This is a genomic window from Halalkalibacter sp. HAAS-P013, from assembly GCF_056619925.1.
Window position 1 is genome coordinate 115,343 of sequence record NZ_JBWQTU010000009.1, and the last position, 104,842, is coordinate 220,184.

The 104,842-nt window shown below is 37.7% G+C and carries 101 protein-coding genes (1 of these 101 only partly in view); 30 read left to right on the forward strand and 71 right to left on the reverse strand.

Translation table 11 applies throughout. From position 1 onward, the window contains the following. Positions 1-1,469, reverse strand: the 5' portion of a protein-coding gene (nadB, locus tag AC1FXP_RS13690; RefSeq protein ID WP_480062270.1) for an L-aspartate oxidase. It extends 97 nt beyond the left edge of the window; 1,469 of the gene's 1,566 nt are visible here — the first part of the coding sequence; its start codon is at positions 1,467-1,469; its stop codon lies beyond the left edge, outside the window. 123 nt (positions 1,470-1,592) lie between these two features. Here nadB and AC1FXP_RS13695 point away from each other — a divergent pair, with 123 nt between their 5' ends. Together AC1FXP_RS13695 and AC1FXP_RS13700 are read left to right on the forward strand one after the other, a co-directional pair. Further along, positions 1,593-2,732: a cysteine desulfurase family protein gene (locus AC1FXP_RS13695; protein ID WP_480062272.1), complete on the forward strand. Its 1,140-nt coding sequence runs from the start codon at positions 1,593-1,595 to the stop codon at positions 2,730-2,732. After that, positions 2,719-3,261, forward strand: coding sequence for a 3H domain-containing protein (locus AC1FXP_RS13700; protein ID WP_480062274.1), 543 nt, complete (start codon positions 2,719-2,721; stop codon positions 3,259-3,261). The genes AC1FXP_RS13695 and AC1FXP_RS13700 overlap by 14 nt, the downstream gene beginning before the upstream one ends. 471 nt (positions 3,262-3,732) lie before the next feature. Here the strand turns inward: AC1FXP_RS13700 and pheA are convergent, their stop codons facing one another. The 4 genes from pheA to AC1FXP_RS13720 form a co-directional block, all read right to left on the reverse strand. Beyond that, positions 3,733-4,596, reverse strand: coding sequence for a prephenate dehydratase (gene pheA, locus AC1FXP_RS13705; RefSeq protein WP_480062276.1), 864 nt, complete (start codon positions 4,594-4,596; stop codon positions 3,733-3,735). Positions 4,597-4,613: 17 nt separating this feature from the next. After that, positions 4,614-5,060 (reverse strand): ACT domain-containing protein, encoded by a 447-nt coding sequence (locus AC1FXP_RS13710; protein WP_480062278.1) that lies wholly within the window; start codon positions 5,058-5,060, stop codon positions 4,614-4,616. A gap of 137 nt (positions 5,061-5,197) precedes the next feature. Then, the gene (obgE, locus tag AC1FXP_RS13715; RefSeq protein ID WP_480062280.1) at positions 5,198-6,481 is read right to left on the reverse strand and encodes a GTPase ObgE; all 1,284 of its coding nucleotides are present in this window, start codon (positions 6,479-6,481) and stop codon (positions 5,198-5,200) included. A gap of 10 nt (positions 6,482-6,491) precedes the next feature. Beyond that, the gene (locus tag AC1FXP_RS13720) at positions 6,492-7,025 is read right to left on the reverse strand and encodes a Spo0B C-terminal domain-containing protein (protein ID WP_480062282.1); all 534 of its coding nucleotides are present in this window, start codon (positions 7,023-7,025) and stop codon (positions 6,492-6,494) included. A 263-nt stretch (positions 7,026-7,288) separates the two neighbouring features. Between AC1FXP_RS13720 and AC1FXP_RS13725 the strand changes: the two genes are divergently transcribed. The 5 genes from AC1FXP_RS13725 (at position 7,289) to AC1FXP_RS13745 (ending at position 10,614) form a co-directional block, all read left to right on the forward strand. Then, a complete protein-coding gene (locus AC1FXP_RS13725; protein ID WP_480062284.1) occupies positions 7,289-8,134 on the forward strand; it encodes an ABC transporter ATP-binding protein in 846 nt (281 codons plus the stop codon). Further along, positions 8,067-8,822 (forward strand): ABC transporter permease, encoded by a 756-nt coding sequence (locus AC1FXP_RS13730; protein ID WP_480062285.1) that lies wholly within the window; start codon positions 8,067-8,069, stop codon positions 8,820-8,822. Before AC1FXP_RS13725 ends, AC1FXP_RS13730 begins: the two co-directional genes overlap by 68 nt. 36 nt (positions 8,823-8,858) lie before the next feature. Then, entirely contained in the window at positions 8,859-9,866 is a 1,008-nt protein-coding gene (locus AC1FXP_RS13735; RefSeq protein ID WP_480062286.1) for an aliphatic sulfonate ABC transporter substrate-binding protein, read from the forward strand. A 417-nt stretch (positions 9,867-10,283) separates the two neighbouring features. Next, a complete protein-coding gene (locus tag AC1FXP_RS13740) occupies positions 10,284-10,418 on the forward strand; it encodes a YrzI family small protein (protein WP_480062288.1) in 135 nt (44 codons plus the stop codon). Positions 10,419-10,548: 130 nt separating this feature from the next. Next, a complete protein-coding gene (locus AC1FXP_RS13745; protein ID WP_480062460.1) occupies positions 10,549-10,614 on the forward strand; it encodes a YrzI family small protein in 66 nt (21 codons plus the stop codon). Positions 10,615-10,749: 135 nt separating this feature from the next. Here AC1FXP_RS13745 and AC1FXP_RS13750 read toward each other — a convergent pair whose 3' ends face one another. The 8 genes from AC1FXP_RS13750 to AC1FXP_RS13785 all read right to left on the reverse strand — a co-directional run bounded on the left by AC1FXP_RS13750 (position 10,750) and on the right by AC1FXP_RS13785 (position 22,601). After that, entirely contained in the window at positions 10,750-12,204 is a 1,455-nt protein-coding gene (locus AC1FXP_RS13750) for a CoA-acylating methylmalonate-semialdehyde dehydrogenase (protein ID WP_480062290.1), read from the reverse strand. 27 nt (positions 12,205-12,231) lie between these two features. After that, positions 12,232-13,566 (reverse strand): GntP family permease, encoded by a 1,335-nt coding sequence (locus tag AC1FXP_RS13755; RefSeq protein ID WP_480062292.1) that lies wholly within the window; start codon positions 13,564-13,566, stop codon positions 12,232-12,234. 26 nt (positions 13,567-13,592) lie between these two features. Further along, positions 13,593-14,780 (reverse strand): iron-containing alcohol dehydrogenase, encoded by a 1,188-nt coding sequence (locus tag AC1FXP_RS13760; RefSeq protein ID WP_480062294.1) that lies wholly within the window; start codon positions 14,778-14,780, stop codon positions 13,593-13,595. 153 nt (positions 14,781-14,933) lie between these two features. Then, positions 14,934-16,715: a sigma 54-interacting transcriptional regulator gene (locus tag AC1FXP_RS13765; RefSeq protein ID WP_480062296.1), complete on the reverse strand. Its 1,782-nt coding sequence runs from the start codon at positions 16,713-16,715 to the stop codon at positions 14,934-14,936. A gap of 115 nt (positions 16,716-16,830) precedes the next feature. Beyond that, positions 16,831-18,240 (reverse strand): protoporphyrinogen oxidase, encoded by a 1,410-nt coding sequence (gene hemY, locus AC1FXP_RS13770; protein WP_480062298.1) that lies wholly within the window; start codon positions 18,238-18,240, stop codon positions 16,831-16,833. Positions 18,241-18,249: 9 nt separating this feature from the next. Next, complete coding sequence (hemH, locus tag AC1FXP_RS13775; protein WP_480062300.1) at positions 18,250-19,182, reverse strand: ferrochelatase; 933 nt, start codon at positions 19,180-19,182, stop codon at positions 18,250-18,252. Positions 19,183-19,196: 14 nt separating this feature from the next. Further along, entirely contained in the window at positions 19,197-20,237 is a 1,041-nt protein-coding gene (gene hemE / locus AC1FXP_RS13780) for a uroporphyrinogen decarboxylase (RefSeq protein WP_480062302.1), read from the reverse strand. A 219-nt stretch (positions 20,238-20,456) separates the two neighbouring features. Beyond that, positions 20,457-22,601, reverse strand: coding sequence for a transglycosylase domain-containing protein (locus tag AC1FXP_RS13785; RefSeq protein WP_480062304.1), 2,145 nt, complete (start codon positions 22,599-22,601; stop codon positions 20,457-20,459). Positions 22,602-22,929: 328 nt separating this feature from the next. Between AC1FXP_RS13785 and AC1FXP_RS13790 the strand changes: the two genes are divergently transcribed. Beyond that, entirely contained in the window at positions 22,930-23,337 is a 408-nt protein-coding gene (locus AC1FXP_RS13790) for an antibiotic biosynthesis monooxygenase family protein (protein WP_480062462.1), read from the forward strand. A gap of 43 nt (positions 23,338-23,380) precedes the next feature. On the opposite strand, the gene AC1FXP_RS13795 is transcribed toward AC1FXP_RS13790, so the two are convergent. The 6 genes from AC1FXP_RS13795 to AC1FXP_RS13820 all read right to left on the reverse strand — a co-directional run bounded on the left by AC1FXP_RS13795 (position 23,381) and on the right by AC1FXP_RS13820 (position 27,902). Beyond that, entirely contained in the window at positions 23,381-24,013 is a 633-nt protein-coding gene (locus tag AC1FXP_RS13795; protein WP_480062306.1) for a response regulator transcription factor, read from the reverse strand. 1 nt (position 24,014) lies between these two features. Next, complete coding sequence (locus tag AC1FXP_RS13800; protein ID WP_480062308.1) at positions 24,015-25,064, reverse strand: HAMP domain-containing sensor histidine kinase; 1,050 nt, start codon at positions 25,062-25,064, stop codon at positions 24,015-24,017. Then, positions 25,061-25,855 carry a cell wall-active antibiotics response protein LiaF gene (gene liaF, locus AC1FXP_RS13805; RefSeq protein ID WP_480062309.1) on the reverse strand — a complete coding sequence of 265 codons (795 nt, stop codon included), beginning with the start codon at positions 25,853-25,855 and terminating at the stop codon, positions 25,061-25,063. The genes AC1FXP_RS13800 and liaF overlap by 4 nt, the downstream gene beginning before the upstream one ends. Before the next feature lie 17 nt (positions 25,856-25,872). Continuing rightward, entirely contained in the window at positions 25,873-26,736 is an 864-nt protein-coding gene (locus AC1FXP_RS13810; protein ID WP_480062311.1) for a DUF4097 family beta strand repeat-containing protein, read from the reverse strand. A 184-nt stretch (positions 26,737-26,920) separates the two neighbouring features. Continuing rightward, on the reverse strand, positions 26,921-27,505 hold the full coding sequence (locus tag AC1FXP_RS13815) for a PspA/IM30 family protein (RefSeq protein WP_480062313.1): 585 nt from the start codon (positions 27,503-27,505) through the stop codon (positions 26,921-26,923). 1 nt (position 27,506) lies between these two features. Continuing rightward, on the reverse strand, positions 27,507-27,902 hold the full coding sequence (locus AC1FXP_RS13820; protein WP_480062315.1) for a hypothetical protein: 396 nt from the start codon (positions 27,900-27,902) through the stop codon (positions 27,507-27,509). A 274-nt stretch (positions 27,903-28,176) separates the two neighbouring features. Here AC1FXP_RS13820 and AC1FXP_RS13825 point away from each other — a divergent pair, with 274 nt between their 5' ends. Next, positions 28,177-28,902 carry a cytochrome c biogenesis CcdA family protein gene (locus AC1FXP_RS13825; RefSeq protein WP_480062317.1) on the forward strand — a complete coding sequence of 242 codons (726 nt, stop codon included), beginning with the start codon at positions 28,177-28,179 and terminating at the stop codon, positions 28,900-28,902. Between the two features lie 28 nt (positions 28,903-28,930). Here AC1FXP_RS13825 and AC1FXP_RS13830 read toward each other — a convergent pair whose 3' ends face one another. From AC1FXP_RS13830 to AC1FXP_RS13840, 3 genes are all read right to left on the reverse strand, one after another. Beyond that, positions 28,931-29,683: an EcsC family protein gene (locus AC1FXP_RS13830; protein ID WP_480062319.1), complete on the reverse strand. Its 753-nt coding sequence runs from the start codon at positions 29,681-29,683 to the stop codon at positions 28,931-28,933. 63 nt (positions 29,684-29,746) lie between these two features. Further along, positions 29,747-30,961 (reverse strand): ABC transporter permease, encoded by a 1,215-nt coding sequence (locus AC1FXP_RS13835; protein ID WP_480062321.1) that lies wholly within the window; start codon positions 30,959-30,961, stop codon positions 29,747-29,749. Beyond that, the gene (locus AC1FXP_RS13840; protein ID WP_480062323.1) at positions 30,958-31,698 is read right to left on the reverse strand and encodes an ABC transporter ATP-binding protein; all 741 of its coding nucleotides are present in this window, start codon (positions 31,696-31,698) and stop codon (positions 30,958-30,960) included. Before AC1FXP_RS13840 ends, AC1FXP_RS13835 begins: the two co-directional genes overlap by 4 nt. 181 nt (positions 31,699-31,879) lie before the next feature. Here AC1FXP_RS13840 and AC1FXP_RS13845 point away from each other — a divergent pair, with 181 nt between their 5' ends. Both AC1FXP_RS13845 and serC read left to right on the forward strand, forming a co-directional pair. Then, positions 31,880-32,314, forward strand: coding sequence for an HIT family protein (locus AC1FXP_RS13845; RefSeq protein WP_480062325.1), 435 nt, complete (start codon positions 31,880-31,882; stop codon positions 32,312-32,314). A 362-nt stretch (positions 32,315-32,676) separates the two neighbouring features. After that, entirely contained in the window at positions 32,677-33,759 is a 1,083-nt protein-coding gene (gene serC, locus AC1FXP_RS13850) for a 3-phosphoserine/phosphohydroxythreonine transaminase (RefSeq protein ID WP_480062327.1), read from the forward strand. A 29-nt stretch (positions 33,760-33,788) separates the two neighbouring features. Here the strand turns inward: serC and AC1FXP_RS13855 are convergent, their stop codons facing one another. After that, complete coding sequence (locus AC1FXP_RS13855; RefSeq protein WP_480062329.1) at positions 33,789-33,977, reverse strand: hypothetical protein; 189 nt, start codon at positions 33,975-33,977, stop codon at positions 33,789-33,791. Between the two features lie 76 nt (positions 33,978-34,053). Between AC1FXP_RS13855 and AC1FXP_RS13860 the strand changes: the two genes are divergently transcribed. The 3 genes from AC1FXP_RS13860 to AC1FXP_RS13870 all read left to right on the forward strand — a co-directional run bounded on the left by AC1FXP_RS13860 (position 34,054) and on the right by AC1FXP_RS13870 (position 35,908). Continuing rightward, positions 34,054-34,404, forward strand: coding sequence for a YtxH domain-containing protein (locus AC1FXP_RS13860; protein WP_480062331.1), 351 nt, complete (start codon positions 34,054-34,056; stop codon positions 34,402-34,404). Between the two features lie 178 nt (positions 34,405-34,582). Further along, positions 34,583-35,176 (forward strand): HTH-type transcriptional regulator Hpr, encoded by a 594-nt coding sequence (locus AC1FXP_RS13865; RefSeq protein ID WP_480062333.1) that lies wholly within the window; start codon positions 34,583-34,585, stop codon positions 35,174-35,176. Between the two features lie 189 nt (positions 35,177-35,365). Then, positions 35,366-35,908 carry a DUF3267 domain-containing protein gene (locus tag AC1FXP_RS13870; RefSeq protein ID WP_480062335.1) on the forward strand — a complete coding sequence of 181 codons (543 nt, stop codon included), beginning with the start codon at positions 35,366-35,368 and terminating at the stop codon, positions 35,906-35,908. A 46-nt stretch (positions 35,909-35,954) separates the two neighbouring features. Here the strand turns inward: AC1FXP_RS13870 and AC1FXP_RS13875 are convergent, their stop codons facing one another. From AC1FXP_RS13875 to AC1FXP_RS13885, 3 genes are all read right to left on the reverse strand, one after another. After that, entirely contained in the window at positions 35,955-36,545 is a 591-nt protein-coding gene (locus AC1FXP_RS13875) for a YpmS family protein (RefSeq protein ID WP_480062337.1), read from the reverse strand. A 402-nt stretch (positions 36,546-36,947) separates the two neighbouring features. Further along, positions 36,948-37,034, reverse strand: a complete 87-nt coding sequence (locus AC1FXP_RS13880; RefSeq protein WP_480062464.1) for a YjcZ family sporulation protein — start codon at positions 37,032-37,034, stop codon at positions 36,948-36,950. Between the two features lie 58 nt (positions 37,035-37,092). Beyond that, entirely contained in the window at positions 37,093-37,176 is an 84-nt protein-coding gene (locus AC1FXP_RS13885) for a YjcZ family sporulation protein (protein ID WP_088102685.1), read from the reverse strand. Between the two features lie 348 nt (positions 37,177-37,524). Between AC1FXP_RS13885 and AC1FXP_RS13890 the strand changes: the two genes are divergently transcribed. Both AC1FXP_RS13890 and AC1FXP_RS13895 read left to right on the forward strand, forming a co-directional pair. Next, positions 37,525-38,439: a peptidylprolyl isomerase gene (locus tag AC1FXP_RS13890; RefSeq protein ID WP_480062339.1), complete on the forward strand. Its 915-nt coding sequence runs from the start codon at positions 37,525-37,527 to the stop codon at positions 38,437-38,439. Between the two features lie 163 nt (positions 38,440-38,602). Then, positions 38,603-38,701 carry a YjcZ family sporulation protein gene (locus AC1FXP_RS13895; RefSeq protein WP_480062341.1) on the forward strand — a complete coding sequence of 33 codons (99 nt, stop codon included), beginning with the start codon at positions 38,603-38,605 and terminating at the stop codon, positions 38,699-38,701. A 125-nt stretch (positions 38,702-38,826) separates the two neighbouring features. Here the strand turns inward: AC1FXP_RS13895 and AC1FXP_RS13900 are convergent, their stop codons facing one another. The 8 genes from AC1FXP_RS13900 to AC1FXP_RS13935 all read right to left on the reverse strand — a co-directional run bounded on the left by AC1FXP_RS13900 (position 38,827) and on the right by AC1FXP_RS13935 (position 45,278). Next, positions 38,827-39,102, reverse strand: a complete 276-nt coding sequence (locus AC1FXP_RS13900; RefSeq protein WP_480062343.1) for a sporulation YhaL family protein — start codon at positions 39,100-39,102, stop codon at positions 38,827-38,829. A gap of 62 nt (positions 39,103-39,164) precedes the next feature. After that, complete coding sequence (gene yhaM / locus AC1FXP_RS13905) at positions 39,165-40,124, reverse strand: 3'-5' exoribonuclease YhaM (protein ID WP_480062345.1); 960 nt, start codon at positions 40,122-40,124, stop codon at positions 39,165-39,167. Positions 40,125-40,270: 146 nt separating this feature from the next. Further along, positions 40,271-41,632, reverse strand: coding sequence for a sensor histidine kinase (locus AC1FXP_RS13910; protein WP_480062347.1), 1,362 nt, complete (start codon positions 41,630-41,632; stop codon positions 40,271-40,273). Next, positions 41,629-42,312 carry a response regulator transcription factor gene (locus AC1FXP_RS13915; RefSeq protein WP_480062349.1) on the reverse strand — a complete coding sequence of 228 codons (684 nt, stop codon included), beginning with the start codon at positions 42,310-42,312 and terminating at the stop codon, positions 41,629-41,631. The genes AC1FXP_RS13910 and AC1FXP_RS13915 overlap by 4 nt, the downstream gene beginning before the upstream one ends. 292 nt (positions 42,313-42,604) lie before the next feature. Next, the gene (locus AC1FXP_RS13920; RefSeq protein ID WP_480062351.1) at positions 42,605-43,033 is read right to left on the reverse strand and encodes a hypothetical protein; all 429 of its coding nucleotides are present in this window, start codon (positions 43,031-43,033) and stop codon (positions 42,605-42,607) included. 129 nt (positions 43,034-43,162) lie between these two features. Beyond that, positions 43,163-43,927 (reverse strand): membrane protein insertase YidC, encoded by a 765-nt coding sequence (gene yidC / locus AC1FXP_RS13925; protein WP_480062353.1) that lies wholly within the window; start codon positions 43,925-43,927, stop codon positions 43,163-43,165. A gap of 32 nt (positions 43,928-43,959) precedes the next feature. Further along, positions 43,960-44,229 (reverse strand): hypothetical protein, encoded by a 270-nt coding sequence (locus AC1FXP_RS13930; RefSeq protein ID WP_480062355.1) that lies wholly within the window; start codon positions 44,227-44,229, stop codon positions 43,960-43,962. A 206-nt stretch (positions 44,230-44,435) separates the two neighbouring features. Continuing rightward, positions 44,436-45,278, reverse strand: coding sequence for a Cof-type HAD-IIB family hydrolase (locus tag AC1FXP_RS13935; protein ID WP_480062357.1), 843 nt, complete (start codon positions 45,276-45,278; stop codon positions 44,436-44,438). 214 nt (positions 45,279-45,492) lie between these two features. Here AC1FXP_RS13935 and AC1FXP_RS13940 point away from each other — a divergent pair, with 214 nt between their 5' ends. After that, on the forward strand, positions 45,493-45,678 hold the full coding sequence (locus AC1FXP_RS13940) for a hypothetical protein (RefSeq protein ID WP_480062359.1): 186 nt from the start codon (positions 45,493-45,495) through the stop codon (positions 45,676-45,678). Positions 45,679-45,778: 100 nt separating this feature from the next. Here AC1FXP_RS13940 and AC1FXP_RS13945 read toward each other — a convergent pair whose 3' ends face one another. The 3 genes from AC1FXP_RS13945 to AC1FXP_RS13955 form a co-directional block, all read right to left on the reverse strand. Continuing rightward, positions 45,779-45,967, reverse strand: coding sequence for a hypothetical protein (locus AC1FXP_RS13945; protein WP_480062361.1), 189 nt, complete (start codon positions 45,965-45,967; stop codon positions 45,779-45,781). Further along, positions 45,945-46,304, reverse strand: a complete 360-nt coding sequence (locus tag AC1FXP_RS13950) for a YlbF/YmcA family competence regulator (RefSeq protein ID WP_480062363.1) — start codon at positions 46,302-46,304, stop codon at positions 45,945-45,947. The genes AC1FXP_RS13945 and AC1FXP_RS13950 overlap by 23 nt, the downstream gene beginning before the upstream one ends. Before the next feature lie 109 nt (positions 46,305-46,413). Then, positions 46,414-47,544, reverse strand: a complete 1,131-nt coding sequence (locus tag AC1FXP_RS13955) for a DUF445 domain-containing protein (RefSeq protein ID WP_480062466.1) — start codon at positions 47,542-47,544, stop codon at positions 46,414-46,416. A 151-nt stretch (positions 47,545-47,695) separates the two neighbouring features. Between AC1FXP_RS13955 and AC1FXP_RS13960 the strand changes: the two genes are divergently transcribed. The 3 genes from AC1FXP_RS13960 to AC1FXP_RS13970 all read left to right on the forward strand — a co-directional run bounded on the left by AC1FXP_RS13960 (position 47,696) and on the right by AC1FXP_RS13970 (position 48,710). Then, a complete protein-coding gene (locus AC1FXP_RS13960) occupies positions 47,696-48,163 on the forward strand; it encodes a hypothetical protein (RefSeq protein ID WP_480062365.1) in 468 nt (155 codons plus the stop codon). Positions 48,164-48,272: 109 nt separating this feature from the next. Beyond that, positions 48,273-48,488: a YheE family protein gene (locus AC1FXP_RS13965; protein ID WP_480062367.1), complete on the forward strand. Its 216-nt coding sequence runs from the start codon at positions 48,273-48,275 to the stop codon at positions 48,486-48,488. Positions 48,489-48,539: 51 nt separating this feature from the next. Next, on the forward strand, positions 48,540-48,710 hold the full coding sequence (locus tag AC1FXP_RS13970; protein ID WP_480062369.1) for a hypothetical protein: 171 nt from the start codon (positions 48,540-48,542) through the stop codon (positions 48,708-48,710). Between the two features lie 85 nt (positions 48,711-48,795). Here the strand turns inward: AC1FXP_RS13970 and AC1FXP_RS13975 are convergent, their stop codons facing one another. The 9 genes from AC1FXP_RS13975 to iadA all read right to left on the reverse strand — a co-directional run bounded on the left by AC1FXP_RS13975 (position 48,796) and on the right by iadA (position 57,001). Then, entirely contained in the window at positions 48,796-49,041 is a 246-nt protein-coding gene (locus tag AC1FXP_RS13975) for a hypothetical protein (RefSeq protein WP_480062371.1), read from the reverse strand. 64 nt (positions 49,042-49,105) lie between these two features. Then, positions 49,106-49,315 carry an alpha/beta-type small acid-soluble spore protein gene (locus tag AC1FXP_RS13980; protein WP_034631054.1) on the reverse strand — a complete coding sequence of 70 codons (210 nt, stop codon included), beginning with the start codon at positions 49,313-49,315 and terminating at the stop codon, positions 49,106-49,108. Positions 49,316-49,625: 310 nt separating this feature from the next. Then, positions 49,626-51,083: an acyl-CoA carboxylase subunit beta gene (locus AC1FXP_RS13985; RefSeq protein ID WP_480062468.1), complete on the reverse strand. Its 1,458-nt coding sequence runs from the start codon at positions 51,081-51,083 to the stop codon at positions 49,626-49,628. An 83-nt stretch (positions 51,084-51,166) separates the two neighbouring features. Then, positions 51,167-51,946, reverse strand: a complete 780-nt coding sequence (locus tag AC1FXP_RS13990; protein WP_480062373.1) for an enoyl-CoA hydratase — start codon at positions 51,944-51,946, stop codon at positions 51,167-51,169. Between the two features lie 12 nt (positions 51,947-51,958). Beyond that, positions 51,959-52,861, reverse strand: coding sequence for a hydroxymethylglutaryl-CoA lyase (locus AC1FXP_RS13995; protein WP_480062375.1), 903 nt, complete (start codon positions 52,859-52,861; stop codon positions 51,959-51,961). 31 nt (positions 52,862-52,892) lie between these two features. Beyond that, on the reverse strand, positions 52,893-53,105 hold the full coding sequence (locus tag AC1FXP_RS14000; protein WP_480062377.1) for an acetyl-CoA carboxylase biotin carboxyl carrier protein subunit: 213 nt from the start codon (positions 53,103-53,105) through the stop codon (positions 52,893-52,895). A gap of 9 nt (positions 53,106-53,114) precedes the next feature. After that, on the reverse strand, positions 53,115-54,458 hold the full coding sequence (locus AC1FXP_RS14005; RefSeq protein ID WP_480062379.1) for an acetyl-CoA carboxylase biotin carboxylase subunit: 1,344 nt from the start codon (positions 54,456-54,458) through the stop codon (positions 53,115-53,117). 13 nt (positions 54,459-54,471) lie between these two features. Continuing rightward, entirely contained in the window at positions 54,472-55,617 is a 1,146-nt protein-coding gene (locus tag AC1FXP_RS14010) for an acyl-CoA dehydrogenase family protein (protein WP_480062381.1), read from the reverse strand. A gap of 214 nt (positions 55,618-55,831) precedes the next feature. Continuing rightward, complete coding sequence (iadA, locus tag AC1FXP_RS14015; protein WP_480062383.1) at positions 55,832-57,001, reverse strand: beta-aspartyl-peptidase; 1,170 nt, start codon at positions 56,999-57,001, stop codon at positions 55,832-55,834. Positions 57,002-57,199: 198 nt separating this feature from the next. Here iadA and AC1FXP_RS14020 point away from each other — a divergent pair, with 198 nt between their 5' ends. The 3 genes from AC1FXP_RS14020 to AC1FXP_RS14030 all read left to right on the forward strand — a co-directional run bounded on the left by AC1FXP_RS14020 (position 57,200) and on the right by AC1FXP_RS14030 (position 60,210). Next, entirely contained in the window at positions 57,200-57,751 is a 552-nt protein-coding gene (locus tag AC1FXP_RS14020; RefSeq protein WP_480062385.1) for a LemA family protein, read from the forward strand. Between the two features lie 17 nt (positions 57,752-57,768). Then, complete coding sequence (htpX, locus tag AC1FXP_RS14025) at positions 57,769-58,644, forward strand: zinc metalloprotease HtpX (RefSeq protein ID WP_480062470.1); 876 nt, start codon at positions 57,769-57,771, stop codon at positions 58,642-58,644. A gap of 189 nt (positions 58,645-58,833) precedes the next feature. Further along, a complete protein-coding gene (locus AC1FXP_RS14030; RefSeq protein WP_480062387.1) occupies positions 58,834-60,210 on the forward strand; it encodes a sodium-dependent transporter in 1,377 nt (458 codons plus the stop codon). 134 nt (positions 60,211-60,344) lie between these two features. Here AC1FXP_RS14030 and AC1FXP_RS14035 read toward each other — a convergent pair whose 3' ends face one another. The 7 genes from AC1FXP_RS14035 to AC1FXP_RS14065 all read right to left on the reverse strand — a co-directional run bounded on the left by AC1FXP_RS14035 (position 60,345) and on the right by AC1FXP_RS14065 (position 71,630). Further along, positions 60,345-61,550, reverse strand: coding sequence for an aminotransferase-like domain-containing protein (locus tag AC1FXP_RS14035; protein WP_480062389.1), 1,206 nt, complete (start codon positions 61,548-61,550; stop codon positions 60,345-60,347). 384 nt (positions 61,551-61,934) lie between these two features. Further along, positions 61,935-63,743, reverse strand: a complete 1,809-nt coding sequence (locus AC1FXP_RS14040) for an ABC transporter ATP-binding protein (protein ID WP_480062391.1) — start codon at positions 63,741-63,743, stop codon at positions 61,935-61,937. A gap of 10 nt (positions 63,744-63,753) precedes the next feature. Further along, positions 63,754-65,502 (reverse strand): ABC transporter ATP-binding protein, encoded by a 1,749-nt coding sequence (locus AC1FXP_RS14045; RefSeq protein WP_480062393.1) that lies wholly within the window; start codon positions 65,500-65,502, stop codon positions 63,754-63,756. Positions 65,503-66,039: 537 nt separating this feature from the next. Continuing rightward, positions 66,040-67,452, reverse strand: a complete 1,413-nt coding sequence (locus AC1FXP_RS14050) for a SpoVR family protein (protein ID WP_480062395.1) — start codon at positions 67,450-67,452, stop codon at positions 66,040-66,042. 125 nt (positions 67,453-67,577) lie between these two features. Continuing rightward, positions 67,578-69,314, reverse strand: a complete 1,737-nt coding sequence (locus AC1FXP_RS14055) for a phospho-sugar mutase (protein ID WP_480062397.1) — start codon at positions 69,312-69,314, stop codon at positions 67,578-67,580. A 180-nt stretch (positions 69,315-69,494) separates the two neighbouring features. After that, complete coding sequence (locus tag AC1FXP_RS14060; RefSeq protein WP_480062399.1) at positions 69,495-70,019, reverse strand: FixH family protein; 525 nt, start codon at positions 70,017-70,019, stop codon at positions 69,495-69,497. A gap of 66 nt (positions 70,020-70,085) precedes the next feature. After that, positions 70,086-71,630, reverse strand: a complete 1,545-nt coding sequence (locus AC1FXP_RS14065; RefSeq protein ID WP_480062401.1) for a GNAT family N-acetyltransferase — start codon at positions 71,628-71,630, stop codon at positions 70,086-70,088. 356 nt (positions 71,631-71,986) lie between these two features. Here AC1FXP_RS14065 and AC1FXP_RS14070 point away from each other — a divergent pair, with 356 nt between their 5' ends. From AC1FXP_RS14070 to AC1FXP_RS14085, 4 genes are read left to right on the forward strand one after another with little or no spacing between them, the layout of a single operon-like run. Next, positions 71,987-73,141 carry a glucose-1-phosphate adenylyltransferase gene (locus AC1FXP_RS14070; RefSeq protein WP_480062402.1) on the forward strand — a complete coding sequence of 385 codons (1,155 nt, stop codon included), beginning with the start codon at positions 71,987-71,989 and terminating at the stop codon, positions 73,139-73,141. Between the two features lie 24 nt (positions 73,142-73,165). Beyond that, complete coding sequence (glgD, locus tag AC1FXP_RS14075) at positions 73,166-74,272, forward strand: glucose-1-phosphate adenylyltransferase subunit GlgD (RefSeq protein WP_480062403.1); 1,107 nt, start codon at positions 73,166-73,168, stop codon at positions 74,270-74,272. A 34-nt stretch (positions 74,273-74,306) separates the two neighbouring features. Beyond that, on the forward strand, positions 74,307-75,803 hold the full coding sequence (glgA, locus tag AC1FXP_RS14080; RefSeq protein ID WP_480062404.1) for a glycogen synthase GlgA: 1,497 nt from the start codon (positions 74,307-74,309) through the stop codon (positions 75,801-75,803). Beyond that, complete coding sequence (locus tag AC1FXP_RS14085; RefSeq protein ID WP_480062406.1) at positions 75,739-78,183, forward strand: glycogen/starch/alpha-glucan phosphorylase; 2,445 nt, start codon at positions 75,739-75,741, stop codon at positions 78,181-78,183. Before glgA ends, AC1FXP_RS14085 begins: the two co-directional genes overlap by 65 nt. A 64-nt stretch (positions 78,184-78,247) precedes the next feature. Here AC1FXP_RS14085 and AC1FXP_RS14090 read toward each other — a convergent pair whose 3' ends face one another. The 5 genes from AC1FXP_RS14090 to nfsA form a co-directional block, all read right to left on the reverse strand. Further along, positions 78,248-78,997, reverse strand: a complete 750-nt coding sequence (locus AC1FXP_RS14090) for a glycerophosphodiester phosphodiesterase (RefSeq protein WP_480062408.1) — start codon at positions 78,995-78,997, stop codon at positions 78,248-78,250. Between the two features lie 42 nt (positions 78,998-79,039). Continuing rightward, positions 79,040-79,648 carry a fumarylacetoacetate hydrolase family protein gene (locus AC1FXP_RS14095; RefSeq protein ID WP_480062410.1) on the reverse strand — a complete coding sequence of 203 codons (609 nt, stop codon included), beginning with the start codon at positions 79,646-79,648 and terminating at the stop codon, positions 79,040-79,042. 189 nt (positions 79,649-79,837) lie between these two features. Next, entirely contained in the window at positions 79,838-80,734 is an 897-nt protein-coding gene (locus tag AC1FXP_RS14100) for a manganese catalase family protein (RefSeq protein ID WP_480062412.1), read from the reverse strand. 80 nt (positions 80,735-80,814) lie between these two features. Then, positions 80,815-81,999, reverse strand: coding sequence for an aminotransferase class I/II-fold pyridoxal phosphate-dependent enzyme (locus AC1FXP_RS14105; protein ID WP_480062414.1), 1,185 nt, complete (start codon positions 81,997-81,999; stop codon positions 80,815-80,817). A 130-nt stretch (positions 82,000-82,129) separates the two neighbouring features. Then, on the reverse strand, positions 82,130-82,876 hold the full coding sequence (gene nfsA, locus AC1FXP_RS14110) for an oxygen-insensitive NADPH nitroreductase (protein ID WP_480062416.1): 747 nt from the start codon (positions 82,874-82,876) through the stop codon (positions 82,130-82,132). A gap of 150 nt (positions 82,877-83,026) precedes the next feature. Here nfsA and AC1FXP_RS14115 point away from each other — a divergent pair, with 150 nt between their 5' ends. Both AC1FXP_RS14115 and AC1FXP_RS14120 read left to right on the forward strand, forming a co-directional pair. Beyond that, positions 83,027-84,217, forward strand: coding sequence for a DUF418 domain-containing protein (locus tag AC1FXP_RS14115; protein WP_480062418.1), 1,191 nt, complete (start codon positions 83,027-83,029; stop codon positions 84,215-84,217). Between the two features lie 15 nt (positions 84,218-84,232). Beyond that, the gene (locus tag AC1FXP_RS14120) at positions 84,233-84,400 is read left to right on the forward strand and encodes a hypothetical protein (protein ID WP_480062420.1); all 168 of its coding nucleotides are present in this window, start codon (positions 84,233-84,235) and stop codon (positions 84,398-84,400) included. Between the two features lie 155 nt (positions 84,401-84,555). Here AC1FXP_RS14120 and AC1FXP_RS14125 read toward each other — a convergent pair whose 3' ends face one another. The 11 genes from AC1FXP_RS14125 to AC1FXP_RS14175 form a co-directional block, all read right to left on the reverse strand. Further along, positions 84,556-84,999 (reverse strand): MarR family winged helix-turn-helix transcriptional regulator, encoded by a 444-nt coding sequence (locus AC1FXP_RS14125; RefSeq protein WP_480062422.1) that lies wholly within the window; start codon positions 84,997-84,999, stop codon positions 84,556-84,558. A 127-nt stretch (positions 85,000-85,126) separates the two neighbouring features. Next, complete coding sequence (locus AC1FXP_RS14130) at positions 85,127-86,317, reverse strand: ornithine--oxo-acid transaminase (RefSeq protein WP_480062424.1); 1,191 nt, start codon at positions 86,315-86,317, stop codon at positions 85,127-85,129. Positions 86,318-86,380: 63 nt separating this feature from the next. Beyond that, complete coding sequence (rocF, locus tag AC1FXP_RS14135; RefSeq protein WP_480062426.1) at positions 86,381-87,286, reverse strand: arginase; 906 nt, start codon at positions 87,284-87,286, stop codon at positions 86,381-86,383. Between the two features lie 322 nt (positions 87,287-87,608). Further along, positions 87,609-88,526, reverse strand: a complete 918-nt coding sequence (locus AC1FXP_RS14140; RefSeq protein WP_480062428.1) for a proline dehydrogenase family protein — start codon at positions 88,524-88,526, stop codon at positions 87,609-87,611. A 124-nt stretch (positions 88,527-88,650) separates the two neighbouring features. Continuing rightward, on the reverse strand, positions 88,651-90,195 hold the full coding sequence (pruA, locus tag AC1FXP_RS14145; protein WP_480062430.1) for an L-glutamate gamma-semialdehyde dehydrogenase: 1,545 nt from the start codon (positions 90,193-90,195) through the stop codon (positions 88,651-88,653). Positions 90,196-90,973: 778 nt separating this feature from the next. Next, the gene (locus tag AC1FXP_RS14150) at positions 90,974-91,957 is read right to left on the reverse strand and encodes a Gfo/Idh/MocA family protein (RefSeq protein WP_480062432.1); all 984 of its coding nucleotides are present in this window, start codon (positions 91,955-91,957) and stop codon (positions 90,974-90,976) included. Between the two features lie 32 nt (positions 91,958-91,989). Continuing rightward, positions 91,990-94,239, reverse strand: a complete 2,250-nt coding sequence (locus AC1FXP_RS14155; protein ID WP_480062434.1) for an MASE3 domain-containing protein — start codon at positions 94,237-94,239, stop codon at positions 91,990-91,992. A 147-nt stretch (positions 94,240-94,386) separates the two neighbouring features. Continuing rightward, a complete protein-coding gene (locus AC1FXP_RS14160; protein ID WP_480062436.1) occupies positions 94,387-95,862 on the reverse strand; it encodes an NCS1 family transporter in 1,476 nt (491 codons plus the stop codon). Between the two features lie 331 nt (positions 95,863-96,193). Continuing rightward, on the reverse strand, positions 96,194-97,366 hold the full coding sequence (gene yhbH / locus AC1FXP_RS14165; protein WP_480062438.1) for a sporulation protein YhbH: 1,173 nt from the start codon (positions 97,364-97,366) through the stop codon (positions 96,194-96,196). A 542-nt stretch (positions 97,367-97,908) separates the two neighbouring features. Then, on the reverse strand, positions 97,909-98,445 hold the full coding sequence (lepB, locus tag AC1FXP_RS14170; protein ID WP_480062440.1) for a signal peptidase I: 537 nt from the start codon (positions 98,443-98,445) through the stop codon (positions 97,909-97,911). Positions 98,446-98,675: 230 nt separating this feature from the next. Beyond that, the gene (locus AC1FXP_RS14175) at positions 98,676-100,571 is read right to left on the reverse strand and encodes a PrkA family serine protein kinase (protein WP_480062442.1); all 1,896 of its coding nucleotides are present in this window, start codon (positions 100,569-100,571) and stop codon (positions 98,676-98,678) included. Between the two features lie 527 nt (positions 100,572-101,098). Here AC1FXP_RS14175 and AC1FXP_RS14180 point away from each other — a divergent pair. Further along, positions 101,099-102,970, forward strand: coding sequence for a transglycosylase domain-containing protein (locus tag AC1FXP_RS14180; protein WP_480062444.1), 1,872 nt, complete (start codon positions 101,099-101,101; stop codon positions 102,968-102,970). A gap of 45 nt (positions 102,971-103,015) precedes the next feature. Here AC1FXP_RS14180 and AC1FXP_RS14185 read toward each other — a convergent pair whose 3' ends face one another. Next, entirely contained in the window at positions 103,016-103,573 is a 558-nt protein-coding gene (locus AC1FXP_RS14185; protein ID WP_480062446.1) for a DUF5366 family protein, read from the reverse strand. A 360-nt stretch (positions 103,574-103,933) separates the two neighbouring features. Then, positions 103,934-104,407, reverse strand: coding sequence for a tRNA (uridine(34)/cytosine(34)/5-carboxymethylaminomethyluridine(34)-2'-O)-methyltransferase TrmL (gene trmL / locus AC1FXP_RS14190; protein ID WP_480062448.1), 474 nt, complete (start codon positions 104,405-104,407; stop codon positions 103,934-103,936). Positions 104,408-104,842: the final 435 nt, after the last annotated feature.

Consider the following 104,842-nt stretch of genomic DNA (forward strand, 5'->3'; position numbering starts at 1 on the left):
TCATTCCTCTTTGGAAAGTCCAATCGATAATGCCCCCCTCTGCTTTCAGTCCGATGAATCGCAGCTTCTGTAACTAAAGCAGAAACGATAAGCATATTTTTGCATTCTATCGTGGCACGAGAATCCGTCGAGAGAATTTGATTAGCATAAGGTAAAAATTGTTCAAGCCAGCATTTCATTTCAAAAAGACCTGATAGATCACGCTCAATCCCAACGAATTTAGTCATACGGGTTTGAATATCAAATATAGAGGGCAAATGACTCGTAACTGTGATGTCATAGTCCTCCTCTTCTGAATAAACTAGTTGAAATTTCGACTGAACATTTTGGATATCACTCGCTACTTGCTCGGCAAATACCAAACCCTCCAATAAAGAATTGCTTGCAAGTCGGTTAGCTCCATGAACACCTGTACAAGCTACCTCTCCTACAGCATATAAGCCCTTTAATGACGTTCGCCCAAATGAATCGGTCTCAATTCCTCCACTCACAAAATGGGCCCCTGGTACAACCGATAACGGAGTAACTCTTGGATCAATCACCGCTTTCTCGCAACGCTCCGCTAACCCGGGAAAGCTTTGTTTAAATCCTGTTATGTCTCGACAATCTAAATAAATTTCATTTCCATTTTGTAAAGCTTTATGAATTTCTCTACTAACAACATCTCTAGATTCCAATTCTTTCAATGGAAAATCTTCCATTAATCTTTTTCCTTTTTTATCGACAAGCTTTGCCCCTTCACCACGCACTGCTTCGCTAATTAGTCCCATTGTTTCCCCATCAACTTTCAGTAGTGTAGGGTGAAATTGAATAAATTCCATATCAATTAACGTTGCACCAGCACGGTAAGCAAGTGCAAATCCATCTCCTGTTGCCTCTTCAACGTTTGAAGTATGCTCATAAAGTCTACCGAGCCCCCCAGTTGCTAACACTGTCGCTTTTGAATAAATACATTCCTTCTCTGTATGAACCCCGATGACTCTTCCATTTTTTGAAATTAGCTTTTTTACCATTGTATAATCGAGAATTTCTACTCTCTCATTGACTGCGTTTATTAATGCCTCAGTAAAAGCCTGACCAGTCTTGTCACCATTTACATGAACAATACGGCGATTTTGATGAGCGCCTTCCATTCCTAAAACGAGCGCTCCATCTTCACTTTTATCAAATGGGACCCCGAGTTGGTCTAATAAGGAAACAATTGCAGGAGCTCGTTTTACCAACATCTCAACATGAGTTTCATTATGGTGATCCCCTCCAGCTTTTAATGTATCAGCAAGATGTTTTCTCCAATCATCATTTGGTCCAAGCGCTGCTGCCATACCTCCCTGTGCACAGCTAGAGTTACTTGTATTAACGTTAGACTTTGTGATAATAATCACATTCATATGATCAGCTAGCAAATGAGCCGTCATAAGACCTGCAATACCACTTCCGATAATAATAACATCGACCGTCTTATTAGCCATCCCCATCCCCCTATATAAAATTTACAGTTGTCTTGTCACCTATCTTTACATAAAATAAGAGTTGTGACAAGCGCTTTTTTTTGATTAAATAGGTAAATATTGGATATCGAGGAGGTCTTTATCATGATTTACTTTGATTATAGTGCAACAACCCCCATGTCCTCTTATGCTCTAGAAACGTATAACCGCGTTGCGACTGATTTTTTTGCTAATAGCCGTAGTTTGCATGATCACGGGTTAGAAAGCGACGATATTCTTTCTTTAAGCCGTAAGACGATTGCCGATGCTCTACATGTAAATAGCAATGAAGTTTACTTTACTGGTTCTGGTTCAGAGGCGACATTTCTATCCTTAACAGGATTAGCTTTTTCTCATCAGCAGAAAGGAAAAACAATCATTACAACGGAAGGGGAACATCACTCGGTCCTGCAGGCAATGAACTATTTAAAGAATTTTGGATTTACTATTTTATTTGTCCCAGTTAATGAATTCGGACAAGTTACTATAGAACAACTAGCCTCCACTATTACTCAAGACACAATTTTAGTATCGATCGCCCATGCCAATAGTGAAATTGGGACCGTTCAAGATTTACAGGCTCTTGGTTCTTTTTTAGCTGATAATGATATACTTTTTCATAGTGACTGCGTTCAAACTTTTGGAAAACTTCCTATTCCTATTGACGTGTTGACAAGTATCAGCATTACCGCACATAAATGCTATGGACCAAAAGGAGTAGGTGCCGCTTATCTTAATAAAAAGGTTCCTTGGTCCCCATTTTTACACGGTACAACCCATGAAGATGGATTTAGAGCAGGGACAGTCAATGTTCCTGGTATAGCAGCATTTGCAGCGGCAGTGGAAGAGTATCTCCCCCTCGCTCAGTCAGATATGAAACGATTACTAGTATTAAGGGATAAAGTCGTCGATGAATTTAAAAACAATCGTCATATTTTTTTTGAAGGACATCCAAGCGAACGTCTTCCCTTTCACTTAAGCTTGCGAATTAGTGGAATTGAAGGTCAGCTAGCGATGCTCGAGTTCAGCCGAAAGGGTTTTGCCATTTCGACTGGTTCTGCGTGTAGAGTAGGAGAGAGCAATCCACCTCGAACATTAATAAGTTTAGGTCGGAAACACCATGAAGCTCATGAACTAATTCGAATCACCTTTGGCCGCTATACGACTGAAGATGAAGTTCTAAAATTTATTAAAGCATTTAAACAAATATTGTTAGAATTTAAGGGGCTTGATGCGAGTGAATGATGGAAAAAAAATATTAGGTGACAAAAGAAGAGAGTTAATTATTCAATGGTTGTCTAGCAGTGAGGAGCCACTCACGGGTGGAGAACTTGCAAAGCGTTCAAATGTAAGTAGACAAGTCATCGTCCAAGACATTTCAATTCTAAAAGCGAAAAAGCACCCAATTATTGCGACTGCTCAAGGATATATTTACGTTCAGCAAACTCCTTCACCAAAAGTGAATCGAATTATCGCTTGCAAGCATTCTCCATCTGAAACGAAGGAAGAATTATTTACTTTAGTTGATCATGGTGTAACAGTCCAGCAAGTTATTGTCGAGCATGCTATTTACGGTGAAATTACCGCTTCACTCATGCTCTCTACTCGCTTAGATGTAGAAGCATTTTGTAAAAAAATTGAGCAAACTCAATCCTCATTGTTATCTGAATTGACCGATGGGGTTCACCTTCATGTAATTGAAGGTGATAGCTCTAGTCAGCTTGATACAGCAATCCAGGCTCTTAATGAAAAAGGGTTTATTTTAAATGATTGACTCTTCAAACAACCGCCAAGTTTGGGCAGAAAAAAAAGGAAACCAGCCAAAAGCATGCTGGATCCTACGTCAAATACCCCTGCCAAGTTCGGAAGCCACTGAAAAAGGTACGGTTTTCACCTTTTTCAGTGGCTTTTAAACAATGAGCGGAACCGTTGCTTTGTCTTAAGCCTGTTATGAGTGGGGTTCTCATAGCAGGCGTGCAACGTGTGGAGCCATTGTTTCTTCCTCGAATTTACTAAAGGGACTTTTAAGTAAGATGGGAACCAGCCAAAAACATGCTGGTTCCTTCGTCAAATACCCCTGCCAAGTTCGGGCAGGGGGGAAAGCAGGGAACCAGCCAAAAACATGCTGGTTCCTTCGTCAAATACCCCTGCCAAGTTCGGGCAGGGGGAAAAGCAGGGAACCAGCCAAGAGCATGCTGGTTCCTTCGTCAAATACCCCTGCCAAGTTCGGGCAGGGGTATTTGACTTATACATTCGCTTTGTTTCTGGACATTGTGTAACATGGATAACTGCCAAGAATTTCGACGCCACACCCAAGGGCTTCGACTTCAGACACAACTCCTGGTATTAAAACATCGTCCATTGCGCCTTCAACATCGATAATAAAGAAATAATTCCCTAATCCAGTCTTCGTTGGTCTAGATTCAATTTTCTTCAGATTTAATTTTCTCCAAGCAAAAGCTGACAGCACTTGGTGAAGTGCTCCAGAATAATCTGAAGGCAACGTCACCATTAGTGTCGTTTTGTCTTCCGTATAATTCGCACCTTTATATGAAACATCAAGCGGCTCTTTACTTAATACGACAAAGCTTGTTCCATTGTTCTCAAAATCATGTATATTTGTATGCATCATCTTTAACCCATATTCTTGTGCAGCTGTCTCATTAGCAATTGCTGCAATTGCTAATTCTGGGTGGTTATTTACATACTCAGCTGCCGCTCCTGTCGAATTCATATATTCCCATTCAGCATTCGGATAATAATTTTGTAAAAATTCATGACATTGAGCAATCGCATGCGGATGCGAGACTACTTTTTCAATTTTACTCCCTTGATAATCAGGGTTTATTAATAAATGTTGCTCGATTGGGACTGTGATTCCTCCTATAATCGGCAGCCTTTGTTTATGAATTAAATAATCTAATGTCATATTAACAGAGCCTTCAATTGCGTTCTCAACAGGTACAACAGCAACCTGTACTTCTTCCGTAGCAACTGCATCCATACACGAAGGAATGGTTCGGAAAGGAAGGAAGTCCCCTTTTTCAAATAATCCTCTCGCCGCCATTTCTGTAAATGTTCCTTTTGGTCCTAAAAACCCGATCTTCATGTTGTCCAAACTCCTTCCTATGAACCAGTTCCTACTAGTTCCACCTTTTCTACTGCTTCTAATCCTACAAGCCACTCCATGAGCTCATCTAAATCTAGTTTCATTGGCGCTGTATCTATTGATAACGTCATATGAGCCCTCCCTTGCAAGGGAATTGTCTGGTTAATCGTTAATACATTTGCACCTGTCTCTGCGACTTTCCCTAGTAACTGCGAAAGTGAACCAGAGCGGTCGACTAATATAATCGAAAGAGTAATTATCTTTTCCTTCACTACTTTATGAAAAGGAAAGATTCCATCCTTATATTTATAAAAAGCACTACGGCTAAGCCCAACCTTATTAACAGCTTCATTAATTTTCTTCACTTTACCTAATTCAAGCAGCTCTTTAGCCGCTAACGTTTTTTCCATTGCTTCTGTTAGCATATCCTCACGTACAAGATAAAATGATTTTCTTGCTGTCATTTATCGTATTCACCTTCTTTCAACGAAGAGCTATGTATCATTATAAATTTGACGAAACTTTTTGACAATATAAATATGTCTTTTAACAGTGAAAAACTGTCTCCATAGAAGAGACAGTTTTTCTATATAGCATTAAATTAATCGATAAACTCAAACTCAAATTTCATGATCCTAACAAGATCTCCATCCTTAGCCCCTTTTTCACGAAGAGCATCATCAACGCCCATTCCTCTCATTTGTCTTGCGAAGCGCCTTACTGACTCATCACGAGAAAAATCAGTCATTTTAAACAATCGTTCAAGTTCTGCTCCAGATAATACAAATGTACCATCATCGTCTCTTGTAATCACAAAAGGAACTTCTGTTTTCTCATGACGATAGACAACGCGAGTAGACTCCTCTGTTTCTTCATACAAAGGAAACTCAGGGGTTTCTTCAATCTTATCTGCTACCGTTATTAAGAGATCACGCAATCCCTTTTTTGTCACTGCCGATACTGGAAACACAGGATATTCATCTTTAAGCTTTTCTTTAAAGACCTTTAAATTCTCTTCCGACTCAGGCATGTCCATTTTATTAGCTACAACTATTTGAGGTCGTTCAAGCAATCGCAAGTTATATTGCTTTAACTCATCATTAATCATCAAAAAGTCTTCATATGGGTCTCGCCCTTCTAGTGCTGACATATCGATTACATGAACAATGACTCTCGTTCTTTCTATATGCCGCAAAAATTGATGACCTAACCCGACCCCTTCATGTGCACCTTCAATTAATCCTGGTAAATCAGCCATAACAAAACTACGATTGTCTTCTGTCTCCACGACCCCTAAGTTCGGCGTAATCGTCGTAAAATGATAATCAGCTATTTTAGGCTTTGCTGCCGAGACTACTGAAAGCAATGTTGACTTCCCTACACTCGGAAAACCTACTAACCCTACATCTGCAAGAACCTTTAATTCAAGCACAACATCTCGTTCCTGACCGGGCTCCCCATTCTCAGCAATATCCGGTGCAGGATTGACTGGTGTAGCAAAACGAGTATTTCCCCGTCCACCTCTACCACCTTTAGCGATGACAGCTTTTTGTCCATGCTCTGTTAAATCTGCAATAATTTGACCAGTCGCATCATCAATAACGGTTGTTCCCGGTGGGACTTTGACAATCATATCGTCTGCGTTTTTTCCGTGCTGATTTTTTGGTCTTCCGTGCTCACCTCGTTGGGCTTTAAAATGACGCTTATAACGGAAATCCATTAACGTTCGTAATCCTTCTTCTACTTCAAAAACGACACTTGCACCTCGACCGCCATCTCCACCTGCTGGGCCACCGTCAGGTACATACTTCTCTCTACGGTAAGAGACTTGTCCATTCCCACCGTCTCCACCTTTTACATATACTTTTACCTTATCTACAAACATACCTTTCACCTCAACTTCTCATAAACCTAGCGACTAATACACATTCAGACTCGTCCATCTCAACTAGCTTTACGTTTGGCTCCCATTCATTTAGAAAATCGAGCCAATCTTCCTTTTTCATTTGTAATGACCCTTGAAAATCAAATGTTATTTTACATTCAATATTTGTGAAAAGAAATGTAAGTAACAGATTATTTTCTGATTCTGTTGAACATCCTTCTGTTAGCTTCTCCGTAATTTGCTCACATAATCGCAGCATACGAACTTCATCTTTTTCAAGTGAAAAGATGTCACCTGCAACATCTATTTCTAACTTCAGTTTACTGCTGAACCAATTATACGTTAAAAGAAAATACACAACACTAACTGCCTGTATTTCTGAAATTTTGCTCTCGCAAATCGATTGTTGTGTCACTTGATCAATAATTTCTTCAATGCGATCGTATCGTTTAAGTGCTAAATTCCCTTTTATTAACTGCATAACGTTCAACCAATCATGACGTGTTTGCCTAAGCGCCTTTAAGACATCTAATTGGTTATCCATTTCAGTCTCTCCCTTGTCCTCCATTAAAATAAGAATCGCTCTTTTCATTACATGGATTATCTTACCACAAAGTAAGGAATAGAAACCATGTTCTCTTTGTTCGTTCTAATTTTAAATATTGTACAATACTAATCCTCACTATCCAACTCGGAAATCTAAGAAAACATTGACAGATGACAAACTTCTACATATACTTAATAAAAGTTAAAACCCACTAAGTTACTATGAATTGTAAAGAAATTCCTTGAATAAGGAGGGATACCATGTCTGACGTTAAAATTGCTAGTGTAGGAAAGACATTTGAGAATAAAGAGGAACAAACTTCCTACACTGTTTTCGATAATATTGATCTACATGTAAAATCAGGTGAATTTGTATCATTACTTGGTCCATCTGGGTGCGGAAAATCAACATTATTAAATATCATTGCAGGATTAGACCAAGCAAGCACTGGTTCAGTATTAGTCGGCGAACGTAAAGTTACAGAACCTGGCGTCGACCGAGGGGTAGTCTTCCAAGAAGCAGCACTCATGCCATGGATGACTGTGCTAGATAATGTTATGTTTGGAATTAAAAAACGTTACAGTAAAAAAGAAGCAAAACAACGTGCAATTGAATACCTCAAACTTGTACACCTTAGTAAATTTGTTGAATCTTATCCACACGAATTATCTGGTGGAATGAAACAGCGGGTCTCGATTGCACGTGCTTTAGCAATGGATCCAGAAGTTCTATTAATGGATGAACCGTTCGGAGCTTTAGATGAGCAAACAAGATCCATGCTTCATAAAGAAGTACAATACATTTGGGAAAAAACCGGAAAAACAATTATTTTTGTTACCCATAACATTCGCGAATCTATCTTACTATCAGATCGAATTGTTTTGATGGGGGTAAGACCAGGTGGTATTATTAATGTTTTTGACGTTCCTCTTGCTCGTCCAAGAAAACCATCTGATGAAGCTTTTGCTTCTTTAGAAGAAAAAATTAGCAAACAGCTAGCAGGGGAAATCGAGAAAGTGATGAAGGAGGAAATGGGTGATGATTACCATAGTCAGAAGGCTACTCTTCTTTACAGCTCTCATCGCGATATGGGAGATAATATATAAACTTGATGCCTTTGGTACGAGAATGTTTCCGTCCCCCCTCCTCTCATTTGTAGAGCTTTATAAAGGCTTTTTCGAGACTGGGATCTTAACCGTTGCCTTAACAACAAGTTTAGGACGTATCGGCTTAGGTTTTGCCTTAGCTGTTATCATCGGCTCCATTCTTGGTATTATTTTAGCTACTTCTAAAATTGCTGATGAAACTCTTGGTTCACTTGTTGTTGCTTTGCAATCCGTACCAAGTATCGTCTGGCTGCCATTGGCCTTAGTTATGTTCCAAGGAGGAACAACAGCCATTCTATTTGTTATTGTTCTTGGGGGAACGTGGCCAATGACGATGAATGTCAGAATGGGGATAAAAAATGTACAGCCACTTTTAATTCGTGCCGCACGTACAATGGGCTACAAAGGCTATGAATTAATATGGAAAGTAATGATCCCAGCTTCTATTCCATCCGCTCTAACAGGGATTCGATTATCATGGGCATTTGGATGGCGTGCATTGATGGCAGCAGAACTTCTTGGTAGAGGTGGCCTTGGTCGTACTCTTCTTGATGCTCGCGATTTCTTTAATATGGAATTAGTTATTGCCATTATGATTATCATTGCTGTCATTGGTCTTATTGTAGAGTACTGTATTTTTAATCCGATTGAACGCAAAGTGCTTAGTCGTTGGGGATATGCAAAATAGATAAATAACACATTTATATAAAAGGGAGAGAATACGATGAAAAAATGGTTTAAAGCAACTAGTATCGCGTTAGTGCTTGGGGCATTAACTGCGTGTGGTGCAGGTAGTACGAGTGGTTCAGACTCAGAAAGTGATGTTCGTATTGGTTATTTTCCAAATCTTGACCATGCTGCTGCTATTATCGGAAAAGAAAAAGGATTTTTTGATGATGAATTAGGTGAAAGAGGTGCTGAGTATACCCACTTCCCAAATGGAAATGACTTTATCGAAGCACTTGAAACAGGGAATCTAGACGTTGGTTATGTTGGACCAGGGCCAGCTATTAACTACTTCCTTACAGGTGGAGATATCGTTGTTCTTGGAGCTGCTGCTAACGGAGCTACACTAATTGTTTCTCGTGAGGACTCTGGTATTGAAACACTTGAAGATTTTGGTGGCAAGTCTTTCTGTACTCCAGGAAATGGATGCACACACAATGTTCAACTTGAAATGATGTTAAAAGACATTGGACTAGAATCAAACCGTGTCGGCGGAACAGTTGAACATCAATCACGTATCGCACCAGCAAACATGGTTGCTATGTTTGAACAAGGACAAATTGATGCTGCAGCTGCACCTGAACCTTGGGGAACGTACCTTGTAGAAGAGCTTAATGCTAACGTCGTTACAGAATGGAATAATGTTTTCTTAGGAGAAGAATTAGCAAGTGTTGTTGTTGTTACATCTAAAAAGTTCTTAGAAGAAAATCCTGAAGCTGTTGATGCTGTATTACGTGGTCATAAGCAAGCCGTTGATTATACACAAGAGAATACAGAAGATACATTAACGACAATTAACGATCATCTTTTTGATTTAACACAAAACCGTCTACCTGAAACCGTTCTTGAAAAAGCTTGGACCCGTATGGCTGTTACAACAGAAACACACCCAGAAGCATTACAAGCTTGGGCTGATGCTTCTTATGAATTAAAGTTCATGGATAAAGATCCAGATCTTACTGGATTTGTTGATACATCTCGTCTAGATGCTATCTTAAATCAATAAAAATACGAACCGCTCAAATTCTGTTAGATTTGAGCGGTTTTTGTCTATTGTCAACTCTTTTATAAAATAGGCAAAAAATATTCACATTTCCAGTTTACAAATTACCAGAGATTGGATATAATTCCTTAATAAAGCAAATTTGAGAGCAAAGGAGGTTGAACACAATGATGACGAGATTAATTACACCAACATTAACTTCATATATCTTGCGTTCAAAACCTGCTAGCCTCAAACTAGATGTTTATTAGATTTCTATTAGGAAGCTAATTTTTAAAGCCGCAGGTAGGACGTAACCTGTGGCTTTTTTAGATACCTACCTAGCCACAGGAGCGTCTCCCTGTGGCTTTTTTGCTTATTCCGACTTCCAAATATAGGAATTGTCATTGCTTATCCTTGAAATAGAAAGGCGGTGATCAAATGACTTTTTCCTTTTTACTCTTCACAATCTCTATCAAAAGACGAAAGTATACTGGTGAGGAACTCGAACGTTTAGTGAGACAACAAAAGTTAGAAGAGTATCACAATCAACAGATTCACAAATTTATGCAATAAACTACTACAAAAATACGAATAAGGAGGTAATGGATATGATTTTTCTTAAAGGGATTGTTTTACAAGGCTGGTACGAACAGGTGAAAGGCCTCACCTAATGAATGAGATTAACTAATTACAGGAGGCATATTTGATAACTTTTCATTTAATATTTTTTACGATTACAATAAAGAAACGCCAATATACCGGGAAATAATTAGAACAAATAGTTAGACAACAAAACTACGAACAAGAACATCAAGAGCGTATTGCTCGCATCGAAAAATGGAAATAAAAAAGGATTGTCCTTAAAGGTCAATAATAGACCTTTAGGGACAATCCTCTATTCATCTTACCAACGTGTAGTTAGCATTTTCTTTCTCGTATAAAAGTTCACACCGTCTTTTCCATTTGCATGAAGATCTCCGTAGAAGGAATTTTTCCAACCTGAGAATGGGAAAAACGCCATCGGTGCTGGTACATTTACATTGACACCAAGCATTCCTACCTCAATATCTTCACGATACTGACGAACCGCTGCTCCACTATCGGTATACAATACAGATCCATTTCCAAAATCGGACTCATTTGTCACTTCAATCGCTTCCGTTAAATCTTTCACACGTACAATTGATAAAACAGGTGCAAAGATTTCTTTTTTCCAAATGTTCATATCTGTTGTAACATTGTCAAAAATCGTTGCTCCTAAGAAGAAACCGTCAAGATCCTTGCCATCTGCACGACCATCACGAACAAGCGTTGCCCCTTCTTGAATACCTTCTTCAATCGCCTCGTTAACCTTATCTAAATGAGACTGACGAATAACCGGTCCTAGATTAACAGCTTTTTCACACCCGTTTCCTAACACTAACTGATCCGCAGCCTCTTTTAATTTAGAGATAAGTTCATCAGCAATATCTTCTGTTACAACAACAACAGATGTAGCCATACAACGCTGACCCGCACTTCCGAACGCTCCTCCAATAATTCCTTGAACTGTCTTTTCCATATCACAATCAGCTAAAACGATTGAATGATTTTTCGCACCTGCTAACGCTTGAACTCTTTTCCCGTAATTAGCACCTGTTTTATAAACATATTCAGCTACTGGTTGAGAGCCTACAAACGAAATGGCTTTGACTTCTTTATGTTCAAGTAATCCGTTTACTACATCATGTGCTCCATGAACTAAGTTCAGCACACCTTTAGGTAAGCCAGCTTCTGTAAATAATTCAACCAAACGCTCAGCAAGTAACGGCGTGCGCTCAGACGGCTTTAACACGAACGTATTTCCACAAGCAATCGCTAATGGGAACATCCAACAAGGAACCATCATCGGAAAGTTAAATGGCGAAATTCCACCAATTACTCCGACTGGATAACGATACATACCAGACTCAATTCCAGTTGCAATATCTGGTAACATTTCCCCCATCATTAAACTAGGGACACCTGCTGCAAACTCTACACATTCAATTCCTCTTTGCACTTCCCCATACGCATCATCGTAACACTTGCCATTTTCTTTCGTTATTAAACTTGCAAGCTCTTCGTAATTTTCCATTAGAAGTTGTTGATATTTAAATAGAATACGAGCTCTCTTTGGAACGGGAGTCTTCTTCCATGTTTTAAAAGCTTCTTTCGCTGTTAATACAGCACGATCCACATCTTCCTTTGTAGAAAGCGGAACACGAGCAATCTCTTCACCCGTTGCAGGATTTGGAACAATTTCATATTCAGATGATGTAGAATCAATCCATTCACCATTAATATAATTTTTTAATACTGCTGTTGTTGTTACTGTCATTTTTAAAAACTCCTTTTTCTCATTTATTTAAATATAAAACAAAGAATATAATACAATCGCTAAAATTAGCGCAATTGTCGGAAGAATAACACTTACACAGAATATCGGTAAATAAGCTCTCTTATGTGTTTCACCACAGATGGCCCTAACCGTTGTTACCACATATCCGTTATGCGGCAAGGAATCTAGTCCACCAGATGCTAAGGCTGAAACCCGGTGCATAGAACCAGGATCTATCCCTTTTGCTAAATAAATCGGTGCCAATAAAGGAAGAGCAATCCCAAGACCACCTGAGGCTGAGCCGGTAAGTCCACATATAATCGTAACTCCAATAGCTAAGCCAAGCAGCGGAGGCCCTGAAATATTTACAAGAGCATTAATAAATGTATCAAAAGCAGATACTTGGGCTGCCACACTTCCAAAACCTACAACAGCACACGTATTGGCAATGGCTACAAGTGAGTTTTGTGTACCTACAGCTAATGACTGCCAATACTCTTGAACAAATTTATAGTTAAATCCCCAAACTGCTAAAATACCAAGTATTAACGCAACAAGAGCAGCGGTCTTTGGCGGCATGTAGAAAGAAAGAATATTCAGTACTGCAATTACAATAATAAGTGGTAAAATGGCGAAAAATGGATTTGGTAAGTTTTTCTTCTCCGTTGTAGCAGCTATCTCATCTTCAGCTTTGTCTGCAGAGTAGAACGGACTTGATTTTGGTAATTCAAACACCTCACCATTTGCTATTGCCTTCCTAACTAATAATCGTAGCCACAATCCACCAACTGCCGCAATGAAAACCCCTGTGAAAACTCCGACCCAGCCACCAGCTGTAGGTGTCGTACCAAAAAACTCGGTCGGAATTAAATTTTGAATTTCAGGCGACCCAGGTGATGTCATTGTAAAAGAAATTGAGCCAAAAACTAAGGCTGCAGGAATAAACCTATGTGGATAGTTTGCTAGTCTAAATAATGAAACAGCAATTGGGTAAACGGTAAATCCAACTACAAATAAACTCACACCACCATACGTCATAATGGCACAGGCACCTACAACTGCAAAAACCGCCCATTGAGGTCCCATTGTCCGACTTACCCAATCGGCAATGGATTCTGCTGATTTAGTATCTTGCATGACCTTTCCAAAAATAGCGCCTAATAGGAAGATCAAAAACCAATTAGCAAAATAACCTGTAAACCCATCCATATAGTAGCCAGCCATTGCTGTATTTAGGTTTAACCCTCCTGTTACAGCAAGTACAATTGAGCAAAGCAATGCTGCAACAATAATGTTAATCCCTCTCATAGTTAAAAAGATTAGAAGACCTAGTGCGATAAATAACCCAATCATGCTCAACATCTTTTTCTCCCCCTAAAAAGTGTCCATCATACCTTCTTCAATGAATGTTCGTAGACATAAGCTTGACGATATAAAGAAATAATCTCAGTTTCTGTAGGAACTTTAGGGTTATTAGCTGGACTTCCACTATCTAAAGCATCCTTTGCCATCTTTCCAAGAACACTTTCAAACTCCGCTTCATCTACACCCCACGTTTTTAAATTAGGAATATGTAAGCTTTGACACAACTCTAGAATATTTGTTACTACACGGTCAGCCATCGCTTCATCTGCAAGCCCTTTCACCTCTGGGTATAAAAAACGACCTATTTCCGCTAAACGTGTAACGCATGAATCTTTTGTATACTCTAAGACAACAGGTAATAACATCGCATTTGATATGCCATGAGGAACATGAAATAATGCACCAATTGGTCTTGACATCCCGTGCACAAGGCAAACCGAAGCGTTCGAGAATGCAATTCCAGCCTGCATCGAACCATATATCATCTTATCTCTCGCTTTTAAATCAGAACCATTATGATAAGCTGTTAATAAATTTTCTGTAATTAACTTGATTGCCGAAAGAGCCATGTGATCTGTAAATGGATGTGCTTTTCTTGAAATATACGCTTCCAACGCATGGGTTAGCGCATCAACTCCAGTTGCAGATGTTGTATTTTTAGGTGACGAAATCGTTAAGACAGGGTCAACTATGGCAATCTCAGGCATAAATGCAGGTTGTTTAATCATCATTTTTACGTCATTACTCGTATTCGTAATAACCGTTACATCCGTTGCCTCTGATCCGGTACCAGCCGTAGTAGGAATCGCTATAAGTGGCAACGGCTTAACCTTTGCTAACGCTTTCAAATTCATGTAATCACTAATTTCTCCACCGTTTGTTGCTAGTACTGCCACAGCTTTAGCCGTATCAATGCAACTCCCCCCACCTAACGCAATAATTACGTCGCATTGTTCTGCTCTTGTTAAAGAAAGTGCTTCGTATACATATTGATCTGTTGGTTCGCTAGCAACTTCTAAATAATCAACAAAAGCAACACCTGATTCTCTTAAATATTCATGACATTTTTCTAAATTTCCTAAGTCTCTCATCACATAATCACTAATAATCAATGCCTTTTTCCCAAGTTTCGCGGTCGCTTCTCCGATTTTTCCAACACTTCCTTGACCGTAGAAAATACTCTTTGGCAAGTGGACTGTTGCTACATTCATTTCTGATTCCTCCTTTTTGCTTTCAATTTCAGTAATGCAAAATACGTGCCAACTTTTCCATTGTTGAAAACATGCCATATTCAAAGAAAAGGAAAAGAAAATAGTGTAGCAAAAAAAGATACACCATTGTAGATGTGTATCTTTTTCGCTACACTATTTTAAATTATGTTGCTTCATTTTCTTATAAAGCGTTGTTCTATGAATCCCTAATCGCTTAGCCGCCTCTGACTTATTCCCACCTACTTCTTCTAACATCTGTTCAATCGTTAGTTTTTCTTTCTCCATTCGCTCTAATTTAAGCGGCTGTCCTACCATTGTCTTTTGCTGCTCTCTAATAGCAGCAGGTAAATGTATCGTTTTAATTATATTTCCATCGACTAATGTACTAAGTTGTTCAACTGTATTTATGAGTTGACGGATATTACCCGGCCAATCATATGACATTACTTTTTCCATAGCAGTTGGATCAACCTTTTTCACTTCTTCTTTATTTTCATGAGAAAATTGTTTTAAATAATAAGAAAATAATATTGGTATATCGGAACGGCGTCTCCTTAATGGAGGAATTTCTAATTCAATGACGTTAAGCCGGTAGTATAAATCCTCTCTAAAAGAACCTAGTTTTACTTTTTCATGTAAAGCTTGATGTGTTGCTGCAATGACTCTAACATTAATAGGAAGCTCTTGACTTCCTCCGACTTTCATCACTTTTCTCTCTTCTAACACACGAAGAATTTTAGTTTGCATATGCTTTGGCATATCACCGATTTCGTCTAAAAAAATCGTACCTCCATTAGCCAATTCAAACTTTCCTTGGCTTCCTCCCTTTTTGGCTCCTGTAAATGCACCCTCTACATACCCAAATAATTCTGATTCAAGAAGATTCTCTGGGATAGCTGCACAATTGATAGCCACAAAGGGGCCTTCTGACCTTCTGCTTGAACGATGAATGGCTTGAGCAAATACTTCTTTTCCTGTTCCCGTTTCGCCCGTGATTAAAACCGTTGCATTCGCTTTTGCCGCTTTCTTTGAGAGCCTTTTGCATGCATACATTTCTTCACTAACACCTAGGATTTTATCGAATGTGTTCAAAGAAGTTGACTCAATTTTTTTCTTCTCTTCACTTATCAGAGGAGAAGGAAAGCTTTCTTTAGATGTTTGAGTAGCATTTTCTAAAATGCGATACAACTCTGATACGCCTTCGAAGATTAACATCCCAATCGCACCGACTAGTTCATTGTTCTGCCAGATCGGAATGCGGTGGACGATCATTTTTTGACCTTGAATTAATTGAATTTCCCCTCTTTGAGGTATGCCTGTCTTGGCCGTTAGATGGAGCTCTGTATTATCAATAACTTCTGTTACATGTTTCCCTATAACATCTTCTGAAATAATCCCTAAGAAATTTCGATAGGCTTGATTCATTTTTACGACAAATCCATTTCGGTCGACGAGAGCCACTCCTTCATAAGCAATATCAAGAATGATATCAATGACATTCACATTATGCTGAATCGAACTTATTAAAAATTCCTGTGCCATGAACAACTCCTTCGTACTAATAGAGCCAACTAATTTATCGTTTTGATTCACGACCGGAATCACTTGTTCATTAAAAGGTATATGTAAAATCGATGTATCAGGAAAAATGGTAGGTGATGTTTCGAGCCATGTTACCTCCATTGTTTTATTAACAGATATCCCCTCTAAATAAAGACGATTCATCATTTGTTGGGTAATGATCCCTAATACTAAATGATCCTGATTAATCACAATTAAATCATTATTTTTATATTGCATTATTTCAAGTATGTCTTGTATAGAATGGTTGTCATATACAATAAAATGAGGAGGAACCATCCAATGTATTACTTGAAGCTCAGACTGTAGATCAGATTCATCGATTACACTTAATTGATCAGTAGAGTTATCCATCTACTTGCCTCCTACTCTTATATATTCAAATAGAAAAAGAGGGCTTCCGATTCACAATTCCCTAAAAGGTCATAAAAACAACAAAAGGAATTAGAAGAAGCCACCCTCTTTTTCTCTACCACCTATTAAAAATTTGTTGCACAGCTGCCTCTCCTTGATTAATGCAATCAGGCAACCCAATCCCATCATAGCCTGCACCAGCAAGATAAAGACCAGGAAGATTCCGCACGATATCTTCTTTTACTTTTGCTAGTTTATACGTATGACCGACATTGTACTGCGGCATGGAATCCTGCCATCGTTTTATGAAGCAAAACTCCGGCTCTCCTTCAATTGTCATGAATTGCTTAAGGTCATAAAGGACAGCACTTACGATTTCATCATCTGAACGCGAGACAATCGCTGAGTCACCAGCTCGTCCAACATAAGCTCTAAGCAGTGCGTACCCTTCTGGAGTAGAGTGCTTCCATTTATTATGAGTCCATGTACAAGCAGTAATAGTATGATTGCTTTTTTTCGATACAACAAAGCCTGTCCCTTCATTGCGATTGATGACTTTCTCTTTTTTATAAGCTAGAGCAACAGTCGCTACTGTCGTTGATTCCATCTCTTGTAAATATCCGAAATATGGATAATCGGATAGTAAGTTCGCTGTTACCTTTGGCGGAGTAGTCATGATTACTTTATCATAGACGGCTTCCTCACCATTTGCAAAACACAAATAGAATAGCTTCCCCCGCTTTTCTACCTTTGTTATATTACTACCTTTATGGACTGAATCGCGGTCGAGTTTTGCTTCAATCGCTTCAACAAAAGACTGCAACCCTCTTCGAAACGTCAAAAACATCCCTTTGGATTTTCCAACCTCCGTTTGCGGCTTTGACTGTTTACCTTTTGACCCTTTCATTCCACGAATGAGACTCCCATGCTTTTGCTCAACTTGTAAAAACTGAGGAAAGGTAGCTTTTAAACTTAACTTATCTAGATTTCCTGCATAAATACCAGATAAAAGTGGCTCAATGAGACTATCAACCACCTCATTGCCTAATCTTCGACGAAAGAAGTGACCAAGAGAGATATCCTCATTTTTAGCCGTGATACGTGGGTAAAAGAAATCGCCTGCCGCTCTTAGTTTCCCAATTGGCGATAACAGGTTAGTATGCAAAAATGGCTTGATCTCTGTAGGAATGCCCATTATCGCTCCACCAGGAATCGGGTGAAGGGTTTCTCCTTTTAAGACATATGCTTGACCTGAATCATTAAACAGAAGTTCTTCTTCTAATCCAACTTCTTTCGCCAACCTTGTCATGCTGTCCTTTCTCGCTAAGTACGAATCCGGCCCGAGTTCAATAACAAATCCATTAACGCGTTCGGTTTGTATCTTCCCACCAAGTCGCTCGCTTTTTTCAAATAAATCATAGGAAATAGCTACATCGTTTCCCTTAGCTTTTTCCAGTTTATGTGCAGCTGCTAACCCAGTAATTCCACCGCCAATAATTGCTATCCTTCTTTCCTTTTGCACCACAAGTTCTCACTACTCTCTCTCTGCAAGCTTTTTTTTGACAACTGTTGCTAAACATTGTAGAAATTCTGGTTTGGCATTCGGCATCTCAGGACGATAATAATCAATTCCAAGTTCATCTGTTACGATCTTACATTCAATGTCATTATCATAAAGCACTTCTAAATGATCAGCTACGAAACCAACTGGACAATAAACGATGGAAGTATAACCATGTTCTTGATATAGATCTCTAGTTAAATCTTGGACATCTGGACCTAGCCAAGGGTCAGGTGTGTTGCCTTCACTTTGCCAACCAATTGTATAATTCTTAATTCCTGCTTTTTCTGCAATCAAGTCAGCTGTTTCTTGCAGTTGATCTGGGTACGGATCTCCCATTTTCGTAATTTTTTCTGGCAGGCTATGAGCTGAAAAGATAACACAGGACTTGTCCTTATCCTCAATTTCACCTAATGTTTCTTTTACCTGATTTACCCAATAATCGATAAACAACGGCTCATTATACCAGCTATCAACACTGTAAATCGTTGGTCCGTCTACATTTTCTGACTCCTCTTTAGCTCTGCCATTGTAAGATTTCACGCTGTAAGTTGAAAAATGGGGTGCGAGAACTAAACTTACGGCTTCCTCAATCCCATCTTCTTTCATTTGCTTAACAGCATCCTCAATAAAAGGATCAATATGTTTTAAGCCGAGGTAAGCTTTAAATTCAACATCATCATATTCACTATTTAATTGTGCCTCTAAGCCAAATGCTTGATCTTCTGTAATCTTAGCAAGAGGACTAATACCTCCAATAGCTTCATAGCGCTCCGTCAACTCTTCTAACGCTTCATCAGAAGGTTTCCGCCCCCTGCGAATATGAGTATAATACGGCTCAATCTCTTCTTTCTTTCTTGGTGTTCCATATGCCATTACTAATAAGCCAATTCTTCTCTTAGTCATTCCCTCACCTCAAATTACAACTTATTCATCGAATAATCGTGCACGAAAGCTGTTAATCTCTTTAACGTATCTGGACTAACTTCCGGGAAAACTCCGTGTCCTAGATTAAAGATAAAGTTTGGATTTTTCATTCCTTGATCTAGGATTGCTTTCGTGCGTTCTTCAATGACATTCCATGGAGCTAACAAAATTGCAGGATCTAAATTTCCTTGAACTGTTTTCTTAATACCTAACTCTCTTGCTTCTTGCACAGACAGGCGCCAATCAAGCCCGACTACATCTAGAGGCAAATCATTCCACTCGTTTGCTAAATGACTTGCTCCTACTCCAAACATAATAAGCGGAACATTTTCTTGCTTAAGTTCTGCAAAGATACGGTTCATGACCGGCTTCACAAATGTACGATAATCAGCTACATTTAACGCCCCTACCCAAGAATCAAAAATTTGAATCGCTTGCGCCCCTGCTGCAATTTGCGATTTTACATATGTAATAGTCATTTCACCTAGCTTATCCATCAACAAGTGCCAAGCTTCTGGCTCTGCATACATAAACGCTTTTGTATTATTGTAGTTTTTAGATGGGCCACCCTCAATCATATAGCTAGCAAGCGTAAATGGAGCTCCTCCAAAACTAATTAATGGAACCGTTAACTGTTCACGTAGCAGTTTGATTGTATCTAGAACATAAGCCACATCTTCTTCAGGGTTAATCGTTCCTAATTTTTCTACGTCTGCTTTCGTACGAATTGGATTATCGATAACCGGACCAATTCCTGACTTTATCTCTACGTCTACTCCAATGGCTGGTAGCGGTGTCATGATATCTTTATACAAAATAGCCGCATCGTTATTATACTGATCAACAGGTAACTTAGTCACATAGGCACATAGTTCCGGTTGATGTGTAATTTCAAAAAGAGAATATTTTTCTTTAATTTTTCTATATTCAGGCTGAGACCGTCCAGCTTGCCTCATATACCAAACAGGTACATGATCATGAGCCTCTCCTCTACAGGCTTTTAAAAACGTATCGTTAAAAATCTTCTGATCCATTGTGCCACTCCTTTAAATATCTTTCCTACCTATTTTACTTGATTACATTCCAAAAAGCATATTATACACTTTTACTATAATGACCGAAACTTAACGTGTATAGACTAACAGAACAACTGTCATAAAATAGATGAATGTTTTAGTTGTTTGAATTGACTTATCACTCTTGTCCCAAAGCAAGCGGAAAGTCTAAAAGGGACGAATCCCTTTTAGACCATATTAATGAAAGCCTAACCTAAATTTCACCTCAGCTAAATTAGAAGTAACCCCTTCTTGATCGGTTATCGAATTATAAGGAACAACTTCATACTTCCTAGTTGTAAATGGGTTTGAACTGTTGATATAAAATTCTGTTTGGCCAACAACTGTTGCTAAAAGGTTGCTTCCATCTTCAGTTTTCTCATAAATATGATAGTAAATTCTCTCATCAGCTTTGCCACTCCACTTTAGGTGAATACTAGAAAGTCCTCTTCCCCCCATTGAAAAAGTCGCTGTTAAATCAGTAATCACCGGAAGTTCAACAGGTGGTAGAAGCTCCTCAACTTCATCAGGCTTCTCAAAAGCAGCTGCACGCATCTGACTTGGTAACTCACTGACGATATCCTTATATAAAACAGTAGGATACGCACTTCCTCCTCTAAGATACTGTTCACTTGTTGTAACATCATAACCCATCCATACTGCCCCCACAACCGTTGGCGTATAGCCGACAAACCAAGCGTCCATTACTGCGCCTTCTACTCCTGGAAAAGATGTCGTCCCTGTTTTCCCAGCTAAAGAGCTATGGACCTCTCCACTTTTTCCCGTACCATTCTTCACAACAGATTCGAGCATTCTTGTCATGTACCATGACGTCTGAGGTGATATGATCGTTTCATTTCGCCATTTTTCACCTAGTAACCGCTCCCCATTTTTAGTATAAATAGCTTCAATAAAATAAGGATCTACTTGATTGCCGTTATTGGCAAAGACACTGTAAGCAGAAGCGAGTTCAAGAGGAGTTACACCTTCTGATAATCCTCCTAATGCGATTGCTAAACCGCGATCGTTTGTGTGAATACCAAAACGTTCTAGAGCTTCAACAGACGTTTCAACTCCCATTTCATTCATCAGCCAAACAGTTGGTGCATTGGCTGAATAAGTGATTGCATCATACATCGTCATTTTCCCTGAATACTCTTGATTGAAATTCCTAGGAGTATATCCATCATAATCAATCAATTCATCAACAATCATCGAATACGGATGAAATGTCCCCATCTCCATTGCAGGAGCATAAACAGCAAGTGGCTTAATTGTAGAACCAGGTTGTCGTTTTACATTCAAACGATTTAAACCCTTTCGTACATACTCCCTTCCACCTTGTACTGCAAGAACACCTCCCGTTTTTGAGTCAAAGAGAACTATGGCTGCCTCAGCATCCTCATTACCACTTGGAAAATATCGATTATCTTGTATCTTTTGATATGAATCTATTTGGATCTCTTTGTTCATCGGAACGACAATTTGATAGCCTCCAGTTAGAACTTCTTCATTCGTTAAATGATAACGATCACGCGCTTCATCTAACACCATATCAATGTAGGTTAAATATGCTTCATTTTCCGTAACACGATTTTGATTAATAACAACGGTTCGTCCACGTAAATACTTAGCCTCTTCAGGAGTTAACTTCCCATGCCTTTCCATTAACGTTAAGACAAGATCCCGTCGCTGCTTGCTTTGTTCTGGATTTGTAATAGGAGAATAGGAGTTAGGGGCTTTTGGTAGCCCAGCCAAGAGAGCTCCTTCCTCAATTGATAAATCATGTACATCTTTATTAAAGTACAATTTAGACGCGGCTTGTATTCCATAAGCTCCGTGACCAAAATAGATTCGATTCAAATACATTTCTAGAAGTTCATTTTTACTATATTTACGTTCTAAATTCATAGCAATTAGTACTTCATTGGTTTTTCGTAGTAACGTTTTTTCATTTGTCAGGAAAACATTTTTGGCAAGCTGCTGAGTAATCGTACTTCCTCCTTCAACTTTAGCTCCTGCAAGTAAATCACGATATAACGCTCTTCCTATAGCGCGAATGTCTATCCCTTGATGGTTATGAAACCGTATATCTTCCACAGAAATAAAAGCTTGTTGTACATGTTCAGGTATGTCGCCAATGGTAACAGGCTCTCTATTTTCAATATAAAGCTGGGTTAGAACCTCTCCATTTTGATCAACAAGAGACGTCGTTGCCTTCATCACTAGTTTCTGACCATCTATTACATAATTTCCTGCTAGTATAATGCTTAAATAAATAATAAGAGCGAAAAGAGTTGTCCCTAAAAGAGCTGCTAACCCTATAACTATTTTCTTTTTCAAATAACATACACCTCCCTTCTAGAGGTCACTACAAAAGGTGAAAACACTTCTTCAGTACCTTGATTAAATAGCAATAGCCCCGCACGTTGCTTAGAGGACACTGACAAAGTAAAAACCACCTTTGTCAGTGTCCTCTCCTTCTATTACCTACTATACCCGTCTATGACTAGTTCATAACAGTTGCAAAGCAAATCTTCTACAGCTAAACTTATATACGAATAGATTTACTTTTCGTTTCAATTAATGCAAAACATAGGAGGTGCCTCAGGTGAAAAAAGCTAGTATTGTTCAAATTAATAGTGACACACCAGCGCTTAATGGAGTTACGATGCAAGGGGAAACGGGGCAATTTGTTTATGTAGAAGAAATAGCTGAACATAGTGCAGCAAAACATTATGAAGTATTTAGCGAAACGGGAACCATTAAAGAAAAAGGATTTGTTGTTATCAATAATATTCCTGTTAGTGAAGAAGGGCGTCCTTCTTTTGAAGAACGTTTTCGTAATCGTGCTGGGTTAGTTGAAGGAGAGCCTGGATTCCAAGCCATCCGAATATTACGACCTGTTAGCGATGATACATATGCAATCATGACAATTTGGGAAGATGAAGATTCGTTTAAAAAATGGCAAACATCAAAATCGTATGAGAACGCACATAAAAAACGAGGAAGTTCTCAAGCATTACCAACTTCAATTTTCCCACGCCCATCTTTTGTTACTACGTATACAGTTGGATAAAAAGAAAAAGAAAACATGCAGCATTACCCTTACTGCATGTTTTCTACTTTACTAATCCCGTACGATGTGCATAAACAGCCATTTGTGTACGGTCTTCTAATTCAAGCTTTTGTAGGATATGACTAACATGAGTTTTTACCGTTTTAATACCAATAAAAAGCGTATCAGCTATTTCTTGATTGCTCTTTCCCTCTCCAACTAATTCAAGTACTTCTCTTTCTCGTGGAGTGAGTGAGTCATGTAATGGTTTTACTTTATTTCCCCGCATGCGGTCCATCATCTTATTCGTAACTTTTGCTTCCACAACTGACTTTCCTTCTATTGCTCCTCGTATTGCCTCAGCAATTTCAACGGCTGATGATGTCTTAAGTAGGTAACTAAATGCACCTGCTTCAATTACAGGATACACTTTTTCATCATCAATAAAGCTTGTAAGAACAATCACTTTACAATTAGGTATTTCCTTTACAATCTCAGCTGTTGCAGCAATCCCGTCCATCTTTTCCATTACGAGGTCCATCAACACCACATCAGGTTGTAATTGTAATGCTGCATTGACTCCATCTAATCCATTACTTGCTTGCCCAACAACCTTTATATCTGGTAGTGTCGATAAGTACGCTGACAACCCCATTCGTACCATTTCATGATCATCCACTAACAGGACATGAATCATTTCACTCACCCTTCCATGCAATAGGAATATTCACTTCAATTTGTGTTCCTTTACTAGGAACAGAAACGATTTGTAGCGTTCCCCCAATTTCGGTCATCCGCTCTCGCATCGTATGTAAGCCATAAGAATTTTTTTGAACAGTTTTCACATCAAAACCAATCCCATTATCGATTAGTTTTATTTTTAAATCTTGATTCGTTTGTCTAAGCTGTAATTCTAGTTGTGTCGCTTTCGCATGTCGTAAAACGTTCGAGATTGCTTCTTGGACCATTCGAAAGATTTGATCTTCTATTCCTTTAGGGATCATCATATTATCTTGAATCGTAACGGTGACATCCATTCCATACTTTTCTTGCAATTCATTAAATAATTGATGGATACCATCCATTAAACTCTTCCCTTCTAAATGGGCTGGCCTAAGGTGAAGTAGCAATGCACGCATTTCTGCTTGAGCAGTATTCGCCATCTTTTCAACCATCTTTACTTGTTCAACAGTAGGGTCAGATGTCTGTACCATCGTTTGTTTAATAGCAGCGGTCATCATCGAAATAGCAAATAGTTGTTGACTAACTGCATCATGCAAATCCCTAGCTAAACGTTGACGTTCTTCTGATACAGCTGCTTTTTTTACCGTTTCTTGCATGGCAGCACGTTCGCTAGATAGGCGCTGCAAGGAGGCTACTTGTTCTTCAAAGTTTTGAGCCATTCCATTTAATCGCTTAGCAAGTTCTCCTATTTCATCTGCACCTTCCACTTCCACCCTATGCGTAAACGTTCCTCGCTCAAACCTTAGTGCACCATGAACTAATTGGTCGACTCTTCTCCTTATCGGATCCGCTTGAATATACCCTCCGATTATTCCAGTAATCCCGATAACAATAAGAATCCAAAAAAAGAGCGGAATCCCCACTAGTTTACGGTCAAATACTATTAGCAAGCTACGCGGTTCATCATATGTCATTAAAAAGAGCAACAGAAAGGCCAAAGTAAAAGTAACGATGATACTATGACGAATAAATTGCCAACGAATGCTAGCTAAACGTTTCCTCATACTGCTCTCACCTTCACTTCGCCAATGAACGTAGAAAGGATTAGTTTGACTCTTCTCGGTGCTTGTTTGTATTCTTTTGTTGCGATGCTAAGCTGTTGGTTGATTCCTCCGTGACTTTCATGGAAAAGAGAAACTTCGCCAATAGTAGAAGAGGCTTGAATCGCAACCGCTAAATCCTCAGGTACATAAAAGTCAATTTCTCCAATTAATGTTTGGACAACAATGACAGTTTCACCTTCTGGGATAATTGCTTTCGATAAATCTATACGAACTTCTCCAATTCCATTCCAAATAGTTAAGTCATTTAATTCAAAAGCTTCACCTAAATAATGAACTTCTCCGATTAAGCTTTTTCTCATTGTAGGGGTGAAGACCACTCGATTATCTCTTGTTCGCTTTGAATCATCCTCATCCACTCGAAATCTTTCATTTAATTTATCTAGTTTCTCCTCTGCTTTTCTTATGTTTTGCTCTGTTTTATCGTGAATCAACTCTCTGTCATGCTTTCTTTTTTTAGGTGACCGGACTAAGCGAATACCAAAATAGAGTGCTGCAATCGCAATAAGTAATCCCATGAAATTCATCCCTAAAAATTGGTCAAAAATAATACTAGCACTAATTACAAAGAAAATGAGGCTAATGAAATTATGGTCTCTTTTATAAAAAAACAAGCCCATCACGAAAAAAATGAGTGGAGCAACGAAGTTTCCTATTGATATGTTCATCGTATTAATCAAAATATTGAAACCAATAATAACAAAGATAAGTCCAAATAAAGTTTGCTTCTTCATGCTCCATCTCCTTTCATTTAGCGCTCACGAATTCGAATATCTCCTGAAGTCGTTGATATCGTCATTGGATGCAAACCATCACCTAGAATTCCTGAAAAAGCCTTAGACTTTATAGACTGTTGTTGTAAGAGGTCAAGCCGTATATCTCCTGAAACTGTGTTAAGATTTACTTCTGCATTTCCTATTGGAATATTTAGTTCAACAACCCCTGAAACTGTTTTTAACCAGACCTTTTCGTTTTCATCTTTATACTCTAACTCTATATTACCAGAGACTGTTTTTCCTTCGATGTCTCCTGATAAATTTTGAGCGATTATATCGCCAGAAACAGTTTCTAACTTGACATTGGCAGTTGTTACTTCTTTTAAGTTGATTTTTCCTGAGGTTGTCTTCACTTTTACAGACTCGCTAGAACGTGTTGATCCTATTACATTCCCAGAAACAGTCTTTAATCTAGTATTGGTGACACGCACTTCATCATCAAGCTCAATTCCTCCTGAGATACTATTAACATTTAGGTTCTCTCTATAACTATTCGGGATACGTACAATAGCCTGTGTTCTTCCACGAAAGTTAAATGAGAAAAAACTGAATCTCGGTTCTTTCACCTCAATCTGTAACTTGTCTTTCTGTTCTTTTGAGTGTAACTCTATTTGTTTATTTACATTATTTAATTCAACCGAAAGCATTTGACCGTCATGGCCTTCGATGACCCAATCTACAGATGTGCTTGAGAAGTCAAGTGTTTTTACTGAAGTTAGTTCTGCTGTTAATGACCCTCCACTCCTTTTTGTTTCGAAGCTTGTAAACGGTGAAGAGATGGTTGTTACTAAGAGAAATAAACCTATGACTATCAAGATACCTCCTAACAACACCTTCATGTTCCCCCTCCTTGCAAGTCTTTACACTTTATAACTATATAAGACTTTTAGTTGTTCGTATAGAAAATTTTTAATACCTCTTAACAACTGATTTTGCTTTTTTTGTTGTGAGGTAGTAGTTTAGTTTAACGTTTATTTCATCAGAATAACGCTACTCCCTCACAACTTTTATTTGTACTTTTTATTAATTTTCTTGCATTTGCTCTTTCAATTTGTTTATTTCTATATCAACCTCACTCTCATTTTCCCAATCAGGTTCAAGTAAAGTTGGGTCACTCCAATTTTTTGTTTCACTTTTCACCTTGTCATTTGACTTCGTTTTCCCACTTTTCTTTACAGCTTGAATACGTACTATTAATTCCATATTTTTCTCCTGTAATTGACTGTATTTAGTTTGAAGTTGTTCAAGCTTAGAAGTCATCTCACGAATAATGTCTTCGTGCTTGGCTATCATTTCTTGGAACTGGTTCATTTGCTTCCACACTTCTTTTTTATTAACCAATATTTTTCGCGCCAAATCCTCATTATCCGCTTGTAAAGCAACATGCGCTTGCTCTTCCCGCTTTTTAAACAATTCACGCGCTAACGTTAATTCGTGCTCCAATGTTTTTTTTCGTATGAATGCGCTCTCTAAATCTTGTTCCGCCTTGTCTACCTGTTCCTTCACATCACGAATGTACTGCTTAACCATAATAGCGGGTTCCTCAATTCGTTCTAACCCTTCATTTATATACGCTTTAATTAACTGGTTAATTCTATCTCCTAGCATGTCAATTTCCCCCTTCTTTCATTAACTTTGTGAACTCTTCATCAATACTCTCAAACGAACTGGTTGTTTTTTCTTTGAAATCAAGCTTATCTTCATTAGCATTTTCTTTTGTTTTCATAAGCTTGTAGCCACCATAAACTAAGAATGCACCGATCAATAAACTAACAATTCCTCCAAGCCCCCCAAGTAGCATTAACGCACCAAAAGTAATTAGAATAATACTTGAGAACGACCATTGTCCTTTATCTTGCCATTTTGTAAATCCCCAATAGAGGAGCGCTCCACCAATGAGAAGCCCAATGATTCCTCCAATATTAACCCCAATCATGCCAAGAAGAATATTGATCCCTATGAAAATAAGGAGTATTCCGCCGAAAAATTTACCTGATTGTTTCATTTACATTGCCTCCTTCTCTTAACTACTTTTATTGTAGATGAAGATAATTCTTTTGAAGCCAACCTGTAGATTGGTTTTGTCTACGTCTTAAGACTGATCTTTCATTACTACTTTGTGAACGTTTGTAATATGGCCATCATCCTTGTATAGAATCAGCTATAATGAATAAGCAAGTGTAAAAAATTGATTCATATATCGAGAATGGACTAGAATAGACTAGGAAGTAGAACGATATAAATTTCTAGATTTACTTTACTTTAAGGATGTGTTTAGCATGACTGAAGTTTCTATTTGGCTCGCCTTTTTAGCGGGTATTGTTTCCTTTTTGTCACCTTGTGTTTTCCCATTAGTACCAGCTTACTTGGCTCAATTAACAGGAACAAACATTTCTGATAATCAAATAAACGCTGATAGAAAATTAATTATTTCAAGGAGCATTGGCTTCATATTTGGATTCACAATTATCTTTCTTCTCCTCGGTTTGTCTTCGACGTTTATCGGTCAAGCTTTTTTAGGAAATAGACAGCTTTTCGAACAAATTGGAGGAATCATCATTGCTGTCTTTGGTTTACAAATGATGGGAGTTATATCGATCCGAATGTTACTGAGCGAAAAAAAGCTAGCAGTTAAACCGAAAAAAACAGCGAGTTTTGCCAATTCAGTTCTGCTTGGCTTTTTATTCGGGACTGGCTGGTCCCCTTGTATCGGACTTGTTCTTTCTTCGATCCTGTTTATGGCAAGTCAAGCCGACACGATGTGGGCAGGGGTATTTATGTTATTTGTTTATTCAATCGGTTTAGGAATTCCATTTCTTTTAGTAGCGCTGCTTTGGTCGCGTTCCCTGAATAAAGTCCGGGCATTAAATAAGTGGCTTCCTACCATTCAAAAAGTAAGCGGCGGAATTATGGTCATCTTAGGTATCTTATTATTCACAGGACAGTTTGCTGTTATCTCTGCTTATCTAAATCGTATTTCTCAATCACTTCCTTTTACTATTTAACAAAATAAAAAAACGAGATTGACTAAAATTAGTCAATCTCGTTTTTTTGTTCCGGTAGTGACGACAACCACCTTATTCGGTAGCCATTCATCGCGGTTTCCCCTAATAGATCAAGAAAACGATAATTAGCAGCCGCACCTACTACTGCTCCGAACCCTGGGATGAGTTGTAGCATCTTTGGTAAATCAATATAATCACGATAATCGAGTTGAAATGCCTTCCAATCAAACGTAGCTAAATATTCTTCTTTTTCAGGAAGATGCTCTTTTCTTAATTCCCATTCTTCCAACTGCTTGATTAAATCAAGTCGCTTTTCTTCCCTTGCATAAGCTAACTGAAAAAGGTACAAAACAAACAATCGCTCTCGATAGTCTCGCACATCATAACCATATGCAGAGGCAACATCAAAAAGGAACTTCATTTTTATACTTAGAAGTAAAGGAAAATCAGCCATTCCAAGTAAAATACCTCCTGCACCTGTTCCAGCTCCTTCTAGAGCAGCCGTACGCTTATACGTTTTAATTATTTGGGATACTTTCTCTTCTCTTTGCTCTAGGCTTAATGCCAACTCAGGTTGTTTTTTTGTAGTATATTCAGAACCAACTAACGTAGCGTGGACCATATTCTTTATACTTGCCGTTACGACGGAATGTACTTTTTCTGGAATAAGATTGTTCATCTTAGATTGCAATCCTTTTGTATAACGACCTACCATCGAAGGTCGTTTTAACAACTTCCGCTTCCATCTTTGCAATTCTTCTGCAATCTCCTTTTCATACATAACAGCCTCTCCTTTTGACGTTACTCCTTATCTTTATAGATTCAAGTATAAGTATGATGATGACTAATTTTTCCTTTTTTTATGAATCAGTTTATGACTTCCTACATAGCTATATACCCCACCAAGAATAAGGGTAGCTCCGGCAATCAAGAGAGCGGATGAAGCTAGTAATACACCTAGTTGAACGGCTGTCATAATCAATAGCAATCTAAAGGATAGCTGTGTTAGGGCATCCTTTTTTTCATCATTACTTACAGGATACAAATCAACCCACATATTCGTATCGTAATGATACCAAATTGTAGACAATTGATTTGTCACCATATGCATAAATAAGAGAAGGACCACAAGTTGAAGCCACCCAGAAGGAAGGGCAAGAAGGATAACAGCTGTTATAATGACAAGCCTTACATAGATACCAAGATAGTCGTTCGCCCGAATAAAGGATTTCGCAAATAAATAATGATAAATCGATTTCTTAGAATCTGTAATTACAGGTAAAATCCCTTTCAAATAATTCCTTGGTCTCACTTTATTTCTAAGTTGTGGAACATCTGTAAAAGCATTAGCAATACGATAAAAGAACAACAACATTCCTTGTTCTACTTCAATTAAATGATCCCACTTAATCGATAATTGCTTAGACAATTTTTGATAATAAACGTAATACAGAGCTGCCATGATTACGTAAAGGGCAAGAATATATAACAAATTAGCACCTGAAAAAAGCAAATAGGTGAAAGCAATGTTTATTACCCCTCGTAATAAAAAGTGAGAACGTCTATCTGACTCGCTTTGAAAACGTTGCTCTTCAAAACTTGCAAACACATTCCAACCTTTCGCCACAATCAAGAAGACTAACACCAGCAACAAGCTGCCAGCGTTAGATGCTAAGTACTCCGAAAATAAAGGAGAAAGAACAACTAAGACAAGAAGTATGACTCCACTTTGCAATCCAAAGCTATACCATTTAGATGCTTGAAAATAGGATCCAAGTTTCGATTCATACGGCAAGAGAAAAACCACATCCGCCGGCTTTACAAATGTTCGCACACCACTTCTTGTCAACAAATGGGCAAACACTGCAACAAACACCCAAACTGCTGGAAAAGATTCTGGTAACCAATCTAGAAACACACTATAATAGTAGCTCCCAATAATGATAAGAACATAGACTGTGAACAAAAACCCACTGTTCCCAATTAAACGTAAATATCGAATCGCCATATTCCAATAGGTGTTAACTCGTTCTCTCCATAACGTCATTCCATCATTCATACGAGTTCTTCCTTTGTCATTTCAATATATATATCATCCAATGTCGCTTGAGGAAGTTGTAATTGATGACGCATCTCATCCAGTGTCCCCTCCAACACAACCTTCCCTTGATGCAATATAACAAAGCGATCACAGTAACGTTCTGCTGTTACTAAGATATGTGTCGACATTAAGACAGCGGCACCTCTATTTTTCATATCGCTTAAAAATGTTAAAAAAGATTGAATACCAATTGGGTCTAATCCAACAATTGGCTCATCAACAATATAAACGGGAGGTTCAATTAAGAATGCACTCATAATCATGACTTTTTGACGCATTCCTTTTGAAAAATGACTTGGGTACCACTTTTTCATTTTTCCCATCCGGAACTCAGCAAGCAACTTCTCTGCTCTCTCTTCAAAAATGTCTTTCTTAAGTCCATATGCCAATGCTGTCAGCTCTAAATGCTCCCATAACGTTAACTCATCATATAGGATTGGTGTTTCTGGAATATAGGCATATGAACGCCGATATTCATTAACATCATCTTGAAACGTTCTCCCTTCTATCGTTACTTGTCCTTTTTCAGGTTGGAGTAACCCAAGTATATGTTTAATCGTTGTACTCTTCCCTGCCCCATTTAGCCCAATCAACCCGACAATCTCTGAATTATTAACATGAAAATTAACATCATGTAATACAGGCTTTTTCGGATGGTATCCTCCCGTTATTCCCTCTATTTTTAAAACTGACATAGTTAACAACTCCTTCGCCCTCTTATCTTACCAAAAGTCCAGAATAGTTCTCTAGTCTAATGACAAAGGCTTGCTTTCTTCGACACACTTTTTTCAAAATTAATGAGTTTAATGGCGACTTGCAAGTCAGTCAAGCACTCATGTATAGTTGGATTAGACAAATTATGGGAAGGGTGATTCGATGACGACTGATTCTAACTGTATCTTTTGTAAAATTGTGCAAGGAGAAATCCCTGCCTCCAAAGTTTATGAAGATGAACATGTACTAGCTTTTATAGATATTAGCCAAGTAACGAAGGGGCATACTTTAGTTATCCCAAAAGCTCATCACCAAGATCTTTTTGATCTAACTGAAGAGAGATCGAAGCATATTTTTGCAGTTGTTCCAAAAATTGCAAAAGCGATTAAACAAACGTATCAATTAGAAGGTTTAAACATTGTTAACAATAACGGCGAACTTGCTGGGCAAACGGTGTATCATTTCCACGTACATCTAATTCCACGTTACGGTAAAGGTGACGGATTCGGTGCCGTTTGGAAAGACCATAGCGCCGAATACAAACCTGAAGATTTACAACAAATAGCAAAAGAAATAACTGTTTTTATGAAGAAATAAAAAAGAAAAATCGAGGGCACTAATATAGTCCTTTTAGCGGGTTCGAGGAAGCAGCAATGGCTCCACACGTTACGCGCCTGCTATGAGAAACTCACTCATAGCAGGCTTTAAGACAAAGCAACGGCCCAGCTCATTGCTTAAAGGCCATTGAAAAATCAGCTTCTTTGTATTATTGTTGAGTATCACTAAGAAGCTGATTCAGATAAGGCTAATCAGAATTTCTGATTAGCCTTATCTGAATCATTCTTTAAAAGGAACTTTCAGAAAACACTAAAAAAACAGTTCATTATCTGCTTAGTTATGGTACGATAATGACAATCTATGTTATTAACGTGGTGAAGAGATAAAGGAGTGGAGAGAACATGACAGCAGTTTATAACTTTAATGCTGGACCATCTGCGTTACCGAAAGAAGTATTACAAAGAGCACAAGCTGAGTTAACGAATTTTAACGGAACCGGGATGTCAGTTATGGAACTTAGCCATCGTAGCAAAGATTACGAGGCCGTTCATCAAAATGCAATTGATCTACTAAAAGAGCTTTATAACATTCCCGACCAATACAAAGTTCTTTTTCTGCAAGGCGGTGCTAGCTTACAGTTTTCAATGATTCCTCTTCAGTTTTTAAAAGAAGGAACAATCGGAAATTATATTTTAACGGGTTCATGGTCTGAGAAAGCATTAAAAGAGGCTAAACTAATTGGTAAGACAGCTATTGCAGCATCAACTAAAGAAAATAACTATCAATCAATTCCTACATCAAACGAGTTCCAATTTAATAAAAATGATGCTTATGTTCATTTAACATCTAACAACACAATTTTCGGAACACAGTGGAAGGATTTTCCTACAATTGACCATGCTCCCCTTATTGCGGACATGTCTAGTGATATTCTTTCACGCCCTATTGATGTAGAGAAATTTGGGCTTATTTATGCAGGTGCGCAAAAGAACCTCGGTCCATCAGGTGTAACAGTTGCCATTATTAGAGAGGATCTACTTGAGGTAAACGTTGACCAAGTTCCTACCGTCTTACGTTACAAGACTCATGCCGATAGTAACTCGCTATATCACACACCTCCAACATTTGCTATTTATATGTTAAATCAGGTACTAACATGGGTGAAAGAGCAAGGTGGGGTAAATGCAATCCAAAAGCGTAATGAGGAAAAGGCTAAATTAATTTATGATGCGATTGATGAAAGTAATGGTTTCTATAGAGGACATGCTGAAAAAGATTCTCGTTCATTAATGAATATTACATTTAACCTTCCTACTGAGGACGATAACCAAAAGTTTCTTGCCAAAGCAAAAGAACTTGGATTTGTCGGACTAAATGGTCATCGCTCCGTAGGTGGCTGCCGTGCTTCTACGTACAATGCTGTTCCACTCGAAGCGTGCGTAGCACTTCGAAAGTATATGGATTCTTATCGAACAAGTCATTAATGTGGTTAGGTTTACCCCCTAACCACTTGTTAAGACATGATGAGAAAAGTTGCAGAAACACCACTAATGAGCAATAGTGCCAACATAACAAGAAGAGAACTTCTGAATTGGGCTTTTTCATAGCTATTTACATTGCCCACTAATCGCAATGAAACATAAACAAGCCCGTACAATGAAAGTAAACAAACTGATACCATTAATAAAATGAGTGCTTCCATCTTCCCCCCTCCTTATCCTTGATATATATGCTTATAGGAGGGGTTTCAGAACAAGTTTAGAAAGGTGGTACGAATCATGGGTACTAAATCGTTTTTTTCAGGTTTATTCGTTGGTTCAACTATAGTCGGTGCTATAACACTTTTAACAACACCTACATCAGGAAAAGACTTACGTACAAGCTGTAAAGAAAGTGCTATAAAAGTCCAAAAAGGGTTTGAGCAACTAGCTAAAGATAGTCAAACTGCCTCTATTCAACTTAAGACGACTGCCAAAGTTGGCAAAGAAACGTTTGTAACCGTTGGTGAAGAAGTTAAAGACTCTATCAATGATTGGAAAAAGGATGTAGAACCTGCGTTAAATCAACTGAAAAATGATATTGAGACTCTTCAAAAAAATGTAGAACAATCTAGAAAAGCAATCGACTAGATTGTCCTACAAACGAGTAAGAGGTTTAATAATAATTTTCTAAAAGTTTTAAATTCATAAATTTTTATCTTTCTTTTTATTTCAATTCTTGTCATAATGTAAAGAAGAAAAAATATCGGAAAATAACTTTTTGAAGAACAAAACAGAAATTAGTAACGTCATACCTAGGGGGAGAAAGATGGATCAACAAGTACCTAGCTCCTTAAAACAATCAGTCATATTTAGTCATAAGGTAGCGCAATTAAGTAAAGCACTATGGAAGTCCGTAGAAAAGGATTGGCAAACATGGATCAAGCCATTTGATCTAAATATCAATGAGCACCATATTCTATGGATTGCTTATCATTTAGATGGTGCCTCTATCTCAGATATTGCGAAGTTTGGGGTTATGCATGTATCTACTGCCTTTAACTTCTCAAAGAAATTAGAAGAAAGAGGTCTCTTACATTTTTCAAAAAAGGAAAATGACAAACGAAATACTTATGTATGTTTAACAAATGCAGGACATGATTTATTCCTTCAAACACTTGAATCGTACCAGCCAGATACGTACGGTGTGTTCGAAGGGGCATTGCCAATTAGAGACCTATACGGGAAATTCCCTGAATTATCTGAAATAACGAGTATATTGAGACATATATACGGACCAGACTTTATTGACATTTTTGAACAATCGCTTTCCAAGTTCGATGAAGACTTCAAAGAAGTTAATGGTCGTCTTACAAAAGTAGATACAGACAATAAAACAAACTATTCAAGTGAAGGAGCCTAGTATTAAACTAGACTCTCTTTTTTTTTTGGAAAATAATAAAGTTGTATCAGAATTTAGTTCCTTATTTTCCTAATTTATTAATATGCTGAAATCTTTATTGTCGAAATCATTTTATTTTTGTCGATTCTATTGCTTTCTAATAAAAATGAGAGTAAATTAGTCAGTGAATTGAGGAGGTGCAGCACTTCAATGAACTGCTGGAAAACAATACGTATAAGCCGTGAATACGGTACGTTGCGCCTAATGATGTATTCTGGATGCACGATGCTTTTTACTTTTTTATTTTCTTATTTAGTTGTTAGCAGCCTTTTACCGACTACACAGTCGCCTAATGTTAGCCTGCCATTTTTTGTTATGAGTATTATAGCAATATTAATTGTTCATAAAATCTTACATCTTCTGCCTATTTGGCTTTGTGGAAAGAAAGCAATGTTAAAGACGAACTGGCTATCACCAATACCAGTTCTTTCAGTACAACTGTCGAAACCATTAGCGCGTAACCTATATTTAACTGCTTTATTAACACCGGTTTTTACAATAACTGCAATAGGAGCAGTTGCCTCAGCAATGTTTCCGATGTATATTGCCTATATTTCAATTATAAGCTCTATTCACTTCGGATTAGCTTTTTACGACATTCTGTATGCTTCTTACTTATTTAAAGCACCGAAAGATAGTTATGTGAAAAACCACGAAGAAGGGTTCCATATTTTAATTAAACAAGCTGTATAACAAAAAGGATGACTGATAGGCGATTTCCCTACTAGCCATCCTTTTTCTATTTAAAAATCATTTCAAGCTCAATTTTATCTTGCGTTAGATCGAAGGTTAGAAAACGAAACATAATTGAATCATTATCATCTATTTGAAGTTCCGTTATTTTTACTTCAACTACCTTTTCACTTGGATACGTAACAATCCAATCAGCTAACTCAAGCCAGTTAGTTAATATTTGCATAACCTGATCTACCGGTAAATTAAGAATACCAATTGAAAAGGTCCTTACCTCTAGTAATAAGTCCCCATTCGGAGTAACACTTGGATAAAAATTAATAGTCACGGGTACTTCCTGTCCAAGCATTCGGAACGCTGATCTAAACTGAACATTATCATCCATCAATTCAACAATATACCTGATGTCCGCTGGGTGTTCAGCTATTTTTGATGCGATTAATGAATTTAACCGCGTTTTGTCTGTTTGAATGTGAAACGTAGCTTCTTCTCCTGTTGGTTGTTGAGCCAAGAAATGTTGTTCCTCAACCTCTGGAAAATATCGTTGAAAAAGAATGAAGACGACAATTATTGTAACCACAACAAAACCGAGTAATGATAGAAAGGCAATTTTCCATACTTGTTCACTTTTTTTCATTCGTTTATCCACACCTTTCCTGTCTTTTTGTTCCACTTCCTACCTAAAATATAACAAACCTGTATACTTTTAAACTGCTTTTTAAATTAATTTAGCATTCTCCTATCTTTTTTAGCCAATTTTTGATAAAGTTTATATATCATTGCTCGTCAGGAGGCACGTACATGCTCTTCTTCACTATATTTTTTGCACTGTTTATTTTGTTTGTTATTAATTCTATGACTGACGCATTATGTTTGAAGCGTGAGATCCCCTCCGAAAAACAACCTAAGTTATTTCGGACCATTAACATCCTTATGACTATTTTATTGACTTCCACATATGTAAAAATATTATTCACATAAGAAGAGTGAGGGACATTCTAAATCCCTCACTCTTCTTCTTACTACATGTTAGTTCATATTAGCACATCCACGATGCGCCAATAATCACTAGTAAAATAAACAATACGACAAGCAACGCGAACCCGCTATGATAAGTGTGAGACATAATTATCCCTCCTTATTTAAAACTTACATGTCGTCCGTAAGAGATGTCGTTTTTGGTATTATAACCAAGCTGCACCTACAATAACTAATAAGATGAACAACACAACGATCAACGCAAATCCTCCGTGGTATGCGTGAGACATAATAACACCTCCTCATTGCTTTGTTACGTTATCCTATGCTAAAAACCAATTTCCGTACTAGGCTCTTGCCCTAGTTAGGTAAATTCCTTAGAAAGCTTCTTTTAAAGTCTGTTCAAAAAGGGGCGATTTTTCCCTTTTTGAACAGACTCTAAGCAATGAGCGGAACCGCTACAAGGTTTTGAGCCTCTAGGAGCGGGGTTCTCCTAGAGGCGTGTAGCGTGTGGAGCCATTGCCGTCTTTTGAACACGCTCCTATAAAACATTTCTCTAACCGTTAAATGTATGGTATAGTAAGGTCTGTAAAATAGACAAGCTTGACCGAGCATGATGCCCAAGGAGTGAGAGACCAATGAAAAAACGAATGTTGACCGCTATCGGGGTAACCTGTATTATCACTTTAGCTGCTTGTAATAACGAGGATACAGCTGTAGATAATACACCAGTTGCTATTGTTGATGGAACAGAAATTACTGAAGTACAATTTGTGGATGAGTTAAAAACAAGACATGGAGATGCTATCTTACAGGAAATGATCAGAAACCATGTCCTTGACCAAGCTATTGAAACGGTTGAAATTCCTGAGGAAGAAATTGAAGAGGAATTAGACATGTTACGAAACGAGTTTCGTACCGCTTATGATATTGAAGATGATGAAGGAATTGTAGATGCTCTTCAAAACCAATTTAACCTAGATGTAGAGTCTCTAGATGATTTTGTAAATGAATACCTTCTTCCACCATTAGTATTGCAGAAATTAGCTACAGAAGGCATTGAGGTAACTGAGGAAGACATTAGAGCATTTTATGAAGAAAATGAAGATCAATTCGCTGAACAAGTACGTGCAAGCCACATTTTAGTTGAAGATGAAGAAACGGCTAATGAATTAATTGAACGAATTGAAGCAGGAGAAGACTTTGCTGATCTTGCTATAGAATACTCTACAGATCCAGGTTCAGGCGCTCGCGGAGGCGACTTAGATTTCTTTGGACGAGGCCAAATGGTTGAACCATTTGAAGATGCGGCCTTTTCATTAGAAACTGGTGAAGTTAGTGAGCCTGTTGAATCTGACTTTGGTTTCCACATTATTAAAGTTACAGACCAAAGAGACGAGTTCGACGATTTCATTGAAGAAATTGAGCAAATCTTAATTCAACAACAGTCTAAGTCACAAGATGAAGTAATGGCTGAACTAATTGAAAATGCCAATATCGATATTAAAGATCCACGTTTTTCTAACTTATTTGGCAGTGAAGCCGCTGAATAAATGGATAGAGGGGTCTTAAAAAGAGGGAGCCCCAAAAGGTCAAAAACCTTTTGGGGCTCCCTCTTTTCTCTATAAATTCCGCTTTTGCCTAGAGCAAAACATTAGCCTATGCATAGGCTATAACTAGGGAACCCTAATTAACCAATAGAAAGGATGTTTCACCATGTCAGGAACTGTAAAACCAGCTTATCACAATGGCTTCACATTGCTTGTAGTGTTGTTCATTCTACTTATTATTGTAGGCGCAGCATACGTTTGCTAAGAAAAACCGCGAATGCGGTCTTTTATTTCGCTTTCAGGAGTCTTTGAAAAGCCCCCGTTTTTAACTCTATTATCCAAAAAATAGACAGAGAAGCTTTCTACCAAGCTCTCTGTCTATTTCTATAATTATCCTTTACTTATTTTACGGCGCTCCCGTTCTTCTTCAAGACGCTTCATATAAATATTTCCTTCGTTTTCAATCCATTCTTGTTCGGTACGTTTGTCTTCAATTGAATATTTCACTGCAAGATATCCACTTAAGATAATCCCAGCTACTACAAAATAAACCCACCAAGGACTAGATAAAAGAAACGCTCCAACTGCTGTTTGGGTAAGGATAAACCCAACTGCAAGGATGGCTAGTAGAATGAATGCAAATCGTTTACTCGGTTTATTTTTCATATTTACCCCTCCATGCTTTGTACCATTTACTATAGCTTATGTACAAGCATTCGTGGTTAGAACTAAAAATCTAAAGGCGGTTCATGAAAGCTAGGTTTGTAGAAACTTCTGTTATCCAAAGCCATTACACGCTCTGAAAATTCCCCTGGTTGAACACGCTCTAATGCACGATCCATCATATTCATCTTGGCATCAATATTATCAATCATGTGCAAGACTTCTGCTTCTCGAATGACCGGTACTTTTGGACTTCCCCATTCACCTTTTCCGTGATGTGATAAAATTAAATGCTGAAGAATTAACACTTCTTCCCCTTCTATAGCCAACTCTTTTGCACCTTCTGCAATTTCACTAACCATAATTGAAATGTGGCCAATTAACTTCCCTTCTAATGTATAGGATGTATCGACTGGACCAGAAAGCTCTCTAACTTTCCCAAGATCATGTAAAATAACCCCGGCATATAAGAGGTCAGTATCAAGAGTAGGATATAACTCAGAGAGGCTTTTTGCTACTTTTAGCATTGATACAACATGGTACGCAAGCCCGGATACAAATTCATGATGATTTTTAGTAGCCGCCGGTACTTCTAAAAACGCTTGCTGATGTTTCTTTAATAAATGACGGGTAATTCGTTGTATGTTAGGATTCTTCATTTCAAAAATACATTGTGTTATTTCTTCAAGCATATCTGCTGGTGCCAAAGGAGCAGATCTAATGAAATCTGCGATATTAACTTGATCCATCGCTGTCGTTGGACGGATACTACTAATCTTCATTTGCAGTCTTCCTCGGTATTCTGACACTTCTCCATGGAGGTGAACGATCACTTGACTACAAAAAGCGGCTTCATCATCAGGTGAACATCCCCATAATTTCGCTTCAATATCCCCTGTGTGATCACTTAAAATCAGTGTTAAAAAAGGTTTGCCATTGCTTGCTACCCCTTTTACTGCTGATTTTATTAAGTAATACGTTTCTACTCGATCTCCCACTTTTTGAAATCGTATTCCCTTACTCATATTCATTCACCTCAGTTACAATATTCGATATTCTATTAGTATAGCACATAATTTCATTGTCTTTTTTAGAAAGAATAGAGGTTATCCCAAATGGTCTACTTTCGACCTTTTGAAATAACCCCTAATTCCTGACTGTAGAGATATCTCTATTTCTTCTGCTTCTTTTTCATTGGATTTCTTCGGAAAGATATGGAGAATCTCACTCCTAATTCCGTATTTTCGACTTTAGCTAAACCACCATGTAATTCCGTAATTCTCTTTACAATCGCAAGACCGAGTCCAAATTTACCTTTATTCCCTTTATAAAATGGATTAAAAAGTTGCGGTAAATCTTGAGTTGGAATCGAATCGCCATTATTCTCTACCGTAATTAGTACCTGATCATCTTTTAAGGAGGCTTTCATCCATATCGTATCTTTCGCATACCTGAGCGCATTTTCAACTAAGTTCTCTAATAGAACTTCAAGTTGTTCAACATCACCCGAGAAACGTGTTTCAGCACCTTCGACTAATATTTTCACGTCTTCTCTTTGCACACGGAACCTCTCTTCTATTTGAAATGCTATTTGTCCAAATATAATCTCCTCATGCTTAGGACTTTCTTCTTTTAACGAATCTAATTTAGTGTAATATAACATATCGATGACGCGACGTTCCATCCTATTCGCTTCCTCAATAATCACATCCATTGTTTGTTCCATGTTATTTTTAGGCAAAATGCCATCCTTAACTGAATGGGCATAACTTTTAATAACCATTATTGGTGTTTTTAGTTCATGTGAAGCATGTTGAATAAACGTTTTCTGAGCACGATCGTATAAATTTAAGTTTTGACGCATTCTTTCAAATTGGTCAGATAACCTTTGAAAATCTTCATCACCTTTCCACTTTAACGGTTCTTGCCAATCGCGATTTGCTATAAGTTCTAAATGATTACCTAAAATAATGAGTGGTTGGCGTAAATAATGCTTTAACCAAATAGCAGGAATTAAACTTAAACAGCTTGTCAAAAGGAGTATATAGAGCAACCGTTCCCATAGCCGGTTAACCATTTGATCACGGTACGTATCCCACATATAGGAGATATGGAAGGCCGGACGCTCATCAATTTGTGCTTTAGTAATAACATAAAAAACGGTTGCACCACCATATTGAATTTCATAACGACCACGGTTAGCTTCTTGCTTATATGCATTTTGAGCCATTTCCTGAAGTACTTCTTTTGGTGGTGGAGCTCCCTCTGTCGCACGTCCTAATGTATCATATATTAAAAAGTGTCCTACCCTTCCTGGATCACGATCTGTAAACTCATGTTCATTTCTAGGATTAATTAAATCAAGTAATGGGTAAGCACTTCTGATTTGTTCATGTTCAATGATTCGGTACGTTTCTTCAGTCATCGTCCCTTTAATGGAGATCGGGTAAATAATAATAATGGATAGAACAACGATAACAATGATCGATATAAACGCGAGCCAGATACGCTGCGTTAAATTAACTTTAATCATGAAGACAAGATCCTATATCCGTAACCATACAACGTTTCGAGATGAACTCTAGGCATTTTTTTACGCACTCGTCTTACAACATCATCAACTGCACGCTCAGACCCGAAATAATTCACGCCCCAAACATGCTCTATTATTTTCTCCCTTGAAAAAGCTTTTCCTACTTCACCTGTAAGAAGCAAGATTAAATCCATTTCTTTTGTGGTTAGATCAACCAATTGCTCTCCCTCTGCCTCTTCGTCAACAACTGTTCGTCCAATCGGATCGATGGTATATTGATTCAATTCAATTTTCTTTTGTTCTTGTGTTGATACTCCATACACTCTATTTAGTAATTTCTTTGCTCGTATAATTAATTCTTGTGGTAAGAAAGGTTTCGCTAAATAATCATCACTTCCCATTTCAAGCCCTAATACTCGATCCAAATCTTGATCCCTCGCTGAAATAAAAATAACTGGCGTATCCGTTTCCTCTTTAACGGCCTTCAATAATTGATAACCATCTGTTCCTGGTAACATAATATCAAGAATCCATAAATGAGGTTTGTCCATAATAGCATCACGAGCTGCATCACCATCATTAAAGACTTTAACATTCCAACCTTCTTTCTCTAAATAGGCTTTTAACACCTCAGACAAATTCTCTTCATCTTCAACTAAATAGACAAGATATTCACCCATATCTGTTTCCTCCTTATAAAACGTTCTAAATACAATCTATCTTATATTGTATCTTATTTTAATCGATGAAACGAGTTTCAGGTATAGGAACCGCTACTATCAAACATAATTACACTTTTTCTCATATTCAAGCAAGTTTAGAGACTTCTCGGGAAACATTTCCTCATTTCGCTATTTCCCGGGTAAAACTGACGAAAATAAATTGAATACGACAAAAAAGCAACCAAGCCTCTAATGACGTTGATTGCTTCAAAATATAATGCAATACAGTTTTTTTATTTCAACAGTGTGATTATACTAGCGTCGCAATAGCTGTTAGAGCAGCAAGTGGCAAGATTAAACGATTCCATCCTAGAGGACGCGGGTATGGACCATAAGGGTAGGGGTAATATGGAAAATAGTATGGGTATGGAGAATAGAATCCTGCGGGATAATACCTTTCATGCCTTTCCTGTCTAGCCAGTGGCTCTTGTGGATGATGGGCATACGCATGATCATACTCCTGACCAGACTGATACATCTGTTGTACATCTGTTCCTTGCATCAATTGTGCCAAATCCATATACTGTCCCATTTCATCAACAGGAACCATAACATAGACGTTGTGATCATCTACATGCTCAATAATCCCAGAATATCCATGTTGATTGCCAACTTGTAATTGAACTGGCTGATGTAAGTAGTTTTGACACTGTATTTTCATATTTTGGTGGTGACTCATTTCATCTCCTCCTTTTCAGTTATAGCCTATTCAGAAAAGAAAGTTTGGGTGAATGCTGATTGCCTCTTCCTCTTTGCTCTTTTCATATAAAAAAGCATAGCGACGATCGCTATGCTTTTAATAAACTATTTACGTTTTACTTACTTGAGCGGTTTGTTGTTCAAAGCGAGTTACAGTGAAATATGTTTGAGCAATCATGAAAATATTCCCTACTACCCAATACAATGAAAGCGCTGATGGTAGTGTCATACCTGCTACAATAATCATAACTGGCATAATATACATCATGATCTTCATCTGATCATTTAACTGTGCCGCAGTCATTCTTACTTGCATGAATGTCGTTGCCCCTGCAATTAGTGGTAACAAATACAAAGGATCAGGATTTCCTAAATCAAACCATAAAAACGTATGAAAGGCGATTTGTTCTGTCCTCATAATCGCAAAATAAAATGCCATCATAACTGGTAGTTGAACAAATAACGGAAGACAACCAGCCATCGGATTGACACCATGTTGTTGGTAAAGGGAGAATAATTCTTTCTGCATTTCTTGCTGTTTTTTTGGATCTTTCTTCGTAGCCTCTTTATACTTATTTTGTAATTTTTCCATCTCAGGGCGTAGAGTTTGTAGAGCTCTCGTACTTTTTTGTTGTTTCAATACTAACGGAAGCAAAGCCAACCTCACTACAATCGTCACTAATACGATTGCTAAACCATAGCTTCCATTAAATAATTCAGCAACATAGATAAGAAGCCATGACATTGGATATACGAAAAAATGGTTCCATACACCTTCAGTCTCTGATGTTATCGGAACATGCTCTACACTTCCACAAGCTGTCATTGTCACTAGGATCCCCAAGAATATAAACAAAATGGCTATTTTTTTCACAAAAGTTCCTCCTTGTTGTTTTCGTGTTTAAGTTAGAAAACAACAAGAATAGGATCTTCATCATCTTGATTTTTATGATCGATAAATGAAGGAATTTTTGGCCGATACTGTTTTGAAGATGGTTGGATAAGACTTGAGTTTACATCTGCTTGATCATCCATATGAATATATTGTCTTTTCCAACTCGTTCGTAGCTCCCACTCAATCATTAAAACATTAGCTTTAGTAAAAGCAGCTACTACTAAGACAGTCATAATTACAGTTACCCATACCATGGTCATATCCGATAGAATTTCAATCAACTTATCCACCTCCTCTAATACGTTCATCTTATCACAAAATTATTTACTAAACAAAAGACCGTTATTACTCTTTTCTAGCTACAAGTCAATAAAAATAATTCTTTTATTACAGTTTCCTTGTATGAACTGTCGAAAAATAAAAAAAAGACTTTCTCAAAAGGTCTGTTCTTTGACCTTTTGAGAAAACCCTTAGACTTAAAAGAATTTTATAATTGCACTCTCAATTGTTTGCGAAACACTTCGCGAATCATGTAGGAAACACCGTTTTGCTCACTTGAACGCGTCAACCAATCTGCCACTTCTTTAACTGAATCAGTTGCATTTCCCATCGCCACACCTAAACCGACTTGATTAACCATATCAACATCGGTATTTTGCGATCCTACAGCTACCATTTCATCTGCGCTTATTCCTAGATACTGGCCTAATGTTTGTAATCCTCTTGCTTTGGAAACTCCGGCGCTCACAATCTCAAATCTCCCCGGTGCTGATTCAAGCATCCTAACTCCAACAACCACTTCTTCTATCTGCCTAATAGCTCGCTTTTGATCCTCTTTTTCGAAGAACTGAACTTGAATTTTCGGAGGAGCAATCGGCTCTTGCATAAGCTGTTCACAAACAGAGTCTACGAATCGAATAGGATAAAATAATGGATCTCCTATGCCAATCGTCATTTTTGCTATTAAATGATTCCGTTGTTTCACTTTATTACCGATCGAGAAATCTTCATGTAACACTCGTATGTGACAATCATACCTCTCTAAAATATCCACAACTTGTAGAGCTTTCTCTTCTTTTATTCTACGTAAAAAAATAGGTTCATCTGCCTTTTGAGCAATGAAAGCTCCATCACTTGTAATAAGACACCCATCTACTTTTAATGCTTTTGCAATTTTTTTCGCAGATGGATATGGCCTTGACGTCGCAAGAGTCACATACACTCCTTTTTCCTTCACATATTGAATTGCATCCTTAGTTTGTTTCGTAATTTTAGAATTTGACTTTAAAATGGTTCCATCGATGTTCAGGGCCAGCAGTTTATAAGTCATTGTCGTAAGTCCCCCTTCTTCATGTTGTCCCTATGCTATGAGCAACAAATAAATGACTTGCTCTTTATAAGTAAGACTATGAAGATAGCTCGTTTATTAGAACCTAGACGTAGTACCGAATCTTTTCTATACTTTAATTACTGCACAAAAAGGGAATAACAGTTCTTTTTCTGTTTACTACCTATTAAAAGAAAATATCTTAAGAAGGGGTCTTATGAAAAAAGTTGCATCTTACTATTTATTACCCGTTGTCTTTTTCTTATTACTTTCTGCTTCTCAATTATATGAGCAAAACTTCCAAACCATTCTCATGACCATACTTGTCTCAACTTGTATGGGCCTTTTAACCGGTTTGGTTATTCACATCGCTATGATTGTTAAGAAAAGAGTGTCCAAATAAAGAGGGCACTGAAAAAGGTACGGTTTTGACCTTTTTCAGTGGCCTTTAAGCAATGAGCGGAACCGTTGCTTTGTCTTAAAGCCTGCTATGAGTGGTTTTCTCATAGCAGGCGCGCAACGTGTGGAGCCATTGCCGCTTCTTCGAATCTTCTAAAAAGGACTTTTTCAGCGGCCTCCTGTGTTTTTTCTTTTTCAGTGCCCTCAAAGCAAAGGGTTGTTCCAAAGGTCTGTTTGACCTTTGGAACAACCCCAGACTTATTATCAAAATTATTGTTGATCAGGATTTCCATTTCCGTAGATTTCCTCTAAAGGTTCAGTGATGATCTTGTTTACATCCCCAATAATTACACTTAAACGTTGCTCTGCTTCCATTAGCTTAGAGATCAGCTCGTGTTGTTGAACAAGCTCAAATTGCTGCTGTGCTTGCTGAGCCTCTTCTTCTGTGATTTGAACTCCTTGCATTTGCTTTTGTTGAAGTTCAAGTTGAAGATTACGGAAGTTATCTAACATTCTTTTAGCAATATCATCAGCTGCAATTTGTTCATGCAATGATTTAAGTGCTGTAAACTCTTCACTTTCAGCTATTGTCTTCTTTAATTCGTGGGCCTTATCATAAACATTTGACATTATGTATGTCCTCCTCAAAATAATAGTCCTACCGACTATAACATTTCCGCTATAGCATTTCACCCCATCGAGCCTATTTTGTAAAAAAAATGTCGATTTATCTAGTTTATTACCCTATAAGCATAATAATGAAACCCTGTATGAAACCAATCAAGCCCCCAAGAACTGCCCCAAGATACGTAATCATTTTAAATTCTCGCTTGGAAATGGATAGTACAAGCTCCTCTAAACGCTCAACGGAAAATGTTTGTACTTGCTCACGAACAATATCATCAAGGTGGAAGCGTTCGAGCAATGTTTCCAAATGAGTACTGAGCATATCTAAAATCACTTCTACACCTTTTGGAATTATTGTCGTTTCAACATACTCCTCATAAGCACCTGTCCACTCATTCATTGGTTGTTCTAGCGTAGAAAAAAGAGGCACTTGTGTTTCTATCGTTCGTGTAATAAACGAGACAATTTCCTTTTCATTTAAGAAGCCTTCCACATCTTCAAGTTTTTTCTGCTTCACTTTCTGCCACTCTTTCATCAATAACTGTTGTAAGAGATCCTGTGTGCCATCATCTTTTAGAAACTTCAAAAGCTCTGGCTGTACTTTGTCAACTAACCGTTCATTACCGAGGAACATAGAAATCATATTCCCTAGTGTTCCCTTTTGAATTAAAAAGCGGTCAATCATCACACTTAGTCTTTCTTTTCCCTCTGGACTTTGGAGGAATGATTGTCCCCTTTCCAGAATATAATTAGTAACAGTTGGAATTTGTTCTTCCATTTTATTTTGTAAGGAGGAAGGAATTAATTTTTCTAATGATTCATTGCGATTTCGTTGAATAAATTGACTATAGCCCTGCTTAACTATCGCTTCCGTTTTGTTTAAAAGACGATCCTTTAGATCTGTAACGCCAAAACGTTGTTCAAAGACAGTAGTAATACTTTCGTTACTTCTCATTATTTTTTGTGCTTCCACTTGTAACCAACTGATCATTCCTGAAGAAAAAGCCTTGCTTTTTAGCTTTTTCCCAAGGCCTTCAGCTGTAAGCAAATAATCAACGACCATTTTTCCGAGTTGCTTAGCAAGTTCATCGTGTCTTTTTGGAATCAATCCAGGAGTAAAAGGAACACGCCAAGATCGAATTCTCACTTCTTTATATGGACGAAATAACATTTTTATAGCAAGTGAATTGGTTAAGCCACCTATAATGGCACCAATTATAACCATAAAAGCAAATAACAACATTGTTTGCAAATTGATAACACTCCTTTTTCCATTCACCAAATAGGCACCTATCACATAGTATACGATACGACAATACTCCCCCGCTAGTTATTCAATACGAACCCCTTTATATTATAAAGTTCTCCCTCACTAATCAAAGGAGGTCCTTTAAATGAAGATTATTTCGCTAAGGAGTCGCCAATGGGAGCAATACCGCAGACCAATCTTGAACTTTGTTAAAAGTCACGATAAAGATGAGGTGAACTCTTGTTATTCTTGGCTTTTCAAACTAAAAAAACACCATTTACACCAGCCTGGTACTTGTATTAAGTTAGCTCTTTGGGATGGAAAAATCATTGCAGTCGCTGCCGTTTCCGATTATGGGACAACACATTCTGCATTCATCATTGCGCCTAATTACTCACAAACTGAAATTCAAATCAACCTTTTCACTTCCCTAATCAATGATCTTGGTGTCTGCTATACAAAAATTCGTTATGATGACAAACAAAAAATAAAGTATGCTCTTCAAGCTGGACTTGTTTGTTTTGCCTATTTAAGAGGGGACAATGATCAAATACACCTTTGGTTCGGAGGGGGACATTGGCACACAGATGATATTACTGAAAAAGAAGCCTAACAGAGGAAACTAAACAAGGGGGGCTTTTTTTACAGCTTCGTATAACACCCATTAGCTTTCAAGTGCTATAGTATAAGAAAGCGTTTTAAGTGAAATGGGGGAGGTTACTATGTTAGTACATTTTCAGTGGAAAGAATTACGTAATAACCTTTTACGTCGCGAATGGGCCTTTTCATTCTTTCATGAGGGACAATATATGACCGGTATTTATTTTAAAGATGGCTCCATTAAATGGGCGGACTCTAACGTTTCCTCTCATAAGAAAGAAAAGCTTGAACCGTATGTTCATGACTTAATGCTTTATCATGTTTATGAACAACACTAACGAATAAAATATGACCACTCACCACATTCTAATAGGCAAAGGAGTGGTCATATGGGAAAAGACAAAGGTTCAAATTATGAAGGTCGTGATAAAAAGTTTGTCGATGTTGATCGGATGATAAATGAAGGCCTTGGTGGAGGCACAACTCATGGTTGCCAATCTGGAATTATTGAAGAGTCTCGTGGTGACTTAGAACAGGAAGATCCCCCAGCTAAATCCTAACTTTAATGTCGGGAGTGTCTAAAAATGATAAGACACTTCCGACTTTTTTGGTTCTTATTGGGCAGCTTACTGATTGGAGAAAATATTATTGTTCATTAACAAGGTGTACAATTGCAATCCCACAATAGTTGCACTCTAAATAATGAGGGCACTGTTCTTCTTTTAAATCAGTGGCAATTCCATTACTTCTTTTGGTTAAATCTATTGGCAAATAAGCGTCGTATTTTTCGTAATAATCCATAATTCTACCGTAATCAACTTGCTGCTCTTGACATTGTGTACATCGAATTTCTAAAGTAGTCATTCCATTACATACTGGACACATACCCATCGTTTTATCTCCTTGTATACAAAGAAGAGGTGAGCGAACTCACCCCTTCTAATCCATAATCTTATTATTGTTGTGTTCCGCCCATTTGTTGTTCAGCCATTTGAACAAGGCGTTTAGTAATTTCTCCACCTACAGACCCGTTTGCACGAGATGTAGAGTCTGCTCCAAGGTTAACACCGAATTCAGAAGCAATTTCATACTTCATTTGGTCAAGTGCTTGTTGTACACCAGGTACAAGCAATTGGTTTGAATTGCTGTTGTTGTTACTTGCCATGTGTCTCACCTCCTTGTGTACTTATAGTGTGGTTATTTTCGATCTAGATATGTAAAAAATACTTTGATAATTTATGGAAATTAACATTAGCACTAAATAAAAGGGCACTGAAAAAGTCTCTTTAGCAAATTCGAGGAAGCGGCAATGGCTCCACACGTTGCATTGTTTATAGACCACTGAAAGAAGGTGCGTACCTTTTTCAGTGGCCTCCTGAAAAGGCCTTTTTTCAGTGACGTAAAAGTTCAAAATATATTATTGGTATTCACTAAAAGTTGGCGACCTGCTATATGATGTTGGAAAACGAGCTTGATTAAACAGGATAAACAGGATGTTTTCGCTCACTGAATTGTATTTGCTTTGATGAATAGGCATTGAACCGTTTCATTAATTCTTCACGCAGATCATTCCCTTGTACAATGCCATCTATAATTAGCTCAGAAGCTAATCGGTATACATCAATATCTGCTTTATATTCTTCTCGCTTCTGCTTAATGAACGGTTCACGTTCTTCTTCTTTCAACTCCTTTATTTTGTTTGCATACACAGCATTTACAGCTGCCTCTGGTCCCATTACGGCAATTTGCGCGTGTGGAAGCGCTAAACAACAGTCTGGTTCAAAAGCCGGACCCGCCATTGCATACAAACCTGCCCCATATGCTTTACGAACGATGATAGAGATCTTTGGGACAGTTGCTTCTGACATCGCAGCAATCATTTTGGCACCATGGCGAATAATACCAGCTCTTTCCACTTTTGTCCCTATCATAAATCCAGGAATATCAGCCAAAAATAAAAGTGGGATATGGTAAGCGTCACACAGTGAAATAAATTTCGCAGCTTTATCTGCTGAGTCATGGAACAGGACGCCGCCTTTTGCCTTTGGCTGGTTGGCGATGATCCCCATTACACGTCCATCTAACCTTGCAAATCCCGTAATTAATTCAGGAGCAAATAGCTTTTTTATTTCAAAAAATGTACCCTCATCAATGATTCTGTCAATTAAATCGTACATATTAAAAGGGGCATTTTGATTAGCAGGAATAATGTCATCAATACTTTTTTCAAATGCTTTCGCTTTTTTTGTCTTCGTTATTTTGGAAGCTTCTTTATAACTTGGCGGGAAATAACTCAAATAGTCTCTTGCTAGTGTAATGGCTTCTTGCTCTGAAGCAGCTAGGATATCTCCGCAGCCTGAAACAGAACAATGCATCTTTGCTCCACCCATTTCTTCAAGAGATACCCGCTCTCCAATTACCATTTCAGCCATACGTGGAGAGCCTAGGTACATAGACGCGTTGCCATCTACCATAATCACAGTATCACAAAAGGCTGGAATGTATGCTCCTCCAGCTGCTGATGGACCAAATAACAAACATAGTTGGGGGACTTTCCCAGATAATTTCACCTGATTATAAAAAATCCGACCTGCTCCCCTCCTCCCAGGGAACATTTCAACTTGGTCTGTAATGCGTGCTCCAGCAGAATCCACTAAGTACAACATCGGCACATGAAGTTTTTCTGCTGTTTCTTGGATTCGAATTATTTTTTCAACCGTTCTTGCTCCCCATGAACCGGCTTTCACCGTTGAATCGTTTGCCATCACACATACCGTTTGACCATTAATTTGTCCTATCCCTGTAATAACACCGTCTGCAGGTAATCCTACTGCCTTATGATTTGCAAATAAACCATCTTCAAGCTCCGTTCCTTCATCAAGTAGAAGTTTCAGTCTGTCTCGGACAAATAACTTTCCCTTCGCTTCATTCATCCTGTGATATTTGGGCGCACCACCTTGTTTAATTTCGTTGACTTCATCTTTCCACTTTTTCTCAAGAGACACTTGTATCCCTCCTATTCCCCTTTGTAATTTGGTTTTCTTTTTTCTTGAAACGCAAGCAAGCCTTCGAGACGATCCTTTGTAGAAATCAATTTTTCATATGCATTCCGCTCTATCGTTAATGCAGTCTGTAGATCCACCTCTAACCCTAGATCAATTGCCCGCTTCGCTTGCCTAACAGCGACTGGTCCGTTACTTGCAATCTTTTTAGCGATTTCATACGCTTTCTGTAACACATTTTCTTGTTTCTCTACGTGTTCGATTAACCCAATTTGCTTAGCTTCGACTCCAGTTACTCTAGAAGCTGTAAAAATAAGCTCCTTTGCTTTTCCTACTCCAATTAATCGTGATAGCCTCTGTGTTCCACCAGCACCTGGAATAATCGCCAAAGAGGTTTCTGTTAAACCGTAAATAGCCGTTTCACTACCAATTCGTAAGTCGCAAGCTAATCCTAGCTCTAAACCACCACCTAAGGCACTGCCATTCATTGCCGCAATGGTTGGCTGCTTTAATGAAGCAATACGATTTATGGTCATTCCTATCTTTTGTACAGCAAACCTAACTTCTTTTTCATCCATTTCATTTCGTTCTTTTAAATCAGCTCCTGCACAAAATACATTTGTATTCTTACTCGTAAAAATAATCACTCTTGCCTGCTTTGAAGTTTCTACACTTGATAAAATATCGTTAAGTTCACGTAACAGTTGAATTGAAAGCGAATTAGCTTTCGTTGGTCGATTAAGAGTTGCCAAAATAACGCCTTGTTCAGGTTCTTCTACTAAGAGCGACTTCATTTGACAGCCTCCTTACCTTTTTTTAGCAATTGCTACTTGCAGGCGATGACTAGGTAACGTTCGTTTTAATCTTTTTTGAATCCATACAGCACAAGCTGTAATTTGCTCTAAATCAACTCCTGTCTCTACTTTCATTCCATTAAACATGTAAATCATATCCTCAGTTGCAAGATTTCCTGTTGCTCCTTTTGCATATGGACATCCACCAAGCCCTCCAACCGATCCATCAAAAGAACGAACTCCAAGCATATAAGCTGCATAAACATTGGCTAATGCCGTTCCACTTGTATCATGTGGATGGAAGGCAATGTTAGTAAGTGGAATATGCCCAGAAACCTTTCTTACTGTTTCTACAACTTGGTTTGGTGTCGCAACTCCAATTGTGTCCCCTAATGAGACTTCGTCTACGCCCATTTCCATTAATTGAGATGAAATAGACAACACTTTATCGACATTCACAGCTCCTTCGTACGGACATCCAAAAACAGTTGAGACATAGCCTCGGACTGATTTTCCAGCACACTTAGCTTCGCTTACGACTTTCTTCAAAACAGGAATTGTATCATTAATGGTTTTATTTATGTTTTTTTGATTATGCGTCTCACTTGTTGATAGAAAAACCGCAATTTCATCAATTCCAGCCTCTAGCGCTCGTTCTAGTCCGTGTTCATTTGGTACAAGTGCTCCAAAAGTTACATGCGCTCTCTTCTTTACACCTTTAACAACCTCACTTGCATCTGCCAGTGCTGGAATCCACTTCGGATGGACAAAGGAGGTTAATTCAATGTAGGGAAGTCCCGTTTTTACTAATTGATTCATCCATTCAATTTTTGCTTCTGTACTTACAATCTCCTTTTCATTTTGCAACCCATCTCTTGGTCCTACTTCACGAATGTTTACATCAATTTTTCTCACCAACTCACTTCCCCCAATGATTAGATCTTATTCAGTCAAGCTCTATCAATGCTTCTCCTTCATCAACAAATGTTCCCTCTTCTTTTAACACGGCACGGACTGTTCCTTTCTCAGTCGATTCAATCGGGATTTCCATTTTCATAGACTCCAAGATTGCAATTTCTTGCCCCTCTGTAACGGTATCTCCAACTGCCACAAGCACTTTCCACACATTTCCTGCCATTGTTGTTGTCACTTTTTTCATTGCCCTCACTCATCCTTTTTTGTAATAGTCAGAAACAAAAGCAGTTGTCACTTCTCCTGCTCGGAAAACCGGATGGGATAATACATCTAAAAGCATAGGAATATTTGTTTTTATTCCTTCAATTCGGTATTGTTCTAAGACCGTTGAGATTTTAGTAATTGCCTCCGATCGACTATCTCCTTTTGCTATTAGTTTCGCGATCATCGGATCATAATAAGGGGTTACAACAGTCCCTTTTTCTACGGCACATTCATGGCGAATGCCCTCTACCGTTGGCAAATGTACATTGGAAATAGTTCCAGGTGATGGATAAAATGTCTTGGGATCTTCGGCATATATCCGAACTTCAATGGCATGCCCTTGTTGCTTAATGTCCTTTTGTTTAAATGACAAGCTTTCTCCAGCTGCTATACGAAGCTGCCACTCTACTAAATCGATCCCTGTTATTTCCTCCGTTACAGGATGTTCTACTTGTAACCGGGTGTTCATCTCTAGAAAATACACTTGTTTATCGTCATCAACTAAACACTCAATTGTCCCAGCATTTGTGTATCCTAGCTTTTTCACAGTATCTGTCGCCAATTTACCCATCTTTCTACGAAGCTCCTCATCCAAAAAAGGAGATGGCGACTCTTCAACTACTTTCTGATTCCTTCTCTGAACAGAGCAGTCTCTTTCCCAAAGGTGAACCACTTCTCCTTTTTGATCTGCTAAAATTTGAATCTCAATATGTCTTGCTCTCTCAATAGCTTTTTCAGCAAACATCTCACCGTTACCAAAAAACATTTCAGCTCTTTTCTGGTTTGACGAAAAGGCTTTTCTTAACTGTCCTTCGTTTTCCACTTTCTGCATTCCAATGCCGCCACCCCCAGCCGAGGCTTTAAGCATAATCGGATATCCAAGTTGACTAATAGCTTGCACCAACTCTTCTTCATCTTCTGTTGCTTCTTCTGTACCTGGAATAACTGGAAATCCAGCATTTTTCATTGCGTTACGTGCTTTTACTTTTTCACCCATTAGTTCAATCATCTCAGGGTTCGGTCCAATAAAAACAATATTCTCGCTTTGGCACCTTCTAGCAAAATCAGCGTTTTCAGATAGCAATCCATATCCAGGATGAATGGCATCTACCTGACTCTTTTTGGCTATTTCTATGATTTTATTAATATTTAAATAACTTTCTTGTACTCTAGGAGGTCCAACTACATATGATTCATCTGCCATTTGTACATGTAGAGCATTTTGGTCAGCTTCTGAGTAAATAGCTACCGTTTTCACACCGAGTTTTTTACACGTTCGAATAATGCGAAGTGCTATCTCCCCCCGGTTAGCGATTAACACTCGAGTAAACATCTAACTCCTCCAATCAAAAACAACCTAATTGCCTTGCTATGACAAGACGTTGTATCTCAGAAGTGCCTTCACCAATTTCCATTAATTTGGCATCTCGCAACATCCGTTCAACTCCATATTCGCGCATATATCCATAGCCCCCATGAATCTGTAACGACGCGTTACACACTTTTGTCGCTGTTTCAGAAGCGAACAATTTAGCAAACGCCGCTTCTTTAGAAAACGACTTATTCTTGTCCTTGAGCCAGGCTGCTTTCATAATCATATTTCTTGCTAACTCTATTTCCATTGCCATATCAGCTAGCTTAAATTGAATTGCTTGAAAATTGGATATCGCTTTCCCAAACTGCTTTCGTTCTTTTGCATAAGCGAGAGCCTTATCAAAGGCTGCTTGAGCTATACCAACTGCTAATGCGCCAATTGATATCCTCCCTCCATCCAATGTGTAAAGAAATTGTTTAAAGCCCTTTGATGGATCACCTAATAAATTTTCTTTTGGGACTCTCACATCTTCTAGAACTAATTCACATGTATTAGAAGCTCGAACTCCCATCTTGTCGTAATCGCAGCGAATGTGAAAGCCTTCAAGTCCTGTTGGCACAATAAATGCAGATATGATTTTTTTCCCCTTTGAATCTTCTCCTGTCACAGCTGTGACAATGACACTTCTTGCGTACCCTGCATTGGTAATCCAACACTTTTCTCCATTAATAATGAATTCATCACCATCAAGAATTGCAGTTGTTTTCGTCCCTCCAGCATCTGAACCTGCATTAGGTTCTGTTAATCCAAATGAGCCAAGAGCTTCTCCTTTTGCTAGCGGGGTAAGGAATGTTTGTTTCTGCTTTTCTGTTCCGAAATAATAAACTGGACTTGCGCCAAGTGAAACTGCAGCTGCGTAACTTAACCCGGTGCCTCCACAGGCACGACCAATTTCTTCAACTGCAATCGCATACGTAATTGTATCGGCTCCAGCTCCACCATATTCTTCAGGAAAAGGCAAACCTAAAAGGCCCAGCTCTCCCATTTTTTTAAATACTTCTTTTGGAAACGTTGCTTCCTTATCCCACTTCTCTGCATATGGGGCTATTTCAGATCGAGCAAATTGACGTACCATATCCTGGACGATGCTTTGTTCTTTTGTTAACTCGAAATCCATTCTCTTTCCCCCTCCGATGTATTGAGCGCTCGCTCACTTTGAAGTCCCTAATCCAACTATACGTCAGACATACCAATAGCATGACAATAATGTAAGCGTTAACATAAAATACTGATTGTTTAGTGGTCCAATAAAAAAGGTAGAGCTGTCTAAATAACAACCCTACCTTTAAGGTATCCTTATATAACTTTGATTTGTGACATACACTTGTAGTCTATTCAAAAGTTCCTTTAACTTTAATTTCTCCATTCTCAATCATAACTTGTCCGTTTGCGATAACAGTTTGAATTTGAAGATTTTTTGATAATATGACAATATCAGCATCATTTTCAACTATGAGCTCTCCCTTGCCTGGCAATTTCAGTGCATTAGCAGGGTTTTTGGTTATAACTTGCAGAGCTTTCTCCAGTGGTACCTCTTCACTCAATACCGCATCTCGAACCTCTCCAAAAAGGGATTTTATTTCTCCAATTTGTAAGCCGATTAATCTTCCTTGATCATCAAAAGCAGGTAAACTTCCTTGTGCATCGGAAGTAAACGTAATTTGCCCTAATGGTACACCTTCATCCAAAAGAAGTTTCAAGGCACGACTGCATTTTACTTCTCCTTCTTCCAAGAATGACGGAACCGTACTCGTAGTAAAATCAACAAATCCTCCTTTTTTGGCGAACTCTACTCCGGCTTTAAATAAAGTAGCATTACGATTAATATGGGTTGGGATAAATTGTGTAATAGGAATATCAGTTTGGGAAATCACTTCGTCTAATAAGGAAAGAGTTTGATTACTATCACCGACATGCACATTTACCTTGCCGCCTTTTCCGGCTAACATCCCACCAACTCTTGCCTCTGCTGCAATTCTGCTAATCTCATCAACGGTTGGCTGTGAAGATCGATGGTCTGCAATTGCGACTTCACCGACTCCAATAATTTGATCAATGAGCATTAGATCACTTTGGATCGAACCGGTTACAGGCTTAATTGGGACTTGATATGAGCCTGTATGGACATAGCAAGAAATTCCCTCTTCCACGAGACCTTTTGCTTTTGCAATTAAGTCTGGCATCGTTCTACTCGTCCCATCTGTTCCTATTACCCCGACAATGGTTGTTACTCCTGCTGTCGTAGCTTGACTAAGCATCAATTCCGGTGTACGAGTCTTGAATCCGCCTTCACCCCCGCCACCAGTAATATGTACATGGCCATCAATGAATCCTGGGACAATATAGGAACCTTCCCCATTTATTACTTGAACATTTATGTTTAAGCTATTTACATCAATAGCGTCTTCTATTGCTACAATTTTTCCTCCTGCCACCAACAGATCTTTTTTTCCTTTATAATTAGGTGAGTAAACTTCACCTTGTTTTATTAACATTAACACTTATTTCACTCCATCCGTTATCTAATTCAATGTTACTTAAGTATAACAAATTTTCGATTCGTTAAAATCTTATCTAGCCTATGTTTTACAGGCCAAAACAATATTACATAGCCTCTTAGCAAATACTAAAAAAAATTGAAACCATCACACAATGCACTGCGTAAAAAACATAAATATGTATTTGAAAGGAGATAAGAAATGGGCTTCCTCATTGCAGCTGGCTTAATAATTGTTTTAGTTTTATTTTGGGTCTCTAGTTACAACCGTTTAGTGAAATACCGTAATTGGGTGGAGGAATCTTGGGCTCAAATTGATGTCCAGTTAAAAAGAAGATTTGACTTAATTCCTAACCTTGTTGAAACAGTAAAAGGCTATGCTAAACATGAACAAGAAACATTAGCTAAAGTAGTAGAACTTCGGAATCAAATTACTGCTCCTGGAAATAGCCGTCAAGAACAAATTGAAGCTAACAATGAGTTATCTGGTGCACTTAGGCAACTTTTTGCGTTGCGAGAGGCCTACCCAGATTTAAAAGCAAGTAACAATTTCAATATGCTCCAAGAGGAACTATCCGGGACTGAAAACAAAATTGCCTATGCTAGGCAGCTCTACAACAAAACTGTAATGGAATACAACACAAAGATTCAATCAATCCCAACTAATTTAGTTGCTTCGATGCATAATTTTTCAAGACGCGATATGCTAGAAATTCCGGCTGAAGAACGTGAAAATGTAAAAGTACAGTTTTAGAATGGGGAAATGCAATGATTCTCTATAAACAAATCGAACGAAATAAACGAATTACAGTGTTTATCGTAGCAGGTTTTATCATCTTTATACTAGCAGTAGGAGCCTCGCTAACATATATAACCTCTGGTGAATACTATAGTGGTATGTTTCTTGCTGTCGTCATTGGCGGTGGCTATACAATCCTGATGTTAGTATCAAGTACAAACGTCGTAATGAAAATGAATCATGCAAAACAGATAAAATCTAAAGAAGACGAACCCTTTTTATGGCATACGGTTGAGAATCTTGCTATGGCAGCAAGAATTCCAATGCCGAAGATTTTTATTATACAAGATCCGAGTCCTAACGCTTTTGCTACGGGGAACTCTCCAAAAAGTGGTGCTGTTGCTGTAACAACTGGACTCATTAATCGGTTAAACCGAGAAGAAATTGAAGGAGTCTTAGCACATGAAGTTGCTCACATTCGTAATTTTGATATTCGTTTAGCGACAATTGCCGTAGCTCTCGTATCAGCTGTCGCTATTTTAAGTGACCTTGGTTCACGAATGATGTTTTTTTCTCGCAGAAATCGAAACCAAAAGCAACATCCCGCTGTATTGATCGTAGCCCTTTTGTTATTAATTCTTGCCCCACTTGTATCTATATTAATCCGTTTCGCCATCTCACGAAATCGAGAATTTTTAGCTGATGCAAGTGCAGCCGAGCTAACGAGAAATCCTTTTGCGCTAGCATCTGCCTTAAGAAAAATAACAAGTGTTGAAACTCCCGTACAAGAGGCATCAAGTACGTCAGCTCCATTATATTTTGCAGATCCTCTAAAGAAAAGAGCAGCCCAGCTTTTTTCAACGCACCCACAGCCAGAGGAACGGATACGAAGGCTATCAAATATGTAATTATTCTAAAACAATTGCAATAGCAGCTCGCTATGAAATTTTCATAGCGGCCTTTCCAATTCAAAAATCATTCTACTTTGCTTCCTTATCTTCCAAAAAATGTTGTCAGAAAATTTACTATTCAATTTTTCTTTAGTGTGATATAGTATATCCACAAAACAATTTAACAATTTAAAGGAGGAATACGTTGTGTCACGAAAGCAAGAACCAGGACGTGAGCAGTGGGCATCACGACTAGGATTTATTTTAGCTGCTATGGGCTCAGCTGTTGGATTAGGTAATATTTGGAGGTTTTCTTATGTAGCCGGAGAAAATGGCGGTGCCGCCTTCATTTTGGTTTACCTAGTAATGATCATTTTAATCGGCTTACCAATTGTTATGTCAGAATTTACAATTGGACGTAAGGCACAAAGCGACGCTGTTGGTGCGTTTGAAAAATTATCTCCTGGTGGAGACCGACTAGCTCCAGGTGAACCTTGGAAAGCAGCTGGTATCATGGGTGTTGCTGCTGCATTTATGATTCTTTCGTTTTATGGCGTTATCGCGGGATGGATTGTTTATTATTTCTTTAATTACTTAACAGGGAACCTTTGGACTGCTCCTGCTGATGGATATGGTGCGTTCTTTGGAGGATTTATCTCTAATCCAGGGCAACCACTTTTCTGGCAATTCTTATTTATGGTTTTAACAATTGGGATCGTTTTTGTTGGTGTGAAAAAAGGTATCGAACGTTCAAACAAAATATTAATGCCATTACTCGGAATTTTACTTATTGTACTTTCTATTTATGGATTAACTCTTGGTGGAGCAAAAGAAGGTTTAGCATTTTTATTCTCTCCTGACTGGTCTGCCTTAACAAACCCTAACATTTATTTAGCCGCATTAGGTCAAGCATTCTTCTCCCTTAGTTTAGGGATGGGGGCGTTAATAACGTACGGTAGCTATTTGTCAAATAAAGAGAAGCTTCCTGGGGCTGCTGCAAGTGTTGCTGGTTTAGATACAACGTTTGCCATTATTGCAGGTATTATGATCTTCCCGGCTGTTTTTGCTTTCGGTATTGAACCTGGTTCAGGACCTGGACTTGTTTTTGTTGTTATGCCTGATGTTTTTGACAGCTTTGCCCTTGGTGGAGTTTTTGGTCTATTATTCTTCTTCTTACTTGCTGCAGCTGCACTAACATCAGCTGTCTCATTATTAGAAGTAGCGGTAGCCTACTTCATGAGAAAATTTGCTTGGTCTCGTAAACAAGCAGCTCTTATTGTTGGCTCATTAATCTTTTTACTAGGTATCCCTTCTTCTCTTAGTCAAGGGGTATTATCAAACATTAGTATTATTGGTGGTCGAGACATCTTAGATTCTATTGACTTTATTGCCTCAAATATTTTCCTACCTCTTGGTGGATTAATTATTGCCCTCTTTATGGGCTGGGGCTGGAAGAAAGCTGATGCATTACGTGATTCCGATTTCGGCAACACAAAAATTGGACATATTTGGCTATTTTTATTACGCTACATCGTACCAGTAGCCATTCTAGCTGTCTTTATTAGTTCAATTAGAGAATTTTAATATAGAAAACGGGCTCAATACTAAAAAGAGGGATGTCTCCTTTTAGTTCCCCTTGAGTCCGTTTTTTCATGTTGCAAAATACGTCATGAAAAAAAGACAGAGTTGGTTTTATTAATCCGACTCTGTCTCTTTTTTTATTCGACATTTACTAACCTTTTTTCCATTTCTTCTTGAATTAATGGAACAAATAACTTCATGCCTTGTTCAATTTTATCTGGTGTAGAATGTGTAAAATTCAACCGTAATGTATTCTTCTTTGGAGGCCCTGCGTAGAACGGTTCACCAGGTACGTATGCAACCCCGCGATCAACCGCATCATTTAGTAGAGAGGTCATATTAAGAGACTTTTCTACTTCTAACCAGAGAAACATTCCACCTTTTGGCTTAACAAAGTGAACTTCAGGTAAGTTGGCTTCTTCAAGACATTGTACCATAACCTCCATCCGGCTTTTGTACACTTTTATTAGATGTTTAATATGTGCATCAAGATCATAATGTGTACATAATTGATATAAAGCTTGTTGGGACAAGGAGTTGGAATGTAAATCATTCGCTTGTTTTGCCTGGGCCATCATACGTACTACTTGATATGGTCCTACAATCCAACCAGTGCGTAAAGCGGGTACTGCTGTCTTCGAAAACGTACTAGTATACATAACATGCGTTCCATCATCTAAAGAAGCCAGTGGCTGATATACTTCATCTTCCGTAAATTGAAGTTCACCATATGGATCATCCTCAAACACTACAACTTTGTACTTATGTACAAGGTTAATTAACTGCTTGCGTCTCTCAAGTGACCAAACACGCCCAGCCGGATTTGAAAAAGTTGGTACTACATAGATACACTTTGGATTATGTTTCTTTAATTTACTCTCTAAATCATCTGGAAGCATCCCGTTATCGTCAGAGTCAACAGCCACAACTTTTGCTTCATACGATTTAAACACTTGAAGTGCAGCTAGATACGTTGGATCTTCCGTTAAAACGACATCTCCAGGACTTAGCATAATTCGCGAAAATAAGTCGATGGCTTGTTGTGATCCAGTAGTAATAAGAACCTCATCCGACGTAAATCCCGTTATCCCTTTTTTACTCATCCGCTCTAATATGACTTCTCGTAAAGGACGATACCCTTCTGTCTCCATATACTGTAACGATTTTTTACCTGTTTGAAAAACCCTTGAAAATGCATCTTCAAGTCCGTCTAATGGAAACAAATCATCATCAGGCAGCCCTCCAGCGAATGAAATGACATTCCCCTTCCCTACAATTTTCAAAATATCTCTAACCGCAGAAGATTGTAAATACCGAACTCGATCTGCAAAGGCATACTTCATTTCTAGCACCTCTATTTTTTTATAAAATTTAGAATATTACATCTATTCTACTCCGATTTATTGATTTGTCAATAAATCTTACTCACTTTACAATAGATCCTATAAATTACTTTTTCCATCACCTATAAGAATATTCTCCACATGACCTGTTTGCCCCTATAAGGATACTATTTAGACGCTTTAGAGACAAGAAAAAAGTAGTGGGACGTAAATATAATAATGATACTTTTAACAATTGTAAGTGTTATACATTTTGAATTAAGCTTAAAATTCATTAAAAATGGACTCATAATAAGCATCAGCTGAAAACACAAACGTGAGTAATTATCACCCACAATCTGTTTCTACTATTGCTAGGCATTATAAGTCCACACAAACCTTGATCTATCCCTTATCCATCATTGCAGCATATTGCGATTTTACAAGGTTATAGTAAGCTCCTGTACTTTGCATTAATTCATCATGGGTGCCTTCTTCTAAAACACTCCCTTGCTCTAACACGATAATTTTATTTGCATCGCGTATCGTAGACAAACGGTGTGCGATCATCACTGCCGTACGATTTGCTAATAATCGTTTTAACCCTTCTTGAATCTTCAGTTCTGTCTCTGTATCAATACTTGCTGTGGCTTCATCCAAAATGAGAATCCGTGGATTCGCAAGTAAAGCACGTGCAAAGGACAACAATTGACGTTCTCCTACCGAAAGGACGTTTCCTTTCTCTTCTACTTCAGTATCATAACCATCTTCTAACTTTATAATAAATTCATGTGCACCAATTGCTTTAGCTGCTTCAATTACTTCTTGATCAGTAGCACCTGGTCTCCCGAAGCGAATATTATCCATAATCGTTCCTGCAAAGATAAACGTATCTTGCAACACATAGCTGACATTAGAACGTAACTCATCTAAACGCAGATCACGCAAATCCACTCCATCAAGGAGAACTCGGCCCTTTGTCGGATCATAAAAGCGACTCATTAAATTCACGATTGTTGATTTCCCTGAACCTGTATGACCAACTAGCGCAATGGTTTGACCAGCTTCAAATGTTAAATTAATGTCTTGAAGAGCCTTTCTTGATTCATCATAAGCAAATTGAACATCTTCAAAAATAATGTCGCCTTTTACCTTTGATATAGAAATTGCGTCTTTCTTTTCTGGTACAGATGGCTTTTCATCAAGGAACTCAAAGATTCGTTCTGACGAAGCCATTCCAACGAGTAATTGATTATAAACTTGCCCTAATCTAGAAATTGGTTCCCAGAACATCCCTAAGTAAAAAGCAAATGATACAAAAATCCCAATGGAAATTGTATTTGATTCGATCAAAGAAGCCCCATACCAAATTAATACGACAGCTCCTACGGCACTGGACATTTCAACAAACGGACGAAAGATTGCATTCATTCGTGTTGCGTGTTTCCAACTTTCATAGTTATCTGTATTAACACCATCAAAGAACTCCATGTTTTCTTTTTCCTGTGCATAGGCTTGTGTAACACGAATTCCTTGAATACTTTCATTGAGATGTGAATTCATTTTTGACTGTCTTACACGTACTGTCTGCCAGGATCTCCGTATCTTCCTTCTAAGTTTCGTGGAAATAAAGAACATGATTGGCAACACGATTAATATTAACATCGCAAGCTCAGGGCTTAATGCAAACAATATGATGATAATCCCTACTAGCATGACGATATCCATCAATAAGTTGACTACACCATTCGTAAATAGATCTTGCATTGAATTTACGTCATTGATTACTCGGACCAGAATTGATCCTCCTGAACGTTGATCGAAGAAGCGGTGTGATAATCTCTGTATGTGATTAAATAGCGCTGTCCGAATATCAAATATCATATGCTGGCCGATTTCATTCATCCATCTAATTCGAAATACATTTGCAATCCATGAAAAAAGATAAAGTCCAAGTACAATTGCAGCAAATGAATAAAGTAAGTTTAAATCGCCTGGTATAATCGCATAATCAATCGCTAATACGCCGATAAAAATAGGAACAGCTACTCTTACTGCTGTAACAATTAACATAGCAATAATGGTTTTCGGTAAAAGCGTCCACGCATAAGGCTTCATATATCCAAAAAGGCGAACCATCTGTGACCAATTGAATGGTTTTTCAATGATTTGTTCTGTCGTATAATGAAATCTTGATCGCTTTGTCGTATCCATGGTTTCCCCCTTAAGCCTGTTGAAGAACGTATTCTTGATCTTGGTTTTGGATATCGTAAATTCTACGGTAAAGTCCACCCGAATTTAGCAGTTCTTTGTGAGTTCCACGCTCACAAATTTCCCCATCTTCAAGAACAAGGATTTCATCGGCATGTTTCACAGATGAAATACGGTGAGCAATAATAAAGGTTGTACGTCCTTCCATCACTTCACGGAAGGCCTTTTGAATCTTCACTTCTGTTTGCATATCTACAGCACTCGTGGCATCATCTAAGATCAAAATCTTCGGATCCATGATGAACGCTCTTGCAATTGCGATCCGCTGCTTCTGTCCCCCCGATAAACCAAGCCCCCGCTCTCCAAGGACCGTCTCATATCCATCTGGTAGTGCAGTGATAAAATCGTGAGCATCGGCACGTTTTGCTGCTTCAATAATTTCCTTCATTGATATATCAGGTCTTCCGTAGGCAAGATTATCGCGAATCGTCGACGAGAATAAAAACGTTTCTTGTAACACAACTCCTATTTGTTCTCTTAGATCACCTAGGGTATACTCATCTATCGATTTACCGTCAATGAAGATTTCTCCTGATGAACGTTCATAAAACCTTGTTATGAGTTGGATAATACTTGATTTCCCTGAACCTGTAGCTCCAACTAGGCCTATGGTTTTCCCTTTGCTCGCTTCAAAAGAGATTCCTTTAAGTGCAGATGCAGACTTTGCTCCATATGTAAGGGAGACTTCATTAAATACAACTTCACCTACAAATTCATTACATTTTGTATTAGGCAATGCCTCATCAATTCTTTCTTCTTCATCAAGAATCTCTAGCAAACGTTCGCCTGATGCTTTTGATTGTGAAAACATGTTGATAATAAAACCTAAATTCATAATTGGACCGATGATATACCAAACCAAACTAAAAAAGGCAACAAGTTCACCAGGCTGTAAACTACCTTGTATTGTTAAATATCCACCAAATACCAAAAGGAAAACCGCCGATAAATTCCCTAAAAACTCCATGAACGGAAAATAGTTACCCCAAATTTTTGAAATATCAAGATGTTTTTGTCGATAGTCTTCATTTGATTTTTCGAAGCGATTTATTTCTTGATCTTCTTGAGACAATGCCTTTACAGTATGCATTCCGCTTACATTCTCTTGTACTTTTGTGTTCAACCTTGCTAAAGACTTTCGAATTCCACGAAATCCAGGATGAACTCGTTTATCAAATTTTCTCACAGTGATTGCCAAAAAAGGAAGTACCGCCAATGTTACAAGAGTAAGCGGGATGGAGTAGTAAAACATCACAGTCATACTAAAACCAACAAGGAAGACAAAATTCACTACTTGCGCGCAACCAAAAGATAGGAAAAACCGAAATGTCTCCACGTCTCCTGTTAATCGTGACATTAAATCTCCCGTTTTTGCATTGTCATAGTAACGAAAAGGAAGAAATTGGAGTTTTCTATACAACGTATTTCGTAATTTGTAGACGGTCGTGATCCCAAAAAGATCACCGAAATATTGATGAATATAAACAGCTCCACCTTTTAACGCCATAACCACAACAATAGCCAAGGCTAAATATGGGATTAATTCATAATTCTCTGCCCGTACAGCATGGTCAATCGTAAACTGTAAAATCACTGGATAAAGAACCGTCATTCCAGTGACAATTAAAAGTGCTAACAGCGACCAAATAAAATAACTTTTGTAAGGCCAATAAAATTGCTTTAACCGTTTAAATGTTTCCATAGTCACTCCCCCGTTTATCAATATTTCCAAAATCTAATATTTAGCTTATCGAATTATTATTGACTATCAATAATACTACTCCTGTCATAAAGAATTCGTCAATATCATTTTTCAATTTTCCGCATTTTCAAAAAATATTCGATTATTTTAACTGAAACAGGTAAGCTCGGGAGAGGAGCTTACCAATGGATTATTAGAGAAGGATTTGCGGTCGCTCATCGCTTCGAGTTAATGAAAAAAGGAAAGGGCGCTTTTTTACTTAATAGTGCGAACATCTTTGCGATGGCTTCTCTCGCCGTGCGCATAAAGGAGAAACCCGCTCCTTTATGCTTAAAACATTACGGCAGTCCTGCTCATCCTCTCGTTCTTTTAATGTGAAAGTACTATTGGCGGTATTTGTGCGAACATGTTTGCGATGGCTACGCTCGCCGTGCGCCTAAAGGAGAAACCCGCTCCTTTATGCTTAAGACATTACGGCGGCTTCGCTCATCGCTTCGAGTTAATGAAAAAAGGAAAGGGCGCCTTTTTTCATTAACTCTACAGATATTTTCTATGGACTTTTTTTCCGTCGTAGACGAAGGCGATTTCTTTTTCGTTTATTATGGTTTCGATATGAACAGGGCGTCCCCATAGTTGGTATAGATATGGGAGTACCTTTTCTAAATAACCAACATCTAATTCTGTTCCTTCATAATTGTGTTTAATATAAAGTTCCCCATTTTTCAAATAATCGCCGTTTGTAACGACTAAGTACGGGAAACCTCCATTTACTCGAGATTGGGCTAATTGATCTCTCACTTGTTCCCATTGTTTATCAATGATTTTGTAATCAGCACCTTGTTTTTGAAATAGGTACATGTCTTCTCGGGTAACGAGGTCCTTCGTTAAATAGTTTCGAATGAAGGAAATATCTGATTCAATTTCTCGTACTTCAAACATCTTCTCTCGTCCACTACCTGGAGTTACACCTTGACGTTCTTGCATATCTTTTGTCGGATTATTATATCTTTCTTCGATATCTTCAAATATTTTCAAGCCTAAATAATATGGGTTAATAGTTGTCTTCGATGGCTGTACAACGCCCGCATTTAATTTAGCAAATTCAATCGTCTCCTCGCTAGTCAAATCCATTTCTCGAAGGATACGTTGATGCCAATATGACGCCCATCCTTCATTCATGATTTTTGTTTCTAGTTGTGGCCAAAAATATAACATTTCCTCTCGCATCATTGTTAGTACATCACGCTGCCATGGTTCTAGTTCTCTACTATACTCCTCAATAAATAACAATATATCTTTTTCAGGACTTGGAGGGAAATGTTTCTTTCTCGGCTTAGGTTTTTCAGTTTTCTTCTTTTCATCAAGAGCCCATAAATCATCATATTCCGATAGTTTCTTCTTCGGCTCTAGCTCTTCCTCGTCCTCCATGCTCCAATTCAGTTTTGGACGTAGAATACTTGGATCAATATGTTCCTGTATAGCTAAAACTGCATCTAGAAAATTCTCCACTTCTTCTTTTCCATGTACATGTTCATAATGAGCAATTCGTTCAGCTGTTGCACTCATACTTTCCACCATGTCTCGGCGAGTATTTGAAAACCTGACATTATTTTTAAAGAAGTCACAATGAGCAAGAACATGGGCAACAATTAATTTATTTTGGATAAGAGAATTGCTGTCTAATAGAAATGCATAACAAGGATCAGAGTTGATTACAAGTTCATAGATTTTGCTAAGTCCCAAATCATATTGCAGTTTCATTTTATGAAATTGCTTACCAAAGGACCAATGACTATACCTAGTTGGCATCCCATAAGCACCGAATGTATAAATAATTTCAGCTGGACAAATCTCATATCTCATTTCGTAATAATCGAGACCAAAACCCTCAGCAATTTCTGTAATTTCAGCAATAGAGTGTTCAAGTTGCTTCCAATTTTCCGACGACATTCGAATCCCTCCTTGAACGTGCTTTCTTTCAATTTATGATGAGTAGATACAAATCATGAGTAGAACTTGCTCTTATTTCTTATATAAACAGCAAAAAGCTACCAAACTTGGTAGCTTTTTGCTGTTTATATAAGCTTGTGAACTAGGCCCATGACGGCTTGTTTTAGTTGTTCCAGCGAATTTTGACTCTCTTCTAATGTTTCTTTATTGACTCCAAAGTAAAATTTAATCTTCGGTTCAGTTCCTGATGGACGAATGCAGAACCAAGAGCCGTCCTCTAAAATATATTTTAATACATTAGATGGTGGCAATTCGATCGTACTCTCTTCACCTGTTATTGCATTCTTTGATTTGCTTGACTTATAGTCTTCAATCGTTACAATCTTGTCTCCATCAAGATCAGTCGGTGGAGTTTCTCGGAAAGAAGTGAGAATTTGATTAATCTGCTCAATTCCCGCTTTTCCTTTTAAAGTCAATGATTCTAGTCCTTCTTGGTAATAACCGTATTTCTCAAAGATTTCAATGAGCCCATCGTACAAGTTCATATCACGTGATTTGTAGTACGCAGCTAACTCTGCAGCTAATAGGCAAGCTTGAACAGCGTCTTTGTCTCTGACAAAGTCGCCAATTAAGTAGCCATAGCTCTCTTCATATCCAAACAAGAAACTATGTTCACCTGATTGTTCATATTGTTTAATTTTCTCACCAATAAATTTGAAACCAGTTAAAGTGTCAACTGTTTTCAAATTATATTCATCTGCAACCGCTCTACCAATTTCAGATGTAACAATTGTTTTTAACACAACGCCATTAGCAGGCAAGATTTGTTGTGCTTGTTTTTGTGACAAGATGTAGTCTAGCATTAAGGCACCTGTTTGATTTCCTGTTAAAACTACATAGTCTCCTTCACGGTTTTTAACCGCTACACCTACACGATCACCATCTGGATCAGTTGCGATTAACACATCGGCATCAAGCTTCTTCCCATGCTCAATTGCTAATTCAAAAGCAGCGTGCTCCTCTGGATTAGGTGACTTCACTGTAGAGAAATTCGGATCAGGCAATTCTTGCTCAGGAACAACTATTACTTGAGAAAAACCACTACTCTCCAGAACACGTCGAACAGGAATATTAGCTGCTCCATGTAGAGGTGTAAAAACGATCTTTACCTTGTCACCAAATTCTTCAATGATCTCTTTTTGAACAATGATTGACTGTAGCTTCTCATTATAAGCGCTATCAATATCATCTGAAATTACTTGAAGTAAACGACTTCCTTTAAGGTCTAATTCATCAGCAACTTCAATTTGAAGTTCGTCTTCAATTTCATTTACATAGCGAACAAGCTCATCTGCAGGCCCTGGTGGTAATTGTCCACCATCTTCACCATACACTTTAAAACCATTGTATTCTGGTGGATTATGACTTGCTGTAATAACAATTCCTGCGTATGCATTTAAATGGCGCACAGCAAAAGAAAGTTCAGGTGTCGGGCGAAGCTCATGAAATAAATACGACTTAATGCCATGCTTCCCTAATGTAAGAGCGGATTCTAAAGCAAACTGTCTAGATTTGTGTCTAGAATCAAATGCAATTGCCACTCCACGTGCTTTTGCTTCCGTACCTGCCTTTTCAATGAAGCGTGCTAGACCTTCAGCTGCTCTACGAATAGTATATGTATTCATTCGATTTGGTCCTGGACCAATTTCGCCTCTCATACCCCCAGTTCCAAACTCTAAATCTTTATAAAAGCAATCTTCAAGCTCTACTTCGTTTTCTTTCTTCTCAATTAGCGCTTCTTTCCATTCTTCTTCTAAAGCTGAAAAATTGGTCCACTTTTGATATTGATCTTTCCAAGTCATTTTCTTCCTCCTAATTCATGCAGTATGTCTTTTATTATAGCATTTCAATTCTACCCTAGGACCTAATTATCCTTTAAAATTCCAAAAATAAAAGTGAAAGATAAAAAAATGAAGTGAAAAAGATGGCACAGAAAAAGGTCAACATCACCTTTTTCTGTGCCATCTGAACATGTGCTTTAATCATTTGTTAAATACTGGAATATTATTCAAACTCCGTTGTAACTCTGATGGAAGAGGTTGTTCTAAATGAAAATGATCTTTTGGGTCTCGGTTTGCTTCTGAGGCAATCGATCCATCGACAGTGAATAATATTTGATTTCTGTAAATATGATCTCCTTTTTCTACTTCAACCATTGCAATCCACGTTCCAGGTACAGAAAACACTATATCCGTTTCATAAAGACCACCTTCTACCCGACTAAATACTTTTTTTATATGATGAACGGTATCTGGTCGGTCGAATACAGCAGTAACGGTGGCATTTTCAATAGCACTTCCAAACTCATCCTCAAGAAAAACATGAAAATCTGTTACTTGTCCTGTCTGAAAAAACTCATCTGCCCCTGTAAATGATAATGTCCAATTCGTTTCAATCTTTTCCGTGTTTGGCAATGTGGCAAGCAAGTAAGAGGAAAGGATTAAAATACATATTAGAATTAGCATTATCATGGGTTTCTTTTCTAATGGTTCCCTCTCTAGTCTCATCAAGCTGACCTCCCTTATGAGTCACACATCAGCCTATCCAAACTAGAGAGGAGGTAAACATAAAAATTATGATTGTTTATAATTTATCGAATATATGTCGTGCCTACGATCACGTAGTTGATTCACACTACCAGCACGTCGATTCCTTCTAAGTATCTCTAAATCAACGTCACCCACCACGACTGTTTCTATATTCGCTAGGCACTCACCGACAATTCCATCACGAGCAAACGTAAAATCAGAAGGACTAAAAATGCCTGATTGTGCATATTGAATATCCATGTTTTCTACATCTGTTAAATTACCAACCGTTCCAGACAGGACCGTGTACACCTGATTTTCAATCGCTCTAGCTTGAGAACAATATCTAACGCGAAGGTACCCTTGGCGATCATCTGTACAAAATGGAGTGAAAATTATATTTGCCCCTTTATCAACGGCGACTCTTGCTAACTCTGGAAATTCAATATCATAACAAATTTGAATCGCAATTTTTCCGCAGTCAGTATCAAATACATTTACATGGTTACCACCAGATATCCCCCAAAATTTCCGCTCATTTGGAGTAATATGAAGTTTGTACTGTTTTTCAATTGTCCCATCTCGTCTAAATAAATAAGCAATATTATAAATTTTCCCTTCTTCTTCAACAAAGTGTGAACCACCAATAATGTTCACATTGTATTTAACAGCAAGCATCGTAAACAGTTCAATATAATCCTCTGTAAACTCCGTTAATCGTCTTATTGCAAGACTTGGGCTTTTCTCAGGTAAGAACGATAACAGTTGCAATGTGAAAATTTCAGGAAATACTGCAAAGTCAGAATGATAGCTAGCAGCAACATCTGTATAGTATTCACATTGAATAGCAAAATCCTCAAAAGAGGAAATTTTCTTCATTGCATACTGAATCGTTGTGATTCGAACAGGGAACGATGTTTTAAATTGTCGTTTTGGAACTGTAGGACGATAATCAATATTATTCCATTCCATTAACGTAGCATACCGAAGTGACGCTCGGTCGTCCTCTAAGTAATTTGGGTTAATACGTTTCATAGTAAAGCCATTCATTACTTGAAACGTAAGAACAGGGTCATAAATGTTATGCATGGTAACTTCTTCAACATATTGCCTTGGTGTCATTTCTTTAGCGTGCTTAAAGTAATTAGGAATACGACCACCAATAATAATGCTTTTTAAGTTTAACTCCCTGGCTAAATCCTTCCTTGCTTCATATAACCTATGACCAATCTTCATTCGTCTGTATTCAGGATGAACCATGACCTCAATTCCATATAAATTATACCCTTCATAATCATGATTTGTTATATATCCACTATCCGTTATTTCATCCCAAGTATGTTGGTCATCGTATTCATCAAAATTAATAATAAGGCTAGAACAAGACCCGATAATTTCTCCGTCATACTCTACACAAAATTGACCTTCCGGAAAAATATCAACATGACTTTGCAAATGTTCGCGCTCCCAAGGCTCCATATTCGGGAAGCACAATTTCGACATTTCAATAATATCATCAAAGTCATCCGGCTCAATATTACGAATAAACATCTTTTTCTCAAATTTAGAAACATCTATTTTTTTAGACATCGAATCCACTCCTTTCTATCCATTCATGAAGTTTACCCTTTTTTCTTTATGATGAACACTCTTTTGCATTTCACTCATAAATTATGAATTCTCACTTACCTAGAAAGAGCACCCTCATTAATTTCCTAGTATTAATCAATCGTCTTATTGAGTTCTTCTTTCTTCTCGTAAAATCGCGCTCCAAATTTCAATTAAAAAATTTAATTTGATTGGAATGTTAAGCGCTCCCACTCGCATACACTGAAAACAACATGTGGTCATGCCACTACAATAAAGGATACCTCTATTGAAATAACTAGTATCCCCACAAAATGGTTCTTTTACGTTTAAAATTAATTCAGACTGGGGCGGTAAAAATGAATAGAAGTAAAGAATGTGTTGCAATGCTACTAGCAGGTGGTGAAGGGAAACGGCTTGGAAATCTAACAAAAAAACTAGCCAAGCCTGCTGTCTATTTTGGAGGTAAATATCGAATTATTGATTTCCCATTAAGTAATTGCATTAACTCAGGTATTGAAACCGTTGGCGTACTAACTCAGTATGAGCCACTCGCGCTAAATAATCACCTTGGAATTGGAACACCTTGGGATTTAGATAGACGTAATGGAGGGTTAACTTCACTTCCTCCTTTTGTTGAAAAACGAGGGGGATCATGGTATTTAGGGACAGCAGATGCCATCTATCAAAATCGCTACTTCATTGAGCAGTATGATCCTGAATACGTTTTAATTTTATCTGGTGACCACATATACAAGATGGATTACAGCCTAATGCTTGAATACCATAAGGAGCGTGGAGCTGATGCATCTATCTCTGTTATAGAAGTTCCATGGGAAGAAGCTAGTCGTTTCGGTATTATGAACGCAACTGATAATGGAGATATTATCGAGTTTGAAGAAAAGCCTTCAAACCCTAAAAGCAATTTGGCATCTATGGGGATTTACATTTTCAACTGGTCAATTTTAAAATCCTATTTAAATATGGATGCACAATCCAAGGAGTCTAGTCACGACTTTGGAAAAGATATAATCCCAGCTATGCTTAAAGATAATCGAAAGCTCTTTGCTTATCCGTTTTCAGGGTACTGGAAAGATGTCGGAACAGTTCAAAGTTTTTGGGAAGCCAATATGGATTTATTGAATAAACAACCTTCTCTAAAACTTAATGAATACAACTGGCGCATCTACTCCGTTCACGAATGTCAATCACCGCAATATATTTCACCTCAAGCTCATGTCACAGACTCTCTAGTTAATGAAGGATGTGTCATTTACGGAGAGGTTTCCAAGTCTATTTTATTTCATCAAGTTGGTGTTGGCTGCCATAGTCACCTAGACCAATGTGTCGTCATGCCAAATGTAAAAATCGGTCAAAATGTCAAGTTAAAGAAAGTGATCTTAGCCGAAGGAGTAATGATTCCTGATTATACAGAAATAGAATCACCCGATAATGAAATCATCGTAATAGATAAAGAAACCCCTATTCAAAACTTCGCAACAATCCCTAGATAAAATATACTTGAGAGGACGAAATGTATGGAAAAACTTATCGGCGTTATTCAATTAGATGGTGAATTAGATTTATTAAAAGAACTTACGTATTTCCGGTGCGGAGCTGCCGTTCCATTCGGTAGTAGGTATCGAATGATTGATTTTGTCCTTTCTAATATGGTTAATTCTCAAATTCAAGATATTGCCGTTTTCACAAGGCAAAAATATCGATCACTCATGGATCACTTAGGCACAGGAAAGCCGTGGGATTTAGACCGAAAAAGAGGGGGATTATTCATTCTTCCTCCTGATTGGAATGACCCTACCGATTTCTCCAGAGGAGACTTGCAGCATTTTCACAACAATAGAGACTTCTTTAACCGGGGATTAGGAGAATATGTTCTTATTACTGGTAGTCACCACATATGCAATATTGACTATAGGAAAGTATTTCAACATCACCTTAATACTGGAGCAGATGTAACCACAATCTATCAGCCTGTCACCCATTTACAAAGTGAGCACTTAACCGAAAAGAAACTAGAGTTAGATGAGTTTGGAAACGTATTAAACATTACGACTGATGCAAACAATCCAAATTTATTTATGGATATGTATATTATTAAAAAGTCTCTATTGTTAGAGCTAGTAGATTTCTGTATTGCTAGAAAGAAAGAAAATTTACTACTTGATGGAATTATTGCCAATTTAAATCGTCTTACTGTGCGTTCTTATGAATACAATGGATACCTAGCAGTCATTAATTCAATAGAAAGCTACTATAAACACAGTATGTCTTTATTAGACATAGACGTTTATGCTCAATTGTTTTTAAATAGAAAGCCAATTTACACGAAACCTAAAGATGAACCACCAACTAAGTATGCAAAAAGCGCTATCGCTAAGGGTTCATTAATAGCAAATGGTTGTGTGATTGAAGGTACAGTTGAAAATAGCATCTTATTCCGCGGCGTTCACATACATAAAGACGCTGTCGTCCGAAATTCAATTATTATGCAACGTTGCGAAATACAAGCAGGAACCTTGTTACAGAATGTCGTACTAGATAAAGACATCATTATTTCACCTGACCGCACTTTTATTGGTGCACCAGAGAACCCATACATCGTTGCTAAGAGAAAAGTATTGTAATCCCTAAAATAATAGTTCGAAAGGAGTTAAACTGATGAATATTGTAATGGCGGCATCCGAATGTGCACCTTTCTTTAAGACCGGAGGGTTAGCAGATGTCATAGCTTCTCTTCCTAAGGCACTTGCAAATAAAAAGCATGATCTAACGGTGATCTTACCTAAATACCGATCCATGCCATCAGAAATACAAAGCCAACTACAATTTGAATCATCTTTTGATGTTTGGGTAAAGTGGAGAAAACAATATTGTGGGTTGCTTTCTTATAAACAAGAAGGCGTAACGTATTATTTTATTGATAACGAATACTATTTCAACAGAGCTCATCTATATGGGGAGCCAGATGATGCCGAACGGTTCGCCTTTTTTACTCATGCTTTTTTTGAAACTCTTAATCATATAAGTCTAGTTCCAGACATTATCCATTGCCATGATTGGCAAACCGGACTGATCCCTCTCTATATCAAGGCTGGAGTCTATCAACAGCCTATTAAAACTGTCTTTACTATTCATAATTTAAAATACCAAGGTGTTTTCCCCCTCTCAATCTTTGAGGAATTATTGCATTTAGACCTTGTTCATTTGGGTGGGCTTGAACTTAATGGAACGATTAACTTTATGAAAGGTGCACTAGTTCATGCAGATTGGGTTACAACAGTTAGTCCATCTTACGCAAAAGAGATATTAGATCCTTATTACGGCGAAGGCTTAGAAAAGTATTTAGCTGAAAGAATATCGAGTATTACAGGAATTGTTAATGGGATAGATGAAGAGATTTATAATCCTCAATCTGATCTTAATGTTTCAGTACCTTACTCTAAGAATTACGCAGGAAAAAAAGAGAATAAAAGAATAATGCAACAAGAGTTAGATCTAATCATCTCAAACGATATACCTATGTTTGTTTTAATTAGTCGTTTAGTAGAAGAAAAAGGTCTTCCACTTCTCACCCACATTCTTGACGAGTTGTTGAGTACCGAAACCGTTCAAGTGGTCATTATGGGAACAGGAGAAGCCCGTTTTGAAGAAGCCTTTCATTCTATTTCAGACAGATTTCCTAATTCATGTCGATTCATAAATGTCTTTCATGAAGGGCTCGCTCACAGACTTTACGCAGCCTCTGATTTCTTTCTTATGCCATCAAGATTTGAACCTTGTGGTTTAGGGCAATTAATAGCCCTTCGATATGAAAGTATTCCGATTGTTCGAGAAACAGGAGGGTTAAAAGATACAATAAAACCGTATAATGAATTTAATGGAGAAGGAAATGGCTTTTCGTTCACGAATTATAATGCCTATGACTTTTTAAACACCATCCGTTATGCCATCCATTTGTACTATCAACCTACACACTGGAACCGACTCCTAAAGAACGTCTACAAATCCAAATTAAATTGGGAACATTCTGCATCTAGCTATTTGAAAGTGTATAATATGCTAACGATGCAGGTGAATGAGGAGGAAAAACATGACAATGAACGTCGACAATCTAAGTCAGTTACTGAAAGAGAAGCTCACCTCATCATTCGGTAAAAGCCTCGAGGAAGCTACGACAAAAGATGTGTTTCAATCCATTTGTCTGATAATGAAAGATTCCATACACCCTAATTGGCAAATGACGCAGCAAACATATGATGAGAACGAGTCTAAACAAGTTTATTATTTTTCAATGGAATTTCTCCTAGGGAGAATGATTGAGACCAATTTACTTAATATGGGACTACTAGATGTCTACAAAGAAACATTAACCTCCCTTGGTTTCAATCCAGAGGAAGTTTTTAGAGAAGAACATGATGCAGGGCTTGGAAATGGAGGACTTGGGCGTCTAGCAGCATGCTTTTTAGATTCCCTTGCCTCTCTTCAACTACCTGGATATGGAATGGGCATTCGTTATAAATACGGTTTATTCCAACAAAAGGTTGTAAATGGCTACCAGGTAGAGCTACCAGACTACTGGTTAGAAGATGAGTACATGTGGGAAACAAAGCGAAATGATAAAGCAATTGAAGTTCGCTTTGGTGGGACTGTTGAGACTACAACGATTAATGGTGAGCTCCATTTTCAACATCATGATTATGAGCGTGTTCTCGCAATCCCATATGATGTACCAATCGTAGGTTACGACAATAATACAGTAAATACACTTCGGTTATGGAGCGCTGAATCAACTACGAATCACTTCCACTTTCATTCAAGCCGCGGCCATGATTACTATCACTACCTTGATTATAAACGTTCCATTGAGAAAATTTCAGAATTTCTTTATCCCGATGATTCCTATTATGAAGGGAAAATATTGCGCCTAAAACAACAATATTTTCTTGTATCTGCAGGTTTACAAAGTATCCTCCAAAGGTACAAAAAACGAAATAAACCACTAAATGAACTTTCTAAACATGTCGTTATCCAGATAAACGATACCCATCCAAGCCTTGTAGTCCCAGAGTTAATGCGCCTTTTGCTTGATGATGAGAGACTAGGTTGGGATGAAGCTTGGGCGATAACTCAAGAGACGGTTGCTTACACGAATCACACGACTTTAAGTGAAGCTTTAGAGAAATGGCCAGAAGATATGATTGAAACGTTGTTTCCAAGACTGTACCAAATCATCTATGAAATAAATGAACGCTTCTGCAAAATGCTTTGGTTTGACTACCCTGAATTACGCGAAAAGATACCAGAAATGGCCATATTAGCTTATGGACAGATTCATATGGCTCATCTAGCAATGGTAGGAAGCTTTAGTATTAATGGTGTTGCAAAGTTACATACGAGCATATTAAAGGATCGTGTAATGAAGCCGTTTCATATTGTTTATCCTGACCGATTTAATAATAAGACAAATGGAATCACTCATAGACGGTGGCTTCTAAATGCCAATCCAGGTCTTGCTCATGTCATTTCCGAAGCGATTGGCACTGATTGGATAAGGAAACCGGAACAGCTTGTTTCTCTGCTCCCTTATGCTACGGATCCAGCTTTTCAAGATTCAGTTTCTCGCGTAAAACATGAGAACAAAAAGAAGTTAGCTACGTATATTAAACAACATTACAATCTCACAATTGATGATCATGCAATTGTTGATGTTCATATTAAACGTCTACACGGATATAAACGTCAGTTGCTAAATCTGTTTCATATCATTCATCTTTATAATACTTGTTTAGAGAACCCTGATATCAAAATGACTCCACGTATATTTATTTTCGGAGCAAAAGCAGCACCTGGTTACACATTTGCTAAACAAGTAATTAAGCTCATTAATGCTGTTGCAGAAAAGATTAACCACCATCCAACTATTAGCAAACACCTAAAAGTTCTGTTTTTAGAAAATTATCAAGTGACATTAGCTGAACAAATCATTCCGGCTGCAGATGTCAGTGAACAAATCTCTACAGCTAGTAAAGAAGCGTCCGGTACTGGGAATATGAAACTCATGATGAACGGTGCATTAACAATTGGCACTCAAGATGGGGCAAATGTAGAGATTGGTGAGTATGTAGGAAGTGACAATATTTTTACTTTCGGTATAACTTCAGAAGAAGTTTTTAATTACCAAATGCGTGGAGACTATCGTGCTAGGGATTATTATAATAATGATAGAAGATTACGAAATGTAATGGATCTTCTTGTTAATCAGCATTTTTCAGGGGATGATGTTGATTTCAAAGATATTTTCTATTCACTTCTTTATAATAATGACGAGTATTTTGTCCTGCGAGACTTTGATAGTTATCTCTCTACTCAGAACCGTGTTGACCATACGTACCAAAACCAAAGAGATTGGTTACAAAAAAGTATTGTTAATATTGGGCACTCTGGTGCTTTTTCAAGTGATCGAACAATTAGACAATACGCTGAAGAAATTTGGAATATTCAACCTACCTCAGTTCCAACACATCCAATTTTATAAAAAGATGAGGGCTATCCCAATAGGTCAAGCAAGAACAGACCTTTGGGATAACCCTTCTTTCAGACTATTTGTTAGGTTGATTAAAGTAACAGCTTCGTATGTCTACTGCCTTTTTAGGGTGATCTGTAATAATTGCTTCACAACCGAGCTGAATAAACCGTTTTATTTGATAATCATCATTAACTGTATAAGGTCTTAAACGAATTCCTCTCTTAATAAGATCTTCAATTTCTGCATTTAACAAACTTTTATAATAAAAATGATACCCTTGCGTTTGAACATTCCTTAAATACGTTACAGGTTCATGAAGTGCTGCTAAAACAATAATTGCTGTTTCAAGCATAGGCGCCTGCTCTTTACATAACGCAATCACTTTGTGATCAAAAGATGATATAATAACTTGCTCTTCTAGTCCATGTTTTTTTATTAACGGAAAAATAATAGACGCTGCCTTATTTCTATCATTGATTTGGCTTTTTAGTTCAATATTTAATACGATAGAATGATCCTTTGACCATATTAAGACTTCTTCAAGTGTTGGAACTTGTTCGTCTTTAAATGTTTGGCTAAACCATGCACCAGCGCTCAATTTTTTTATTTCTTCTAATGTGTAGCTTTGTACGAATCCAGAACCTGATGTCGTCCTATCTAATGTTTCATCATGAATAATAACAGGGATTTCATCTAAGGTTAACTGAACATCAAGCTCAATTCCATCAGCATTTGCGTTAACCGCAGCCATAAAGGCCGCCATTGTATTTTCAGGATTCTGACTAGAGAAACCTCGATGCGCGAAAACTTTTGTCTGATTCACTTTATCTCCTCTCGTACTTTAGATTTGAAAAAGATTATTTTTTTAAGGAGCCACCGAAAAAGTACCTTTTTCTTCTTTCCCCCAAAACATTCTCCCAATATCATTAGATTGTAAAGGACCTACTCCTTCAGGTGTCCCTGTAAAAATAAGATCACCTTCTGCTAATCCAAACCAATCCGCACATTCATCAATAATCTCTTGAAAATCAAACATCATATCTTGAATATTACCTTTTTGAACCATTTTCCCATTCACCTCGAAAGCAAAGTCTGTGTTAACACACTCCTGTTGGTCAAACTCCCAGAAACCAGTAATGATAGCCGAATTCTTAAATCCCTTGGCCCGAAGCCAAGGCTGTCCCTTTTTTTTCAATTCAGACTGAACATCTCTTAACGTTAAATCTAGCCCCAAAGCCATTTCGCTAACCACATCATTCACTTTGTCTCCTTTTTGAACAGACTTATTAATTTTTAAGACAATTTCTAACTCATGATGTATTTCTCCTCGTCCCTTTGGAAGGACAATGGATTGACCTTTTGTGATGATTAACGAATGACTAGGCTTTGAGAATAAAAGTGGTTGATCCGGAATCGCATTCCCTAATTCTTTGGCATGATTTGCGTAATTGCGACCAATGCAATAAATATTCATCGCTATCATCCTTTCATTATGACAGTAAATTTCCTCTAACATTTGGTACTTATCATATGATTTTATTGTACTGAAACAATGTAAAGAATGATAGCGTTACCGATTATCTAGTAGACCTATTCATTTAACAAATTACGCATAAAAGTGTTCCAATAAGTTACTAACCTATTGGAACACTTTTACTTCATACTAAATTCCAGCTGAACGTTGAAGTCGTTTGGCAATCTCCAAGAAGTCCTCATGTGAAATACCTGGAGCAAATTCCTCTGGGATTTCTGGGTAATCTGGGATCGGTGCACCTTGTGGAGCGCCTCGAATGACTTCTACTGGCTTTCCATCCTCAGGGTGGGTTCCTTTCCAAATCTTGTCGATATCTTGGTAGTCCGTATCACTAAATGTATACAACTTGCGATGAATTCCCTGATCTTCATACTTTCTAGCATAATCAAAAGCTTTGTTTGATAAATTCGGGATTGGTACCATTTTCGTCATGTCGACACCCGTTGCAATTTCAAGCGCTTTTGCATATGCAATAACATGGACACCACCCCGTACGAGGAGGTAGCCAATCATTTCACGGGCAACTGGATTCTCCGTCATTTCGTATACTCGCATCTTATGTGTTCTCGCGCCGCACTCCAAGAAAAAATTATGCAATAAATCTAAAATCAGATTTCCACTGTTAAAAACGTGGTCTCCTCTCCAAGGAGCCCCCATTGAATCCATTGGACGTGACGTTTGAGCAGTATCAATAAAGTGGTACGTATTACGCTTATCTTTTGCATTTTGCATTGGTTGCATATCAGGATCTGCTGTAAAGGTTGTGCCCTCAATCATGTTGTTAATTGTATGAGATACCAGTTCGACGTGGCCAAATTCCTCAGCCGTAATACTTGCAACTAGATCATAGAACGGTTTCAGTTTCCTCTTGCTACGAAAATTAAAAGATTGATACATATAGTTATTTAATGTCGACATTTCCCCGAACTTACCACCAAGTAATTCTTGTACTGCCGCAGCAGCATTGGCATCCGGATGCTCCGGCTTAGGCAAGTCAATTAATAGCTTATCTAAACGTTTGATCACAAGCCGTCCCTCCAATTGAACAAAATGAGATTCACTATGTTCATATGAAGGATGACGGATGTCCTATTCCATAAATTATTTTACAAAGGGGACGAAAATAACTGAAGTTTTCCAATTCGTTCCATTGCTTCCTGGAGTACCTCCTCTTCACTTAATAAACCGATTCGCACGTACCCCTCACCATGCTTTCCAAAGCCAACTCCTGGAGCGACCACAACTCTAGCTTTTTCTAACACAAGATCAGCAAATGTTTCAGAATTATATCCTTCGGGAACAGGAAACCATGCAAAGAAAGAACCTTTAGGTGCCTCAACGTTCCATCCAATCTTTTGAGCTGCATCAACAAGTGCCTTTCTCCGTTTTTCATACATTGTGACTAATTTTATGACACTTGATTGATCCGACTTCAAGGCAAAAGCCGCTGCTTCTTGAATGCCTCCAAATAAACTGCAGTAATAATGCTCTTGAATTAATTCAATTGCTTTAATAATGCTTGGATTCCCTACAACAAATCCGACGCGCCAGCCAGCCATATTGTAAGTTTTTGATAAGGTTAGCATTTCTACACCAACATTCTTTGCTCCTGGTATTTGAAGAAAGCTGATTGGTTTCTTTCCATCAAAGCCAATTGCACCATAGGCAAAATCATGAACAATGCATACATCATGCTTATCTCCCAATTGTATAGCGTCTTCAAATAACGCAGAGGTCGCAACTGCACCTGTTGGATTATTCGGATAATTTAAGAACATTAACTTAGCATCATTTAAAGTTGCATCATTTATTTCTGAAAAGTTCGGATGGAAATTATGTTCATGTTTAAGTGGCATTTCATGCATCTTAGCACCCGCTAATGCAATTCCCGACCAATAATCGGGGTATCCTGGATCAGGAACTAGAACAGTGTCTCCAGCATTAAGTAAGCATTGGCTGATCTCTACTAGACCTGTTTTCGTTCCAGCAAGGACCGCAACTTCGGTTTTTGGATCAACATCAACGTCATATTCTCTCTTGTAATAGTCTGCTACTGCCTCTTTTAAAAATGGATATCCAGCAAATGGCGGATACTTATGATAAGAAGGATTATTTGCTGCTTTTGATAATTGATCAACGATTGGCTTAGGTGTTGGTTGATCAGGATTACCCTGCCCTAAATTTATGACATCATCATGTTGTTCTTTTACTTTCACTACTTTATTTACAAGCTTTGCAAAAAACTGCTCTGGCAATCGTTGCAAGGCATCTGAGTGCGGAAATTCTTTCAACGTTCGTCACCTCTCTACATCAAACAAGTAGCCCCTTCATGCTGCTTAAAGAACGGCTCACTGTTAAAATTGAAACATCAATTAATAATTTCAAAGCTTAGTGTTTACAAAAAAGCTTATTAAGCAAATTTTATCTTTTTAGAAAACCTTGCTTTTTTAAAAAGTCACCAACCTGTGGCCTTTTGGGAGTTGATAGAAAATTCGCCATTTGTTCCGACCATGTATCTAAACGCTTTCCTTTCGTTCTTTCATAATAATACTTCTTCATAACCTCGTCATACTTGTGAATGGCTCCAACTAAATGGTCTTTATCATACTCTTCTAAATGAACTACTGCTTTTTGAGGCAATCGGGGCTTCTGCTCAGGGTTCTGTTCCGGATAACCGATACAAAGGCCCATCACTGGGAATGTATACGATGGTAAATTAAGCAACTCTGACACAGCTTGCTGATCATTTCTAATCCCTCCAATCATCACGCCACCAAGTTCAAGGGACCTTGCTGCTAAAAGCATATTTTGAGCAACTAGTGCGGCATCCACAGCTCCTACGAGTACTTGTTCTTGTTCTCCTACTTCAAAAGCTTGTTGATGGATGTCACTTGCCTGTTTTAACCGATAGAAATCAGCACAAATGACAAAAAATACAGGGCATGTCTCAACATAAGATTGGTTACCACACAAAGTGGCTAACTTCTTTTTCTTTTCCAAATCTTGTACAACGATGACACTGTATGCCTGGACATGATGAGAAGTTGGAGCCCAACGTCCAGACTCAATAATCTGCTCAACTTGTTCACTTGATAGATGGTTATCTGAAAACTTACGAATGGAACGATGACTTTGAATTAAATCAACAACGGAATTATTTTGCAACATACTTCACTCCTTTATATTCACTTTCTACTATTAGTAGTTTATATCATGTGGTATGTTCTTAAAAGAAATCTTACTTAAAGATCATACATTCGCCTTGTTCATTTGACTGATTTCAATTTACAATTAAAGGAAATAAAAAAGGAGATATCCATGAATAAAGACTCTAGACCTTTACAAGAAGGTGAACGCATTATTACATTAGATATGATGAGAGGCTTAGCACTCTTAGGCATTCTCATAGCCAATAGTCTACACTTTCAATATGGCTTGTTCGTCATTCCTGATATCCATCAGCTTTATCCACTTGGAATTGTCGATCGAATAACAGAAGGATTTATCATTGTCTTTGCACAAGCTAGCTTTTATACTCTTTTCTCTTTTCTATTTGGGTATGGTATGGCCTATTTAAAAGAACGGCTTGAACAAAGAAGTTTACGATTTGGAGTCGTTTACTTCAGACGCACATTCATATTGTTAATCGTTGGTTATTTACATGGATTGTTCATATGGGATGGAGATATCCTCTTTGTTTACGCACTTACTGCCTTAATCCTATTTTTCTTTTTAAAACTAAAAGAAAGAGGTCTATTAATCTGGTCCTTCCTCCTATTATTTCTTATGGCCATATCAATTGCTACACCTGAGGAAGACTCATTAACAAGTCTAGATGACCAACTCTTAAACTATTCAATAGAAGAAAAAGAAATATTAATGTCGGGTAGTTACTTAGAAGTAGTTAACTTTCGCTTACATGCCGATCCACTTGGTTTAGGAATGTTAGGGGATATCATCATCAGTGCGACAGCAATGGTTAGTGTTCTCGGAATGTTTTTACTAGGGGCATTTGTTTGTAGAAAGAAATGGCTGTTAGACGTTTCATCACACCGCCCTCTTTTCTTACGGATCTGGTGGATTACGCTATTGATTGGATTCCCAAGTAAAATTGCCTATTTATTCATTGATAACTATGCCTTTGAAATGCTGCATACAACCGTTGGAGGGCCTCTTGTTGCTATGTTCTATGCTTCAAGTATTGCACTACTCGCTGCAAATGAACGTGGTCGAAAATTTCTACAGCCTCTCACGTATGTGGGGAGATTATCATTAACTAATTATTTATTACAGTCAATTATTTTTACCACTTTATTTTACGGCTATGGGCTCGGTTTATATTCTAATATTGGTATCTTTATAGGCACGTTGTTTGTATTTCTATTCTTCACGTTGCAATTACTAGTTAGTAAGTGGTGGCTTCGCAACTTTTATATCGGTCCAGTTGAGTGGTTTTGGAGATGGGGAACCTATCTTTATATTCCAAAGCTTCAACGTAGAAAGGAATAAAGGAGACAGATTCAAGTGTTCATAGGATATTCTCCTACATTATTAGTACGGTTTAACCCAAAAAGGCAGCAACAATGTTCTCCACTGTTGCTGCCTAACCACATTTATTCAGTTAGTGCTGCGTCTACTTCAGCATTCATTCCTTCTACTGCAGTTAACCCACCAGTAGTGATATACCAATAAACTGGGTTTAAGTAAATAATATTGTCATTTTGATACGCTTGAGTACCTTTAATTAGATCGTTTTCTACTGTTTGTTAAATAAAGTTCCTGCAGTTTCATATTCATTGGTTTCAAAAAAAACACCTCTATTCTCATTTAGAGAAAAGAAGTGTTTTTTATTCAGATAAGTTTTGGTCAATTTTCATTAAAACTTTTAAGAAGATTTCCATCTCCTCTTTTTCAATTCCATTTGAAATTTGGTCAACTGTATTTTGAGCTTGTTCAATCATACTCATTTGCATTTTCTTTCCTGTTGCTGTTAAAAAAATTAAGTTCGTACGTTTATCGACAGGATGCGGGATCCTTGTAACTAGATCTCTTTTTTCCATATTGTTAATCAGCCTTGAGATACTTGGTGAATCTTTCTTCGTCATTTCTGCTAAATTGTTTTGAGTTAACCCGTCTTCCTCCCACAACCTGATCATTATCGCCCATTGTTCATGTGTTACAGGTAAGTTATTTTGCTTGAAGTTTTTATTTAGACGATTCGTAATAAGACGAGCTGTGTTCGTGATTTTATAACCTATTGAATCTGCTAAAATGTATTTGCTTTTCCCCATACTTTTTTACCCCTAGTTATCATGTCATATGAAAATCGTACAGGAATCGTTTAAATTAAGCAAGTTCACAAAGTAAGCGTTTTCTTATTTAGTCTAAACCCGAATAGGGAAGAAGCCTATCTATCAATTATTGAAAAACTTTATAGATCTTTGCAATAGCCCATTCTAGATCTTTTTTCTCAATGACAAGAGGAGGAGCAAAACGGATCACATTTTCATGTGTTTCTTTACATAATAGCCCTTCCTTTTTTAACAGTTCACAATATTCCCTTGCCGAAACATGTAATTCAACTCCAATAAATAATCCTTTTCCTCTCACTTCTTTTATCACTGGGCTTTTGATATTCCTTAACTGTTTTAGCATATAATTTCCTAAATCAAGTGATCGTTCCACCAATCGTTCTTCTTCGATAACTTCTATTGCGGCTAACGAAACGGCACATGCAAGCGGATTTCCTCCAAAAGTCGATCCATGGGAACCAGGTTCAAACACACCTAAAATCTCTTGATTTGCTGCGACTACTGAAATTGGAAACACCCCACCACCTAATGCTTTCCCTAAAATGTATACATCTGGCTCTACTCCTTCCCAATCACAAGCAAATAGTTTTCCTGTTCGTCCTAAACCAGATTGAATTTCGTCTGCTATAAATAAGACATTCTTCTCTTTGCACAAGTCATATGCTTGCTTCAAAAATCCTTTTGGAGGAATAATAATTCCGGCTTCTCCTTGGATTGGTTCAAGAAGAAATGCTGCTGTATTTGGATTAATAGCTGTTTTCAATTCCTGTATATCACCATAAGGAATCACCTTAATACCTGGAAGCATCGGGCCAAATCCTCTTTTGTACTCATCATTTGAAGATAGTGAAACAGCAGTCATCGTTCTCCCATGGAAATTATTTTCACAAACAATGATTTCGGCTTTAAAATCATTTACCCCTTTCACATCATAAGCCCAACGTCTCGCAGCTTTTACTGCTGTTTCCACAGCCTCTGCTCCCGTATTCATCGGCAATACCATATTCTTTCTTGTTAATTCAGCTACCTTTTTATAAAATGGGGCAAGTTTGTCATTGTGAAAAGCTCTAGATGTTAATGTCACTTTATTTGCTTGGTCGATTAACGCAGCTACAATTCTAGGATGGCAATGTCCTTGGTTCACAGCTGAATACGCACTTAACATATCTAAATACGTATGACCTTCAGGATTCTTTACCCAAACTCCTTTTGCTTCTGAAATGACTACGGGCAGTGGATGATAGTTATTAGCTCCAAATTGCTCCGTTTTTTTGATAATATCTCTTGAGTTCTTCAAATTCTATTCCTCCCATCATAACCCACTTCAACAGCTTTTCTTTTTATAGCAAAACACCTGTATTTAAAGTAGCTGCTTACCTAGTAAAGAGGCTACTAACTCAATTGCTACATCTGCTGTTTTATTTTTATGATCTAAGATAGGATTTACTTCTACAAATTCTGCTGATGTTACGATTTCTGATTCTGCTAACATTTCCATTGCTAAGTGACTTTCACGATAGGTAACACCTCCAAGTACTGGAGTCCCCACTCCTGGTGCATAAATCGGGTCGATGGCATCTAAATCAAAGCTTAAATGTACCCCATCTGTACGTTCAGACAAATAACGAATTGTATCCTCCATAACTGCTGTCATTCCTTTACGATCAATTTCATGCATCGTAAACACTTTGATCCCTTTTTCCTTTATTAACTTACGCTCTCCTTCATCAATTGACCTTGCACCAATAATTACAATATTCTCTGGTCTCACTTTAGGGGTATACCCACCAATTTGTGTTAATAACTTATGGCCCAAACCTATATTAATAGCAAGAGGCATGCCATGAATATTCCCGGATGGCGATGTTTCCGCCGTGTTTAAATCAGCATGAGCATCATACCAAATAACCCCTAGCCTTTTGTAATGCTTAGAAATTCCAGCAATCGAACCAATGCTGATACTATGGTCTCCACCTAACACTAGTGGAAATCCGCCTTTATTTATCGCTTCGTCTAACTCTCTACATAGCTCTTCACTAACCTTAATAACTTCCTGTAAGTTTCTTAATTTCTGTTCTTGGTTTGTTCCATTTGTCGACCTATGAATCGTTATATCACCGTAATCTACTACTTCAAAGCCTTGATTCTTTAGCTCCTCTAGTAAGCCAGCGTATCTCATCGCACTTGGTCCCATATCGACACCACGGCGAACCTGCCCTAGATCCATAGGAACTCCAACTATTGATATTTTTTTCTGTTCACCCATAATAACCCCTCTCTCAAAACATCGTAACATTTAAACTACTAACCTTCTCCTTGCCTCGATGCAATGTACCCATTCGATGCTATCTTATAAAAAGCCTGCTAGAGGAGGGCACTGAAAAAGGTAATTTTCCCTTTTCAGTGCCCTCAAAACAATGGACAAAGCCGTTGCAATAATTTAAAAAGCCTATTATGATTGGATTCTCATAGCAGGTTCGCAGCATACCGAGCCACCGCTACTTATTCGAGGCATTGAAAAAGATTAGATTTTCACCCCACCTAATTTAGTGGCTTCCTATCGCAAGATCTGTTCTATTATTCTATGCTTATTTCTTAGAAAAGAAGCCCTTTAATGCAAAAGAAACATTTTGGGGTCTTTCTGCTAACCTTCTCATAAAATAGCCGTACCAATCATGACCAAAAGGCACATAAACACGCATCGTGTACCCTTCTTTAGCAATTTGTTCTTGCAGTTCAGTTCGAAAACCATACAACATTTGAAATTCAAATTGTGACTTTGGGATATTCCACTTTTTACAGAAGATCTTTACATTTTCAATGATTCGATGGTCGTGAGTAGCAATAGCTGTGTAACTCCCTGTTAGCAAATGTTGTTTGATCATCTCTAAAAAATTCTCATCTATTTTCTCTTTATCTTGATAAGCTACTTTAGGTGACTCTTTATAAGCCCCCTTTACAAGACGCAACGGCACACCTCTCAAACATTCTAAATCTTTTTTACCACTATGCAAGTATGCTTGTAAAACCGTTCCTACATTGTCATATGTCTCACGAAGTTCTGCCAATATCTCTAATGTCTGATGATAATGTGAGTAATCCTCCATATCAATTCTGACAAAGTTATTCGTTTTCTTAGCTACATTTAGAATGGCTCGCATATGATCAATACATAATTGTCGGTCTATATCTAGTCCAAGCTGGGTTAATTTTAAAGATAGATTACAATTGACACCTGTAGCTGAAATAGCTTCTAGCGTTTCAATACATACTTTCATAGACTGATTAGCTTCATCTCTATTAAGGACAAATTCGCCAAGATGATCTACGGTACAAACCAATCCTTTTTTATTAAGAATTTTAACGACTTTAATCACACTATCAACAGTTACACCAGCTACTACTTGTGCTGCTCCTAATTTAAGTCCCCACCTTTTCGCACTCTTATTAAGTACTTTATTTTTTGAAAGATAGAGAAAGAAATTTTTTGAGAGCTTCTCAACCAATAAAATAACCCCCTTTGCTTTATAGACACGGTTGATAACCGACCTTTTTTTATGTCTGAAATTTATAAAATACATTCACTAAAGAGTCATTCGTCCTTTTTAAAGTAACTCTTATTAATCTTTTTTAAAGTTGCTCAGACATTAATTTCGCTTGGGTGAAAAGAAGAAGATAATCAGGCCCCCCTGCCTTAGAGTCCGTACCTGACATGTTAAACCCTCCAAAAGGATGGTAACCGACAATTGCCCCCGTACAACCACGATTAAAATATAGATTCCCAACATGAAAATCTTCTTTTGCTTTTTCAATATGTGCTCGGTTATTCGTAATTACCGCTCCTGTTAATCCATAATCGGTATTATTGGCAATTTCTAAGGCATGATCGAAATCTGTTGCCTTACAAAAAGCCACAACTGGACCAAAGATTTCTTCTTTCATTAAACGAGCATTTTCATTAACTCCTGCAAAAATCGTCGGTTCAATAAAATAACCTTTTGAATTATCACCTTTTCCTCCTACAACTAATGTTCCTTCTTCCTTCCCAATCTCAATGTAGCTCATAACTTTATCAAAAGCTGCTTGATCATTAACAGGCCCCATATAAGTTCTCTCTGTCGGGTCTCCTACTGTCAACTTTTTCGTTAACGTAATTGCTTTGCTTAAGACTTGATCATACACATCTTGATGAATCACAGCTCTTGAACAAGCAGAGCACTTTTGGCCGGAAAATCCAAATGCCGATTTAACAATTGCTTCAGCAGCTAAATCAAGATCTGCTTGATTATCAACGATGATCGTATCTTTTCCTCCCATTTCCGCGATAACACGCTTAAGCCAAATTTGTCCCTCATGTACTTTGGCTGCTCGCTCATATATGCGAACACCTACATCTCTAGAGCCTGTAAAACTAATGAATCTCGTTTTGGGATGATCAACTAAATAGTCTCCTACTTCACTACCACTTCCAGGAATATAGTTGACCACTCCAGCAGGTAGACCGGCCTCTCCTAATACTTCAATAAATTTTGCTGCGACAACTGGTGTAGTACTGGCTGGCTTTAAGAGAACTGTGTTACCTGACACAAGAGCTGCTGAAGTCATCCCTGCCATGATTGCAAATGCAAAATTCCAAGGAGAAATAATGACTCCAACCCCCAAAGGAATATAGGCAAGTCGGTTGTTCTCTATCTTTCTACTTTCAATTGGATACCCTTTTGCAAGTTCAATCATTTGACGACCATAATACTCTAAAAAATCAATTGCTTCAGCGGTGTCTGCATCAGCTTCATTCCATGGCTTTCCAGCTTCATAAACAAGGTAAGCCGAGAATTCATGCTTACGACGTCTTACGATAGCAGCTGCTTTAAATAAAATATCTGCACGAGCTTCAGGGTTCCATTTTTTCCACGTTTGAAACGTTTTATCTGCCACTTGCATTGCCTTTTTTGCTAATTCCTTATTAGCCTTTGATACTGTACCAACAACTTCAGAAACATTAGATGGGTTTACTGATACAATTTTCTCCTCTGTTGAAACTTTCTCATCGCCTATAACTAAATCGTAGTCTTTTCCAAACTCACTTTTCACTTTTTTTAATGCTATTTCAAATTGTTGAACATTATCCTCAATTGAAAAATCTGTAAATGGTTCATGTTTGTAAGGTACTGTCATAGAAATCTACTCCTTTTTCTTTCAAATTATTTTTCACTTTCTAGATTGCAAGATATGTGCACAATTTTTTTTTAATATATAAACCTCAGTGTTAGAGGAAACATACGTACTACAATAAGGACGGCCCAAAGATCACAACCGTAAATAATACGTTTCCGATCACAACAAATGGTGAAATGACAGAGCTGTTGAGCCGACTAGTGATATTACAAAGTATAAACTTTTGAAAGAAAATGTTTTAAAAAGTGGAGTAACGAGAGAATCCATTTGAAGCGATTGCAAAATAATCACTTAAAGAATCGTTTGTTCCAAATTATATAATAGGAATTGATGATGGAGTTCTAAAGAGCATTTTATCAATTTAGTTTGCTTGGTATTGTAAGAGTATTGGAGTACATCATTGAGGGATCGATGAATTTAATCACCGATGAGGTATCATCGATAGTTTTTCGTCTCTTCCCTTTCACTTCATCAACAAGCCCAATGTTCCTATTGAAGTTCCAGAGAATCAAACTAGTATTCATTATAGTGCTATTGCTGAGTCAAATTAAAAGTTAAAGGACTTGCTCGTCGAAGTAGAATCAGCCTATATTCAGGACATACTTTTAAGACATGAATATACCGTTTACGAAAAATCAATATTAATGCTACGAATAAATAGCGTAATACCCCACTAAATGGCTAAGGGTGCTGAAAAAGTTCTGTTTTACTTTTTCAATGCCCTTCTATTGGAGTGGGGTATTACTATTTCTATGCACAGTTCAGCTAATCATTCATCCTACTTATCGGCTGGATAGATAACACCCATTTGCCTTCTTGCCTTTTCTAAAATTGATGCAGTAATGATTGAGCTTCTATGAGAATTAACTGTCGATTCACCAACTTTATTTTGGATTAAATGAATAAACTCCTTTGCTTCATAGTACATCGAATGTTGATCTTGTTTTACGGTAATATCTTCTTCGGAATCATCTTTGTATTTTATTGTAACCTTCTCCGGCGTATGAATTTTGTCAATAATGATACTCCCATTCTCTCCCTGAATTTCAGAAGGAATATAGGAATTGCTAATCTTTGAGTAAGTGATAACCGCATCCATTTCGTCGTATTGTAGTAAAAGGCTTCCTTGACCATCTACACCTGATTCGAGCATATAACATTGGCCATTAATTGTATGTGGTTCGCCAAATAAAACAACAAGAGGATAAACGGCATACACGCCAATATCCATTAGAGAACCGTTCGAAAAAACAGGATTGAAGGCATTTAATACTTCCCCCTGTTTATAACGATCATAACGTGAGGAGTATTGACAGTAACTAGCGACATACCTTCTAACTGTTCCAATTTTATGCAAATGTTCCTTAATGGTTAAAAAATTTGGCAGCAGTGTTGTTTTTAATGCCTCCATTAATACAACGTGATGATCCTTTGCGCAATGTACCATCGCTTCTACTTCTGCTGAGTTTGAAGCAAGAGGTTTCTCGCATAGAACATGCTTTCCATTCTCCATCATGAGGATTGCCTGACTAGCATGAAATGAATTGGGACTGGCTATATAGACGGCATCAAATTGATCACTACTAGCCATCTCTTGTAAATTTGTATATATGTTTTCCACATTAAACTTTCTGGCAAATTGGTTTGCACGATCTTCTGTTCTTGAATAGACGGCAGTCAAAGCAAATCCATCAATGTTCTTTGCAGCCTCAATAAAACTTTCTGTAATCCAATTTGTTCCTATCACGGCGAAACGGACCATCAGGATCCCTCCTATTTATTAAAATTCTGTAACTAGGTTTGACATAGTTCTTTTTCAGACTTAATTGGAATCACAATTGTCATTGTTGTTCCTATATTTGGTTTACTTTTGATTAATAATTCTCCTTCGTGAGACTCAATGATTTTTTTACTTACCATCAAACCAAGACCGGTACCTTTTTCTTTTAACGAATAAAATGGTTCACCTAATTTTGGAATCAAATCGTCCGGGATTCCAACCCCTTCATCGGTTATAGCTATGGAAATATCATTCCCGAATATAGCTAATTCTGTTGTGATAACCCCTCCATTTGGCATAGCTTCCATAGCATTTTTATAAATGTTGATTAGCACTTGTCTTAGCTGATGTTTATCACAATAAATTTCAGCTAATGGAGTATGTATAACCGTTTTCATTTCAATGTTATTTAAGATTGATTGCGGCTGTAAAAACTTGATGACACTTTCTGTCATCATCTGTAAGTCTTCCATTTCGTATTTAGTAACTTGAGGCTTCGCAACAACCATAAATTCGTTCGTGATCATCTCGAGTCGGTCTATTTCATTTAGCATGATTGTAATGTATTCTTGATTCTTTGCCTTAGCTTCTAGGCCAATTAATTGTAAAAAGCCTTTAACGGTTGTCAGTGGGTTGCGAATTTCATGTGCAAAGCCCGCTGCAAGTTCTCCTACAACAGAAAGCTTTTCTGTTCTTCGAAGTAATTCCTCAGTCTTTATTAATTTTGTAATATCTACAACTGTACCAAGTACTTCAATAACTTTTCCATTAGCGTGAATTGGTTTTAAGGAAGCAAGAAAAGTAGCACCTTTTGAATCTTCAAATTGGAATTCAACTTCTTCTCCTTGCCACGCCCGCTCGTGATTTAAATCTAAAAGGCTCTCATCGTTCCCTTTATACGTTTCCTTGACAGGTTTCCCAACAACATTTTCTGGAGACATCCCTTCTTCATAAAGAAGTTTTCCATCCATTAATGTATAAACAAAGGTGTCCTGGACTTTTTTGAATTTGAAGATTAACCCTTGATATTGTTCTAAGATTTCCTGCAATTCTTTTTTTGTTTGTTTAAGTTCCTCTTCTGCTTTAGTTTGTTCAGAAATATCACGAAAAATAGCAGCACATATTACAATCCCCCCCTTACTAATCATGGGAGACACGGTCATACTAACATCAATTAGACTTTTATCTTGACGTTGACGAACTGTTTTATAATTAACGATAGAATGTCCCTGCTCTAACTGACGAACTAATTGAGAAAACTCTTTGCGACGATCAGAAGGAACCAAGCAATTAGCAGATAAAGGCTTTGTACTATCATATCCAAACATCTTCGTAAATGCTGCGTTCCTACGTAGGATGCTTTTGTCTTTCAAATTATAAATAAAGATTGCATCTTCAGTATTTTTAAATAGAAGCTCTAGCTCACTTTCTATATCTACTAATTTATCCTCTGCTTGTTTTTTATTTAGAAGAGGAACCTGAATCGTAAAGTAATAGAAAGCTTTAATAATATAATAGAAGCCCGTCACCTTGAAAAAAAGACCTACAACGAACGATAAATCGTGAACCGTTGCAAAAATGGTAACGGTTACCCCGCAAAGAATAAGAAAATAACAAGCTGTTATTAAGTTTAAATAAAATTGATCTCTGCTCTTAGTATACTTTTTCCATAGAATAATAATAGCCACCAAATGTAAAAAAGCAATAAAGTACTCTAGTCCCATTTTTAATACAGTCGGTCCAGTCTCAAGGAGTAGCAATGGTAAGTCAGCAATATTAGCAATAATAAAAAACGACAAAAGAACTACATATGCACCATAAACAACTAACCAACTATTTCTTTCATACTTAGTAGTAATTTTAGTTTCTATACTTAATAAGATAACAACTAGCACTAAGACAATAGCTACTGTCAATCGAGCCACGATCCAAAACCAAACCGTTGTTTGAGCATTGGAAGCAATCGAAAACGGCATACCTGTATATGAGAATGTATGTAAAATATCAAAAATTCCGACTGCAAGAAAAGTGAGAGAAACGACTAATAAAAGCCTTGACTTAACCAAAGGGAATGTTAACCAACCATAAATAAATATTGATAGTGATATTACAATACTAGCTAGTTCAAGAAGTGTATGAACAAGCAAATGGTCGGCAAGGTAATACTCATCCGTTTGAATAGTCTGAAAGAAAACTAAAGAAAACAATAATAGTCCTATCACACCTAAAGCTATAGATTTCTTTTCTACTTTGTTTATTTGCATACACTCACCTCCATTACGAATAACCTCATTTCGTTATTATAGCATTTTTACCATCACAACCTTTTTCTTTTTTTCATTAATTCCTATTTTGCTAGAGACATTAAAATACGAAAAAACACGGCCAGCAAAGCTGATCGTGTTAACCTATTATTTTGCTGAGGCTGCGGCAATTTCAATTTCCGCACCTGATTTCTCATCTGTCTTGATTTCCCAATCGCGTCCTACCGTAATTCCTAGATATTTCTCATCGCTCGGGTCAACAATTTCTGCTTGTTTATACTTTTTAAACCACCAATATTTTGCCAATACATAGTAGCTCACTCCGCCAACAAGAAAGCCAACTATAAACGAGTAGGTCGGAAAGAATAAGGCAACTCCTCCTCCTACGATCCATGCTAAGTAGCCTGCTAAGTTAATGCCATTCATATATTTATATTGCCCCTCACTTTCATACAAATCAGGGACATTCACTCTGCGTTTGCGAAGCAAATAATAATCAGATATTAAAATACCCACAATAGCTGACAAGACAGCAGCAATAATTAACAACATATCAATGATAATACCAAACAAACTCCATGGTTGAACAGCAATTCCAATGACACCTGCAGCGATCACACCAATATAAAATGGGATTTTTGGGCCACCAACGTTTGAAAATACAACTGCAGCCGGGATCAAGTTTGCCGAAATATTCGTTGACCACTGAGCTAATACAATCATTAATAATAAAATACCTAATACGACTCCACCTGCCGATTGTTGAAGAGCAAAAACAGGATCATAGTCTGAAACAGCAATATAGGACACTGCTCCAATAATAACCATGAAGGTTTGAACAATTGGATAAGCAATTAAATTCCCGACAACTTGTGCTTTGTTGCGCCTGAACCAATTTTTTTCAAATTTTGGCGCTTTTACAAACCTAGAAATTGATGGCATGTCGGACGCAAGTGTTCCCCAAAATCCCATATTTGCCATGATCACAACCATAAATGCTGTAAAAGCAGCTCCACCTGTCAAAGGGTTCTCCACCCACGCCCAAACTTCGCGTCCATTTTGCAATGCTTGCGCAGATAAGGTCATATAAATCCAACCCGAGATAATTATAATAATAGGAGCAGCTAAATCAGCAAAACGTTCAACAGCTTTAATACCAAGTGCGGTATTTAAAACTTGAAGACCTGCAAAAATAAGAAAACATATAAACCAGTTATCAAAACTTGTTAATGTTGCTAAAATCGCATTCATTGCAGTCGCACCAAAAAAAGTATTAACACCGAACCAACAAGATGCAACGACCCCTCTTACTAAGGAAGGAATATGGGTTCCAAAAGTTCCAAAAGGTGCTCTCATATAAACGGGAAACGACAATCCATGTTCCACCCCAATATCTCCAGTTAAAGTCATGAGTAAGCCTAAAACAACACATCCAATTACGGTAGCTAGTACGACCCAACCTAAAGGTAAACTCTCCACACCTGAACCACCGATAGCGAATGCAGCCAAAACAACTGCCATACCAACCCATATAAATGCAAAACCTAATGAATTTACCTTTTTTCCGCTATGAGTGATTGGCAAAAGATCAGGAGACTTTAAAAACTGGTTTTTGTTACTCATAATGAACATCCCCCTTTAAGGTTTTTAAATCATGTACAACGAGTACCAATACAAGTCAGGTCGTTTCAAATTCCAAAAATCACCTCTATTCCGTAAGTTTGAATAACACTTATAATTTTCTCACCAAATTTCAAAAAATGGATATTAAATGTAATTTTTTCTTACAACTTTTCTTTTAGACACTTCAAATTTAATCCCTAAGAGAATATGTATTAAAAAACGCAAATTATCTTACATAGACTATTTTGCGTTTTTCTGCAAAACAAAGAGGCTGTCACAAAAGGTCCGCTCTTTGACCTTTGTGACAGCCTCAGTTTTTAACTTTATACACTTACGCCATTGCTTCTTCTTCCTCTTTCTTAAAGAATGACTTCATCGCGTGATAGACATCCCCTTTTTCCTTAAGGATATAGTGACGAAAACGAATATCGTCGATGTTTTTGTATGCACTCATGAGTGTCGAGTGACGGCTATATTGATTCACTTCTCCGTATCCAAACATACTAGAGACATCCATTAATTTCTCAACAAGCTTTAAGCAGCGTGCATTGTCAGAAGTAAGGTTGTCGCCATCAGAGAAATGGAACGGATAAATATTGTAACGCTTTGGATCATATTTGCTATCGATCACTTCTAGAGCTTTTCGATAGGCTGAAGAACAAATCGTTCCACCACTCTCACCTTTTGAAAAGAAGTCTTCTTCAGAAACAACTTTCGCTTCTGTATGGTGAGCGATAAATTCAATTTCCACCGTTTCATATTTTGTCCTTAAGAAACGAGTCATCCAAAAGAAAAAGCTTCTGGCCATATACTTCTCCCAACGTCCCATCGAACCACTTGTGTCCATCATCGCAATGACAACTGCTTTCGACTCTGGTTTTGTCACTTCATTCCACGTTTTAAAACGAAGATCATCATTATAAATTGGGTTTAATCCTGGTCTGCCTGCAAGAGCATTTCTTTTGATAGCCGAAAGAATCGTACGGCGCTTATCAATATTACCCATCAATCCTTTTTTGCGAATATCATTGAAATCAATGTCTTCAATAAGAATCTCATCTTCCTCTTTCTTCTGTAAGTTAGGTAGTTCTAATTCTGAAAAAAGCATTTCCTGTAATTCCATTATCGAAACTTCTGCCTCAGAGTAATCTTCACCAGCTTGATCACCAGGGCCTCTTCCTTTTCCTGGTCCTTGCTGTTTTTGGGCATTTGGATCTCTCGCTACCACATCGCCAACTTTACTATCTCCTTCTCCCTGACCAACATGTTTATTTTTATCATAGTTATAACGAATTTTGTATTCATCGAGAGAACGGATCGGAATACGAATCACATCTCGACCGTTAGACATGACAATATTTTCTTCACTAACAAGATCAGGTAAGTTCTTCTTGATCGCTTCTTGTACTTTTTCCTGGTGGCGTCTTTGGTCTTGATAGCCTTTTCGATGAAGAGACCAGTTTTCTTGTGACACGACAAATTGACGTTGATTGTTTTTCGTCATGTGATTCCCCTCCCTTTTTATTCTTATAACTTCATTCCTGTTTCACAAAACGAAATTTTTGTTTTCACACTTCCCTATGCCTTTGCATACTATGGTCTCGAGTCGCATTAGATAACAAAGCCTTTAATAAAATGGCTTACTTTATCCTATGCAGACAGGGGAGAGAGTTGCTAATAAATTCTGACAAATCTTCTAATTTCGAAAATGGACAAGCAAAAAATAGGTATATAACTAACTGCTAACAAGCGGAGTGAGCAGTCTTAGATGTGCACTGCTCTATAACTTTATCTTCAAAGGTTTCATTATCAAACTTTGATTAAGAATTTAACTACCTCCCAGTAAATGAATTAGATTACCAATGTTTTTTATCAAATAATTAAACTAAAACAACCTTTTTAACTCCCTTGAATATCAAAAAGGAGCCCAATTCATTGATTGAACTCCTTTTTATTATTTCATAGTTTTTCTTCCCTCAAATCTAATCGCTTAAAATCAAAAGGGGGACTCCTTTATTAAGCCCCTAACTAATAAGAAACCCTTTATTATCTCATTAATCCAAATTCTTTAATAGGCCAAAAACGCCAATCCACTTTTCCAACAATTTGTTCTGTCTCAATAAACCCTAGGCGACGACTATCCAAACTATTTGGCCGATTATCTCCTAGAACAAAAACATGACCTTCTGGGACAACCTCAGATACAGCAAAATCATTTGTATATGAACCCCATTTGTGTTCTGCCACTCTTTGCTTTAAAAACGGCTCATCGATAGGTTCAGCATTAATGTAGAGAACATCGTCTTGATAAGAAATGATATCCCCTGGTAGGCCAATTACTCGTTTTATATAATCTTCATTTTCATTTGCGTGAAATACGATGAGGTCAAAGCGATCAGGCTCTGTAAATCCATATCCAATCTTATTAACAATAAACCTCTCACCATCAAAGACACTTGGAGACATCGACTCTCCTTGTACTTCATAGCTTGTAAAGACAAATGTTCGGATTAAAATTGCAAAAACAATTGCTATGAAAAATGCTTTTCCCCATTCCAGCCACTCATTAGTTCTAGTTTCCACATTATTTCCTCCGCCCAGCACTTTTCTTCAATCTACCAAAGATTTGCCATTGCTACAAGTTAAAGTCTGCAACAAATGAGAAAAGAAAGCTTGCAAAATATGGCGAGTTCTGAAGAAGCCTTCTATGTGTTGATTTCTCAAAGAAGGCTTGCAGTGTGTGGAGCCATTACTAATAAGTAGAAACACTGAAAAAGGTCCATATGACCTCTTTCAGTGTCTTCAAATCTTTATTACCTGTTTAACAAACTTCCTACATAGCGAAGGAGTTCATTCGCTGATACAGAGTTATACCCATGCTCATCAATTAATCTAGCAATCACTTCATTGACTTTCTTTAACTGCGATTCATCTGGGGTTTTTGTAGAAGTCGTGATCTTCACAATATCTTTCAAATCCGCAAACAATTTCTTTTGAATAGCTTCACGTAAGCGCTCATGGGAATTGTAATCAAATTTCTTCCCTTTACGAGCATAAGCAGATATCCGAATTAATATTTCTTCTCTAAATGCTTTCTTAGCATTTTCTGAAATTCCAATTTGTTCTTCAATTGAACGCATTAACTTTTCATCTGGCGTCATTTCTTCACCAGTAAGAGGGTCGCGAAGTTTATTTTTATTACAATAAGCCTCGACATTATCCAGATAGTTATCCATTAACGTCTTAGCGGACTCATCATAAGAGTAAACAAATGCCTTTTGCACTTCTTTCTTCGCAATTGCATCATATTCTTTTCTAGCTATCGCAATAAAATCCATGTAACGCTCGCGGTCATCTTTTGAGATGGAGGCGTGCTCACTCAATCCTTCTTTTATTGAGCGTAATACATCTAATGCATTAATAGACGTTAATTGCTTACGAATGATCGCAGAAGAGATACGATTAATTACATAACGTGGATCGATTCCACTCATACCTTCATCTGGATCTTCCTGCTTTAATTCTTCTAAATCCTGAGAATTAAATCCTTCTACGCTTTCTCCATCATACAGACGCATTTTCTTCAACAAGTCAACGCCTTGCTTAGCCGGCTCTTTCAATCTTGTTAGTATTGTGAAAATGGCAGCCACTTTTAAAGCGTGAGGAGCTATATGAACATGAGCGAGATCACTATCTTGAATCATTTTTTTATAGATTCTCTCTTCTTCACTAACTTTTAAGTTATATGGAACTTTCATGACAATGATCCGAGAATGCAGGGCTTCGTTCTTTTTGTTAGAGATAAACGATTTGTACTCAGATTCATTTGTATGAGCAACAATAAGTTCATCAGCACTTATTAACGCGAAGCGCCCAGCTTTAAAGTTTCCTTCCTGTGTTAAAGAAAGTAAGTGCCATAGGAATTTCTCATCACACTTTAACATCTCTTGAAACTCCATCATTCCTCGGTTCGCTTTGTTTAATTCCCCATCAAAACGGTAAGCTCTTGGGTCTGATTCAGAACCATACTCAGCGATTGTAGAGAAGTCTATGCTTCCTGTTAAGTCAGCAATATCTTGGGATTTTGGATCAGACGGACTAAATGTACCAATACCTGTACGTTTATCTTCAGAGAAGAAAATACGCTCAACTAAAACATCCTCAATACGACCACCATACTCTTCTTCCACGCGCATCATATTTAACGGCGATAAATTACCTTCAATTTTAATCCCATATTCCTCTTGAAAATCCTTACGTAAATGAGTTGGAATTAAATGCAGTGGATCTTCATGCATTGGACAACCTTTTATTGCAAATACCGCGCCCTTGTCAGTCTTAGAATATTGCTCTAATCCACGTTTCAACATTGTAACGAGTGTTGATTTCCCTCCACTAACAGGACCCATTAAAAGAAGGATTCTTTTCCTAACATCAAGTCTTTTAGCAGCAGAGTGAAAATATTCTTCAACAAGCTTCTCAAGAGATTCTTCTACGCCATAAAGTTGATCCTTAAAAAAGGAATACTCCTTTTTCCCGTTCACTTCTTCCACACCAGCATCTTTAATCATATTATAAACACGGGAGTGAGCGGTTTGTGCAATCCACGGCTTTTCCTTAAGTAACTCCAAATAGTCAGCAAATGTTCCTTCCCATCTTAAGCGTTCTTCTTCTTCTCTAAACTGTTCTACTTTTTTTAATATACTCATGTATCGTACCTCCATCCTCGTGTTCAAGAGCGCGATTAATAAACCATATGCAAAAACAAAAGTGAACATGCATTAGAATTTAAGATCTTCTTCAAAAAAGTGCTTTTCCTTTTTGAAGAAGATCTTAGCGATGTGCGGAGCCGGCGTTATGTTTTAAGCCTTTTGAGCGGGTTTTCGCAGGAAGGCGCACGCCGTGTGGAACCATCGCAAACATGTTCGCACTCTTAATATATAAAAGCTTCCTCTTCCCTTTTTGAAGAAGATCTTAGCAATCTGCGGAGCCGCCGTTTTCTTTTAAGCCATTTGAGTGGGGTTCTCAAATGGCGCACGGCGCGCGGAACCATCGCAAACATGTTCGCACTCTTAAAATATAAAAAGACGTTTTTCCTTTTTGAAGAAGATCTAATAATCTCTCTAAATGGTAATTTACTCTTTTAAGAAAGAACTTCCCTGCTGTTTCCATCACCATAAAATAATATTTGATGGTACAATAAGGATCGAATACATTGAAATGAGTGTGTGAACCTATGTTAAAATCCATTACTGGCTGGACATTATCGAGCCTAATATTTATCGCTTTTATTTTTTTAATGATTGAAGTGTCAGCAGAAGTTAAAGAAGTAAAATCATTATCGGATGTTATCAATGAACAAGTAAATTTAGGAGAAATCATCCTCTCAAATAATAGTTTGATATACGATCGTAATGGTGATGTAATTAGCGAGGTCTTCCGAGATGAGAATCGGGTATATTTACCTTATGAAGAAATTCCATCGGTGGTCATAGATGCCTTTATTGCTACAGAAGATCAACGTTTCTTTGAGCATAAAGGCTATGATGCTATTGGAATTGCAAGAGCCATTCTGGCAAATGTTAGACACGATAACATAGAAGAAGGTGGCAGTACGGTGACCCAACAACTCGTTCGAAACCTTTTTCTTACTCATGACCAAACTTATAACAGAAAAATGAGTGAGATCCTTTATGCTCACGAGCTCGAAAAAAACTATACGAAAGAAGAAATTATTGAACTATATATTAATACGATTTATTTCAGCAATGGTGTGTATGGAATAGAAGCTGCAAGTAGGTTTTACTTTAATAAGCCAAGTGAAAGGCTAACTGTGGCTGAAGCTGCTTTTTTAAGTGCTGTTCCGAATAATCCTAGTCATTACGATCCGTTAAGAAATAGTGAACAAACAAAGCTAAGACAGCAATGGATATTACAGAAAATGCTGGAAGCGTCCTATGTGACATCAGAACAATATGAAGAGGCACTTGATGAGTCAATTGTCTTAAACGTTAGTCCTAAAACTGATTTACACCCTGATTACGTCACTTACGTTCATTCGGAATTTACTGAACTAATCGCAGAAAGCGAAGGGTTTAATCAAAAGCTTTCGCAAGCATCTACGGATGAGGCTAGACAAGACATTCAACGCTCTCTTGATGAACGAGTTCAACAATTATTTAAAGAAGGGATTCATATTGAAACAGCTTTAGATCCTTTCTTACAAAATCTGGCTATTAAATCCATTCATAGACAAGTACCAAGTTCAGATGTACAAGCATCAGCCGTTGTTTTAGACCATCACAGCAATGAAATTGTTGCAATTACGGGTGGAAAAGAGTATCGTAAATTCGATTTTCATAGAGGATATCAAAATCCTAGACAGCCCGGCTCAGCAATCAAACCGTTACTCGTGTATGCTCCTTATTTAGAGGAGTTTGATGTTCCTATTCAAAGTACGATCAATGCCGATAATGTGTGTTATAAAGTTAGTGGAGAAGATTATTGCCCTAAAAACTATGGTGGTGCCCAATACGGCATGGTCCCTTTAACAACAGCACTGAAACATTCTTATAACACCCCTGCTGTTCGAATTTTGGACAGAGTTGGTATTGAAACGGCTTTTGATTATCTCGCTCCGTTTTCATTTTCACATATAGGTGAAAATGATTATAATCTCTCTTCTGCTTTAGGGGGCTTTTCGCATGGAATGACTCCACTTGAGTTAACGAGCGCTTATACAACTTTTGCAAACGGAGGCAACTTTCAGCCTTCTTATGCCATTCGAGGCGTAGCAGATAAAGATGGGAATGTACTTTATACTTGGGAAAAAGAAGAGAGCCGCGTTTGGAGTCAAGCTACAAACGATAAGATGCGTAAGCTGCTATCAGAAGTAATGGAAAGTGGAACAGCTAGAAGAGCTCAAGTTTCAGCACCATACTCTGGAGGAAAAACAGGCACCACAAACAATTACTTTGACTTATGGTTCGTAGGTTTAACAGACCAATATACGACTGGAGTATGGATTGGAAAAGACAAGCGATCAAGCATAGATCACTTAAATAATCAAGCACCACATTTACAAATTTGGCGTGAATTAATGAGATAAACCAAAAAGGACTTGCCTCTTAAAAAGAGAACAAGTCCTTTTTGGTTATATAGGTAAACTCGCCATAAAACTATTGTATAACCTCAGAAGTGCAAAGACGACCGCTAACACAAACACACTCCAAAAGATCACTTGAAAAAAGATAAATCCAATAAGCCCCGACAAACTCAACGTATTATTAATTTTATATACTAGAAAGACAAAGTAACTTAAGCTTGCTAATAGAAACAAGAAAACGACCAAAAAAATAAATTGTGCAAGAAGGACCGCAATTACACTTGCAGCTAAGTAAATCCATGAACCTGCTCTTACTTTATTTAATTCATTTCCTTCTTCATCCTTGGAAAAGAACAGCATAGAAAGTTCTATCGTTGTATCGGCAATTAATTTTAAAGCAGAGAAAACCATAAAGAAAAACAATAATAGTAAAAACATTAACGTCAACTTTATACCACTTTCGGAAATGAATTCTAACATTCCGCTGTAAATACCTAAATTCGCTAGTTCACCAAGAATAAATCCTTGAACATAAATAGCGAACGCAAGGCTAAATAATAAAATAGAGATTAGTGGGAAGTGACTAGTGATGTAACGATTTGACAAGTCAGACGTCTCCTTCTTTTCTATAATTAGGTTTAAAATTAAAAACAATGATGACAACTTCATAAGCTTAACGCTTTCGATTTTTAGGGTTAAAGAAACTGTCAACCGCTTTTAAGTAAACTCTTCGCCGCTTTCACGTAACTTTCATTTCTTTCTTACTGAAATTGTTTTATAATGGACATATGCTTTGTGACAAGGAGGAATAAATATGGGTACATTGCTCATCCTTGGTGTTAGTATTGTTTTCTTCGTTGCTATATTTACAGCAGGATATGAAGACAATCCACACAAAAATTAATACTTACTTTATGAAATCGACCAATCTCTTCGGAGACTGGTCGATTTTTCACTCCACCATTTTTACTTTAAATCTTGAAACCCTTGCTGACGAATTGCTTCATATATCACAATTGCGGCTGTGTTAGATAAATTTAGCGATCGGATTTTATCCGTTTGGGGAATCCTAAAGCATCGGTCTACATTCTTCTCAATGATACTTTGTGGCAACCCCGTAGTTTCGCGACCAAACACAAAAAAATGATCTGTTTCTTCATTAGAATAATCAAATTCACTATAATTTTTCGTGCCTACTGTTTCGATAAAATAAAAAGCTCCTTCTGGATAGACTTCAAATAGCTCGTCCATCGAATCATAATAATTGATAGAAACACTCGGCCAGTAATCACAACCAGCCCGCTTCAGCATTTTGTCATCCGTTGAAAAACCAAGAGGACGAATCAAGTGCAACGTAGTATTGGTTCCAGCACATGTTCTCGCTATGTTACCTGTATTGGCTGGGATCTCTGGTTGATAAAGCACGATATGTAATCCCACGTGCATACACCTCTATTTCCTTTAATTAAATAAGATAGCTGTTTCGACAAAATCCATTATACCACCTACGTATAAAAGAAGAAATGCCGAAAGAAGATGACTTATGAAAGTCACCCTCCTATCCCCCCCTAGATACAACATGGGAAAGATAAAAGCAAAAGGGAAGAGCGCCCTCTCTAACCTAGTTTGTGCGAACATGTTGCGATGGCTTCTCTCGCCGTGCGCCTTTTGAGAAATTCACTCAAAAGCCTTAAAACCTTTTACGGCGGCTCCGCTCATCGCGTCGATTTCGTACCAAAAGGGAAGAGCGCCCTTTCTAACCTAGTTTGTGCGAACATGTTGCGATGGCTTCTCTCGCCGTGCGCCTTTTGAGAAATTCACTCAAAAGCCTTAAAACCTTTTACGGCGGCTCCGCTCATCGCGTCGATTTCGTAC

Excerpts from the sequence above, each read along its gene's own strand:
- AC1FXP_RS13900 (WP_480062343.1), bottom strand. The coding sequence starts at position 39,102 with ATGAAAAATAAACCGAGTAAACGATTTGCATTCATTCTACTAGCCATC.
- AC1FXP_RS14125 (WP_480062422.1), bottom strand. The coding sequence starts at position 84,999 with ATGGGGAAAAGCAAATACATTTTAGCAGATTCAATAGGTTATAAAATC.
- AC1FXP_RS13870 (WP_480062335.1), top strand. The coding sequence starts at position 35,366 with ATGAACTGCTGGAAAACAATACGTATAAGCCGTGAATACGGTACGTTG.
- AC1FXP_RS14175 (WP_480062442.1), bottom strand. The coding sequence starts at position 100,571 with ATGAGTATATTAAAAAAAGTAGAACAGTTTAGAGAAGAAGAAGAACGC.
- AC1FXP_RS14035 (WP_480062389.1), bottom strand. The coding sequence starts at position 61,550 with ATGAAGTATGCCTTTGCAGATCGAGTTCGGTATTTACAATCTTCTGCG.
- AC1FXP_RS13875 (WP_480062337.1), bottom strand. The coding sequence starts at position 36,545 with ATGAAAAAAAGTGAACAAGTATGGAAAATTGCCTTTCTATCATTACTC.
- AC1FXP_RS13910 (WP_480062347.1), bottom strand. The coding sequence starts at position 41,632 with ATGATTAAAGTTAATTTAACGCAGCGTATCTGGCTCGCGTTTATATCG.
- AC1FXP_RS14180 (WP_480062444.1), top strand. The coding sequence starts at position 101,099 with ATGTTAAAATCCATTACTGGCTGGACATTATCGAGCCTAATATTTATC.
- AC1FXP_RS13915 (WP_480062349.1), bottom strand. The coding sequence starts at position 42,312 with ATGGGTGAATATCTTGTCTATTTAGTTGAAGATGAAGAGAATTTGTCT.
- AC1FXP_RS13760 (WP_480062294.1), bottom strand. The coding sequence starts at position 14,780 with ATGAATGTAGCAACAGTCCACTTGCCAAAGAGTATTTTCTACGGTCAA.
- AC1FXP_RS13755 (WP_480062292.1), bottom strand. The coding sequence starts at position 13,566 with ATGTTGAGCATGATTGGGTTATTTATCGCACTAGGTCTTCTAATCTTT.
- AC1FXP_RS14055 (WP_480062397.1), bottom strand. The coding sequence starts at position 69,314 with ATGACTTGGAAAGATCAATATCAAAAGTGGACCAATTTTTCAGCTTTA.
- AC1FXP_RS13885 (WP_088102685.1), bottom strand. The coding sequence starts at position 37,176 with ATGTCTCACGCATACCACGGAGGATTTGCGTTGATCGTTGTGTTGTTC.
- AC1FXP_RS13865 (WP_480062333.1), top strand. The coding sequence starts at position 34,583 with ATGGATCAACAAGTACCTAGCTCCTTAAAACAATCAGTCATATTTAGT.
- AC1FXP_RS14155 (WP_480062434.1), bottom strand. The coding sequence starts at position 94,239 with ATGCAAATAAACAAAGTAGAAAAGAAATCTATAGCTTTAGGTGTGATA.
- AC1FXP_RS14040 (WP_480062391.1), bottom strand. The coding sequence starts at position 63,743 with ATGGATACGACAAAGCGATCAAGATTTCATTATACGACAGAACAAATC.
- AC1FXP_RS13975 (WP_480062371.1), bottom strand. The coding sequence starts at position 49,041 with ATGGGTATGTGTCCAGTATGTAATGGAATGACTACTTTAGAAATTCGA.
- liaF (WP_480062309.1), bottom strand. The coding sequence starts at position 25,855 with ATGAAGAAGCAAACTTTATTTGGACTTATCTTTGTTATTATTGGTTTC.
- AC1FXP_RS14065 (WP_480062401.1), bottom strand. The coding sequence starts at position 71,630 with ATGTCTAAAAAAATAGATGTTTCTAAATTTGAGAAAAAGATGTTTATT.
- AC1FXP_RS13970 (WP_480062369.1), top strand. The coding sequence starts at position 48,540 with ATGGGAAAAGACAAAGGTTCAAATTATGAAGGTCGTGATAAAAAGTTT.
- AC1FXP_RS13890 (WP_480062339.1), top strand. The coding sequence starts at position 37,525 with ATGAAAAAACGAATGTTGACCGCTATCGGGGTAACCTGTATTATCACT.
- AC1FXP_RS14005 (WP_480062379.1), bottom strand. The coding sequence starts at position 54,458 with ATGTTTACTCGAGTGTTAATCGCTAACCGGGGGGAGATAGCACTTCGC.
- AC1FXP_RS13830 (WP_480062319.1), bottom strand. The coding sequence starts at position 29,683 with ATGTATGAAAAGGAGATTGCAGAAGAATTGCAAAGATGGAAGCGGAAG.
- AC1FXP_RS14010 (WP_480062381.1), bottom strand. The coding sequence starts at position 55,617 with ATGGATTTCGAGTTAACAAAAGAACAAAGCATCGTCCAGGATATGGTA.
- AC1FXP_RS13790 (WP_480062462.1), top strand. The coding sequence starts at position 22,930 with ATGCAAGGGGAAACGGGGCAATTTGTTTATGTAGAAGAAATAGCTGAA.
- AC1FXP_RS13955 (WP_480062466.1), bottom strand. The coding sequence starts at position 47,544 with ATGTTGTTATTTGCTTTTATGGTTATAATTGGTGCCATTATAGGTGGC.
- AC1FXP_RS13935 (WP_480062357.1), bottom strand. The coding sequence starts at position 45,278 with ATGACTTATAAACTGCTGGCCCTGAACATCGATGGAACCATTTTAAAG.
- AC1FXP_RS13825 (WP_480062317.1), top strand. The coding sequence starts at position 28,177 with ATGACTGAAGTTTCTATTTGGCTCGCCTTTTTAGCGGGTATTGTTTCC.
- AC1FXP_RS13980 (WP_034631054.1), bottom strand. The coding sequence starts at position 49,315 with ATGGCAAGTAACAACAACAGCAATTCAAACCAATTGCTTGTACCTGGT.
- AC1FXP_RS13840 (WP_480062323.1), bottom strand. The coding sequence starts at position 31,698 with ATGTCAGTTTTAAAAATAGAGGGAATAACGGGAGGATACCATCCGAAA.
- AC1FXP_RS13860 (WP_480062331.1), top strand. The coding sequence starts at position 34,054 with ATGGGTACTAAATCGTTTTTTTCAGGTTTATTCGTTGGTTCAACTATA.
- AC1FXP_RS13750 (WP_480062290.1), bottom strand. The coding sequence starts at position 12,204 with ATGACAGTAACAACAACAGCAGTATTAAAAAATTATATTAATGGTGAA.
- AC1FXP_RS13960 (WP_480062365.1), top strand. The coding sequence starts at position 47,696 with ATGAAGATTATTTCGCTAAGGAGTCGCCAATGGGAGCAATACCGCAGA.
- AC1FXP_RS14095 (WP_480062410.1), bottom strand. The coding sequence starts at position 79,648 with ATGAATATTTATTGCATTGGTCGCAATTACGCAAATCATGCCAAAGAA.
- AC1FXP_RS13895 (WP_480062341.1), top strand. The coding sequence starts at position 38,603 with ATGTCAGGAACTGTAAAACCAGCTTATCACAATGGCTTCACATTGCTT.
- serC (WP_480062327.1), top strand. The coding sequence starts at position 32,677 with ATGACAGCAGTTTATAACTTTAATGCTGGACCATCTGCGTTACCGAAA.
- yhaM (WP_480062345.1), bottom strand. The coding sequence starts at position 40,124 with ATGAGTAAGGGAATACGATTTCAAAAAGTGGGAGATCGAGTAGAAACG.
- AC1FXP_RS13725 (WP_480062284.1), top strand. The coding sequence starts at position 7,289 with ATGTCTGACGTTAAAATTGCTAGTGTAGGAAAGACATTTGAGAATAAA.
- AC1FXP_RS13765 (WP_480062296.1), bottom strand. The coding sequence starts at position 16,715 with ATGGATAACTCTACTGATCAATTAAGTGTAATCGATGAATCTGATCTA.
- AC1FXP_RS14150 (WP_480062432.1), bottom strand. The coding sequence starts at position 91,957 with ATGGTCCGTTTCGCCGTGATAGGAACAAATTGGATTACAGAAAGTTTT.
- obgE (WP_480062280.1), bottom strand. The coding sequence starts at position 6,481 with ATGTTTGTAGATAAGGTAAAAGTATATGTAAAAGGTGGAGACGGTGGG.
- hemE (WP_480062302.1), bottom strand. The coding sequence starts at position 20,237 with ATGGATCAGAAGATTTTTAACGATACGTTTTTAAAAGCCTGTAGAGGA.
- AC1FXP_RS13920 (WP_480062351.1), bottom strand. The coding sequence starts at position 43,033 with ATGAGTCACCACCAAAATATGAAAATACAGTGTCAAAACTACTTACAT.
- AC1FXP_RS14060 (WP_480062399.1), bottom strand. The coding sequence starts at position 70,019 with ATGAGACTAGAGAGGGAACCATTAGAAAAGAAACCCATGATAATGCTA.
- AC1FXP_RS13695 (WP_480062272.1), top strand. The coding sequence starts at position 1,593 with ATGATTTACTTTGATTATAGTGCAACAACCCCCATGTCCTCTTATGCT.
- AC1FXP_RS13795 (WP_480062306.1), bottom strand. The coding sequence starts at position 24,013 with ATGATTCATGTCCTGTTAGTGGATGATCATGAAATGGTACGAATGGGG.
- glgD (WP_480062403.1), top strand. The coding sequence starts at position 73,166 with ATGGAAAAACTTATCGGCGTTATTCAATTAGATGGTGAATTAGATTTA.
- AC1FXP_RS13710 (WP_480062278.1), bottom strand. The coding sequence starts at position 5,060 with ATGACAGCAAGAAAATCATTTTATCTTGTACGTGAGGATATGCTAACA.
- hemH (WP_480062300.1), bottom strand. The coding sequence starts at position 19,182 with ATGACTAAGAGAAGAATTGGCTTATTAGTAATGGCATATGGAACACCA.
- AC1FXP_RS13855 (WP_480062329.1), bottom strand. The coding sequence starts at position 33,977 with ATGGAAGCACTCATTTTATTAATGGTATCAGTTTGTTTACTTTCATTG.
- AC1FXP_RS13740 (WP_480062288.1), top strand. The coding sequence starts at position 10,284 with ATGACTTTTTCCTTTTTACTCTTCACAATCTCTATCAAAAGACGAAAG.
- AC1FXP_RS13835 (WP_480062321.1), bottom strand. The coding sequence starts at position 30,961 with ATGAATGATGGAATGACGTTATGGAGAGAACGAGTTAACACCTATTGG.
- AC1FXP_RS13820 (WP_480062315.1), bottom strand. The coding sequence starts at position 27,902 with ATGAAACAATCAGGTAAATTTTTCGGCGGAATACTCCTTATTTTCATA.
- AC1FXP_RS13940 (WP_480062359.1), top strand. The coding sequence starts at position 45,493 with ATGAAAAAAGTTGCATCTTACTATTTATTACCCGTTGTCTTTTTCTTA.
- AC1FXP_RS13720 (WP_480062282.1), bottom strand. The coding sequence starts at position 7,025 with ATGGATAACCAATTAGATGTCTTAAAGGCGCTTAGGCAAACACGTCAT.
- AC1FXP_RS13800 (WP_480062308.1), bottom strand. The coding sequence starts at position 25,064 with ATGAGGAAACGTTTAGCTAGCATTCGTTGGCAATTTATTCGTCATAGT.
- AC1FXP_RS14020 (WP_480062385.1), top strand. The coding sequence starts at position 57,200 with ATGGGCTTCCTCATTGCAGCTGGCTTAATAATTGTTTTAGTTTTATTT.
- AC1FXP_RS13845 (WP_480062325.1), top strand. The coding sequence starts at position 31,880 with ATGACGACTGATTCTAACTGTATCTTTTGTAAAATTGTGCAAGGAGAA.
- AC1FXP_RS13950 (WP_480062363.1), bottom strand. The coding sequence starts at position 46,304 with ATGTCAAATGTTTATGATAAGGCCCACGAATTAAAGAAGACAATAGCT.
- rocF (WP_480062426.1), bottom strand. The coding sequence starts at position 87,286 with ATGGGTGAACAGAAAAAAATATCAATAGTTGGAGTTCCTATGGATCTA.
- AC1FXP_RS14045 (WP_480062393.1), bottom strand. The coding sequence starts at position 65,502 with ATGGAAACATTTAAACGGTTAAAGCAATTTTATTGGCCTTACAAAAGT.
- AC1FXP_RS14070 (WP_480062402.1), top strand. The coding sequence starts at position 71,987 with ATGAATAGAAGTAAAGAATGTGTTGCAATGCTACTAGCAGGTGGTGAA.
- AC1FXP_RS14115 (WP_480062418.1), top strand. The coding sequence starts at position 83,027 with ATGAATAAAGACTCTAGACCTTTACAAGAAGGTGAACGCATTATTACA.
- nfsA (WP_480062416.1), bottom strand. The coding sequence starts at position 82,876 with ATGTTGCAAAATAATTCCGTTGTTGATTTAATTCAAAGTCATCGTTCC.
- AC1FXP_RS13880 (WP_480062464.1), bottom strand. The coding sequence starts at position 37,034 with ATGTCTCACACTTATCATAGCGGGTTCGCGTTGCTTGTCGTATTGTTT.
- AC1FXP_RS13735 (WP_480062286.1), top strand. The coding sequence starts at position 8,859 with ATGAAAAAATGGTTTAAAGCAACTAGTATCGCGTTAGTGCTTGGGGCA.
- AC1FXP_RS13810 (WP_480062311.1), bottom strand. The coding sequence starts at position 26,736 with ATGAAGGTGTTGTTAGGAGGTATCTTGATAGTCATAGGTTTATTTCTC.
- AC1FXP_RS14160 (WP_480062436.1), bottom strand. The coding sequence starts at position 95,862 with ATGAGTAACAAAAACCAGTTTTTAAAGTCTCCTGATCTTTTGCCAATC.
- AC1FXP_RS14050 (WP_480062395.1), bottom strand. The coding sequence starts at position 67,452 with ATGTCGTCGGAAAATTGGAAGCAACTTGAACACTCTATTGCTGAAATT.
- AC1FXP_RS14085 (WP_480062406.1), top strand. The coding sequence starts at position 75,739 with ATGACAATGAACGTCGACAATCTAAGTCAGTTACTGAAAGAGAAGCTC.
- AC1FXP_RS13965 (WP_480062367.1), top strand. The coding sequence starts at position 48,273 with ATGTTAGTACATTTTCAGTGGAAAGAATTACGTAATAACCTTTTACGT.
- yhbH (WP_480062438.1), bottom strand. The coding sequence starts at position 97,366 with ATGACGAAAAACAATCAACGTCAATTTGTCGTGTCACAAGAAAACTGG.
- AC1FXP_RS13990 (WP_480062373.1), bottom strand. The coding sequence starts at position 51,946 with ATGAAGTCGCTCTTAGTAGAAGAACCTGAACAAGGCGTTATTTTGGCA.
- pheA (WP_480062276.1), bottom strand. The coding sequence starts at position 4,596 with ATGAAGATCGGGTTTTTAGGACCAAAAGGAACATTTACAGAAATGGCG.
- AC1FXP_RS14000 (WP_480062377.1), bottom strand. The coding sequence starts at position 53,105 with ATGAAAAAAGTGACAACAACAATGGCAGGAAATGTGTGGAAAGTGCTT.
- glgA (WP_480062404.1), top strand. The coding sequence starts at position 74,307 with ATGAATATTGTAATGGCGGCATCCGAATGTGCACCTTTCTTTAAGACC.
- AC1FXP_RS13815 (WP_480062313.1), bottom strand. The coding sequence starts at position 27,505 with ATGCTAGGAGATAGAATTAACCAGTTAATTAAAGCGTATATAAATGAA.
- AC1FXP_RS13730 (WP_480062285.1), top strand. The coding sequence starts at position 8,067 with ATGATTACCATAGTCAGAAGGCTACTCTTCTTTACAGCTCTCATCGCG.
- AC1FXP_RS13945 (WP_480062361.1), bottom strand. The coding sequence starts at position 45,967 with ATGGAAATCCTGATCAACAATAATTTTGATAATAAGTCTGGGGTTGTT.
- AC1FXP_RS13985 (WP_480062468.1), bottom strand. The coding sequence starts at position 51,083 with ATGAATGAAGCGAAGGGAAAGTTATTTGTCCGAGACAGACTGAAACTT.
- AC1FXP_RS13700 (WP_480062274.1), top strand. The coding sequence starts at position 2,719 with ATGCGAGTGAATGATGGAAAAAAAATATTAGGTGACAAAAGAAGAGAG.
- pruA (WP_480062430.1), bottom strand. The coding sequence starts at position 90,195 with ATGACAGTACCTTACAAACATGAACCATTTACAGATTTTTCAATTGAG.